Raw genomic sequence first — 115,343 nt, forward strand, 5'->3', positions numbered from 1 at the left:
CAGACCGGTGCCCACCAGCGCGACCACGTGCGCCACCAGCAACCGCCGGTAGGTGCGGTTCGCCAACGCCGACATGGCGCCGAATATATGTGTGCTCAGGTGCGCACGCGACAACGTGGCAAGTGCCAGTGATGTGCGGTATCGGTGATGCGCGACAGGGGGCGGCGAGGATGAGTGTCGACGGGGAGATGTCGTTGTTGGTCAACAACATCTCGTTGGTGATCGCCCGTGGTCGATGACGATCGTGGTGCGGATGGCTCATATGTCCGGGTCCGCCGCTCCTGTGCAACACGAATGGCCGATCGTGTTGCGCGCGAGAAACCGCCATGCTCAGTGGTGAATACTGGTGCGGCGGGTTGGGGCGCCGCCTGATTCTCTGGGGATACACGTGAAACGTCGCTATAGCGGCGCGCGCGAACGCGCGCGCCTGATGAAGGCTGCCCGGGGTGCCGGAGTGGCCCTGTCCATCGCGTTGATGGTGTCAGGCGTGACCGCGGTCACGCCTGCCGCCGCTGCGCCCAAGTCTGGTCCCTCTACTGCTGTTGATGTACGGACGCTGCCGCTGGCCGATGCGCCTGCCGCGGCGGAGAAGCGTGCGCCCGCGCCGCGGGTGGACGCGGATTTCGCCCCGCTCGCCAGGGCGGCTGACCCGGGTTCGCGGTTCGACCCGGCGCGGTCGCGGGTGGTGTCGCGGTCGCAGTTCGTCGAGGAGTACGTGAACCCGGATGGTTCGCGGACGGTGAAGCAGTCGGCGGAGCCGTTGAACGTCAAGGATGAGGCTGGCACCTGGCAGGCGATCGATGCCTCGTTGGAGGTCGACAGGTCGGGTCGGGCGAAGGCGAAGCGGCATCCGCTGAACCCTTCTCTGGGGGCTTCGGCCGATGACTCGGCGTTGGTCGGTATCGAGGTCGACGGCGCGAAGGTGTCGCTCGGTCTTGAGGGTGCCGCGAAGGGCCGCAAGGCGAGGGTGGCGGGCAAGAACGCCGACTACACGGATGTGGCGCCGGACACGGACCTGAAGTACGAGGTCACGGCGAGTTCGGTGAAGGAGACGATCGTCCTGCGCAAGCCGGGCCGGTCGTCGTGGCGGTTCACTCTGGACACCGGCAGCTTGACCCCGCGTCTTGCGGGCGATGGCGTGGAGCTGGTGGACGCCGCCGGGAAGATCAAGGCGGTGATGCCGCCGGTCGAGACCTGGGACTCGGCTGGCGACGGCAAGGACAAGGCCCCGGCGCAGACCGGTGGCCGGTACGCGTTGGAGCAGGCCAAGGGCAAGTGGGCCTTGACCGTCTCGGTCGACGAGGCATGGTTGAAGGACTCGAAGCGGGTCTACCCGGTCAGCGTCGACCCGACGTTCAGCTTCAACACCGACAACGCGTGGGCGTACAAGTCCGACGGGTACTCGTGCCAACAGTGCGGTGTGCGGATCGGCAACTCCCAGTCCGGCTCCGGTGGCGGCGACACGTACTGGCGGTCGGCGTTCCACTACAACTACCCGTCGCTGTCGGGTAAGACCGTGGTCGGGGTGCGCCTGGATGTCGCGCGCTCGGGTGGCGGTGGCTACAACAAGGCGTGGGGCACCAACCTCTACGACCTGAACAACTTCAGCTTCAACGGCCCTGGCCCGTTCCTGGCGTCCTCGGTCGTCGGTGATGTCGGCAGCTTCCAGAGCACCGCGTTGACCAACTTCATCAAGAACGCCGTCGACACCAACAACTGGGCCTACTGGTTCATGCTGACCGGCACCGAGAACCCCGGTGTCTACACCTACAAGAACCTCAACGCGACCCTGTACGTCGACACCGGCAGCGCGCCCCCGGCACCGGTTCTCTCGGCGCCCGCGGACAACAGCGTGCTGACTTCGTTGACGCCGACGTTGGCGGTCAACTCGGTCACCGACGCCGATGGTGACGCGGTGAAGTACTGCTTCACCGTGGCCACCGGCACGGATGGCAAGTCGGGTCAGGTCGTGGACTCGGGTTGCGTGACGACTCCGACGTGGACGATCCCGGAGGGTGTGCTGACCGACGGTGCGGCGTACACGTGGAAGGCCACCACCGCGTCGGGTTACAGCTTGACGCCGTCCGCTTGGGTCGGGCACTTCAAGGTCGACCAGCGCATCGGTGACCACGGTCCGTCTCCTGTGGACACTGTGGGTCCGGTCGCGGTGAATTTGGCCAATGGCAACGTCTCCACTTCGGCGTCGTCGCCGACGTTCACCACGGTTGGTGGGACTGCCGGTCTCAGTTTCACCTACAACTCCCAGCAGCCGGTCGCGACTGGTGTGAAGGCGTCCTACTTCGATGACGTGTCGCACGCTGGTTTGATCAACGACCAGCAGGTCCCGGTCCTGACCCGGAACGAGCCGCAGATCAACGCGGACTGGGGTACCAGCTCCCCGCACTCGCCTGCCTTGGGCGGGGACTGGTGGCTGGTCCGGTGGGAGGGGTGGTTCATTCCGCCGGTCACCGGCACCTACCAGTTCGCCGGTCTGCACGACGACGGCCCGGTGATCTGGATCAACAACGCCAAGGTCTACGACGTGGCCACGCCGCGTGCCGCGCTCGACTGGGCCGCGGCCACCGGTGTCGCGCTGACCCAGGGTGTGGCTGTGCCGATCAAGGTCGAGTTGCAGGAGATGACCGGCAACGCCTCGATGAAGCTCTACACCCGCACCACCTCCGGTGGTCCGGTCACCGAGCAGATCGTCCCCTCGGCGTGGCTGGCGTCCACCGACAGCCCAGCGTTGCCCAAGGGCTGGACCCTGTCGGCTGACCTTGACGGCTCCGGGAGCACTTACACCGAGGCGAAGGTGGTGGACCAGACCATCGTCGTCACCGACGCCACCGGTGCGAAGCACACGTGGACCAAGAAGTCCGCTGGTGGGTACGCGCCGCCGGAGGACGAGGAGGGGACGCTCGGCCTGGACAACACCGGCCGGGTGACCCTGACCCAGGGCGCGGATGTGTTCGTGTTCCGCACGGACGGCAAACTCGACACGCAGTCCAATGTGGCCGATTCGCGCAAGCCCGCCGCATTGCAGAACCTCTACAACGGCACCCCCTCGCGATTGGTCCAGATCAAGGACCCGGTCTCGAACCGGTTGCACCAGCTGTACTACAACCGCCCGGGCGAGGACTGCTACGGCGGCGCCTCGGTTCCCTCGGGCGCGGACTCGTTGCCCCCGGCCCAGATGCTGTGCCGCATCGTCTACTGGGACGGCAGCACCTCACGGCTCTGGTACAAGGCGGGGCAGCTGTTCCGGATCGAGGACCCGGGCAGTGAGATCACCGACTACTCCTACACCAACGGTGTCCTGACCGGCACCCGTAGCTCGCTCGCGGCCGATTGGGTCGCGGTGAACCCGGGTGTTCGCGACACCGCGGCGACCTACACCGCGATCGGTTACGACAACACCGCCGCGGTCAAGCCGGTGGCCACGTCGGTCACCAGCCCGGCACCGGTGACAGGGGCGTCGCGACCCGCGCACTCCTACCGCTATGACCGCCCCAACCGCATCGCCTACACCGACGTCGCGGGCATCACACCCGCTGTCGGCTTCTCGAACAAGGTCATCTACGACGACGCCGACCGGCTGTTGTCCACAACAGATGCCACTGGCAAGGTGTCCTCGCAGACCTGGAACGTCAAGGACCAGAAGCTCACCTCCACCGACCTCGCGGGCCGGGTATCGACCACGGTCTACGACGCGCAGGACCGCCCGATCGACAACTACGGCCCCGCACCGGCGTCGTGCTTCACCGGCCAGGTTCCCACTGTCGCCTGCGCGAGCACCGTGCCCAGGACCACGACCGGGTATGACGAGAACATCAACGGCTTGTCGGTCTCGTGGTACGACAACAACACCTTGTCCGGTGCGCCGAAGGTCTACACCACCGGTTTCGGTGACCCCACCGGCAAGCTCCAGCAGACCTGGCCCGCCGCACCCACCACAGGGATTCCAGCGGACTACTTCTCGCTGCGGGCGACCGGTGACATCGTGTTCCCGGCCGCGGGAACCTACAACCTCCGGCTGCTCGCCGACGACGGAATCCGCGTCTGGGTGGACGACCAGCTGATCATCGACAGCTGGATCGGCACCTACCCGCTGTGGCGCAACGCCAACGTTGTCAGCGGCGCCGCTGGTGAGTCGAAGAAGATCCGCATCGACTACTTCGAGGTCAACCTCGGCGCCCAGCTCGAACTCCACTGGACCACCCCGGCCGCCGTGCAGGAAGTCGTCCCCGGCTCGGCGCTCAAGCCGCGACATGGCTTGACCACGTCGGAGACGGCGTACGAGTCCAACGGTGTGCCGGACTCGGTCCGCGCGATCCGCTACGACGAGAACGGCATCAGCCCCGCCTATGGTCTGTCCACGAGCTCGACCAGCGGTGGTCTTACCACCTCGACGAGCTATGAGACACCTGGCGCAGGCTACCTGCGCTCTACCGCCAAGGCACTGCCGACGGGAGTGCAGTCGACCACGGAGTACTACGGGGACACCGAGACCCGTGACGATCCGTGTGTGGCAGGTGACGTCCAGGTGAACCAGGGAGGTTTGTCGAAGAAGGCGACGTCGGCGACGCCCGCCTCGGGTCCGGCGCGGGTCGACGAGCAGATCTATGACGCTTCGGGGCGGGGGGTGGCCAAGTCGATCTCCGGGGACTGGACCTGCACCACCTACGACGCTCGTGACCGTCAGGTGTCGGTGGCCATCCCGGCGAACGGCTCGGCCGGTGCGCGCACCATCACGACCAACTACGCCGTGGGTGGTGACCCGCTGACCTTGTCGGTGAGTGACTACAACGGCACGATCACCACACAGGTCGACCTACTGGGTCGTACCGTCGCCTACACCGACGCCAACGGTGTGCGCACGGAGACCAGCTTCAACCAGGTCGGTCGGGTGACGTTGGAGAAGGTCATCCCACCGAACGTGGCCGACGCCGCGCAAGAGATCACCAACACCTACGACGACGCCGGTCGCGTGCTCACCACGTCGTTGGGCGCCACGGTGCTGGCCACCACGACCTACGACGCCGCGGGCGAGCCCGCGTCGGTGTCCTACTCCAACGGCAGTTCGCTGAACTCCGTCACCAAGGACACCAGTGGTAGGCCGACCGGGTTGAACTGGAAGACCAGCAACAACGTCACGATCTCCTCGGCGGTCACCCGCACCCGTGCGGGCACGATCGTCGACGAGTCGCTGGCCGGTGTCGACGCCAGGCCCAGCCTGCCGAACTTCGTCTACGACGCGGCCGGTCGGCTGACCGACGCGTGGGTCACCGACCACCACTACGTCTACGACTTCACCTCCAACGCCCCGTCGACGTGTCCGACCGGCAAGCAGACCAACGCCGGTTTGAACACCAACCGGGTCTACCTCTACGACGAGACGAGCAGCGGCACCGCCGACACCGGCTACTGCTACGACGCCGCCGACCGGATCCTCGCCACCACCGGTACCAGCCCGATCACCGGTGTCACCTACAACACCCACGGTTCCACCACCCAGTACACCCAGGGCAGCGCGACCACGGTGTTCGGTTGGGACACCACCGACCGCAACATCCTCATCACCACCACCGGATCCGACCCGGCATCGGTGTCCTACACCAGGGACGCCACCGACCGGATCATCCGCCGTCAGGCCGCCCAGGGCGACACGACCGCCGACATCCGCTTCGGCTTCACCGGCACCGGCGACACGGCCGACTACGCCCTCGACGCCACCGACAAGAAGATCATCACCCGCAGCATCAGCCTTCCCGGCGGCGTGCTCTACACCTGGAAGCCGGTGGCGGCGGACCGCACCTGGGACCACCCCACCGTCCGCGGTGACCTGACCCTCACCACCACCTCGACCGGCTTGCAGTCCGGTTCCCTGCGGACCTACGGCCCGTACGGCGAGACCGGCACCACCAGCAACGACGGAGTTCCGGACAACCAGCCCGGCCACTTCGACAACGGCTGGCTGGGGCAGCACCAGCGCCCGTACGAGCACGCCGGGGCACTGTCCATCGTCCAGATGGGCGCCCGCCCCTACAGCCCTGCACTCGGCCGCTTCCTCTCCGTCGACCCAGTCGAAGGCGGCAGCGCCAACGACTACGACTACACCTCGGCCGACCCCATCAACAGCACCGACCTCGACGGCAACTCCAGGGCCTGTTCGCGCTGGGTGAAGAAGTGGTGCGCCGCTTGGCGCAACATCATCAAGTGGCGTCCCAGCTACACGATCACCTACTACACCGGCAAGGGCTTCGATCGCAAGCGCACCGAGGTCGTCTACCGGCGTGGCAAGGAGGTCTCGCGAAAGATCTGGGCCTCGCCGTGGACCATGAGCGGCAAGCCCAGTCCGTTCGAGAAGCTCATCTACAAGCGGCAGGGCAACGTCATCTACGACGCCAACGCCGTGTACAACCCGTACGGCAAGGCGATGCTCACCTGTGCGGGCGGTGCCGGAGGCGGAATCCTGGCTGGTGCTCCCGGCGGGCCGTGGGGCGCGATCTTCGGCGCCGTCGGTGGGTGCGTCGGATCAGTGGCCACCTACATCGCGGGCAAGTGACCGCGTGTAGCCCCCGGGCGCCGGGCTGACATCCCGCGCCGCTAGCGCACAACCAGGACGGCCCGTCGGTGATCCTCACCGGCGGGCCGTCCTGTGCTCGCACGATTCGAGGCGACGACGTCCGGGTTCGGGGATCGTTGCGTCGTGGTACGCGGTGCGCGCTGCTCACTAGTCCGCTCGGCGGGGTGAGTTTCTCGACCTGTTGCCCGGACGGTGACGTGGTTGACTACCGGCTGGGGGCCTGGTGTGGAGCGGATGGAGTACGGCGGTGGCGAGGTCGGGTGGGGGCGATGTGTTCGCCGCCGATGTCGAGGTGGGGCGGGACCTGGCGGCGGTCGACTGGGCCGCCGGGCCGCTGGGGGAGCCGTCGGGGTGGCCGCAGAGCCTCCGGACCGCGGTGAGCATCCTGTTGTCGTCGCGGTTCCCCATGTGGTTGGCGTGGGGGCCGGAGCTGACGTTCTTCTGCAACGCCGCCTACCGCCGGGACACGTTGGCGCGCAAGTACCCGTGGGCGCTGGGGCGGCCCGCGCGGGAGGTGTGGGCGGAGATCTGGACCGACATCGGGCCGCGGGTCGACACCGTCATGACCACCGGGCAGGCGACCTGGGACGAGGCGTTGTTGCTGTTCGTGGAGCGCTCCGGGTTCCGCGAGGAGAGCTACCACACCTTCTCCTACAGCCCGCTGCGCGACGAGACCGACGCCGTCGTGGGCATGTTGTGCGTGGTCAGCGAGGACACCGAGCGGATCATCGGCGAGCGGCGGATGGCCACGCTGCGCGACCTGGGCTCCGACCCCAACGCGCAGCGCACCGAGCAGGAAGCGCTCGCCTTCGCCAGGGACCAGTTGGCGCGCAACACCCGCGACCTCCCCTTCACCCTCACCTACGCCACCGAGGGCGAGCCGCGGTTGACCAGCGCGACCGGTGTCGACATCGAGTACCCGGCCGAGATCTGGCCTCTAGGTTCAGAACCGCAACTGATGGAACTCGACCCCACGGTGTTCCACGGCCTTCAGAATGGCGACTGGCCCGCGCCTCCTACGCGCGCGTTGGTCCTACCGCTGCGCGACTACGGGTTCATGGTCGCCGGGTTGAACAACTTCCGGCCGCTAGACGACGGCTACCGCGGTTTCATCGACCTCGTCGCGGGTCATGTCGCCGCCGGTATCGCCAGCGCGCGCAGTTACCGGGCGCAGCAGCAGCGAGCCGAGGAACTCGCCGAACTCGACCGCGCCAAGACGACGTTCTTCTCCAACATCAGCCACGAGTTCCGCACACCGCTCACCCTGATCATGGGCCCGGTCGAGGACATGCTCGCCAGGGCGGACCCCGCGACGAGCGAGGACCTGGCGATCGTGCACCGCAACGGGCTGCGGCTGGGCAAGCTGGTCAACACGCTGCTCGACTTCTCGCGGATCGAGGCAGGCCGGGCGCGGGCGCGCTACGAGCCGGTCGACCTCGCCGCGACCACGCTGGAACTGGCCAGCGTGTTCCGCTCGGCGATCGACAAGGCAGGTCTGGACTTCGTCGTCCACTGCCCGCCGCTGCCCGAGCCGGTGTACCTGGACCTGGGCATGTGGGAGAAGGTCGTCCTCAACCTGCTCAGCAACGCCGTCAAGTTCACCTTCGACGGCTCGATCGGCGTCTCGGTGCACGCCGACGGCCCCACCGCGGTCATCACCGTCACCGACACCGGGGTCGGCATCCCGCCCGAGGAGATCCCCCGGCTGTTCGAACGCTTCCACCGCATCGAGAACGCGCGGTCGCGGTCCAACGAAGGCAGCGGTATCGGCTTGGCGCTCGTGCAGGAACTGGTGGGACTGCACGGCGGCACGATCACCGGGGACAGCGTCGAGGGCGAAGGCACCCGCTTCACGATCCGCCTCCCGTTCGGTCGTACGCACCTGCCCGCGGACTCCGTCGCACAGGATCAGACCGCCAGCGCCGTCACCACGACTGCGGACCCGTATGTGCAAGAGGCGCTGCGGTGGCTACCTGGCGAGCACGACCTGCTTGCGGTCCCTAGCGCCGAGATCGCCGGGCAAGGTGCGACAGTCCTAGTGGTTGACGACAACGCTGACATGCGCGAGTACCTCGACCGACTGCTCACCACGGCGGGCTACGGGGTCCGCGCCGCCGTCGACGGGCTCGACGCCCTGGAGATCGTCCGGACCGCGCCGCCGCAGCTGGTGGTCAGCGATGTGATGATGCCCAGGTTGGACGGCCTCGGCCTGGTGTCCGCCCTGCGCGCCGACCCGCGCACCGCCGCCGTGCCCGTGCTGCTGCTCTCCGCCCGTGCGGGCCAGGAGGAGTCGATCGAGGGCCTGCACGCGGGCGCCGACGACTACCTGGTCAAGCCGTTCGCCGCCGCCGAACTGCTGGCCAGGGTCCGGGCGAACGTCGAGCTGGCCCGGCTGCGCAACCACCACGCCCGCTGGCACGCCGCCCTGGTCGACTCGCTGCAAGAGGCGTTCTTCGTCTGCGCGGAGGACGGGGCGATCATCGAGGTCAACACCGCGTTCGCCGACATCCTCGGGTACGGCCAAGAGGGGCTGCCGTACCGGTCGCCGCACCCGTGGTGGCCGGACCCGGACACCGACCCCGAGGGCAACCAGCGCGCGCTCGACGCCTTCACCAGCCTGATCGGCGGCGAGGTGGGCGCCCGCCCGGTGGTCCCGGTCGTGCACCGCGACGGGCACCGGCTCTGGATCAGCGCGACGCACAACCAGACCCAGGACCCCGACTCCGGCCGGACGGTCACCGTCGGCACCTTCCGTGACGTCACCGCCGAGCACTACGCGATCCAACGCGACAGCGCGCTCGCCGCGGTGAGCATGCGGCTCTCCGGCGCGACCAGCCTGCCCGAGGCGTTGATCGGGGCGTTGGAGGAGCTCGCGGGCCTGTGGCGGGCGCCGCGCGTGCTGGCCGTGGTCAGCGCGGCGGGCTCCGAGCCGGTGATCACCAGCACTGACCCGGCCCTGACCTGGGCAGATCTGCCCGAGCGACTCCGGTCGGCGCTCACCGCGCTGCGCGCGCACCCGACCCTGGCCCCGGTGACCGAGCCGGGCGTCGGCGTCGGGATCAGCCTGGACCACCCCGAGGGGCCGATGGTCCTGTGGCTCGAACCGCACCCGCACCGCCCGTTCACTCACCAGGACGAGCTGCTGCTGTCGTTGCTCACCGGGCACCTCGCCCTGGGGCTGGCGCGCGCCCACCAGATCGACCAGCAGCGCGAGACCGCGCTGGCCCTGCAACGCGCGATCCTCGGGCCCGCCCACCTGCCCGCCGGGTTCGTCGTGCGCTACGAACCGGCCGCGAGCCCGCTGGAGGTCGGCGGCGACTGGTACGACACTGTTCCCTTGCCGGACGGCAGGATCGGCGTCGTGGTCGGTGACTGCGTCGGCCGCGGGCTCAACGCGGCGGCGGTGATGGGGCAGCTGCGCAGTGCCTGCCACGCGCTGCTGCTGCAGAACGCGGGACCGGCCCGCACGCTCATGGCGCTCGACGACTTCGCCGCCGACGTGCCCGGCGCGGTGTGCACCACGGTGTTCTGCGGCGTGCTCGACCCGGCCACCGGCACGCTGACTTACTCCAGCGCGGGCCACCCGCTGGCGATCGTCACCGCCGCGGACGGCCCCGTCGAGTACCTCGACCGGGCATCGGCGACCCCGCTGGCCGTCCAACCGCCGTTCCAGCGCCCCGAGTCCGAGTGCGTGCTCGCCGCGGGCGCGACCCTGCTGGTCTACACCGACGGGCTCGTCGAACGCCGCCGCCGCGCCCTGTCGGTCGGCATCTCCCAGGTCGTCGACACGATGGAACACGGCCGCGACACCCAACTCGACCTACTGGCCGACCAAGTGATGACCCGCCTGGCCCCGGACGGCGGCTATGACGACGACGTCGCGATCTTGCTCTACCGCCACCCCGCGCCGCTGGACCTGACCTTCCCCGCTGAGGCAGTCAGGCTCGCCCCCGCCCGGCACGCCCTACGCGACTGGCTGATCCGATTCGCCGTGCCGGTGGCCGTCATCGACGACGTCCTCGTGGCCGTCGGCGAGGCATGGGCCAACGCCATCGAACACGGCTCCCGCGACACCACCACCGGCCCGATCCGCTTCCACGCCGAGATCACCGGCCCGACCCTGACCCTCACCACCACCGACTCCGGCAGCTGGCTCCCCCCAGACCCCACCAGAAGCCCCCACCGCGGCCGCGGCATCTCCCTCATGCACGCCCTCCTGCGCCAGGTCACCATCACCCCGAGCCCCACCGGCACAACCGTCCACATGACCACCCGGATCGGCTAGGTGCCCTTGGCCGGGTTGGCTACGTCGTGCTCGCCCCGTCACCCTTCAGGAACTGTCGGTGGCCCTCGATAGTGTGAGTCCAGCTCACGCAGAGAGGAATCACTACATGTCCGCCACGACGTACCTGGAGCTGTCCGAGACGGGGGGCGGCGCGCACAAGTTCTACGAGGTGCGCGTCGTGGACACCGAGGTCACCATCACCTACGGGCGGATCGGGGAGCAGGGGCAGGTCAGGACGGCGTCGTTCGCCGACCACGGCAAGGCGCTCAAGGCGGCCGAGAAGAAGATCGGCGAGAAGGTGCGCAAGGGGTACGCGCCCGCGGTCAAGGGGGAGCGGGGGCGCAGGCCGGTGAGCAGGCGCGAGATCGTCAGCACCCGCTCGACCGCCCGCCAGGCGCCGGTGCTGTGGCGGTTCACCTCCGGCGCGCCAGCGTTCGGGATCTTCGTCGGTGAGGACCAAGCCTGGGTGGGCAACGAGAACGGCGACGTCTACACCCTCACCCACGACGGCCGCGTCACCGGCCGGTTCGGACTCCCGGACGCGGTCAAGTGCATCGTCGCCGACGACTTCTGGATCTACGCCGGGTGCGACGACGGCAACGTCTACGACCTGGGCGCGAAGGTTCCCCGGGTGGCCTACGAGATCGCCGACGACGTCGACATCTACTGGCTCGACATCCACGACGGCGTGCTCGGGGTGTCCGACCGGCACGGTGGCGTGACCGTCGTCGACCACGAGGACGAGTTCCAGTGGTCGCGGCCGAGCTCCGGCGACAGCGCGTGGATGGTCCGCAACGCCGCGCAAGGCGTATACCACGGGCATTCCCGCGGCGTGACGCACTACTCCGGGCGCGGCGAGCAGGTGTGGCACGCGGACACGACCGGCAGCGTCCTGTTCGGGTGGCAAGAGCGCGCCGAGGTGTTCGCGGGCACCAGCCGCGGCTGGGTGCACCGCTTCGCCAAGGCCGACGGCAAGGTCACCGGCAACTACCGCTGCGACGCCGCCGTGTTCTCCTGCGCCACCTCACCCGACGGCGAGTTCGTCTTCGCGGGCGACAACCAGTCCTCTGTGTACTGCTTCGCCGCCGACGGCACGCGCCTGTGGAAACTGGGCACCGACTGCGGTTCGGCGTACTCCATGCAGTACCGCGACGAACGCCTGTACCTGGTGACCACCGACGGCTCACTGGCCTGTGTGGACGCCAGCGCGGCCGCCGTCCACGCCGCCGAACAGGGCACGCTGCCCGAACGCCAGGACATCAAGGCAGGCCACGTCGACCGGGTCGAGGCCACCGCCGAGGTCGAGGTCGTCACCCACGTCACCCCCGCCGACGGCGTCATCGTCGAATGCGTCCAGTCCGGCGGCCGAGTCCGCGTCCACGTCCGCACCGACGGCTACAACCCCACCTGGGGCGTCCAGTTCCCCAAGAACATCAGGATCCCCGGCGCCCGCTACGTCGTCTCCGAAGTCCTCACCTCGGCCAACGGCTCCTTCTACCGAGCCCGCGGCGAGATCAAGCGCATCAACTGACCCGCCCCCTCGCGTCGCCCTGGTCCCGCAAGACCGGGGCGAGCTCGCCCTCCGGGCGTGGTCGCGGCTTGATCATCTGGGTATGGTCGGCGCATGGGGGCTGTGGGATCGAGGAGTCTTGGCCTGTTCCTGGCCATGCTGGCGGTGGTGGTGGCCGCGGTGGTTGTCGGTGGGTGGCTTGTTTTTCGGACGGCCGCGCAGGCGTTGTTCCCCGATCACTGCGACCAAGCCGACGAACGGACGGCCGCGCGGCTCGAGCGCGAGGACGTCCTCGCGCTCGAGCCGCCTGGCGTGGAAGCGCAGCCGCGGTTCACCAAGATGCCGTGCCAGGACGATGACAACGTCGGCGCTGTCGGGCACGACTTCCGCGGGGAGTACGCGGAAACCGAGACCTTCTACAAGCAGGCATTCGCCGAGCGTGGATGGCAGTTGCGGGTGGAGGAGGCCGTGCCGTCCGGGAGCGGCGATGTCGGGTTCTGCTTCGAGCACCCGGACTTCACCAACACCACCGCCGTGGTCCGGTTCTCCGCCGCGATCCCGCACCAGTACACGGTGATGTTCCGCTTCCGCTCGGTGGAGTACACCTGCGCACTGACCTAGGTCCGATGTGGACGGACGGGGAGCAGTGGGCCGGGGTGGCGGGCGGCGAGGGCGGCGGCGCGGACGATGGATTCCTTGGCCAGGGCGGCGGTTCGGCCGGTGCGGGCCCTGGGGCGCGGGGTGTCGTCGGGGTTGAGGGGTTGGAGCAGGGCGTCGCGGCGGCCGAGGCTGAGGCACTGGGCCACGTAGGAGAAGTCCAACGCACCAGGGGTTCGGTCGGTGACGCGGGCGGTGAGGTTGGCGGCGACGTGTTGGCCCGAGGGTAGGGCGGTGGCGCAGGCCATCCGGAGGTTGCCGGGGAGGGCGGTCGCGTCGCCCGCGGCGTAGACGGTGTCGTGGCTCTGGGAGCGCAGGGTGTCGTCGACCAGGACGCGGCCCTGGTTGTCGACGGCGAGTCCGGCGTCGCGGGCGAGGGTGGGGACGGTGAAGCCGGTCGACCAGATGGTGGCCTCGCCCGGCAGGTGGGCGCCGGTGGCGAGGGTGACGCCGCCCGGGTCGGTCTCGACGGCCTTGGTCTCGTGGACCTCGACGCCCATGCGCCCCAGGACGGCGCGGAGGTGGTCGCGGCCCCGCGGTGAGAGCCAGGCGCCCAGTTCCTCGCCGGTGACGAGCCGGACCACCAGGTCACGCCGCGCCTCGGCCAGCTCGGTGGCCACCTCGATCCCGGTCGCGCCACCGCCGACCACCGTCACCCCCGCGCCGTCCGACAGCTCCGCGAGCCGCGCACGGGTCACTTCCGTGTCGTGCGCGCCGGACACGGTCAACGCGTGCTCATGGACAACGCCCGTGCTGCCCGCTGCGTAGACGAGGAAGTCGTAGTCCAGTTCCCGGGTCCCTACGAGCAAACGGCGCGAGTCAGGCTCCAGCGCTGTCGCCGCCCCTAGGACGAACGAGATGCCCCGCTTCTCCAACATCGCGCGCAAGTCGACCTGCTTGCTTGCCTTACCTACCGCGACCTGGTGTAGCCGCACGCGTTCGACGAACAACGGGCTGGGGTTGACGACAGTCACCTCGACCCGCCGCCCCAGCGTCCGAGCCACCCGCCCGGCCGCCGACAGCCCCGCGTACCCCGCCCCGACCACCACGATCCGCTGTGCCATGGTCCTGCTCCTCTCGGTTCGCGACTTGAACCGGGCAGCGGGCCGATTGCTGACAGGACCTGGTGGTGACCCCGGTCACGCGGCGCCGATCCGGGCGGCGAAGTGGGCGAGCTTCTCCGGGTTGGCCAGCGCGTGCACCGTGCTGATCCGGTCGTCGACCACCTCGAAGACCACCACGCCCCACAGCGTCCCGTCGACCACCGCGACGATCCCGACCTCGCCGTTGACCTCCCGCAGCGTGACCTCCAGCCCGGGCACCGGCCGCGACATCCACCCGGCCAGGTAGCGCGCGACCCGCGTGGCACCGCGCACCGGGCGCCGCGCCGCGTGGACCTTGCCGCCGCCATCGGCCCACGACACGACGTCGGCGGCCAGCACCTGCTCCAAGCCCGCCAGGTCACCGGTGGCGGCCGCGGCGAGGAACCGGCGGGCGATGACCTCGGCCCGGTCCCGGTCCACCGGCAGCCGCCTGCGCGACTGGTCGAGGTGCGCCCGCGCCCGCCGGTACACCTGCGCGGAGTTCGCCTCGGTCACGTCCAGCACGTCGGCGATCTCCCGGTGGCTGTACCCGAACGCCTCGCGCAGCACGAACACCGCGCGCTCGGTCGGGGTGAGCCGCTCCAGCACCACCAGCAGCGCCAACGACACCGACTCCCGCTGCTCCGCGGACTCCATCGGCCCCAGCGCGCCGCCCTCGGTCAGCACCGGCTCCGGCAGCCACGGCCCGATGTAGCTCTCCCGCCTGGCCCGCGCCGCGGTCAACCGGTTCAGGCACAGGTTCGTGACCACCTTCGCCAACCACGCCCCCGGCGTGACCACCTCGTCGCGGTCCACCCCGTTCCACCGCAGGAACGCGTCCTGCACGACATCCTCTGCCTCGGCCGCCGACCCCAGCAACCGGTACGCCAACGCGAACAACCGCCCCCGCTGCGCCTCGAACCCAGCCACCAGATCGGTCACCCCGCCACCCTACTCCCAGTCCGATGTGGACTGAACGGCCCCGCGCCGCGGCACCCGGGCGGAGTCAGCGGGCGGGATCGGTGCGCCACCAGCGGCGGGAGGCCAGAGCGGCCAGGGCGGCGCCTGCTGCGTTGAGCAGGACGTCGTCCACCGAGGACACGCGGTCCAGTCGGAAGACGTACTGGGCGATCTCGACCAGAGCGGAGCAGCCCGCGCCGAGAGCCAGGACCCGGGGGGCTGACGCCAGGGCGGTGAACCGCATCGGGGCGAAGAAACCCAGGGCGGCGAAGACCAGGAGGTTGCCGCCGATGCCGATCGGGCCCATCGTCACCAGGTCCCGCAGGGGGATCAGGCTCAACCGGCCGGGGACGACGCCCGCCCCGGAGCCGGGCATCAGGGTCAGCCACACCCACGGCACCGTCCCGTAGACCACGCCCACCTCGGCCAGCGACATCCGCCACGCCGACCGGACACCCGCGGCACGCCGTCGCAGCGCCAGCAGCCACGCCACCAGGACGGCCACCGGCACGCCGACCAGCGTCATCAGCACCACGCCGTTCTCCGTGCCCAAGCACCCGTGCCACTGCCCGGCCAAGCACGCGGGCGCGGCCATCAGCAACGGCCCCCGCACGGCGAACGCCGCCCCCGCCAGGCAGACGACCGCCAAGGCGACGAGCACGATCCTGCGCCAGGGCAGCGCTGACACGGGTGGGCTGTGGTTCACACCCCCAGTGAATACGGCGGACCGTTGCCCCGGCGTACGCGCTTCTCGATACGTCCGCGATATGCGGTCAGCGCGCGACGCGGGCCGCGATGCCGTCGAGGAGGAAGTCGAGGCCCGCGTGGAAGGTCTGGTCGGCGTCGAGGTGGGGGCCGTCGTGGACGAGGGCGGACAGGGCGGGGAAGCGGCCGGTGGCGAAGGTCCGGCGCAGGTACGGGCCGAAGGTGGCCTGCCACTGCTCCTTGTCCATGCCGGAGGCCCGCTCGGCGCGGCGTTCGGTGATCTCCCGGCGGACCGCGCCGACCACGTACGCGTTGACCGCCGCGACCGCCGGGACGACGGTGCCCAGGTCGACGCCGTCCATCGCGGACAGCACGGCCTCCGAGGTCGCCAGCGTGTTCGGCCCCAGTTGGGGGCGGCCGCCGATCAGGTCGGCGAACCACTCGTGCCGGTGGGCGGCCTGCCGGGTGGCGTCGGCGAGGGAGCGCAGCACCTCGCGCCAGCCCGCGCCGGTGGGGCGGATCTCGGCGTGGACCGCGTCGACCACCAGGTCGAGCAGTTCCTCCTTGGTGGCGATGTAGCCGTAGAGCCGCATCGGCCCGACGTCCAGGACCGCGGCGACCTTGCGCAGCGACACCGCGTCCAACCCGGCCGCATCGGCCAACTCGATCGCCGCGCGCACGATCCGGTCCCGGCTCAGCGGGGCGGGCACCGGTCGATCCGGCGGCTCCGGCCGCTCCCACACCACCATGCCGTGACCCTACAGCGTCCCGCCTGATACGGTGTATCGACAGGTACGGTGAATCGAGGCAGCCATGACCATCGCCATCGTCGGAGCGGGCCTTGGCGGGCTGGCGCTGGCCCGGGTGCTGCACGTCAAGGGCATCGAGGCCGTCGTCCACGAACGCGAGCAGGCACGGCACGCGCGCGGCCAGGGCGGCATGCTCGACATCCACTCCGGGCAACGAGCGCTGCGCGAGGCCGGTCTGATGGACGAGTTCCACGCGATCGCCCGGGGCGCGGGCCAGGACATGCGACTCCTACAACCGGACGGAACCCTGCTGCTGCAAGAGGACACGCCCGACGACGCCCCACTCCTGCGCCCCGAGGTCGACCGCGCCGACCTGCGCGACATGCTGCTGGACTCGCTGCCGGAACACACGGTCCGCTGGGGGCACGCGTACGAGTCGGCCGACAACGGCGTGCTGCGCTTCGCCAACGGCAGCAGCGCGCGGTACGACCTGCTGGTCGGCGCCGACGGTGCGGGTTCCCGGGTCCGCGCGCTGCTCACCGACGCCCGGCCCGCGCACATCGGCCAGAACGTCGTCGAACTCGGCATCCCCGACATCGACCGCACCCACCCCGACCTCGCGGCGATGGTGGGGCGCGGCAACTACTGGGTGCTCGGCAACGGGATCTCCCTTGGCGCGCAACGCAACGGCGACGGCCGCGTCCGCATCGGCGTCAGCTTCTACAACACCGGCGAGGACTGGTTCACCACCAGCGGCATCCCGCTCGACGACCCGGCCGCCACCCGGGCGCGGCTGATCGACCTGCTCGCGGACTGGGACCCGCGCATCACCGCGCTCATCACCGCCTGCGACGACACGATCGTGCCCCGCGCCATCACCACCCTCCCCGTCGGCCTGACCTGGCCGCAGGCGCCGGACACCACCCTGCTCGGCGACGCCGCCCACCTCATGCCCCCGGTCGGCGAGGGCGCCAACATGGCCCTGCTCGACGGCGCCCTCCTCGCCACCGCCCTGGCCGCCCACCCCGACGACTTCCCCACCGCCATCGGGGAATACGAACGCGAGATGTTCGACCGCACCAGCACCGCCGCCCGGATGTCCGCGGACATGCAGGAACTCCTCATGTCCCCCAACGCCGCCCAACGAATGCTCGACTTCTTCCAACCCGGCTGAGGGCACTCGATCCCGCCCACTCCCACAGGATCTCCGGGCTCAGGTCCTCGATCGCCCGCAGCACCGGCGGTTCAGGGGTACCCGCGGGCACGTACCGGTCGCCCCGCCACTCGGTGAGCCCTCGATCTCCACGAACGGCCCTCGGCCGATCCGCGCCTCCCGGGCCGATGCGGTGTTGCCGGGGTGGGGGTTGTGGGGGTGGAGCATGATGTATCCCCTTGTGCGACTCGCGGTGGGGTGTGGTTGGTGGGTGGGGTCGAGGTCAGCTGGGTGTTGACCGGGTGGGCCACGGTGGTTCGGGTGGCGGGGGATGTCGGGGCCGTTGATGTGGCGGGGGTCGGGGCGGAGTTGCGGGCCGCGTGGGCCGGGGCGGTGGCGGGTGGGGTGGTGGTGCTCGACCTGCGTGATGTCGCCCTGTTGTCGTCGCACGGGGCCAGGTTGGTGAACCGGTTCGTGGCGGGGTGCGCGCGGGGGCGGGTGCGGGTGTGCCTGGTGCTCGACCCCGGTGGGGCGGCTTATCGGGTGTTGCGGATCACCGGGGTGAGCGAGCGGGTGCCGGTGTTCGCCGATCCCGAGGCTGCGGGGGCGGCGGTGGGCCGAGTGGTCAGCGGTCGGTGACGGCGCGGGCTCGGCAGTCGGAGCCCGCACGGGCGGGCTCGGCGTCGGCGGGCCGGGAGTTCGTGGCGGGTCCGGGGCTCAGCGATCGGTGTCGGGGGTCTCGTCCGCCTGCTTGACGTAGGTCGGGTGCAGGTGGACCGGGGTGGCGGCGCGTTTGGCCTTGGCGCGCAGGTTGAGGAACTCGACGAAGATGGAGAAGGCGATCGGGCCGTACACGTAGCCCTTGGGGATGTGCTGGTCGAAGCCCTCGGCGATGAGGCTGCCGCCGATGAGGAGCAGGAACGACAGGGCGAGCATCTTGACCGTGGGGTGCCGGTTGACGAACTCGCTGATCGCCCGCGCCGAGAACAGCATGATCACCATCGCCACCACCACGGCCGCGACCATGATGCCCAACTCGTCCACCATGCCGACCGCGGTGATCACCGAGTCGAGTGAGAACACCACGTCCAGCACCAGGATCTGGCCGATCACCGAGGCGAACGACGCCGCCTTGCGGGTGTTCGCGTGCTCGGCGCCCTCCAGTTGCTCGTGGATCTCGAAGGTCGCCTTGCCCAGCAGGAACAGCCCGCCGAGCAGCAGGATCAGGTCGCGGCCGGAGATCTCCTGGCCGAGCGCGGTGAACAGCGGCGCGGTCAGCCCGACCACCCAGGACAGCGACGCCAGCAGCAGCAGCCGGGTGATCAGCGCCAGCGACAGGCCCACCACCCTGGCCCGCTGCTGCTGGGCGGCGGGCAGCCGACCGGCCAGGATCGAGATGAACACGATGTTGTCGATCCCCAGCACCACCTCCAGCAGCAGCAGCGTGCCGAAGGCGATCCAGAGTTCGGGGCTGAGCATCCAGTCCATGGGTCGATTGTCCTCTAATGGGGGATTCTAGGCACCCCGCTCATACCCGCGTGGCCACGTTTTCACCCATCGGTGACAAGACCCGTCGCCCGACCGTGGCCAGCAGCAGCGCGCCCGCCATCAGCGCGGCCCCGGTCGCGAACGTGGTGTGCAGCGCGTCGGCGACGTCCCCCGGCGTGGCACCGGTGATGTCGGAGGTCCCGGCGGCGGTGGTGAACACCCAGCCCATCGCCGCCGTGCCCAGGATCAGCCCCACCTGCCGCGACAGCGCGAGCATCCCGGCGATCGCCCCCCGGCCCGCGGCGGGCGCGGTGGCGACGACCTCGGTGCTGTTGGCCGCCTGGAACTGGGCGAAGCTCCCGGTGATGACCACGATCGGGATGACGTACCCGGGCACCCCGAGGCTCTCCGGCAGCGTCGCCAGCGCCAGGCACCCGGCGGCCATCCCGCCGAGCCCGAGCGCGGTGGTGCGGCGGGTGCCGAGCCGGTCGACGACCCGGCCCGCGGGCAGCCCGCCCAGGGCCGCGACCACCGGGCCTGCCGCCATGACCGCCCCGACCACGGCGGCGTCGAGCCCGAGCGCCCCGGTCAGGTAGAACGGCCCGACCACCAGGGTCGACATCAGGACGGTGGTCGCGATCGCGCTCAGCAGCAGGTTCGTCGCCCTGGCGCGGTCGCGCAGCACCGCCACGCTGAGTCGGGCGCGCGGGGCCTTGGGCGCGTCGGGCAGGTACCGGTAGGCGAGCACGAAGGCCGCGGCGCTCAGCGGGACGGTCAGCAGGAAGATCGCCTCCCAGCCGAACGCCGTGATCAGCGCCCCGCCGACCGGCGGCCCCAGGGCCGTCCCGACCGCCGACACCGTGCCGAGCAGGCCCATCGCGGTGCCGATCCGCTCCCTGGGCACCGCCTCGCCGACGAACGCCACCGTCAGCGCCATCATGATCGCCGCGCCGACGCCCTGCCCGGCCCTGGCCGCGACCAGTGCGCCGAGCGTGGGGGCCGCCGCGCAGGCCGCCGACATCACCCCGAACAGCGCGATGCCGATCAGGAACAGCCGCTTGCGCCCGGTGGTGTCCCCGACGTGCCCGGCGACGACGGTCAGCGCCGTGACGGCAACCAGGTACGCCAGCACCACCCACTGGACCTGGGCGAACGTCGCGTCGAAGGCCACTGCCAGCGTGGGCGCCGCGACGCTGGCGATGCTGGTGCTCAGCGACGGCACCAGCATGGCGAGGGTGAGAGCGGCGAGCGCCGCGCGCTTGGTCATGGCCACAGCGTGTGCTTGACCGGCAAAATCAGCCAAGTACTCTTGCCGGTATGGCAAACGACGACGAGGCCGTGCTCTCCGCTGTCGGACCCCGCCTGCGCGCGCTGCGCAAGACCAGGGGCACCACGCTCACCCAGCTCGCCGAGACCACCGGCATCTCGGTGAGCACCCTGTCGCGGCTGGAGTCCGGCGAGCGCAAGCCGAACCTGGAACTGCTGCTCCCGCTGGCCCGCGCCTACCAGGTGCCGCTCGACGACCTCGTCGGCGCGCCCGCCGTCGGCGACCCGAGGGTGCGCCTCAAGCCGATCCGGCACGCGGGCGCGACGATCGTGCCGCTGACCCAGCACCCCGGCGGGCCGCAGGCGTTCAAGATGGTCATCCCGGTGACCCGCCGCGACCCGGACCCGCGCACGCACACCGGCTACGAGTGGCTCTACGTGCTCAGCGGCAAGCTGCGCCTGGTCCTCGCCGAGCACGACGTCGTGCTCAAGGCGGGGGAGGCCGCCGAGTTCGACACCAAGCTGCCGCACTGGTTCGGCAGCACCGGCGAGGCCCCGGTCGAGGTCCTCAGCCTGTTCGGGCCGCAGGGCGAGCGCATGCACGTCCGCGCGAGGCCCAAGGGGGAGTAGCGCGCTCTACAGTGGACCCATGACCGACACCCCGTGGGAACCACCCCTGGCGGGCACCGAGGCCGAACACCTCGTCGGTGCCCTCGACCGGCTGCGCGCGACGTTGCGCTGGAAGGCCGACGGCCTCGACGCCGAGGGCCTGTCCGCCAGGGTCGGCGCCTCCGAGTTGACCATCGGCACCCTGCTGCGCCACCTCGCGGTGGTCGAGGACCACATCTTCTCCGTCCGCCTCTCCGGCGACCCGTGGGACGGCGACCCGCACTGGGGCTTCGGCCCCACCGACGCGACCCCCGAGCAGCACTACGCGATCTGGGACGCGGCAGTGGAACGCTCCCGTGCGCGCCTGGCTGCCGCGCTGGCGAACGGTGGACTCGACCAGGCCGCGCACCTGAGCGACGGCCAGGGCAACCACGTCAGCCTCCGCCGGTTGGTCTGCGACCTCGTCGAGGAGTACGGCCGCCACACCGGGCACGCCGACCTGCTGCGCGAGGCGGTCGACGGCCGCGTCGGCGAGGACCCGCCGCCCGGCTGGCGCCCGGTCTCCTGATCCCGTTGCCACGCAAGGGGAAACGGCCCCCAGCGTGCCGCCGGAGGCCGTCCCTCGGTGGATCAGTCGTCGGCCGTCGCGGTGCCCGCCACAATGGCGCCGACGCACACCCCGATGGCCGCACCGGTCTTGGCCGTGGTGGCGAACTCCATGGCCGCACCGATCTTGACCCCGGCTGCCCGGCCGGTGCCCTCCTCGGTGTTCCGCTCGCCGACCTTCCCGGCGATGTCCTTCTCCCCTGTCTGGTGTGCCCGCTTGTTCTTGCCCACCCGGTCCGCCTCCCCGACTCGTTTCCCGGACCTTCCCCGTCCGGTGAGCACCACTATCCGGCGTCGCGCGGTCGGTCGGTAGGGGAAACTTCGCACGCTGTACGCAACGTCGTCGACGCGGGTGGCCAGGGGCGCGGCGCCGGGCGCAGGTGCCGCCAGTCGTAGGGCGGGTGGCCCAGCCTGGGGTGTACGCGGTCGTAGACGTTCATCGCCACCCATGCGAGCAGACCCGCGCCGATCACGACCTTGCCCAGCACCGCCCCGACCCCGGCGACCGGGGCCGCCAAGCCCGCCGTGCCCGCGAAGCCCGCCAGGGTCCCGAAACCGGGGTACACGACCAGTTGGTGCCAGACCTTCGTCGGCGAAAACGCTTGCGCCACCGTGTAGTACCCGCGCCGCAGCTCGTCGACCCATTGCCACACGCCGAAACCGAGCCACACCGCCACCGACACCAGCACCGCGGGGAGCGTGCCGAGGAACGCCACCGGCGCCGGGATGCCGTCCGGGGTCAACGCGAAGCCAATGCCGCACGCCACGCACAGCAGGGGATCCCCGTAGACCAGGGCGGTGAACTCCGCGCGGGGGCGGATGATCCGGCGCTCCAGCACCAGGGCCAGCGCGACGTGCCCGCCGGGGGTGATGGCGAACGCCAGCAGGAAGCCGCTGAGCCAGTCCAGGCCGAGCGGCCACGCCGTCACGTGCGGCCCCGGTACCTGCGCGCCGCCCGGGACGCTGAACTGGTTGTGCGGGTGGGTGGCGGGCGTTGGTCCACCAGGGCCTGGACCTCCGCGTCGGCGAAGAACATGGCGTGCTTCACGGCGAACGCGTGCATCGGGGCCAGCAGGTGCTTCTTCGGCGTCTCGGACTCCGGCTCGTGCGCCGCGGACCGCAGCCGCGCCTCGACCGCGCGCATGACCGGGTAGTGGGTGGACAGGAACTTGTCCACCGTCCTCGGGTGGACGTGCGCGGCGATCGCGACCTCGCCGCGCGTCGCGTACCGGGACAGCAGGCGCCAGATCGTGAGGTCGGTCCGGTTGCGCACCAACTGGTCGAGCAGCGTCGGCGTCGCGTGTGGACGGTACCGGTCGGACAGCCGGTCGGTCACCGGCGCCATCCCGGACTCGGTCAACCGGCCGACCAGGGCGCGGATGTGGTCCTGGGTCGCGCTCTTGGACAGCAGCGCCAGCGGCGCGAAGTGCTGGAAGGCGGCCAGCAGCAACAGGGCGCGGTTCTCCTCGCTGTCGGCCGAGTAGACGACCGCGGGCACCCCGGCGCCGGACAGGTGCCGCAGCGCGGTGAGCCCCGTCTCGCTCGACTCGTAGGAGAAGTCGAGGTCGACGAAGGCCAGGTCGAACCGGTGCCCGGTGAGCGCGGTGCCCAGCGCGGCCGGGCTCAGCAGCACCCGCACCTCGTGCCCGCTGCCGTCGAGCGCCCTGGCCACGGTGTTGCCCACCTCCAGGATGTCGTCCACCACCACGATCCGCATCGCCTCAGCGCCCCCCGCGCCGGTCGGTCCCCGGCGGGCTCAGCCGGGTGCCCGCCTCGTGCGACTGGGTCCGCCAGTGCGCGCGGACCAGGGTGCCCGCCCCGGTCACGGTCCACTCGATGTCGCCGCCGAAGAGCACCAGCCGCTGCCGCAACAGCGCCGCGCTCCCGTGCGGCCGGTCCAGGTCCGCGGCGGTGACGCCCGGCCCGTCGTCGCGCACGGTGAGCACCACCTCGTCCGCGTCCGCCCGGCACGCCAGCTCCACCGACCCCGCACCGGCGTTGAGCGCGTTGGTGAGCAGGTCCGGCAGCACCCGCCTGGCGATCTGCGCGTCCGCCGGGCCCAGCACCACCGCCCCGCCCTCGGCCAGCACGCACGCCGACCGCCAGTGCGACGGCAGCACCCGCTGCGTGGTGTCCCAGAGGTCGCCGAACTGCCTGCGGCGCTGGTCGCGGTGCACGTCGAGCACGTCCCTGCGCATCTCCTCGACCCGCATCAGCACCTCGCGGGCCAGGCTGCGCACCTCGGCGAGCACGGGCGCGGGCTCGTCGACGTAGCGCTGCAGCAGCCCGGCCGAGTTCTTCACCCGGCTGTGCAGGTCGACGGCGATCTCCTGGCGGTTGAGCAGGTGGCTGGTGCCCGCGTGGCCCACCGAGGCGCGCAGCAGCACGTCGAAGGCGGCCCACACCGGGTAGTAGAGGTACGGGGTCGCGCTCAGCACCAGCCAGGCCGTCGTGGACACCGCGTGCTCGGTGTACGGGGCCGCGCCGACCAGGATGATCGTGCTGAGCACCGGGGCGAAGGTGCGGCGGAACACCCGCATCGCGCGCGGTGGCGGCTGCTCGACGCTGTACCAGCCGGGGTCGATCACGGCCTGCAGCACGGCCTCCCACACGTACAGGACGGCCAGGGTCAGCCCGACCAGCCGCGCCGCGGGCGGCAGCGAGGCCAACGGGAACGGACCGGCGAACAACCACGTCGCCAGCAGCGCCCCAGCCCCCTCGGCCAGGCCGGACGCGTCGACCGTCGCCCGCCCGGAGGTGGAGGTGAGGTGGTCGACGAGTCTGCGCAAGCCGGGGACCTGGCCCAGCGCGGCCAACACCTCCGGCCGCACGTGGGCGAACGCCAGCAGCACCGCGCCGGTCCCCACCAGCAACTGCGCCGCGCCGCGCGCCCGGTCCGCGGGATCCGCCCACAGCAGCGTCACCCACACCCCGGCGAGCAGCCCGGCCCGGATCCAGCACCCCGCCGCCCACAGCGGCGCCGCCGCGCGCACGGCGGTGCTGAACCTGACCTGGGCCTCGTCGAAACCCCGCACAACTCTCCTGATCGTCGACAACCACCGTGGGGTTTCATGGTCGTCATCGATCAGCGGCGGGCGGAAGGGAAAACTTCGCACTCCCGCGCGGCGGCGGGATCAGGACGCGGTGGGGTCAGAGGTACGCGAAGACGTAGCCGAGCCAGATGACGGTGAACACCCCGGTCCCGGTGAGGATCGCGCCGAGCCTGCCCGGCCGCCTGCCGCCGATCAGGTCGAGCACGCCGAAGACGAGGAACACCGCCAGACCGGCGACCAGCACGGTCGTCGCGATCGGGTTCACCGCGAAACCCCAGGCCACGAGCGCGATGACGCCGACGAACAGACCGATCGCCAGCACGGCCACGAGGACCTCGAACACCGCCTCGCCCGCCAGTTCCAGCAGGAACCGGCCGACCTTGGCGATCACCTGCCAGGTGCCGCGCAGCAGCCGCGCCAAGAACCCCGGCTTGCCGTCGGCCTTGCACGCCGCCGCCACCTCGGCCCGCGCTCTGGCGAGCCGCTCCTCTCGATCCACACCCCCAGTATCCCGGTCCACCCAAGATCGTCCTGAGAACGTCCACAGTGGACCGGGTCGGGGGTGTCGGCTAGTCGACCGGCAGGACGTGGTGCAACTGCTGACAACCCTCGATCGGGACGCAGCCCTCGCCCTCGAAGACGATCCGGCTCGGGTCGCTGACCAGGTCGGCCTCCATCGCCAGCTTGAAGCCCGCGATGCTGCCCGCCGCGCGCATGGTCGGGTTCTGCTGGTCGACGGTGTACTGGAACAGCCGGATGCCCACGGCGTAGGCGGTGATCAGCGCGGACACGCCGTCGCCGGTGGAGATGGTCGCCTCGATCCGGAAGGCGCCCATGAAGGTGAAGCTGTGGTCCTGGGTGTTGCGGGCGGACGGGTGGATCCCGGTCTCGGGCAGCCCGCTCGCGGACAGGGTCAACGCGGCCTCGGCGGGGGAGAGGTGAGTGGCCGACATGGTTCCTCCTGCGCTGGATGTCTGGATGTCTGGATAGCTAGCCGGATTGCTGGATAGCTGGATGGTGGGTCCCCCGACCGACGAAATCCGTCACACCGAGTCTCACCATTCGGCTGAGTTCCCTCAACGGTGTTCCCCCGCCGGTGCGGCCATCGCCCGCCTGTGGGTGACGCGCGAGCACGTCGTTGCTGGTCTGCGGCACCGAAATCGTCCACAATGCACTCGTCCGGGGACCTCCGGCGGCTCCGGGGCCGGTTCCGGTGGGTGTACGGGCGCGGGCGGGCGGTGGTGCCCCGGTGGTGTGCGATCGTGGTGCGAGGAGTCCCCGGCCGTAGCGGAGGTGTCGTGCACCTGGTGATCGTCGACGACGAGGCGGCCGTGCGGGACTCGCTGTCGCGGACCCTGCGGTTCGAGGGCTACACCGTCGCCACGGCGGCCGACGGGGCGGCCGCGCTCGCGCTGGTCCGCGCCGAGCGGCCCGACGGCGTGCTGCTCGACGTCACCATGCCGGTGCTCGACGGCCTCGACACCTGCCGGGTGCTGCGCGCCGAGGGCAACTTCGTGCCGATCCTGATGCTGACCGCGCGCACCGGCGTCGACGACCGGGTGGCCGGGCTGGAGGCGGGGGCCGACGACTACCTGGTCAAGCCGTTCGCGTTGCAGGAACTGCTGGCCAGGGTGCGCGCGCTGCTGCGCAGGACCGAGTACAACGCCACCGTCGACCCCGCGCTGCGCTTCGCCGACGTCGTGCTCGACCCGGCCACCCGCGAGGTCACCAGGGGCGGCAGGCCGCTGCGGCTGACCAGGACCGAGTTCGCGATCCTGGAGACGTTCCTGCGCCACCCGCGCATCGTGCTGACCAGGACGCTGATGTTCGAGCAGGTCTGGGGCTACGACTTCGGCGCCGCCTCCAACGGGCTCGACGTGTACGTCGGCTACCTGCGCCGCAAGCTGGAGGCGGCGGGGGAGCCGCGGCTGCTGCACACCGTGCGCGGCGTCGGCTACGTCCTGCGGGAGGAGCCGCTGTGACCCTGTCGCTGCGGTCGCGGCTGACCGCGCTCGCCGTCGGGGCCGTCGCCGTCGCCGTGCTCGGGGTCGCGCTGACCTCGTGGTTGCTGGTGCGCGGCAAGCTGAACCGGGACTTCGACGACCGGCTCCAGTCCGCGGCCAGGGTCGCGTCCGCCACCACGTCCCCGGCGGACGCCATCACCGTGCTGCTCGAAGACCGCGGCCGTGGACCGCGCCGCGGCCCGTCCACACTGATCGTGCAGTTCGTGGACCGCGCGGGGCAGATCAGAGGTGCCAGCGGCGGGCCTACCTTTCCGGTCAGCGCCCGCGCCGCTCAGGTCGCCGCCGGGATGCTGCCCCGGGTCACCGAAGAGGTCGTGATCTCCGATGACCCCTACCGGGTCCTGACCGTCGCCAGGCAGGGCGGTGCGGCCCAGGTCGCGATGGACGCCGAGGAGGTCGAGAACACCCTCGCCGAACTCGGGCTGTGGCACGGGATCGTCGGGCTGGTGGGGGTCGCGCTCGCGGCCATCGCCGGCTGGCTGGTCGCCCGCACCGCGCTGCGCCCGGTCGACGCGCTCACCGCCGCGGCCGAGGAGGTGGCCAGGACCCAGGACCTCTCCGCGGGCATCACCGTCCGCGGCACCGACGAGATCGCCCGCCTCGGGTCCGCGATCAACGCCATGCTCGCCGCCCTCGGCACCTCCCGCGACGCCCAGCGCCGCCTCGCCCAGGACGCCGGGCACGAGCTGCGCACCCCGCTGACCAGCCTGCGCACCAACGTCGAACTGCTCATCCACGCCGCCGAACACACCCGCGACCTGCCCGCGGACGACCGCGCCCGGCTGCTGGCCGACCTGCGCTCCCAGACCGAGGAACTCACCACCCTCATCGGCGAGCTGGTCGACCTGTCCACCGGCGACCGCTCCCCGGAGGTGGAGGAGCCCCTCGACCTCGCCGACGTGGTCGGACCGGCGGTGGAACGCGCCAGGGCAAGGGCGCCGAAGGTGCGGTACGTGACCGAGTTCGCGCCCGCGCCGGTGCTCGCCCGACCGGTGTCGCTGGAGCGCGCGGTGCTCAACCTGCTGGACAACGCGGCCAAGTGGAGCCGGGACGGCGCTGTCATCACCGCCCGCGTGTCCAATGACGGCTGGTGGGCCAGGGTGGACGTCGACGACCAGGGGCCCGGGATCGCCGAGGCCGACCTGCCGCACGTGTTCGAACGCTTCTACCGGGCCGCCGCGGCCAAGTCGTTGCCCGGCTCCGGGCTCGGACTGGCCATCGTCGCCCAGGTCGCGGCCCAGCACGGCGGCAGGGCGGTGGCCGGTCCGGCGCCGGGCGGTGGCGCCCGGGTCTCGATCCTGCTGCCACTGGCCGACGTTTCTTAACGAAGCGCGACCGGGTTCTCATCGTCGTCTCATGAAGCGGCGTCAATGTCTGTGGTGTGCTGACCACCAGCCTGTCCGTCCGTTGTGGACGTGACCCCGGCCACGTCGTCGCCGACCAGCAGGAGATCCGCTTGACCGCACCCGAAAGGCACCGCCGATGACCACACCGCAGGACCCGGACGCCCCCCGCGCCGAGGTACCCCCGACGGCGGCCCAGCCGACCGAGCGGCTCGCCTACCCCGCTGAGCCCGCCCACCCCGCGCCGCAGCCGACCGTCGAGCAGCCGGTGCCCGGTTCGGGTGCGCCGGGTCCCGATCCGGCCGCGGCACAGCCGGATCCGGCCGGGCCGCAGCCCGCCGCCGAGCCGTCGACGGCCCACGCGGCCGCCCCGGGTGCACCGGTCCCGCCGCCGCGGTCGAGGTGGCGCGGCGCGGGCGCGACCGCGGGCCGGGTCGCCAAGCACCGGGTGACGCTGGTCGTCGTCGCGCTCGTGCTCGGTGGCGCGATCGGCGCGGGCGTCACGGCGTTGGCGGTGCACGACGACCGCGACAGCCGTCCCGCCGTGGGCGACGCCCGCGACCGGGGTGGCGAGGTGCGCGGCGGCCCCGGCTGGGGCGAGCGCGGTGGTGACCGGCGCGGCGGTGGCCGCGACGAGGGCCGTGGCGGAGATCGTGGTGGAGACCGAGGTGGGGACCGCGGCGACGGGCCCGGCCGCGGCTGAGCCGACGCCCACCAGGCGGGTCCCCCGGACGCGTCCCCCCGGCGTTGGGGGACCCGCCCAGCTTCACCTGTCCCGGCGGCTCGCGGCGGCTTCGTTCCCGGTCTCCTCAGAACGAAGCCGCGCGCGCCGATCCTGTCCGGAGAAGTGCCCGGCTACGGGCTGGACGGGAAGGGGCTCGGGTGCGCGAGCAGGGAACAGGGCGGCCCGCGGGCGGCCTGGTGACGCGCTGGCTGGCCAACCGCAAGGTCGGCACGAAGGTGTTGGGCACCGTGGGGCTGCTCGCGGTCGTCGGCGCCGGGGTCGGGGTGCTGTCGATCGCCAGGATGGGGTCGATGGACACCTCGGCCGAACAGCTCTACACCCAGGGCCTGCTGCCGGTCGAGCAGATCTACGAGGTCCGCGTCGACATGGAGAGCACCCGCCGCAACGTGCTCAACCACGCGCTGTCGACCACCCCCGAGAAGCTCGCCAAGTACGAGCAGGCACTGCGCGACGACGACGCCGCCTTCGCCGACGACCTCGCCAAGTACGCGCTGTACACCGCCGACCCGAGCCTGGTCGGCCAGGTCCGCGACAGGTGGGCCGAGTACCAGCGCATCCGCGACGAGCAGGTGCTGCCCGCGGGGCGCGCCCACGACACCACCACCGTCGAACTCCTGCGCGACACCAAGTTGGTGCCCGCCGCGAAGGCTGCCGAGGACCTGGTGGTCCAGATGGTCGACCGCGAGGTCAAGGCGGCCGAGGCCCGCAGGCAGGCCGTCACCGCCGACTTCCAGTCCTCCCGCACCACCATCGTCGTCGTGCTGGTCGCGGGCATCCTGCTCGCGCTGGCCGTCGGCTACTACGTGGTCCGCGGCATCCGCGGCAGCCTGCGCAAGGTCGGCACCGCCATCGCCGCGCTCGCCGCCAAGGACCTCACCGGGCACACCGGTATCCACGGCCGCGACGAACTCGCGGTGATGGGCCGCGACTTCGACACCGCCATGGACACCGTCCGCGAGACCGTCTCCGAACTCGCCGGGACCGCGCTCGCGCTGACCTCGGCGTCGGTGCGGCTCTCGGAGGTCAGCGGCGGGCTCAGCGCGGGCTCCGGTCGGGCGGCGGAGCGCGCGGGCGCCGCGGCGGACACCGCGGGCCAGGTCAGCGAGAACGTGCGGTCGATGTCGGTCAGCGCCGAGGAGATGACCTCGTCCATCGCCGAGATCGCCAGCAGCGCCGGTCAGGCCGCCGACGTCGCCCAGCAGTCGCTCACCGCGGCCACCGAGACCGGTGCGCAGATCGCCGCGCTCGCCGAAGCCAGCTCCGAGATCGGCGAGGTGGTCAAGATGATCACCTCGATCGCCGAGCAGACGAACCTGCTGGCGTTGAACGCGACCATCGAGGCCGCGCGGGCGGGCGACGCGGGCAAGGGCTTCGCCGTGGTCGCCAGCGAGGTCAAGGACCTGGCGCAGGCCACGGCCAAGGCCACTGAGGGCATCTCCCAGCGGGTCGAGGCCATCCAGGCGGGCACCGCGGGCGCGGCGAGGTCGGTGCGGCAGATCCAGGACGTCGTCGGGCAGATCACCGACCACTCCACCACGGTGGCCTCCGCCGTGGAGCAGCAGTCCGCGACCACCGCCGAGATGAGCCGCGCGATCGCCGCGGCCGCCAACGGCAGCGGCGAGCTGTCGGCCACCTTCGGTGCCGTCGCCGAGGTCACCACCGCCACCTCCGACAGCGCCAGGGCCAGCCAGGTCGCCGCCGACGACCTGTCCACCCTCGCCACCAAGCTCAACGCCCTCGTCGGCGTCTTCCACTACTGAGGCCGCCATGACCGCCCCCTACGGCTTCCACAGCCCCACCCTGACCGACGCGGAGAACGCCATCCACCGCCTCTACCCGTCCACCGGCGGCCAGGTGTGGTCGTCTCTCCTGGTCAAGGCAGGTCTAACCGGCCGCGAGACGGACGTTGCCGCGCTGTCCGGCTTGATCGACGCGATGGAGAAGACCGACCCGGTGCTTTCCCTGTGCGCCCAAGCCTTCCGCATCCGTTCCACTACCCACACCGCACTCACTGCCGCTGAGACGTTGGTTCGCGGCGCGGAGTGACTAGCGGAGGTCGGCGCCCTTGGTCTCCGGCAGGGTAAGGATGACGAAGAAGGCGATCACGGCCGCGCCAGTGAGGTACCAGAAGAAGACGGTGGAGGCTCCTGCGTCTGCGAGGGCTGTTACGACTAGAGGCGCTGTGCCGCCGAACAGGGCTACCGTGAGGTTGTACCAGGCGCCGATGCCCAGGGCCCGGACCTCCGTGGGGAAGAGCTCGCTCATGATGGCCGGGGCGATCGAGGTCATGGCGGTGTAGAAACCCAGGCCCACGCAGAAGACGACGACCAGGTTGGCCAAGCCGGGGCGTACCAGTGTGGACAGTGGGTAGCTCGATACGGCTATCGCGGCTGCCCAGACCAAGAGCTGGGGTTTGCGGCCGAAGCGGTCGGCGGCCGCGCCCATGGGGTATTGCAGCGCCACGAACAGGGCCGTACCGATGGACAGTGCGAGGAAGACGTCGCTGGCGTCGGCCTTCCTGGTGTTGATCGCGAACGGGGTCAGGGCGCTGAAGAACGTGTAGTAGCACAGGGTCGACAGCATCGTGAAGCCGACAAGTTGCCCGACAGCCTTAGGGTGCTGGCGTAGCGTCAACAGCAGCGGGTTACTCAACCGCCGCGCCTTGTCCTTGTTCTCCTCGAACTGCTCGGTCTCGTCCAACGCGCGCCGCAGCACCAGACCGACCAAGCCGAGCACGCCGCCGATGACGAACGGGATGCGCCACCCGTAGTCCTGCATGGCGGCCTTGCCCAGCCCGTTGGTGAGGAAGTACCCGAGCAGCGACGCGACCAGCACCGCCGACCCGGTCGAGATGTAGAAGAACGCCGAGTACCGCCCCCGCCGCCCCGACGGCGCGATCTCCGCCAGGTACGCCGACGCGTTCGACACCTCCCCGCCCATCGACAGCCCCTGCACGATCCTGGCCACCAACAACAACACCGGCGCCAACCACCCCACCTGCGCGAACGTCGGCAACACCCCGATCGCCAACGAAGCCCCCGCCATCGCCACGATCGTCAGGATCATCGCAGGCCGCCGCCCCCGAGTATCCGCGAACCGCCCCAGCAGGAACCCACCCAACGGCCGGAAGAAGAACGCCAACGCATACGTCACGAACGTCGCCAACAACGCCTTGCTCCCAGGCTCGAACAACGCGTTCGCGATATACGTACTGAACGTCGCATAGACCGTCCAGTCGTACCACTCCACCGCGTTCCCCACACTGGCGGCGACGAGCTTCCGTACCGGCAAGCGGTGCTTCTCCGTGATGTCCGGGCCGACGACCACGAGCCACCTCCTGGTGTGTGCCTGTTGTTGGACAGTGCCACAGCGCGGGGTGGATAGGTAGGGTTGTTTCCCTCCGGCTATACCGGTATCCGGTTATGCGGAGAGCTTGCGCTCCAAGGTGTCGGCGTCCGGGTCGGCCAGTTTCTCCAGGAGGAGTAGCGCGGCCTCCCAGTGTTCCCTTGCGCTGTCTGGCTTACCGAGCTGGGATAGGGCGTCGCCCAGGGCGTCGTGGGCGCGGGCTTCGGTGTGCCAGTCGTCGAGGGCTTCGGCCAGGGGGAGGGCTCGGGTGGCGTGGTCGAGGGCGCGGGTGGGGTCGTTCTTGCTGTTGTGGATGGCGCTCATGGCCGCGTAGACGATGGCGATGTTGCGCTGGTCGCCCTGTTGCCTGCGGATCTCCAGCGAACGCTCCAGGTTGGCCAGGGCGGCGTCGTGGTCGCCGAGGCTGTGCTGGGCCTCGCCGAGCAGGCGCAGCGCGGTGGCCTCGCCGAACGCGTCGCCCTCCGCGACGTGCATCGCCAGTGCCTCGGTGAGCGTGGCCACGGCCGCGGTCACGTCACCCAGGCGGTGCTGGACATCGCCGGTGTCGCGTAGCGCCCACGCCTCCGCCCATCCCTCGCCCAGTTCCCGCCACCCGGCCCGCGCCAGCTCGAAGTGCTCCAGAGCGGTCGCGTAGTCGCGCAGACCTCTATACGCGAGTGCGATGCTCGTGTGCAGCCAAGCCAATGCCGCCTTCTCACCACAGGCCCTGGCCGCGCGCAACGCCACCAGGTGCGTGTCCACCCAGTCGTTGAACGGGCGGCGGGCCAGGAAGGCACCGAACATCGCCACCGGCAACTGCCACGCCTGCGCGAGCTCGCCCGCACGCTCGGCCTGCGTCACCGATGCCACCAGGTTCGCCCGCTCCAGGTCGCACCAGTGCAGCGCGTCCGCCCTGTCCGTGAAGATCGGCAGCGGAGCAGGCGTTTCGGCAAGATCCAGCGCGATGCGGGTGAAGCTCGGCGTGAACATCCTCGCCGCCGCGTCGGCCACATGGGTGTACCAAGTGAGCAGACGCCGCAACGCCTCTACGCGTTCGGAGTCCTCGCTAGCCCGTTCAGCCGCGTAGACCCTAAGTAGATCGTGGAACCGATAGCGCCTAGGTGTGTCCTCGCGCAGGAGGTGGGCGTTGACCAACGTCTCTAGTAGCCGTCGGGTCGCCATGGGCGTTAGCGCTGCCAACGCGGACACCGCGTCCAGGCCGATGTCGGCACCGGGAACCACCCCGAGGAGGCGGAACAATCTGGCCGCGTCAGCAGGCAGCGTGCGGTAGGACAAGGAGAACACCACGCGAACGGCAGCGGAAGGGTCCTCATCGTCGGTTAGCGCGTCCAGCCGCTCTTGGTGCAGTTCCTGTGCGAACTCGGTCAGGCTCAACGACTCGCTGGCCGCGAGTCTGCCGCCGACGATGCGTAGCGCAAGAGGGAGGTAGCCGCAGTCGCGGGCCAACTCCGCTGCCGCGTCCGGTTCGGCCGCGATCCGGCTCTCGCCCACGATCCTGGCCAACACCTCGACCGCCCGCACTGGGGGCAGCACGTCCAACGCCATCCGCTGGGCCCCTTCCCTGGTCGCCAACCCGGTCAGTCTACTGCGGCTGGTGATCAGCACGCGGCACGAAGACGAGCCGGGCAGCAGCGGTCGGACCTGCTGCGGGGTGGCGGCGTTGTCCAACAGGACGAGCATCCGCTTGCCGTGCACCAAGGACCGGTACAACGCCGCGCGTGGCTCTGTCCCGACCGGGATGCGTTCGCCCGGTACGTCCAACGATCGCAGGATCTGTTCCAGTGCGTCTTCCGCTGTCACGGCTTCGTCGGCGTGGTAGCCGCGAAGGTCTAGATAGAGGTCTCCATCAGGAAAGCTGTCCCGCACCTGGTGCGCCCAATGCGTTGCCAGAGAGGTCTTACCGACGCCACCGATTCCCACGATCATCGTTGGTGCTACCGGAGCAGTGGTGTCCAACCAGTTCCCCAGTGACTTCAGATAATTCTCTCGATCGTTGAAGTGCGCGGTATCGGCGGGTAACTGGCGGGGGACAGGTAGGGCTGGCGGTGCTGATGGCGGAGTGGTGAAGTGAACGCCTCCTACGATCGTGTGCGCCTGCACCGCGTTGGACGACGTTGCCGTCAACTGGTTGCGCGTAGTGTCGTCGGCCACGAGCACGTCCTCGCCGGGTGATCAACGGGATCGAAGTCGCGGCCACTGTACTGGCCCGGCCCGGCCGCCGATGGCGAATCCGGTGACTGGGCCGGAATTCGCCACGCCGACAGGGCGATGACCTGACAGGGCGACGCGGGCGGTCCGCGCTCACCGGCGGTTACCCGCCACACGCCGAACGATGGAATTCGTTGCACCCGAAGTGTTCTGCCACTGTGAACCACTTGTTTCGGGACGATGAACGGCGTCTAGTTGCGGATGGGCCCGATCGGGGCCGACACCCTGGGGATGGTTTCGATGACGCACGAAGACGCCGACCTGCTCGCCGACTGCGCCGCCGCGGTGCTCGCCCGGCACCAGCCGCGCACCTGGCGGCACGCCCTCGACGATCGATGGCACTACGTGCTGCCCGACGACCACAGATCCCGGGAGCAGGGCTGGAAACTGCACGTCCCGGCCACCCCGCTGTCGGCATGCCTCGTGCTGTCCCGCGCGGTGGAGGTGCTCGCCCGGCACCGGTGCGCGTTCAAGTTCGCCGTCACCATGCGCCGCTTGCACGAACTCGTCGGTCCTAACGCCGACCGCAAGGCCGCGGGCAAGTTCGTCACCGCGTACCCCGATGACGACGACCACGCGCGCGTTGTCGCGGAAGCCTTGCACCGCGCGACGCTAGGTCTACCGGGGCAGTGGATCCTCACCGACCGCCGGTATCGCCAACACTCCCAGGTGTTCTACCGCTATGGCGGCTTCACCCCACCGACAGTGTTGACCGACGACGGTGAATACCGCGCGATGCTGCGCGCACCGGACGGATCGGTCGTACCGGACAAGCGTGCGGTGGGTCAGGTAGCGCCATCGTGGGCCGTCGACCCGTTCCAGGACGAGGTAGCACCGTCCACAGTGGCCGAATCGGTGCTCGTCGGCGGTAGGTTCACCGTCCGCTCCGCCATCCGGCAGAACAACCGCGGCGGCGTGTACCTCGCCGAGGACGCGGACGGTACCCGCTTGGTGCTCAAGCGCTTCCGCGAGCACACCGGGGCGGGGGTCGACGGCACCGATTCGCGGACCCGCGCCCGCGCCGAGGCCCGGCTCCTGTCGATCCTCGGGCCGAGCGGGTCCTCACCGGGGTTCCTCGACATCTTCACCTCCGGCACCGACATCTTCGTCGCCCAGCAGTGGGTCGACGGCGTGCCCCTGCGCCGGTTCGTCGCCAGGGAGCTGCGCCCGCGCGGCACCGCGCTCGCCCTCGACACCGACCTCGCGCTCGACCTGACCCGCCAACTGGTCGACCTGCTCGACAGGGTCCACGCCGCCGGTTACGTCCTCGGCGACCTGACCCCGAACAACGTGCTGGTCACCGCGGACCGGCGGCTCGTCCTGATCGACCTGGAATCCGCGCTGCGCCCGACCGACGTCGCCGCGCGGCTACTGACACCGGGCTACGCGGCGCCGGAGGACGAGGGCCGGTCGCGGATGATCGCCGCCGACCCGGACCGGGCCACCGACCTCTACAGCCTCGGCGCCACGCTGTTCTACCTGGTCTCCGGCGCCCACCCGCCCGCGTCGCAGGGCACCGGGCTGCGGGAGATGGTCCGGCTGATGGCGCGCCGCAACCCGGTCGCGGCCCGGCTGGGCCCGGTCGTCACCGGTCTGCTGGCACCGGAACCCGCCGCGCGACCCAGCCTCGCCGAGGTGCGGACCGCCCTGGCCGAGCCGTCCCCGCCGACCGGTGCGGTGACGAGCGGTGCGGCGGCGGACGTGGGCGAGCTGGTCGACGAGATGCTGGCCGACATCGTCAGCACCGCCACCCCCGAGCGGGGTTGGCTGTGGCGCAACTCCGAGACCGCCTCGCGGTACGACCCGTGCTCGGTCCACGTCGGCGCGCCCGGGGTGCTGCTGGTGCTGAGCCAGGCCGCGCGGGCGGGGCACGCGGAGGTGCTCGACACCGTCGACGTGGCGGCCAGGTGGACCATGCGCAGGCTGGGGGACGAGCCGAGAGTCCTGCCCGGGTTGATGTTCGGGCGGGCCGGTACCGCGGTCAGCCTGTACGAGGCCGGTGCGCTGCTCGGCGCGGACGACGTCAGCGCGGCCGGGCTGGACCTGGCGCGGACCTTGCCGACCCAGTGGCACGTGCCGGATGTGTTCCACGGTGTCGCGGGCGCCGGGCTGGCCCTGGTGCGGCTGTGGCGGCACACCGGCGACGACGACCTGCTCGCCCGCGCCCGGCAGTGCGCCGACGCGCTGCTGGCCGGTGCCGAGGAAGGGCCGCGGTGGACCGCGAAGGGCGACTTCCTGCTCGCGGGCACCACGCACTGGGGGTTCGCGCACGGCGTCGCGGGCATCGCCACGTTCCTGCTCGACATCGCCGCGGCCACCGGCGACGGCCGGTACCTGGCCGTGGTGGGCCAGGCGGCCGAGGCGCTGGCCGGGGCCGCCATCCTCGACGGCGACGCCGCGTTCTGGCCGAGCGGCGAGGACGACAGCCAGGCCGACACCGTCCGGCTGACCGGCTTCTGCAGCGGCGCGACCGGCGTCGGCACGTTCCTGCTCCGGCTGCACCAGCTCACCGGCCACCCCGCCGCCCGCGCCCTCGCCGAGGCCGCCGCCACCGCGGTCCACCACGGCGGCTGGACCGCGCCGCCCCTGTGGTGCCACGGCCTGGCCACCGACGGCGACTTCCTCCTCGACTGCGCCGCCCTGCCCGCTCTGGACCCGTCCACCACCACCGCGCCCCAGCCGTCCACCTCGGCCGCATCCGTCTCCCACGGTGGCCCGGGGTCGTCCCACTCTCCCGGGGACCCCGGGTCGAGCAGCGCCACCCACACCGCGGCTGCCTGCACAGCCACCCACACCGCCCCGACCGGTGTGCCCTCCCACGGGGGCCGGTCCGCCGGTCACTCCACCGCACCCCGCGGCTCGGCGCTCGACCCCGCCGCCACGACCCTGCCCACCCAACGTGCCACCACACCGCTCGCCCCGGCCACCCACACCCACCGCTCCACCGCGGCGGACCCGGCCATCCGGGGCGCCACCGCCACGACCCCATCCCTCCGCCGCGGCGCCGCCGAGATCCCGCCCGCGCACCGCGGCACTGCCACGGATCCGGCCACCCGCTACCGCGCCTGGGCCGAGGACACCGCCCAGGTCATCGCCGCCCGCGCGGTCCGCCGCCGCGGCCGCCTGCTCACCCCCGACGACACCGGCGACGTCGTCGCCTCCTTCGCCAACGGCTACGCGGGCACCCTGTCCTTCCTCCTGCGCCTGCACCACGGCGGCGCCCGCCCGCTCCTGCCCAGCTACGCCAAGGACTCCGTCCTGGCCTGACCCGGTGAAAGGAGGAACCCCCGATGGAACTGACCGTGAACCAACTGGACCTGCTCCCCGCGACGGAGCAGACCGGCGACGAGCCCCAGCTGCTCTCCAGCTGCTGCAGCCACTGCTTCTCGTCACTGATGCTCGTCACGAACGGCTGTGAGTGGTGATCCCCCGGTGGCCGTGTCCCACCAGGACGCGGCCACCGCCGTCACCCCAGCGCGGTGAACTCCCAGCGACCGCCGGTCCGGACGCCCTTGCTCAGCCGCAGACCGGGCTCACCCGCCAGCGCCCGGGTGAGGTCGTGCGCGCGCCGGGTGGCCGGGATGTCGCAGCGGCACGCCACGTCGGGCGCCTGGGCCAGGTAGGCCACGTCACCGTCCTCGACCGCCGGGAGGTCGCTGATCGACTCGGGATCCCCGCCGCCGACGACCACCGTCGGCCGTTGCGCACCGCACCCGGGCTCCAGCGGCGACAGGGCCGTCGAGGTCCTGATCAGCAACCGGGGCGCGGTGCCGTCGCAGCCGAAAGTCAGGGTCCGCGGATCCACCAGGTCCGGCTGATCCCCGGCCAGCACCGCACGCAGGCGCAGGAGTTGGACCTGGCTGGGGGCGTACCGCTCGTCGCCACCGCCCGCGTGGACGATCGCCGCCGATGTCCCCGGCAGGTCGTCGGGGAGCGGGGTGGTCCACGTGCTGGTGAGGTCGACGACGCCGAGCAGCGGCGCCCCCTCCCGTCGCGCGGCGACCGCGACGCGGCCCACCGCGGTGTACTGGGCGTCGGGCACCTCGTTCGGGTAGCCGACGAGCACGACCCGCACCGGACGATCGGGCGGGGCCTGCTCCTGGGCCTCGGCCACCCCGAGCAGTCCCGCCGACAGTTCCCGCCACGAGCCGCCATCGCCCGTGCGCAGCGAACCGATGACGCCGACAACCCCGGCGCCACCCAGGTCCCGCGCGTGGCGGTTGCCCGCGATCAGCCGGTCGAGCACCTCGTGGTCGGCAGGCAGCCCGTACCACTGCGATTCCGGGACAACACCGATGCACGTGGAACCTGTGTCAGTGCTAGCGCGAACTTTCGAGACGTCGCCGCCTAGCTGCAAGAGGGGTTCGCAGCGCAGGTAGTTGTAGGTCCCGATCGTCACCACCGTGCCTGCGACAAGCGCGAGGATGGAAGCGAGGACAACGACTTTCCTCCGCTGCGGCGACATTGCCCTGCCGGGCTCGCGGCTCTCGGTAGGCCCACCTTGCAGCCGTTCTTGTAGTCGCACATGCCGGAACTGGTAGACGCCGCCGGACTGGCGCAAGAGACCCAGGTTGCGCGCCTCGGCGAGAAAGCGCATCAACCGCAAGGGCGTCTTGCGCCGCGCGGCGAGGACGAGTCGGGTGACAGCGAAGCGCGGCCACGCCCTCGTCAAGGTCACCAGCACCGCGACCGCGACCGCCATGACCACCACCGCCGTGGTCGGGTCGACGTAGTGGTAGTGCTGCTCGGTCAACAGCACCCCGTTGTCGGGCCCGATGCCTGACAGCGCCCCGCCGTACACCGTCTCGAGGATGACGCCCAGCCGTAGTGCCGGAACCGCGACCAGCACCGTCACCGCGGTGGCGACGACACCACCCACGAGCACCGATCTGCGGTCCTGCCGCAACAACTCCATGGGGCTCGACCGCGCCGACCGCCGCGGCAACGCGTTGACGGCCTGGTGCGCGCCGAACGCGGTGCCCGCCACCACCACCATGACCGCCGCCGCCAGGAGATCGGCCAGGTCCGCCACCCGGTAGGTCAGCGAGCCGTACTCCAGGGAGCTCAAGATCGGACCGCCGAGCAGCAGCGGCACCGCCGGGACGGCCACGAACGCGGCCCCGGTCCGAAAGCCCGCGCGGAAGCGCGGACCCCACCCCTGCGGCGAGAAAGCCACCCGCCCGGGGACTCGGTAGGCCGCGCCGTACCAGAGGGCAGTGGCCAGCACGGCGATGACCATGGCGGCGCGCAGTGGCAGGTCCTGCGACATCGTCCCCGTATCGGACCGCAGCACCCCCACCCCGACCCCGATCGACAGCAACACCAGCACGCACAGACCGATGCCGAGCCCGATCACCGGCGCGGCCCACGGCGACAAGAGTCGATCGCTTATCCGCCACCACGCCAGGTCGCGCCTGCGGTAGCGGTGCATGTAGCGGGCTAGGAACTCCAGTGACCGCTTAGCGTGCGCGGACCTTCTAGCCGCCGCCTCCGCCCGTGTGCCCTGGGCCGCGTAGGTGGCGTCGACGAGGTGGTCGACCAAGAAGTCCTCGACCGCGTGCCTGCTGGGGAACCGGTCGCGATCGAGGAGGTCGGTGGGGTCGGCCTCAAGCCGCTGGAACACCGTGCGCGCCAACGACACCATCAGCGGCGTGGACAGCGCGAGCGCGACATCCCCGCCCGGGTCGTCGCCCACCGCGGCGAAGACGGGTGCCCAGTCGGCTGTGGAAGCCTCCCGCAGGTACGCCGACGCGTCCTCGGCGGCCACCGGCAGCACGCGCGTGACCACCGCCCCGCGCAGCCCGGGGGACCCGTCCCTGATCACCTCGGCGTACTCGGCGGCCCGGCAGGTCACCACGACCGGGCGGTCCCGGCCGAGCGCGGTGTCGATGCCGCGGACCGCCGCCCGCCGGTCTGCCTCGGGGATCTCGTCGAGGCCGTCGAGCACCAGGCGGACCTTGCCGTGGTCGAGGAGCCTGCGGGGGATCTCCGTGCGGCCGTTGTAGTACGCGGTGGCCATGGCGCGCACCGACCAGTCGTCCAGCGACTCCTCGACCGGGTCCCACGACGAGGCCGCGAGCAGCACCGGCACCGGAGCGCCCGGCGAGCGGTCGGCCAGCAGCCCCAGGGTCAGCACGATCGCCAGCACCGTCTTGCCGGAGCCCGGCTCGCCGAGCACCAGCATCCGGCCGGAGCCGATGCCCGAGTAGCCGCGGGCGACCCGGGCGGCGACCTCGTCGAACGGACCGTCCACCCGGCCGGTCAGCCACTCGCTCGACCACGCCACCGGGAGCACGTGCGGGTCCCGCAGCCGCCGCGCGGTCGCCTCCTCCGCCCACTCGTCGGCCACGGTGCCCGCCAGGTCGTCGGCGAGGCCGTCGACATCGCGGTGCCGGTGCTCGCGGGGCTCGGTGGCGCTGATGATCCCCACCGCGAGCCCGACCGCGGCGAAGGCCATCGCGGTGACGCTGGCGATCCGGTCGTTGGTGTCGAGGTCGTTGCCCGCCATCCACACCGCCACCGCGGCGCAGAGCAGGACCAGGGCGCCCAGCAGGACAACACGTGTGGTCCGCGGTTGCACGGTCCGCCTCCCCGAGATCTAGGACCGCAACGTCCTACCGCACCGCTTACCGGCGGGCCTGCCCAGGGGGTGTGACCGGCGTCATCGGCCGCCGCGAAATAGTCAAGCTCTCAATCAAGTTGAGCGGGAGGTGTCGACGATCGAAGAGGAGTCAGTGATGACCGCTGTGCAGGGTCGGGTGCTCGAGCTCGCTGAGGACGCGCAGGACCTGTTGTTCCGCCGGGCCAGGACCGCGAACGCGTTCGCGGAGGGGGCGGTCAGCGAGGAGCAGGTGCGCGCCATCTACGAGTTGGTCAAGTGGGGGCCCACCGCGATGAACGGACAGCCGTTGCGGGTTGTGCTCGTGCGGACGCCGGAAGGGCGGGAGCGGCTGGCCCGACACCTGTCGGAGGGCAACCGGGCGAAGACGCTGAGCGCGCCGTTGACCGCGGTCCTGGCCGCTGACACCGACTTCCACGAGAACCTGCCGACGGTGTTCCCGCACCTGCCCGGCGCCAAGGACTACTTCGTCGACGCCGAGCGGCGGGCCGAGAGCGCGCGGTTCAACGCGTTGCTGCAAGCGGGGTACTTCGTGCTCGGTGTCCGCGCCGCCGGGCTGGCCGCGGGCCCCATGTCCGGGTTCGACGCCGCTGGGGTGGACGGCGAGTTCTTCCCCGACGGGCGGCTGCGCTCGCTCGTGGTGGTCAACATCGGCAACCCTGCCGAGGCCGGGACCTTCCCCCGTAGCCCCCGGCTGGACTACGACGACGTCGTGCTGACCGTCTGACAAGCGGAAGGGGCCCCGCCGCGGCGGGGCCCCTTCCACGTGAAACGCCTACCGACCGTAGGTCGACTGCGTCTGCACGTTGAGCTCCGTCCACCGGTACGACTTCGCCGGGTCCGTCGCCGGGTCGTTCACCTCGAGGACGTCGAAGCCCTTGCCCAGGTCGGACGCGTAGATGAACCCGTTGTAGTAGTACGCTGACCACACGCCGCCGCTCTCGGCGGAGACCGCGGCCGGACCGCGCTCGAAGAACCCGATCTCCTTGGGCTGCTGCGAGTTGGTGTAGTCGACCAGCTGGACGCCGCCCGAGTACCACGCCTGCACCATGATGTCGCGGCCGGGCACCGGCAGCAGCGACCCGTTGTGCGCCACGCAGTTCTCGGTCGGCGTCTGGTAGCGGCCGATCTTGTAGAAGCTGCGGAACTCCAGCGCCCGCTGGTTGCCGCGGCCGGTGATGTCGTAGATCCCGTTGGCGCCGCGGGTCGGGCCGATCTTCTCGTTGCACGTCGCGCCGCCGCCACCGCCGAGCTCGTCGGTGAAGATGACCTTGGTGCCGTCGTTGGTGAAGGTCGCGGAGTGCCAGAACGCGAAGTGGTCGTCGTCCTGCACGCGGTTGATCACCCGCGGCTTCTCCGGGTCGACGATGTCGATCAGCACGCCGTCACCCATGCAGGCGCCTGCGGCGAGGTTCTTCGACGGGAAGACGGTGATGTCGTGGCAGCCGGAGGTCGCGACCACGTAGGGGACCTCGACGTTGCCGGAGCTGCCGCGGCCGGGGTTGCCGCCGTCGGGGAACAGGTTCGGCGTGGCCACGACCTCGGCGGCGGCCGGGTTGCGCAGCGGCACCTTGATGATGGTGATGATGTCGTGCGGCGGCTGGCACTTGCTGATGTTCGTCGCCGGGCTGTAGGACGAGACGTAGATGTAGACGTCGCGGCCGCGCTTGTCCGGCACCAGCGTGTGCGTGTGCGACCCGCAGGCGGTCTCGACCGACCGGATGTAGCGCGGGTTGCGCTTGTCGCTGATGTCGAAGATCTTCATGCCCTCCCAGTACGCCTTGGTGCCGTCGGACTGGGCCACCGACGCGCACGAGTCGTCGCTGCGGCGGGAGTCGGTGGACAGGAACAGCAGGTTCCCGCTGACCGACACGTCGTTCTGCGAACCGGGGCACAGCACCTGGCTGGCGATCTTGGGCTGGCGCGGGTTCTTGATGTCGTAGATGGTGAAGCCGAGGTAGTTGCCCGCGATGGCGTAGTCGCCGGTGAAGGCCAGGTCGGTCCCGGTCGACCCGGTGCCCTTGAGCGGGGCGGTCGCCGGGATGTTGGCGACGTGCTTGACGTTCGGACTGGTGACGATCTCGTCCGGGCCGGGGAACTGGCCCTGCGCGGACGCGGACGGCACCCCGAGCAGAGCGGAGATCGTCGCGGCCGCGACACCGGCGACCGCGATCGCGGTCCTGCGCCTGCCGCGTCGGGTAGAAGGCACCCTGCGTACCCCTCTCGTGAAGGCTTCGAAACCGCAGTATGACCTGGGCGCAAGACCGCAACCAGCCCCTTTTGTTGCTAGTTATCACCAGATGGACACACTCTGTTGCCACCGGCGCCGGTCGGGTACGTTCGGCCCCCTGGCGCGGGGCGAGGGGAGTCGGGATGGCCGGTCGGCGGATTGTGTGCGGGGTTGTGCTCGGCATCGCGTTGGCCGGTGCCGCGTGCACCAGCCCCGAGCCCGCCCCGAGCAACCCCGTGGTGCAGCCGGGCAGGCCGGGGGAGGCCAACCACACGCTGTCCCCGGAGGAGATCGAGTCCGGGGTGCCCGTCGTCCCGCCGAACGCCGCCGACTACACCTACGCCGAGATGATGATCGTCCACCACCAGCAGGCCGTGGACATGGCCGCGCTCGCCCCCGACCGCGCCGCCAACACCTCGCTCAAGGGCCTGGCCAGCCGCATCGCCGACACCCAGGGCCCCGAGATCGGCGCGATGAACGAGTGGCTGCGCCGCAACGGCAAGCCCGCCATCGACCCGAGCCACGCGGGCCACTCCGGCCACGCGGCGCACCCGATGCCGGGCATGGCGACCCAGGAGCAGCTCGACCGGCTGAAGGCGGCCACCGGGGCGGCGTTCGACGCGCTGTTCGTCGAGCTGATGACCCGCCACCACCAGGGCGCCATCGAGATGGCCGACGTGGTCCGCAAGGACGGCTCGGACGTGCGGGTGCAGGAGATGGCCGACAACATCGTCGCCGAGCAGTCCGACGAGATCGTCCGGCTGCGCACCATCCTGGGCTGAGCTGCCTGTCCCCATCCCCCCGGGTTGTCCACAGGCGGGGGAAACCGGGCGGCGGCCGCCGCGAGCGGCTCGCTAGCATCCTTGGTGTCGAGGTCACAGCAGGTGTGACCACCCGAGCACCGAGGAGCTCCCGTGTCCCAGCCAGAGTCCCCAGCCGTCGCACCCGCCCAGAGCGTGGTGGTGCCGGCGGGCACTACGGCTGGCGCGGCCGTCCGCGAGGCCGGGCTGCCCGGCAAGGGCGCGGACGCCGTCGTGGTGGTGCGCGACGCCGAGGGCCGCCTGCGCGACCTGTCCTGGGCGCCCACCTCGGACGCGGAGGTCACCCCGGTCGCGGCGAACACCGACGACGGCCGCTCGGTGATCCGGCACTCCTGCGCCCACGTGCTCGCCCAGGCGGTGCAGCAGCAGTTCCCCGAGGCCAAGCTCGGCATCGGCCCGCCGGTGCGCGACGGCTTCTACTACGACTTCGCCGTCGACAAGCCGTTCACCCCGGAGGACCTGCAGGCGCTGGAGAAGCGCATGAAGCAGATCATCAAGGGCGCGCAGCGGTTCTCCCGGCGGGTGCTGGAGTCGGTCGACGCGGCCAAGGTGGAGCTGGCTTCCGAGCCGTTCAAGCTGGAGCTGGTCGACATCAAGAGCGATGTGGACGACCCCGAGGTGATGGAGGTCGGCGGCGGCGAGCTGACCATCTACGACAACGTCGACCCGCGCTCCGGCGAGCAGGTCTGGGGCGACCTGTGCCGCGGCCCGCACGTGCCGACCACCAAGCACATCCCGGCGTTCAAGCTCACCAGGGTGGCCGCGGCGTACTGGCGGGGTGACCAGAACAACCAGCAGCTCCAGCGGGTCTACGGCACCGCGTGGGAGTCCCAGGAGGCGCTCGACGCGCACTTGGAGCTCATCGCCGAGGCCGAGCGCCGCGACCACCGCAGGCTGGGCACCGAGCTCGACCTGTTCAGCTTCCCCGACGAGATCGGCTCCGGCCTCGCGGTGTTCCACCCCCGCGGCGGCATCGTGCGGCGCGCGATGGAGGACTACTCCCGCCGCCGCCACGAGGAAGAGGGCTACGAGTTCGTCTACAGCCCGCACATCACCAAGGGCACGCTGTTCGAGACCTCCGGGCACCTCGACTGGTACCGCGACGGCATGTACCCGGCGATGCACCTCGACGCCGAGTACAACGAGGACGGCACGGTCCGCAAGCCCGGCCAGGACTACTTCCTCAAGCCGATGAACTGCCCGTTCCACGACCTGATCTTCCGCTCCCGCGGCCGCTCCTACCGCGAGCTGCCGCTGCGGATGTTCGAGTTCGGCTCGGTGTACCGCTACGAGAAGTCCGGTGTGGTCCACGGCCTCACCCGGGTCCGCGGCATGACGCAGGACGACGCGCACATCTTCTGCACCCCCGACCAGGTGCAGGAGGAGCTCAAGTCGCTGCTCACCTTCGTGCTCGACCTGCTGCGCGACTACGGCCTCGACGACTTCTACCTCGAGCTCTCCACCCGCAACGAGGAGAAGTACGTCGGCTCCGACGAGGTGTGGGCCAAGGCCACCGAGGCGCTGCGCGTCGCGGCCACCGACTCCGGCCTGGACCTGGTGCCCGACCCGGGCGGCGCCGCGTTCTACGGCCCCAAGATCTCCGTGCAGGCCCGCGACGCCCTCGGCCGCACCTGGCAGATGTCCACCATCCAGGTCGACTTCAACCTGCCGGAGCGCTTCGAACTGGAGTACACCGCCGGTGACGGCACCCGCCAGCGCCCGGTGATGATCCACCGCGCCCTGTTCGGCTCCATCGAGCGCTTCTTCGGCGTCCTCACCGAGCACTACGCGGGCGCCTTCCCCGCCTGGCTGGCCCCGGTCCAGGTCGTCGGCATCCCCATCGCCGACGAGCACACCGACCACCTGCTCCAGGTGGCCAAGTCCCTGCGCGCCAGGGCCATCCGCGTCGACGTCGACGCCTCCGACGACCGCATGCAGAAGAAGATCCGCAACCACACCCTGCAGAAGGTCCCCTTCCTCCTGGTGGCAGGCGGCAAGGACGTCGAATCCGACTCGGTGTCCTTCCGGTTCCGCGACGGCTCCCAGGTCAACGGCATCCCCGTGGCCCGCGCCATCGACGCCATCGAGTCCTGGATCACCCGCCGCGACAACACCTCCCCGACGGCGGACACCTTCACCATCGACTAGTGGTCACGGCTGGTGGCCGGGGCCTGTGCTCCGGCCACCAGCCCGGCTCGCGGGTGGCCCGGTCCAGTGGCCCGCGACCTCCCGGCGAAGTGGATCGGGGTCAGAATCGGCACCCCCACCCCCGACGCCGCCGGGAGCCACTGTGCCGCGACAGCCCGCCTTGACCTTCGCCGGGGCGCTCGACGTGCTCGGCAAGCACGAGCCGAAGGCCGTGGGCGCGCTCGACAAGGCTCTTGGTGGGCTGATCCTCGCCGCGGGTGCTGGGGCTGGTCTTGCCGTCCTCGGTGGTGCCGCCCTGGCGCCGTTGGCGCTGCTGGCCCCGCTGTGGGGGTGGGTCGACCAGAAGAACGAGGCTTTCGGACTCCTACGCTCGATCGTCAAGAGCCTCCGGGCGAGGACTTCGCTGCCCGGTGGACAGCGGGTCTGCTGCGGCACACCAACGAGCAGTTGGCTGAGGCAGGAGTAGCAGGCTCCGACCCGGTGGAGTTCGTGGATGCCGTGACCCAGCGCTACGAGTCGTACTACCTGGACCTGGCGGCCACGGTTCCCGAGTTCCTGGTGTGGGCGAGCCTGGGCCAGCACGCCGCGACCCGGGCACGGCTCGCCGAGCTGGACACCCTCCTGCGGGACACGGCGGCCGAGCAGTCCACCGCCCTGGAAGGCTTACGCCGCCTGGTCTCGGCGAACGCGCCAGGCCCCAGACCGAACCACCTCCGCTGGAGCCTGCACCTGGCCAACCGCAGCGTGCTCCTCGAGCCGGTCGTGCCGACCGATGCCGGGCACTACAACACCGAGGTTGTCTTCCCGACGGTGGAGAGGATGTTCCTGACCCCTCGCTACCGGATCGCCTCGCCGCACAGCTGTCCGCAGAGGACTACACGGTCGTGCGCGTCCCGCTGCGGTCGGTCGACTCGGGTGCGCCGATCATGAAGCAGGTCCAAACCGCCCTCGACCTGGCGACCAACTCCCGGGTCTTGTGGACCGACCTCGCCGACAGCAGCACCGACACCCTGACGGTCCTGCTGCTCGACGGGCTGCACGAGCTGCTGCAGGCATCCCTGCGCGACCGGTCCAACTACCTGCACGAAGTCGCGGACTTCCAGTGGATCGAGGCGCAGCAAGGGCGCCAAGTGGCGGTCATCGTCACCTGCCGCACCGTGGTGATCGACCGTGTCTCCCTCGTCGACGGGACCGTCGTGGTCAAGTTGGAGGCGTTCAGCCACGACCAGGTCGCAGGCTGGCTGGAGCGTTGGCGGGCGGCCAATGCCGCCGGGGTCGGTTCCGGCGCGGTGCGGGCGCTGACCTTCGACGAAGCCATGCACCAGGCCGACCTCGCGGTCCAACCCCTGTTGCTGCTCATGCTCGCCCTCAACGCCGCCGACCCGACCTCGCGACTACTGGACGCCGGACTGTCCCGCGCGGCGCTATACGACCAGATCTTCAACACCTTCGTACGCCGCGAGGTGCTCAAGCGCACCGAGCGCCCGTTGCGCGGAAGGGCGCTGGACGCGGCGGTGGAGAGCCAGGTGATCAGGTTGGCCATCGCAGGCATGGCCATGTTCAACCGGGGCAGGCTGAGCGCGAGCGAGTCGGAGATCCGGGCGGATCTCGGCGCGCTGGGTGGTGAGTTCGCGAGGGACGCTGGTGCCCGGGTGGTGGGCGAGTTCTTCTTCGTGCACACAGCCAAGGCGAGCTTTGCCAACCATGCCTATCGTTCGTACGAGTTCCTGCACGCGAACTTCGGCGAGTACCTGGTCGCGCATTTCGTGGTGCTCGAATTGCGCAAGGTCGCCGAGGCGTCCTTCGGCGGCAAGTGGCCGTTCGGGGAGATCGCCGACGAACTGCTTTACGCCGTGCTGTCGCACCACGCGTGGCGCCGCAGGCGGTCCATTGTGGAGTTCGCGGTCGGCCTGTTCGGCGAATTGCCTGCCGACGAGCGCGCGAACATCCAGACGGTGCTTCGGATACTCATCAGCACGTACCGGGCGAAAGAGCGCTCTTCGAGGTTCAACGGGTACACGCCGGTGCCCCGCGACACGATCCGCCAGCACGCGACCTACTCGGCGAACCTTGTCACCATGGCGGTCTCGTTCACCGCCCCTGACCCGGTGAGGCTGGTCGACGTGTTCGGTGGTGAGCCCCATGAGGCTCTGCGGGCCTGGCGTTCCACCTTGTCGCTCTGGCGGTCAGGGTTGGACGGCAACGCGTGGCAACTCGTGGCGGGCTGGTTCATCGCGTCGATCGCGCGGTTGTGACGGAGCGAATGGCTCGGGTGGTCGAAGGGAGGCGCTCGACTAGGCGCTCCAGGCACTGGCCAGCAGTGTGCGGGTCTCGGCAAGCAACTGAGGCAGCACCTTCGTGTGCCCGATGACGGGCATGAAGTTCGCGTCCCCACCCCACCGGGGCACCAGGTGCTGGTGCAGGTGCGCCGCGATCCCGGCTCCAGCCACCACGCCCTGGTTCATGCCGATGTTGAACCCGTGCGGCGAGGCCACCTTCCGCGCCACCCGCATCGCCTGCTGCGTGAATCGGGCAAGCTCATCGGTCTCAGCAGCGGTCAGGTCCGTGTAATCAGCCACATGCCGGTAGGGCACGACCATCAGGTGCCCCGGGTTGTACGGGTACAGGTTGAGCACCGCGTACACCGTCTCCCCGCGAGCGATGATCAGCGCTTCGGCGTCGTCCAGTCGCACCAGGCCGCAGAACGGGCAGCCGTCGCTGTCCTGGCCGTCGGGTTTGCCCTCGCCGCGGATGTAGGCCATCCGGTGCGGTGTCCACAGCCGCTGCAGGGCGTCGGGTTCGCCGACCCCGTCCTGGGGAACGAGCTCGGGTCCCTCGGTGGGGGCGGGTCCAGCCATGCCCCGATCCTAGTGGCGGGCCCCGACACCGCATCGGGCCTGGCAGCGCGGGTCACAGGTGGAGGCGGCGACCCCGCCCCCACCCACCCCGCGGGTCACGCCTGGCGCAGCACGGCCTCGATCTCGATGTGCACGGTGATCTTGTCGCCGACCACGGCGATGCCGTTCTGCACGCCCTCGAAGTTCACGCCGAACTCGCGGCGGTTGATCTCGGTCTGGCCGGAGAAGCCGACCCGGGTGCCGCCGTAGGGGTCCGGGCCGAAGCCGTTGAGCTCGAACTGCAGCGGGACGACCTTGGTGACGCCCTTGAGGGTGAGCTCGCCGTCGAGGACGTAGCCGTCGCCGTCGGCGCGGATGCCGGTGGCGGTGTAGGTGAGCTCCGGGTAGGTCTCGACCTCGAAGAAGTCGGCGGAGCGCAGGTGGCCGTCGCGCTGCTCGTTGTGGGTGTTGATCGTGTTCAGGTCGATCGCGACGCGCACCGACGCCTGGGTCGGGTCCTCGGCGGTGACGATCTCACCGGAGACGCCGTCGAAGCGGCCCTTGACCTTGCTGACCACCATGTGCCGGACCGAGAAGCCGACGTCGGAGTGGGCGGCGTCGATGTCCCAGGTGCCCGCGACGAAGCCGGGCAGGGTGGCGAGAGTCATCAGATCTCCTCATGTGGTTGAACACTCAACCGGAACCTTACCGCGAGCCGATTGAGAGTTCAACTAGTAGAGTGGGTGGCATGGACGACACCCGGTGGCTCTCGACGGCCGACCAGGACGTGTGGCGGACCTTCGTCACCATGCTCGGTGCCCTCGGCGAACACATGGACCGGCAACTGCAACGCGACTCGTCGATGCCCTACACCTACTACGAGATCCTCGTCGTGCTCTCCCACGCACCCTGCCGGTCGCTGCGGATGAGCGAGCTGGCGGGGCTGCGCGGGTCCAGCCGCAGCAGACTCTCCCACGCCGTGGCCAGGCTGGAGGCGCAGGGCTGGGTCGAGCGGCGCGAGTGCCCGACCGACAAGCGCGGCTCCGTCGCCGTGCTCACCGACGCCGGGTTCGCCGCGCTGGTCGCCGCCGCGCCCGGGCACGTCACCACCGTGCGCGAGGCCGTGTTCGACCGGCTGACCCCGGAGCAGGTCACCGCGCTCGGCGCCATCAGCGCCGCCATCCTCGACGGCATCGACCCGGACAAGACCCTGCCCGGGTGCCGCGAACCGCGCTGACCAGCCCGGTCTGCACAGGACTAACCCGCGGCGGTTACGCTGCCCGGGCCAGGTCGTCCCGCGGTTAGGTGCGTCTCACACCCCCATGCTCAACATCTTCGCCCGTGCCTCCGTCTCCCGCGTCACCGATCCGATCGGGGCCGGGCTGGTGCGCCTCGGCCTCACCCCGAACGCCGTCACCGTGCTGGGCACCGCGTGCGCCATCGCGGGCGCGCTGTGGCTGTTCCCCACCGGGCACCTGCTCGCCGGGACCTTCGTGGTCTGGGGCTTCGCCATGTTCGACCTGCTCGACGGCGCGATGGCCCGCGCGCTCGGCGGCGGCACCCGCTTCGGCGCCGTGCTGGACGCCACCTGCGACCGGCTCGCCGACGGCGCCCTGCTCTGCGGCATCACCTGGTACCTGTTCGACACCGGGAACCGGGTCACCGCCGTCGCCGCGCTCATCTGCCTGGTGCTGGCGCAGGTCGTCTCCTACATCAAGGCGCGCGCGGAGGCCAGCGGCCTCGACGCCGACGGCGGCCTGGTCGAGCGCGCGGAACGGCTGATCATCACCCTGGTCGGCACCGGCCTGTCCGGGCTCGGCGTGCCGTACGCGGTCGAGGTGTCGCTGTGGCTGGTGGCCGCGGGCTCGGTCATCACCGTCGGCCAGCGCCTGCTCGCGGTGCGCCGCAGCGCCGCGGTCCCCGCCGAGGAGAACGCGCGATGAGCTGGGGTGAGCGGCTGCACGCCGCCGGGTACGGGGCGGGCTGGCGGCTGGTCAAGACGCTGCCGGAGGGGGCCGCGACCGCGCTGTTCCGCGGCGGTGCCGACCTCGCCGCGCGCCGCGCCGGGCCGGGGGCCAGGCAGTTGCGGTCCAACCTCGCCCGGGTCGTCCCGAAGGCGGGGCCAGCCGAGTTGGACGACCTCGTGCGGCAGGCGCTGCGCTCTTACGCCCGGTACTGGCAAGAGGCGTTCCGCCTACCGGCGATGGACCACGCTGCCGTGCACGCCGAGATCGACGCCACCATGACCGGCAACGAGTACGTCACCGCAGCGCTCGCCGAGGGCAATGGCGCCGTCTTAGCCCTGACGCACTCGGGTAACTGGGACGCCGCCGGTGTGTGGCTCGCGCGTGAGCACGGTCGGTTCACCACTGTCGCCGAGCGCCTGAAGCCCGAGTCCCTCTATGAGCGGTTCGTCGACTACCGCGCGTCGCTCGGCTTCGAGATCATTCCCGCCACCGGTGGCGACAAGAACCCTGCGGTCGTGCTGGCCGAGCGGCTGCGGCAGAACAAACTGATCTGCCTAGTCGCTGACCGCGATCTCACCCCGGCAGGTCTACCGGTCACCTTCTTCGGCGCCAAGACCCGGATGCCCTCCGGTCCCGCCTACCTCGCCGCGCGCACCGGCGCCGCCCTGATCCCGGCGGGCTGCTGGTTCACCGACCACGGCTGGGGCCTGCGGCTGCACCCGCCGATCAAGGTCGACGGCGTGCGCGGGGTCAAGGCGGCCACCCAGGCGCTGGCCGACGTGTTCGCCGCCGACATCGCCGCGCACCCGGCCGACTGGCACATGCTGCAGAAGCTGTGGATCGACGACCTCACCGAGGCGCGGCAGCGGGAGCTGTCGACCGGGGAGGAACCCCGGAGGCGCCGGTGAGCGGGACATGAGGGTCGGCATCGTCTGCCCGTACTCCTTCGACGTGCCCGGCGGCGTCCAGGCGCACGTGCTGGACCTGGCCAGGGCGCTGCGCGGGCTCGGCCACGACGTCGACGTGCTCGCCCCGGCCGACGAGGACACCCCGCTGCCCGACTTCGTCCAGCCTGCCGGGCGCGCCGTGGGCATCCCGTACAACGGGTCGGTGGCGCGGCTGTCGTTCGGCCCGGTGTCCTACGCGCGCGTGCGCCGCTGGGTCCGCGAGCACGACTTCGACGTGCTGCACCTGCACGAACCGACCGCGCCGAGCCTGTCGATGCTGGCCATGGTGGTCGCCGACGGCCCTATCGTGGCGACCTTCCACACCTCGACGCCGCGCTCGCGCACGCTCAGCGCGTTCCAGTCGGTGCTGCGGCCGTTCCTGGAGAAGATCACCGCCAGGATCGCGGTGTCCGCGCTGGCCAGGCGGGTGCAGGTGGAGCACCTCGGCGGCGACGCGGTCGAGATCCCCAACGGCGTCGACGTGGGGTTCTTCCGCGACGCCGACCCGCTGCCCGGCTACCCGCGCGCGGGCGGCACGGTCGGGTTCGTCGGCCGCTACGACGAGCCGCGCAAGGGCATGCCGGTGCTGCTCGACGCGCTGAACCTGCTGCTCGACGACCGGCCGGACCTGCGACTGGTGGTGGTCGGCCGCGGCGACGAGGCCGACCTGCGGCGCGCGGCCGGACCACGCCTGGCCGACCGGATCGACCTGCTCGGGCAGGTGGACGACGCGGACAAGGCGCGCATGCTCAGCAGCGTGGACGTCTACTGCGCCCCGAACCTGGGCGGCGAGAGCTTCGGGATCATCCTCACCGAGGCGATGGCCGCCGGTGCCGCGGTGGTGGCCAGCGACCTCGACGCGTTCCGCCGGGTCCTCGACGACGGCCGCGCGGGGGTGTTGACGCCGGTGGGGGAGCCCGCGGGGTTGGCCGCGGGGCTGCGGTCCGTGCTGGACGACCGGGCCAGGCGTGACGGCTTGGTGCTGGAGGGGGAGCGGCGGGTCGCCGCGTACGACTGGTCGGTGGTCGCCGCCCAGGTCCTGCGGGTCTACGAGCAGGCCGTCGCGGCGGATCCACGCGGTGTGGGGGAGGTGCCGTGACCGCCTGGGTGGTGGTGTTGGCGGCCATGGCGCTGCTGGTCCTCGTCGGCATCTGGCTGGTCGGAACGGCCAACCGCCTCGACCGCCTGCACGTGCGCACCGACGCCGCCTGGGCCGCCCTCGACGCCGCCCTGGCCCGCCGCGCCGTCGTCGCCCGAGCCGTCTCCGGCGGCATCGACCCACCCCCCGGCGACCACCTCCGCGTCCTGGCCGACCGAGCCGAACACGCCCCCCGCCCCGACCGCGAACCCGCCGAGAACGCCCTCACCCGAGAACTGGCCACCGTAGACCGCCGCGACCTCCCCCTCACCCTCGTAGCCGAACTCGCCGACGCCGAACACCGAGTGATAATCGCCCGCCGAGTCCACGGCGACGCCGTCCGAGACACGCTCGCGCTGCGCCGCCGCCGCGTGGTCCGCTGGCTGAAACTCGCAGGCACCGCCCCTAGCCCGGAGTACTTGGAGATCGCGGAGCCATCGTTGTCGGAGGACGTACCCCGGCCTGCTGCGCGGGTGGTCCTGCGTGATGGGGATGGGCGGGTACTGCTGTTCCGGGGGCATGATCCTGCGCGGGTGGACGAGGTTTATTGGTTCACGCCTGGGGGAGGGGTGGAGGCGGGGGAGGACTTGCGCACGGCTGCTTTGCGGGAACTGCTTGAGGAGACTGGTGTGGTGCCGGACTCGCTTGTTGGTCCGGTGTGGCGACGGCGGGTGGCGTTCAGTTTCGCTGGGCGGAGCTATGACGGGGAGGAGTGGTTCTTCCTCGCGTCGCTGCCGGATGGGTCTGCTGTGGACACTTCGGGGTTCACGGAACTGGAGTTGGCGACTATTGGTGAGCATCGGTGGTGGTCGCCGGAGGAACTGCTGGCTACCTCCGAGACGGTGTATCCGGTGCAGTTCGCTGAGCTCTTGCCGAGCCTGTCCACTTGGGACGGGACACTGAGGCCGGTTCGATAGGGGCCGACGCCTGCCCAAACAACGTTGGCCCCAAACCCGGCCCTCACGGACGTTGGCCCCCACGCGCCCCTCACAAGCTTCGGTCCCATCGAGCTTGCTCGTAAATCGCGCGTGGGCCAAATGCCGAAGGCGAGGCGTTTCCGTCGATGGCGCAGCCGAGAACGAGAGCAGCTGGGGGAGGGCGGCTCTCGGTCTCGGCTGCGCCATCGACGACAAGACCTCGCCTTCGGCATTGGCCGGAGCGCGAGTTTCGAGCTTTGCTCGATGGGGCGAACTTATTTTGCGCGGGGCCCCTGCGACCTCCTGGGAAGAGCACAAAGGCGGGGCCTGAAGAGACGGCCCTCCCCCGCGCGGCGAGCTTACGGAGGCCGCCACCCCACACAAAACAAGTCCACCCCATCGAGCCGGCTTGGCACCAGCGGATCCGAGGAGCGGTTGTCGGCCAACGCCTGTGAGGGGCACGTTGGGGCAACGCCTGAGAGGGGCGCGTGGGGGGCCAACGATCGTGAGGGCAGGGTCAGGGCCAACGTCTGTGAGGGCAGGGTCAGGGCCAACGTCTGTGAAGGCTTGCCTCTAGCTAGCTGGTAGTGGGTCGAAGCGGGAGAAAGAGCGGTTGAAGCTGCCCGCTCCAGAAGTCAGTGACCGCAGGTCGATCGCATAACGCACAAGCGCCGTCGCAGGAATCTCTGACTGGATAGTCGTGTGGCCGGAGTCATCCGTAGTGGTGCCAAGGACTCGACCTCGACGAGCGGAAAGGTCACCCAGAACAGGACCCAGGTGGTCGTCAGGAATGGTGATGTGGACCTCGTCGACAGGTTCCAGCAGGGCGATCCGGGCTTTCTCTGCGGCGTCGCGGATAGCCAGAGTGGCGGCGGTTTGGAAGGCGGTGTCGGAAGAGTCGACGGTGTGGGATTTGCCGTCTATGAGGGTTACGCGGACGTCGACCACGGGGTGGCCGTCGCGTAGGCCCCGGGCCAGTTGGGCGCGGACGCCTTTCTCGACGCTGCCGATGAACTGGTGTGGGACGGCGCCGCCGACGACTCGGTCGACGAACTCGATGCCGGAGCCTGTGGGGAGCGGTTCGACCTCGACGTCGCACACCGCGTACTGGCCGTGCCCGCCGGACTGCTTCACGTGCCGACCGTGCCCGCGCGCGGGCGTCGCGAACGTCTCCCGCAGCGTCACCCGCACCGGCTCGGTGTCCACATCGGCCCCGCCCGCGCGCAGGCGGTCGAGCACGACGTCCGCGTGCGCCTCGCCCATGCACCACAGCACCAACTGGTGCGTCTCCGCGTTGCGCTCCATCCGCAGCGTCGGATCTCCCGCGACCAGCCGGGACAGGTTGCGCGCCATGGTGTCCTCGTCGCTGCGGGTCTTGGCGGTGACCGCGACCGGCAGCAGCGGCTCCGGCATCGCCCACGGCGCCATCAGGATCGGGTCCTCCGGCGCCGACACCGTGTCACCGGTCTCCGCCGAGCCGACCTTGGTCACCGCGCATAGGTCACCGGCCACGCAGTACGGCACCTCGCGCAGCGCCGCGCCCAGCGGCGAGTAGACGTGCGCGACCCGTTCGTCGGTGTCGTGGTCCTCGTGGCCGCGGTCGGCCAGCCCGTGCCCGGAGACGTGCACCGCGCGCTCCGGCCGCAGCGTCCCGGAGAACACCCGGACCAGTGACACCCGACCGACGTACGAGTCCACCGCGGTGCGCACCACCGCCGCGGCCAGCGGCCCGTCCGGGTCGGCGGTGATCGCCGGGTGCGCGTGCCCGCCCGGGTCGGTCACCCCGGGCAGCCGGTGTTCGAGCGGCGACGGGAACGCCCTGGTCAGCGCGTCGAGCAGGGCCGCGACCCCCAGGCCGGACAGCGCGCACACCGGGAACACCGGGTGGAACGCGCCGCGCGCCACGGCCGTCTCCAGGTCCGCCGTGATCGTCGCCGGGTCGACCTCCTCGCCCGCCAGGTAGCGGTCCATCAGGGACTCGTCCTCGCTCTCGGCGATGATCCCCTCCAGCAGCTCCGCCCGCGCCACCTCGGCCGCGTCGTCGAGGCTCGCCGGTTCGCCGCCGACCCACCGCTGGGTGATCAGGCCGAGCAGTCCGTCGCCCACCGGCAGGTACACCGGCAGCACGGTGGCGCCGAACGCGTCCTGGCACGCGGCGAGCTCGGCGGCGAAGTCGGCGCGCGCGTGGTCGAGCCGGGCGATCACCAGCGCCCTCGGCATGCCCACCGCGGCGCACTCCGCCCACAGCGCCGTCGTGGCCGCGTCGACCCCCTCCGACGCGCTGACCACGAACAACGCCGCGTCGGCCGCCCGCAGCCCGGCCCGCAGCTCACCCACGAAGTCGGCGTACCCGGGGGTGTCGATCAGGTTGACCTTCACCCCGTCGTGCAGCAGCGGGGCCACCGCCAGCCCCACCGACCGCTGCTGGCGCACCGCGGCCGGGTCGTGGTCGCACACCGTCGTGCCCTCGGTGACCGACCCGGCCCTGGTGACCACCCCGGACGCCGCCAACAGCGCCTCGGTGAGCGTGGTCTTCCCGGCCCCGGACGGCCCGACCAGCACGATGTTGCGGACCTTCGCCGGGTCGCTCACCGCGACCCCGGACTCGGGTTGACCGTGCTCGGAGTGCTTCGACCCCATGGCGCCCACCTCCCTCGGTCGGGGGGCCGCCGGGGCTCCCCATCGGCTGTCTGTGTCCGATCTCACACCGACTCCGCCGAGCGGACAACCCCATGGTCGAAGTGGTCTTTCGAGATAGCCCTCGATTGGCCGCCTTGATCGGACCACCTGGGACGTAACCTGTGGTCAGCGCCGGTGCCCGGCGCGACGACTCGACCCGAGAGGCCGCACCGTGTCCGACGCCAGCACCGCCCCCAAGCACGCCGCCACCGCCCCCGAGACCGGCACCACGCGGGTCAAGCGCGGCATGGCCGAGATGCTCAAGGGCGGTGTGATCATGGACGTGGTCGACGCCAAGCAGGCGAAGATCGCCGAGGACGCGGGCGCCGTGGCGGTCATGGCGCTGGAGCGGGTCCCCGCCGACATCCGCACCCAGGGCGGCGTGGCCAGGATGAGCGACCCGGACCTGATCGACGGGATCATCGCGGCCGTGTCCATCCCGGTGATGGCCAAGGCCCGCATCGGCCACTTCGTCGAGGCGCAGGTCCTGCAGTCGCTCGGCGTGGACTACATCGACGAGTCCGAGGTGCTCACCCCGGCCGACTACGCCAACCACATCGACAAGTGGGCGTTCACCGTGCCCTTCGTCTGCGGCGCGACCAACCTGGGCGAGGCGCTGCGCCGGATCACCGAGGGCGCGGCGATGATCCGCTCCAAGGGCGAGGCGGGCACCGGCGACGTCTCCAACGCGACCACCCACATGCGCAAGATCCGCGCCGAGATCAAGCGGTTGTCCTCGCTGCCGACCGACGAGCTCTACGTCGCGGCCAAGGAGCTGCAGGCGCCCTACGACCTGGTCGTCGAGGTCGCGCGCACCGGCAAGCTGCCGGTCGTGCTGTTCACCGCGGGCGGCATCGCCACCCCGGCCGACGCGGCGATGATGATGCAGCTGGGTGCCGAGGGCGTGTTCGTCGGCTCGGGCATCTTCAAGTCCGGCAACCCGGAGCAGCGCGCCGAGGCCATCGTCAAGGCCACCACCTTCCACGACGACCCCGACGTGATCGCCAAGGTCAGCCGCGGCCTGGGTGAGGCCATGGTGGGGATCAACGTCGAGGGCCTCGCCGAGCCGCATCGCCTGGCGGAACGCGGCTGGTGATTCAGCCTGGCGGAACGCGGCTGGTGATTCAGCCTGGCCGAGCGCGGCTGGTGATCCTGGGGGTGTGCTGGATCGGGCACGGGTCCGATCCAGCGCCACCCGCTAGACGTGCTCGGAGACCATCGCGGCCATGGTGCCGCCGGTCAGCGCCTCGAACACGTGCGGCAGGTCGCCCGGGTAGGACACGTAGTCGCCCGGCTCGATGGTGACCGGGGCGTCGGTGAGGCCGACCAGCGCGCGCCCGGCGCACAGCACGACGTGCTCGACGACGCCGGGGGAGTGCGGGGCGGACTCGCGCTTGCTGCCCGGTTCGGCGGTGATCAGGTAGAGGTCGCGGCGGGCGTGCGGTGGGCACGAGGCGAGCAGCGTGGCGATGTACGAGGCGCGTTCGGAGAACACGGCCGGTCCCTCGCCCGCGCGGATGACCTGGACGCGCGGTTGGGGCGGTTCGACGAGCCTGCTGAACGGCACGTTCAGCGCGACGCTCAGCGCCCACAGCGTCTCGACGCTGGGGTTGCCCGAGCCGGACTCGAGCTGCGACAGCGTCGACTTGGCCACCCCGGCCCGCTTGGCCAGTTCGCTGAGCGAGAGCCCGACCCGCTCGCGTTCGCGGCGCAGGGACCGGGCGATGACCTCCAGCGGGGCTCCGCGCTGTTCCACCAACACTCTCCGTTCGCTATGACGAACAAAGCGTTCGCCTTGACGAACGCGCCTGAGGTGTTCATGATACTGGACTATGCGTTCGATATGGCGAACCCTCGATCCCGGCCTCTGGCGGGGCGTCCTGGCCATCGCGGTCGCCGCGGCGGTCAACGGGGCCTCCTTCGGCGCGATCGCGGTCGCGGCGGGCAACCCGCTGTGGGTGCCGGTCGCGATGTCCGTGCTGGTCTTCGCGGGCGGCTCGCAGTACATGGCGGTCGGTGTGGTCGCCTCCGGTGGCAGCCCGATCGCGGCGGTCATCGGTGGCCTGGTGCTCAACGCCCGGCACCTGCCGTTCGGCCTCGCGATCGGCGACGTGGTGGGCAAGAGCCTGCCCGCCAGGCTGGTGGGCAGCCACCTGCTGGTGGACGAGTCGGTCGCCTTCGCCATGGCGCAGAAGGACCCGGAGCGCGCCAAGGCCGCCTACTGGGCCTGCGGCGGGTCGCTGTTCATCGCCTGGAACCTCGGCGTGTTCGGCGGGTCGCTGGCTGGCTCGCTGGTCAGCGACCCGAGCGCGCTCGGCCTGGACGCGGTCTTCCCCGCGGTCATGCTGGCCCTGGTCCTGCCCGCGCTCAAGGAGGCGGGCAAGCTGCGTCCCGCCCTGCTCGGCGCCGCGATCGCCCTGGCAGCCACCCCGTTCCTGCCGCCGGGCGTGCCCGTGCTGCTCGCCCTGGCCGGGCTGGTGGCCGTGCCCCGCCGCACCGGGACCGCGCCGACCGCTGAGACCGCCGGGACCGTCGGGACCGCCGAAGCTGCCGGGACCACCGAGGCCGCCGGGACAACCGAGGCAAGGGAGGCGACGGCGTGACCATCGTGCCGATCCTGGTGCTCGCCCTGGGCACCTTCGCCTTCCGCTTCGGCGGGACCCTGCTGCGCGACCGGATCACCCTGTCCCAGCGGGTCAGGGACCTGCTCGCCACCGGCGCCGTCGTGCTGCTGGTCGCGCTCATCGCCACCAGCGCGCTGGCCAAGGGCCACGGCTTCGCCGGGTGGGCGCTGCCCGCCGGGGTCGCCGTCGGCGGGCTGCTGGCCTGGCGCAAGGCCCCGTTCGTCGTCGTGGTGATCGCCGCCGCCGCGACCACCGCACTGATCCGCCTGGCCGGGGTGGCCTGACCCGAGCCCCGACCAGGCTCATTACCCTGGGTCGAGGAAACGAGGGAGGACCAACCAGTGTCCGCGCAACGACCGCTCATCGGCGTGCTCGCCCTGCAGGGCGACGTCCGGGAGCACGCCGCCGCGCTCGAGGCGGGCGGCGCCGAGGTGATCACCGTCCGCCGCGAGTCCGAGTTGGCCGAGGTGGACGGCCTGGTGCTGCCCGGCGGCGAGTCGACCACCATCTCCCGGCTGCTGGCCACCTTCGACCTGCTCGACCCGCTGCGCGCCAGGCTCGCCGCCGGGCTCCCGGCCTACGGCTCCTGCGCCGGGCTCATCCTGCTCGCCGAGAAGGTCATCGACGGCAGGCCCGACCAGCACCAGCTCGGCGGCCTCGACGTGATCGTCCGGCGCAACGCCTTCGGCAGGCAGGTCGACTCGTACGAGGAAGACCTCCAGGTCACGGGGGTCGACGGCCCCCCGGTGCACGCCGTGTTCATCCGCGCGCCCTGGGTCGAGTCGGCCGGTCCGACCGTCGAGGTGCTGGCCAGGGTGCCCGACACCCGGGCGGCGGGAGCGGCCGCCGGTAGGATCGTCGCCGTTCGGCAGGGCAACGTGCTGGCCACCTCGTTCCACCCGGAGCTGACCGGTGACGCGCGCGTGCACCGCCTGTTCGTGGACATGGTCCGTGCGGCCGGGGTCCGCGGGCGCACAACCGAGAACTGAGCCATGACGGAGGACCGATGAGCGGCCATTCAAAGTGGGCGACGACCAAGCACAAGAAGGCCGCCCTGGACGCCAAGCGGGGCAAGCTGTTCGCCAAGCTGATCAAGAACGTGGAGGTGGCCGCGCGCACCGGCGGCGGTGACCCCGACGGCAACCCCACCCTCTTCGACGCGATCCAGAAGGCGAAGAAGAACTCGGTCCCGCAGGACAACATCGAGCGCGCCCGCAAGCGCGGCGGCGGCGAGGAGGCGGGCGGCGCCGACTGGCAGACGATCATGTACGAGGGCTACGGCCCCAACGGCGTCGCGGTGCTCATCGAGTGCCTCACCGACAACCGCAACCGCGCCGCGGGCGAGGTCCGCACCGCGATGACCCGCAACGGCGGCAACATGGCCGACCCGGGCTCGGTGGCGTACATGTTCAACCGCAAGGGCGTCGTGGTGCTGCCCAAGAACGGCCTGTCCGAGGACGACGTCCTGGGCGCCGTGCTGGACGCGGGCGCCGAGGACGTCAACGACCTCGGCGAGAACTACGAGATCGTCTCCGAGCCCACCGACCTGGTCGCGGTCCGCACCGCCCTGCAGGGCGCCGGGTACGACTACGAGTCCGCCGACGCCAGCTTCGTCCCCTCGGTCACCGTCGCCCTCGACGCCGACGGCGCCCGCAAGATCTTCAAGCTGATCGACGCCCTTGAGGACTCCGACGACGTGCAGAACGTCTACGCGAACTTCGACCTTTCCGACGACGTGCTCGCCGAGATCGACTAGGTCGGCGAGGTGGGGTTGGCGCAACGTCTACGCACTGTGTCAACTTCCACCTCTCGGACGACGTGCTGGCCGAGATCGACTAGTTCCCGCTGTGCCGGGGCCCGGGTTCTTGCCCGGGCCCCGTTCGGTCCCCACCGAGGAGTCGCCCGTGCCGCTGGATGACCTCAGCGACGACCAAGCCGCGCTGCGCGAGTGGCTGCTCAAGACCGCCGACGAGAGCGGCCACGCCGTCATCCAGGTGCCCGGCGACGAGCACGGCTCCCCGTACGCGTTCACCGTCGGTGCCTGGCGCCGGTTCGGCGCGCCCGAGGCGATCGTCATCGGCCTGCCGGTCGATATGAACCAGCCCCTGCTCGACGCCTACGTGCGGCGCGCGTCGCAAGGCGAGCGGTTCTTCCCCGGTCTGCCCTACCTGGACTTCTTCGAAGGCACCCCAGTGGTCGTGGAGCGGGTCAACCAGGACTTCTACCCGCTGCTCGGTAGCGCCCTCTTGCTCTACCCGTCCGGCCAGTTCCCGGCTGTCCAGATCATCGTGGCCACCCCCGACGGCCACTTCCCGTGGAGCCACCAGGCCCCCGAGGGGTTCGCCGAGTGGCAGCCCGTCCTCACCGAGAGCGGCCTCCCCGAGAGCTGGCGCCCTGGCATCGATGGCCCATGACCATCCGCCTCGCTCCGCTGCGCCCAGAGGACGTCGGTGAAGCTCTTACCGTCCAGCGCTCCGCTTACGTGTCCGAGGCCCAGCGCTACCACCAGCCTCTTATCCCACCGCTGGTAGAGACCCTGGACCAGTTCCGCGCCGACCTCCGCATCGCGATCGGCGCCTGGTCCGGCACCCGCCTGGTCGGCAGCGTCCGCGGCCGGGTCGACGGCCCGCGCATGGAAGTCGCCCGCTTCTCCGTTGCCATCGACTTCCAGGGCAAGGGAGTCGGCCGCGCCCTCCTCACTGCGGTCGAGGCCGCCGCCCCACCGGAGATCACCCCGCTTCTGGCTGGTCACCGGGGCCGCCAGCCACGACAACCAACGCCTCTACCGCGCCGCGGGCTACCTCCCCGCAGGCGAACGCGACGACGTCATCGGCATCCGGTTGCTGATCATGGAGAAGCCGCGCTGAGCAACCGAGCCAGCTCGGTGGGCAGGGTGTCGGGAACACCGAACTCGACCGCCGCGTCGGTGTAGGGCGGGATCACGACCGTGCCGACCAGCGACCGAGCGCGGCGGTGTGGGCGGCAACGGGATCGCTCATGGTCCCAGCGTAGGAACCCTGCCCGTTCGGTCCTCCCGCCTGCGCCGAACCGCCGGTTACGATCTTCTCCCCGGCAGGGAGAGGCAGGTCCGGTGGCTGAACCAGAGCGTCCGCGTCCGGCGGCGTTGACCGAGGCGGAGTTGGGGTTCTCGCCGCGGGCGGCGGTGCGGTGGTTGGCGCCCAGGGTGTTGTTCACCACCGGGATCCAGTCGATGTTGGCGACGATCTTCGGGTCCTACGCCGACAAACGGGAGATCCAGGGCAGCCTCCGGGTCCGGGAGCACGCGCACGAGGACGCCGAGTGGGTCGACTTCGTCGCCGACCTCGGTGACGGCTTCCACGCGACCCACTCCGTCGCCCAGTTGCTCGCCGCGGACGAGTTGGCCGTCGATGGTCACGACCTGCCGCGCGGCAAGGTGCTGGTCATGGGTGGTGACGAGGTCTACCCGTACGCATCGACCACCGACTACGAGGACCGGACCAAAGGGCCGTACCGGGCCGCGCTCCCGCTGACCGAAGACGGTTCCCCCACCCTGTTCGCCTTACCCGGCAACCACGACTGGTACGACGGGCTTACCGCGTTCCTTCGAGTCTTCGCCCAAGGACGCTGGTTCGGCGGTTGGGCTACCGAGCAGACCCGCTCCTACTTCGCCATCAAGCTCCCACACAACTGGTGGCTGCTGGCCATAGACACCCAGTTCGACGACTACGTCGACGCGCCGCAGCTGGAGTACTTCCGCGAAGCCACCGCGGAAATGGCCAAGGGCGACGGGGTCATCCTGTGCACGTCCAAACCGGCCTGGGTGGACGCTGGGTCCGGCGGTAGGACAAACGGCTACGACACCATCGAGTTCTTCGACCGCGAGATCGTCCGCTCCAAGGGCGCCGAGACCCGGGTCATGCTCTCCGGCGACAAGCACCACTACGCCCGGTTCGTCGAACGGGGCGACAAACCCCGGCAGCGCATCACCTGCGGCCTCGGCGGCGCCTACCTCGCGGCGACCCACGAACTGCCGGAGCTGTTGTGCCTACCGCCCGCGAACTCCCGCGTTCGCGCGCCCTCGCCACCAGCCTTCTATGACCTAGAGGCCCGCTACCCCGACGTGGACACCTCCAGGCGGTTCGCCCGCGGCATCCTCCGCCTGCCATGGCGCAACCCCGGCTTCTGGGGACTGACAGGCGGCTTCCAGACGATCATGACCCTGGCCGTCCTCTACGGCCTCGTACAGACCGACATCGGCGCCAAGGGGTTCTTCGGGCTGGTCGCGAGCTGGGCGCCCGCCGTCGTCGTCGGACTTGTGCTCGTACTGGGCGGTCTCGGCTTCGCCAGGTTGGGCAAGCCGCACCGAGTCGGTCTAGCCAGACTCTTCGGCCTCTTACACGCGGCAGGACACTTAGGACTAGCCGTCGGTTGGTCCTACGTCGTGATCTGGCTCTATACGGACGTTTTCCCCCACGGCGCCGCCCAGGACTGGGGCACGTTGTTCGTCGTCGCCCTCGGCACCCCGCTGCTGATCGGTTTCCTCGACGCCGAACTCGTCGCCTGCTACCTGATGCTCGCCAGCCGCGCGGGCATCAACCTCAACGAGGTCATGGCGGGCCAGAGCATCGAGGACCACAAGGGCTTCCTCCGCATCAGGATCGACGCCGACGGCCTGACCATCTACCCCGTCCGGCTCGACCGGGTCTGCCGCGACTGGACCGCCCAACCGGGCGCGGTCAGCACCCACCCCTGGTTCACCCCCGCCACCCCGCTCGAACCGCACCTGATCGAGCAGCCGATCCGCGTGTCGCGGTGATCGGGAGCGGCCGCACGCCATAGGCTCTCGAACGAGTGTTCGCGAGGCGGGCAGCGAGCGGTGGGGAGACGAGGACTGTGCGCGTGCTGGGCGTCGACCCTGGCCTGACCCGGCTCGGTGTCGCGGTCGTCGACGGCGGCACGGGCCGCGCGGTCCGGGCGGTCGCGGTCGACGTGGTCCGCACCCCGGTCGACGACGAGCTGGCGATCCGGCTGCTCAAGGTCTCCGACGCCATCGAGGCGTGGCTGGACCGGCACCGCCCGGACGTCGTGGCCATCGAGCGGGTGTTCAGCCAGCACAACGTGCGCACCGCGATGGCCACCGCGCAGGCGGCCGGGGTCGTCGCGCTCGCCGCGGCCCGCCGCGACCTGCCGGTCATGTTCCACACCCCCAGTGAGGTCAAGGCCGCCGTCACCGGATCGGGGCGGGCGGACAAGGCCCAGGTGACACTCATGGTGACCAAACTGCTCGGGCTGACCGTGGCGCCCAAACCCGCCGACGCCGCCGACGCGCTGGCCCTGGCCATCTGCCACCTGTGGCGGGCGCCGGTGCGCAACCGGATGGCCGAGGCCGAGGCGAGGGCGGCCGAGCTGGCCCGCAACCACCGTGCGAGGCTGGCCGCCGCCCGCAGACTGGACGCGGGCCGACGGCAGAGCACGGGCAAGGCGGTGAGCGAGTGATCTCCTCGGTGCGGGGCACGGTTGCCTCGATCGGTCTCGACCACGCGGTGGTGGAGGTGGGCGGCGTCGGGTTCGCCGTGCAGGCCACCCCGCACACCCTGGCCACGCTGCGGCGCGGCGACGAGACCGCGCTGGCCACCGCGCTGGTGGTCCGCGAGGACTCGCTGACCCTGTTCGGCTTCGCCGACACCGAGGCCCGCGACCTGTTCTGGCTGCTGCAGACCGTCTCCGGCATCGGCCCCCGGCTGGCCCTGGCCACCCTCGCCGTGCTGGAGCCCGCGCAGCTGCGCGCGGCGCTGGCCGACAGCAACATCACCGTGCTCACCCAGGTCCCCGGCATCGGCCGCAAGGGCGCCGAGCGGCTCAGCATCGAACTGCGCGACAAGGTCGGCGCCCTGGTGGGCACCGGCGACGCCCCGGTCGCCCCCGCCGCGGGCCAGGTCCGCGGCTCGGTGGTCGAGGCGCTGGTCGGACTCGGGTTCCCGGTCAAGCAGGCCGAGCAGACCGTCGACGCGGTGCTCGCCGCCGACGCGGGCGCCGACACCGCCGCCGTGCTGCGCCAGTCGCTGGCCACCCTCGGGCGCAAGCGCTGATGCAGGAGCCAGACGAGCCGGAGTGGGGTGACCTGTCGCCCCTGGTCGCGCCGGGGGAGCGCGACGACGAGACCTCGCTGCGCCCGCGCACCCTCGACGAGTTCGTCGGCCAGCCCCGGGTCCGCGAGCAGTTGCAACTGGTGCTCCAGGGCGCGACGCGGCGCGGCGCCCCACCCGACCACGTGCTGCTCTCCGGCCCGCCCGGCCTGGGCAAGACCAGCCTCGCCCTGATCATCGCCGCCGAGCTGGGCAGGCCCATCCGGATCACCTCCGGCCCCGCGCTCGAACGCGCGGGCGACCTCGCCGCGATGCTGTCGAACCTGGTCGAGGGCGAGGTCATGTTCATCGACGAGATCCACCGCATCGCCCGCCCCGCCGAGGAGATGCTGTACCTGGCGATGGAGGACTTCCGGGTCGACGTGGTGGTCGGCAAGGGCCCCGGCGCCACCTCCATCCCGCTCGAGATCGCCCCGTTCACCCTGGTCGGCGCCACCACCAGGTCCGGGTCGCTGACCGGCCCGCTGCGCGACCGGTTCGGCTTCACCGCGCACATGGAGTTCTACGTCCCCGAGGACCTGGAACTGGTGCTGCGCCGCTCGGCGGTGATCCTGGGCGTCGACCTGCGCCCCGACGGCGCCGAGGAGATCGCGGGCCGCTCCAGGGGCACCCCCCGCATCGCCAACCGGCTGCTGCGCCGGGTCCGCGACTACGCCGAGGTCCGCGCCGACGGCGCCGTCGACCGGGCCACCGCCCGCGCCGCGCTCGAGGTCTACGACGTCGACGAGCTCGGCCTCGACCGGCTCGACCGGGCCGTGCTCACCGCGCTCGTCCGCTCCTTCGGCGGCGGCCCCGTCGGAGTCGCCACCCTCGCCGTCGCCGTCGGCGAGGAGCAGACCACCGTCGAGGAAGTCTGTGAGCCCTACCTCGTCCGCGCGGGCATGCTCGCCAGGACGCCCCGGGGCCGCGTCGCGACCGCCCTCGCCTGGTCCCACCTGGGCCTCACCGCCCCAACCGACGCCCCCGGCTGGGCTGCGCCTACCCTGTTCTCCGAGTGACCGCACGCACACGGGTCGATCAGCCGAGCCGCACCCGGTCGCCGTGACCTGGCAGACTCGAAGACGACAACCCGAAAAAACGGACGTTTCGCACCGGGTGGCGCGCCGCCCCGTGGATGGAGTGACATGAACCAGGCCCTGCTCCCCCTGCTGCTCATCGCCGTCCTGGCGATCCCGCTGATCCTGGGCTCCCGCCGCCAGAAGAAGATGGTGGCCCAGCAGCAGGAGCTGCAGAACTCGCTGACCGTCGGCGACCGGGTGATGACCACCTCCGGCCTCTACGGCACCGTTTCCGACATCTCCGACGACGCCAGCATCGGCATCGAGATCGCCCCCGGCGTGGAGACCGTCTGGCTGCGCCAGGCGATCCGCGAGAAGGTCGGCCCGGACGTCGTCGACGAGGACGACGACGTCGCCGAGCTCACCGGCGAGCACGAGTCGATCCCGGCCGACGACGCCTCCGAGTCGGGCAAGCCGAAGAACTGATCGACCGGTTCGGCAGTTCGGCGCCCGAGGCGCGGGGCACGACGTGAGGCATGCAACACTGAGTTGACCCCGCAGGCGCTACGCTGCGCCCTCACCCGCTAGAGCGAACGGGTGCGGGCGCAGTGTCATGACCACCTATCGCGGCGCGCACGTCAACCAGATCCGTGCGCGGCCCGCGCGACTCGAGGAGACGGACCGACCGTGGCACCACCGGTTGGGCAGATCCGCCCAGGACGCTATTTGGCGTTCTTCGTAGCAATCGTCGCTGTCCTCTACACGCTGGTGTTCGCCACCGGCGACCACCGGGCGGTGCCCAAACTGGGCATCGACCTGCAGGGGGGCACCCGGGTCGCGCTGACCGCGCGCACGGAGACCGGCGAGCCGCCGTCGAAGGAGTCGCTGAACGTCTCCCGCGAGATCATCGACACGCGGGTCAACGGCACCGGCGTGCAGGGCGCGGAGGTGGTGCTCGACGGCACCACCATCGTCATCACCGTCCCCGGTGAGAACGGCGAGAAGGCCAAGGACCTCGGTCAGACCGCGCAGCTGCGGTTCCGCCCGGTGGTCGGCTCCGTCGCCGCGCAGGCACAGCCGCAGCCCTCGACCGAGCCGCAGCCGTCGGTCACCGGCTCCGCGCCGCCGACCCCGACCTCCGGCGCCCCGACCTCGGGTGCTCCCGCGTCCGGGGCCCCCGCCTCGACGGTCGCCCCGCAGGGCCGCCCGGTGCCCGCGCTGGCGCAGCAGCCCTCCAGCGGCGCGCCCGCGGCGACGACCACGGCGCCCGCGGCCTCGACGACAGCGGCACCCCCGGCGACGACGCCCGCGGCCACCCCGCCCGCCGCCGACAACCCGTGCACGCAGTACGCCGCCCTGCTGGCCGATCCCAAGGCCGAGACGCCCGCCCTGATCAGCGCGGGCAAGAAGTGCCGCCAGGCCCCCACCCTCGCCCCGAGCAAGGGCGCCGACGGCGCCGAGGTCCCCGCCGACCAGGCGCTGCAGCAGGCCGCGCTCGCGGTGCTGGACTGCGCGCCCGGCCGCAAGGACCCGCTGGTCGGCAACGACGACAAGTCGCTGCCGCTGGCCGCCTGCGACCAGGACGGGGTGGAGAAGTTCATCCTCGGCCCGTCGTTCCTGGAGGGCACCGAGATCAACAACGCCACCTCCCAGCTCGACCCGCAGGGCGTCGGCTACGTGGTGAGCATCAGCTTCAAGGCCACCGGCTCGAAGGTCTGGTCGGAGTACACCGCCTCGCACGTGCAGGAGCGGGCCGCGTTCGTGCTCGACACCCAGGTCGTGTCCGCGCCCACCATCCAGGGCGCCATCAACGGTGACACCCAGATCACCGGCGGCCAGGGCGGCTTCAAGCAGGCCGAGGCGATGAAGCTGGCCAACGTGCTCAAGTTCGGCTCGCTGCCGCTGTCGTTCGAGCCCTCCGAGGCCGAGACCGTGTCGGCGACGCTGGGCATCGCCTCGCTGGAGGCGGGCCTGATCGCGGGCGCCATCGGCCTGGCCCTGGTCTTCCTCTACTGCCTGGTCTACTACCGGCTGCTCGGCCTGCTCACGATCCTGTCGCTGGTGCTCTCCGGCGTGATCGTCTACGCGGTGCTGGTGCTGCTCGGCCGCTGGATCGGCTACAGCCTCGACCTGCCCGGCGTCGCCGGTCTGATCGTGGCGGTCGGCTTCACCGCGGACTCGTTCGTGATCTTCTTCGAACGGCTCAAGGACGAGATCCGGGAGGGCCGCTCGTTCCGCTCCGCGGTCCCCCGCGCCTGGGTCCGGGGTCGGCGCACGATCCTGTCCGCCGACGCGGTGCTCTTCCTCGCCGCCGCCGTGCTCTACGTGCTCGCCGTCGGCCAGGTCCGCGGCTTCGCGTTCACCCTGGGCATCTCCACGGTGCTCGACCTGATCGTGGTGTTCCTGGTGACCCACCCGCTGGTGGCGGTCGCCTCGAAGTCCAAGTTCCTGTCCAGCCCCAAGCTCTCCGGCCTCGGCTCCACGCAGCGCTCCGCGGTCGCCCAGCGCGCCGCGCGGGTCCCCGCTGGCACCGCCGCGAAGGAAGTGTGACGACCGTGTCCACCAACGAGACCCCAGCCGAGAAGAAGGCACCCCTCGGCGCGACCGGCGATGTCGTCGTCGGCGGCAAGCACAGCGTCTTCGAGCGGCTCTACACCGGCACCGGTGCTTTCGACATCGTCGGCAAGCGCAAGCGCTGGTACGTGATCTTCGGGCTGCTGATGCTGGTCTGCCTCGGGTCGGTGATCTTCCGCGGTTTCAACCTCGGCATCGACTTCGAGGGCGGCACCAAGATCTCCATGCCCGCGGTCAGCGCGACCGGCGACATCCCCACCGACCGGGTGACCGAGGTGTTCACCAAGACCCTCAACGCCGAGCCGTCCGCGGTGCAGAAGGTCGGCGCGGGCACCAACTCCACCATCCAGATCAAGTCGGAGTCGCTCAGCGTCGCCCAGGTCACCTCGCTCAAGCAGGCGCTGTTCACCGAGCTCAAGCCGCAGTCGCCGAACGGGGAGTCCAGCCCGGCGCAGATCAGCGACAGCGCGGTCTCGGGCACCTGGGGCGGGGAGATCTCCCGCCAGGCGCTCATCGCGCTGATCGTGTTCCTGGTGCTGGTCACGATCTTCCTGGCGCTGTACTTCGAGAAGTGGATGGCCGTCGGCGCGCTGGCCGCGCTGGTGCACGACGTCATCTTCACCGCGGGCGTCTACTCGATCGTCGGCTTCGAGGTCACCCCGGCCACGGTGATCGGGTTCCTCACCATCCTCGGCTTCTCCCTCTACGACACCGTCGTGGTGTTCGACAAGGTCAAGGAGAACACCCGGGGCCTGCTGGGGCTGACCAGGCGCACCTACGCCGAGGCGGCCAACCTCGCGGTCAACCAGACCCTGATGCGCTCGATCAACACCTCGCTGATCGCGCTGCTGCCGGTCATCGGCCTGCTCGTGGTCGGTGTCGGCCTGCTGGGCGTCGGCACCCTGCAGGACCTGGCGCTGGTGCAGTTGGCTGGCATGCTCGCCGGTGTGCTCTCGTCCATCTACCTGGCCACCCCGATCCTGGTGGACCTGAAGATGACCGAGCCCAAGTTCAAGGAGCAGGCCAAGCGCGTGGAACTGCGCCGCGCCAACGCCGCCCGCCGCCAGGAGGCCGCCGCCGACCTCGACCTCGACGACCCCGACGCGGTGGACGCCGAAGTGCGCCGCGAGCGCGCCTACGCGGTCGCCAGCAGCGTCCCGGCCCGCACCCCCAAGGCCACCGACGCCCGCCGCGGCACCACCCGCCCCAGCGGCAAGAAGCGTCGTTGACCACTGCCACACCGCTGAACAGGGCGCTCGGTCTCATCCGGGAAGTCACCGACTTCCCCGAGCCGGGCGTCCTGTTCCGTGATCTGACCCCCCTGCTCGCCGACGGCCCCGCCTTCCGCGCGGTCGTCGACGCCCTCGCCGCCGCACTGCCGTCCGACGTGGACGCCGTGGTGGCCCTGGAAGCCCGCGGCTTCCTCTTCGGCGCCGCCCTGGCCGCACTCCACGGCCTCGGCGTCATCCCGATCCGCAAACCAGGCAAACTCCCCGCCGTCGCCGACCGGGTCACCTTCGACCTGGAGTACGGCTCGGCCACCTTCGAACTGCCCGCCGCCACCCTGCGCCCCGGCAGTCGCGTGGCCGTGGTGGACGACGTCCTCGCGACCGGCGGCACCCTGGCCGCCGCTGCGGGGTTGGTGCGCCGGGCAGGGGCCGAGGTCGCTGGCGCGGTGGTGGTCCTGGAGATCGCCGCACTGGGTGGCCGAGCCCGAGCCGGGGTGCCGGTGCAGGCACTGGCAGCGCTCTGAGGGCCATTCAGGTCGGCTGGTGCGGGGGCTGAGCCGGGCGGTCGGTGTGATCTTCGGTTGCCGGGTCGTCATTCGGCGTTCACCGTCTCCAGGGGGCGCTTCGTCGCCCCACTGCCCGGTCACCGGGTGATTCGGAGTTATTCTCGGTACCCGGGCCACGGTGGTGACCCGGTCGACGTGCGCCGCGGACGGCGGACCGACTGCCGGGAGCATGGGTGACCAATGACGTGAGGGCGCAGGCGGAGGCGGCGGCCGCCCCCGCCGCCGAGGGTGAGCCGGGGCGCTCGGCGACCCGGCGGGTGCGCTCGCGGCTGGCCAGGCGGATCACCGCCCAGCGGGCGGCCCCGGTCAAGCAGGTGCTCGAGCCGCTGGCCGTGGTGCACCGCGAGCTGCACCCGAAGGCCGACCTCGGGCTGCTGCAGCACGCCTACGACGTGGCCGAGGAGATGCACCGCAGCCAGCGGCGCAAGTCCGGCGACCCGTACATCACCCACCCGCTGGCCGTCGCCACCATCCTCGCCGAGCTGGGCATGGACACCACGACGCTGGTCGCGGCGCTGCTGCACGACACCGTCGAGGACACCGAGTACTCCATCGAGCGGCTGCGCGCCGATTTCGGCGACGAGGTCGCGCACCTGGTCGACGGCGTCACCAAGCTGGACAAGGTGCAGTTGGGCACCGCGGCCGAGGCCGAGACCATCCGCAAGATGGTCATCGCGATGGCCCGCGACCCCCGGGTGCTGGTGATCAAGCTCGCCGACCGGCTGCACAACATGCGCACCATGCGGTTCCTGCCGCCGGAGAAGCAGGCGAAGAAGGCCCGCGAGACGCTGGAGGTGCTGGCCCCGCTGGCGCACCGGCTCGGCATGGCCACCGTCAAGTGGGAGCTGGAGGACCTGGCCTTCGCCATCCTGCAGCCCAAGAAGTACGACGAGATCGTGCGGCTGGTGGCCAACCGGGCGCCCTCGCGCGACACCTACCTCAAGACGGTGATCGGGCAGCTCGGCGCGGACCTGGAGGGCTCGCGGATCGCCGCCAAGGTCGAGGGCAGGCCCAAGCACTACTACTCGATCCACCAGAAGATGATCGTGCGCGGCCGCGACTTCGACGACATCCACGACCTGGTCGGGGTGCGGATCCTGGTCGACGACGTGCGCGACTGCTACGCGGCGATGGGCGTGGTGCACGCGCTGTGGCAGCCGATGCCCGGCCGGTTCAAGGACTACATCGCCCAGCCCCGGTTCGGGGTGTACCAGTCGCTGCACACCACGGTGATCGGGCCGGACGGCAAGCCGCTCGAGGTGCAGATCCGCACCCACGAGATGCACCGCACCGCCGAGTACGGCATCGCGGCGCACTGGCGGTACAAGGAGACCAAGGGCACCCACGCCGGTGTCGACGTCGACGAGATGGCCTGGATGCGGCAGCTGCTGGACTGGCAGCGGGAGGCGGCCGACCCCGGCGAGTTCCTGGAGTCGCTGCGCTACGACCTGGCGACCCGCGAGATCTTCGTCTTCACCCCCAAGGGCGATGTGGAGACGCTGCCCGCCGGGTCGACGCCGGTCGACTTCGCCTACGCCGTGCACACCGAGGTCGGGCACCGCTGCATCGGCGCGCGGGTCAACGGCCGCCTGGTGGCGCTGGAGCGCAAGCTCGAGAACGGCGAGGTCGTCGAGATCTTCACCTCGAAGGCCGAGGGCGCGGGACCCAGCCGCGACTGGCTCGCCTTCGCCGCGTCGCCGCGGGCGCGGGCGAAGATCAAGCAGTGGTTCGCCAAGGAGCGCAAGGAAGAGGCGATCGAGGCGGGCAAGGACTCGATCACCAAGGAGGTGCGCCGGGTCGGGCTGCCCATGCAGCGGCTGGTGTCGGCCGACTCGGTGACCGCGCTGGCCCGCGAACTGCGCTACCCGGAGGTCAGCTCGCTCTACGCCGCGGTCGGCGAGGGCCACATCTCCGCGCGGCACGTGGTGCAGCGCCTGGTCGCGCTGCTCGGCGGGGTCGACCACGCCGAGGAGGAACTGGCCGAGCGGGCCACGCCGTCCACCATCACCCGCAGGCGCAGCTCCGGCGACGCCGGGGTGATCGTCAAGGACGCCACCGACGTGTGGATCAAGCTGGCCCGCTGCTGCACCCCGGTCCCCGGCGACGACATCCTCGGCTTCGTCACCCGCGGCGGCGGGGTCAGCGTCCACCGCACCGACTGCACCAACGCCGACGAGCTGCTCAGCACCCCCGAGCGGCTGCTTCCGGTGGAGTGGGCGCCGTCGGAGTCGTCGGTGTTCCTGGTGGCCATCCAGGTCGAGGCCCTCGACCGGCACCGCCTGCTCTCCGACGTCACCAAGGTCCTGGCCGACGAGAAGGTCAACATCCTGTCGGCCTCGGTCACCACCTCCCGCGACCGGGTCGCGGTCAGCCGCTTCTCCTTCGAGATGGGCGACCCGAAGCACCTGGGCCACGTGCTCAAGGCCGTGCGCAGCGTGGAGGGCGTGTACGACGTCTACCGGGTCACCTCGGCCTCGTAGGTGTCTGAACTCAGATAAGTCAGGGTTGGCGCTTACCTTGGTCGGGTGAAGATTCTGAGCAAGGAAGCCTTCGACCGGGCCGAGGAGTTCGTCTGGCGATCCGCGCGGATCCTGGATCGGCGGCGGTTCGACCTGGTATTCCACGATGGCCCCGCCGAGCCCGTTCTCGCTGCCCTGGCCGCCTACCGCAACCCGGACGGCGGTTACGGCAACGCGCTCGAGCCCGACGGCAGGGGCCCGGGCAGCCAGCCCATCACCACCCTGACGGCCCTGCATGTGCTGCACGAGGCGAAAGCGGCACCGGACGGCGTGGTCGAGTACCTGGAGTCCATCACCGCCGACGGTGGGGGAGTGCCGTTCGTGCACCCCAACATCCGCGACTACCCGCGTGCGCCGTGGTGGCAGGTCTCGGACACCTACGAGGGTTCGCTGCTGCCTACGGCCAACCTGGTGGGTGCTCTGTGGCAGGCAGGCGTGACCCACCCGTGGGTCGATAGCGCCGCCGAGTTCAGTTGGGCCCGGATCGACGCTCTTACCACCACGCACCCGTATGAGGCCCTCGGTGTCGTGGGGTTCCTCGACAACGCCCCTGACCGGTCACGCGCAGAGGAAACGGCCGCGCGCATCGGCAGGCTTGTCCGGGACAACGGGCTCGTGCGCATCGGTGCCGAGGGGACAGTCCCAGCGGGATACAACCCCGCGGAGCTGCACAGCCCGCACGAGTACGCGTCCACGCCGGACTCCCTCGCCCGTGCCTGGTTCACCGACGACGAGCTCTCGGCCAGTCTCGACGACCTCATCGACGCCCAGCACGAGGACGGTGGCTGGCGCGTCCGCTGGGAGAGCTGGACCCCGGCGACCGAGCACGAGTGGGCGGGCTGGTTCACCGTGGAATGCCTGCGCACCCTCAAGGCGTACGACCGCTGGTAAGCCCCCGAACGCGAACAACGCCCGCCCCGGCAACCCGGGGCGGGCGTCGTCAGCTCTGGGTCACGCGACGGCGACGTTGGAGATCTTGACCTCGTTCTTGGGCTTGCCGTCGCCGGGGTTGCCCTGGGAGACGGTGCCCGCCTTGGCGATCTCGTCGATCTTCTTCATGCTGTCGGCGTCGATGTAGCCGAACAGGTTGTAGTTCGGCGGCAGCTCGGCGGTGCCGTAGACGATGAAGAACTGGCTGCCGTTGGTGCCCTTGTTCGTCTCGGGGTTCTTACCCGCGTTCGCCATGGCCAGCAGGCCGCGGCCGTACTTGATCTCGGGGAAGACCTCGTCGTCGAAGCTGTAGCCGGGGCCGCCGCTGCCGGTGCCAGACGGGTCGCCGCACTGCAGCACCTGCAGGCCGTCGGTGGTGGTCAACCGGTGGCACGGGGTGTCGTTGAAGTACCCCTGCTTGGCCAGGTTGGTGAAGCTGTTGACCGTGCACGGCGCGAGCGCGCGGTCCAGGGTCGCCTTGATCTCCGCGCCGTTGATGGTCAGCGTCGCGTTGGCCGTGCCCGTGGCGGCGACGTCCTTGCCTGACGGCGGCGTCGCGGGCTTGGCCGCGGGCTTGTCCGCCTCGGCCGGGTACTCGCAGGTGACCTTCGCGGGCAGCGGGGTGGCCCGCTTGGGCACCGGGGCCAGCTCGGTCGGGATCGAGGTGGGCGTGTCCGGCGGGGTGTCCGGCTCGCTGGTCGCCACCGTGTTCGACGACGCCGTGTCGGTGGTGCTGCTGCCGCCGCCGATGTTCGCCAACCAGTAGATCAAACCGACGACCGCGATCACGCCGACGACGGTGCCGATGACACCGACGACCCGACGCTTGCGGGCGCGCTCTGCCCTGTTGACGAGCTGGCGCTCAAGCTTGCGCTTGGCCGCCTCTCGGCGCTGCTCGTTGCTCGGCACCTCGCACCCTCCTAGCTGACCGCAAACTGGCTGGCGCGCAGTCTATGGGGACCCCCGGTAAGAACCGCGTGGAGGTAGGGCCTACTAGGCTGAGAAGAAGCCAAGAATCCGCGACCGGAGGTTTACCCGTGCTCGTCGTCGGCTTCCCGACAGGCGCCTTCCAAGCCAACTGCTTCCTGGTCGCGCCTGCGCCCGGCGGCCCCTGCGTGGTCGTAGACCCAGGTCAGGACGCCGAGGAGGCCCTGATGGCCGCGCTGGCCGAGCACCGGCTGGCGCCGGTGGCCGTCGTGCTGACCCACGGGCACCTCGACCACACCTTCTCCGTCACACCGGTCTGCGACGGCAACGACGTGCCCGCCTGGATCCACCCGGACGACCGGTACATGCTCAGCGACCCGCTGCGCGGCATGAGCGACGAGGCCGCCCGGTTCTTCGGCCCGCTGACCATGCGCGAGCCCGCCGAGGTCCGCGAGCTCACCGACGGCGCCGAGCTGGACCTGGCCGGTCTGCGGCTCACGGTGCGGCACACCCCCGGGCACACCGAGGGGTCGGTGAGCTTCGGCCACACCACCGACGAGGGCGGCAAGCTGCTGTTCTCCGGCGACACGCTGTTCGCGGGCTCCATCGGCCGCACCGACCTGCCCGGCGGGTCGATGGCCAGGATGACCGAGTCGCTGCGCGGCCTGCTCGAACTCGACGACGACACCGTCGTGCTGCCCGGGCACGGTCCGACCACGACCATCGGGCAGGAGCGGGTCGGCAACCCGTTCCTCACCGGCATGGTCGACCTGACCGACCCCTCCGCCGCCCACCGCGGCCGGGGCAAGGGGATCTGACGTGGCCGAGGAGACCAACCCGACCCCGGCTGGCCAGGTCCCGCCGAACCCGGCGCCGACCGCCCTGATCCCGCTCAGCCTCACCGAACCCGACCGCCGCCGCGGCGTGCTGTCGCTGCTGGTCGCGCTGGTCATCGGCGCCGCGCTCGGCGGGGTCGTCGGGCTGATCGCCGGTCAGACCGCCGGGCTGGTCACCGCGGGCGTGGTGGTCCTGCTGCTGCTCCTGCTGGCCTGGGCGTCCGCGCGGCGCACCCTGTGGCTGCGCGACGGCACGACCGTGGTGGCCCGCACGATCGGCAGCAAGTCGGTCGACCTGCGCGCGGCCGACCGGCTGGAACTGCTGGTCACCGATGTGCGCGGCATCCGCACCGTGGGGATGCTGGTCGGGCACAAGAGCACCTCGATCAACGTGGCGCTGGCGATGTACTCCGGCACCGGCGGCCGCGAGCTGGGCATCCTCGTGCTGCGCAAGCTCGCCGACGGGCTCGCGGGCAGCGAGAACCCGGCTGGCCTGGTGTTCTCCCAGCTCCTCGTCGCGCAGTTGCGCGCGGAGGCCAAGGGGGAGGCGGCGCCGGAGCGGCCGCTGTTCCGCCTGGGCTCGCTCGCGCCGACCGGCAAGCTCGCCCAGCGGCTGCGGCCCGAGGCGATCACCCGGTTCGTGGCGTCGCTGGACTGAGCGCGGGCTCCCGCACCGCGACCAGCGCGGCGACGGCCGTGGTGACCGGGACGGCGGCGACCAGCCCGATGCTGCCGACCAGGGTCCGCACGATCTCCTGGGCGATGGTCTGCGACTCCAGCACGGTGCCGAGGCCGACGCCGGACAGCGACGAGTACAGCAGCACCGGCAGCGCGGCCCCGGCGTAGGCCATGACCAGGGTGTTGACCGCGGAGGACACGTGGTCGCGGCCGATGCGCAGCCCGGCCGCGTACAACTCGTGCCAGCCCAGCGCCGGGTTGGCCGCCCGCAGTTCCCACACCGCGCTGGTCTGGGTGACGGTGACGTCGTCGAGGACGCCGAGCGCGCCGATCACGATCCCGGCCAGCAGCAGCCCCCTGGTGTCGATGCCGTGGCCGAGGGTGCCGAGCAGGGTGGTGGTCTGGTCGTCGAGGCCGGTGAGGTTGGTCGCGGCGCTGAACACGGCGCTGAGCACGCCGATCAGGCCCAGGCTGACCATGGTGCCCAGCACCGCGGTCGAGGTCCGCGCGGACAGGCCGTGGGTCAGGTAGAGCACCGCGAACATGATCACGCCCGCGCCCGCGATCGCCACGAGCAGCGGGTTCTCGCCTGCCAGGATCGCCGGTAGGACGAACAGCAGCAGTACCGCGAAGCTCAACCCCAGGGCTGCAAGCGCCTTGAGACCTTGCCAGCGTCCTAGCACCAGCACCGCGATCGCGAAGAGTGCCGCGAGGACGCCTAGAGGGAGTCCTCGCTGGAAGTCGACGAGTTGGTAAGAGCCGCCGCTGAGCGCGTCGCCGCCGTTGTAGGCGAGCACGACGTCGTCGCCGACCGCGAACCGCGGGGTGCTCGGTTCGATCGGGACGGTCGTGCGGATGTCGCTGCCCTTGGCCGTGCCATCGGTCATCTCGACGGTCACGGTCAGGCACTGGTCCGACGAGGTGTCCCCGCTGCTGCACGGACTCGCCTCGGTTGCGGTGACGGTCCCGGACACGGCTTGCTGGCCGCGGGTCTCCGGTCCGTCACCGGCCGGGTACAGCAAGACCATGCCGACGAGGGCGGCTAGCGCGAACGGCGCCAGAAGGGCCAAGAGGAACTTTCGGACACGCGGGGACGCGGGCGTCGCTGGGCCGTGGTGGCCATGGCCGTGTCCGGTCTTGGCGTGCTCGGGCTCGCTGTGCTCGGGCTCGCGGTGTTCGGCGCGCCTTCTACCGGTGTCCGGCCCGCTGCTCCGGCGGTGCCTGGCGGCGCTCTTGTCCCGGTCGCCGTGGTCGACGTCGCCGCGCTTGGTCAGCTCTGCCTCGGTCACCCGGGGAATCGGCTGGGTTTCCCAGTCCTGCACCGCGACATCGTGCCAGTCGGGTCCCGATCGGGGTGAACTGGTTGCGCCGCGTTCGAACGCGTGTTCGAATAGAGGGGTGCGATGGCAGCGGCAGGTAGTCGGGGAGACGGGGGAGAGCGCTGCGGGAGAACAGGCGTTGCCGGGGTTGCCCGGGTTGGTGCGCAGTGTCCGCACCCCGGAGTTCGCGGGTGTCGTGTTCCACGAGGTGTTGGCGAAGTCGGTGCTGAACCGGATGCCGGAGAACTCATCAATGCCCTTCCGCTGGACGATCAACCCGTACCGGGGCTGCACGCACGCGTGCAGCTACTGCCTGCACGGCGACACGCCCGTCCTGATGGCCGATGGCACTACGAAGCCGATGGCCGAGCTGCGAGTCGGCGACCGTGTCTACGGCACCGAGCGGCGCGGTAGCTATCGGCACTACGTGCCCACGGAGGTGTTGGACCACTGGTCCACGGTCAAGCCTGCCTACCGGGTCACCCTGGTCGACGGAACCCAGCTCATCGCGAGTGGGGAGCACCGGTTCCTCACCGAGCGCGGCTGGAAGCACGTCACCGGCGAGGTCTCCGGACCGTCGCGGCGGCCGCACCTGACCGCGGGCAACAAGCTGATGGGCACCGGCCGGTTCGCCTTGCCGCCCAAGGACACCGCTGACTACCGGCGTGGCTACCTGTCCGGCATCGCGCGCGGTGACGGCACTGTCACCAGTTCCGAGCGCGCGGCGGCACGGGTGGCCGAGTACCTCACCGGCGACTTCGCGTTGACCTTGCCGGTGGAGTGGCCGCGCACCCCGACCGACGAGTGGCGCAAGGGTTTGCTCGCGGGTGCCTTCGACGCCGACGGCACGTTCTCGCATCGCATCCTGAGGTTGCCCAACCTGGGAGACCGCGCGCTGACGGCCGTCACAGAGGCGTTGGAAGCCTTCGGGTTCTCTTACGCCATCGAGTCCCGGCGCGCCGCTGGCGGTAAGTCGTGCGTGCGGATCGACGGCGGTCTTGCCGAGCACCTGCGCTTGTTCCACACCACAGACCCTGCCGCTACCGAGAAGCGCGCGATCGACGACGCGGCCATCAAGTCCGGCGCCCAGCTCGGTGTGGTGTCCATCGAACCGCTGGGGTTGGACCTACCGCTGTTCGACATCACCACCGGCACGGGTGACTTCATCGCCAACGGTGTGGTCAGCCACAACTGCTTCGCCCGCAACAGCCACAAGTACCTCGACCTGGACGCGGGACACGACTTCGACAGCCAGATCGTCGTGAAGGTCAACGCGCCGCAGGTCCTCACGCGACAGTTGGCGTCACCGCGCTGGGACCGCTCGCCGGTCGCTATGGGCACCAACACCGACCCGTACCAACGGGCGGAGGGGCGCTACCGGCTGATGCCGGGGATCATCGGCACCCTCGCCAAGCACGGCACGCCGTTCTCGATCCTGACCAAGGGCACCTTGCTCAACCGGGACATCCCGTTGCTGCGCGCGGTCAGCGCTGACGTGCCGGTGTGGCTCGGCGTGTCGGTCGCGCTGCTGGACCGTGAGCTGCAACGCGTGCTGGAGCCCGGCACGGCCTCACCGCAGGCTCGGCTGGAGATGGTGCGCAGGCTCAACGACGCAGGCTTGTCGTGTGGTGTCGCTGTCGCGCCTGTCCTACCGGGGCTGACGGACTCGGTGGAGCAGTTGGACGCGTTGTTCTCGGAGATCGCGGCAGCGGGAGCGACCAGCGTCATGGTCACCGCACTCCACGTGCGACCCGGGGCCCGCGAGTGGTTCGCCGCCTGGTTAGCGCGGGAGCACCCTGAACTGGTCCCGCTCTACCGGCGTGTCTATGGCGTGTCGAGCTACGCGTCCGCTGGGTACCGGGCGGAGTTATCGGCCAGGGTCGGCCCGTTGCTGCGGCGCCACGCGCTGTCGACATCGCGGTTCGACCCGCCCATCCCCGCTCAACGCTCTGCGGAGACGCAGAACGCGGGGGAGACGCAGTTGACATTGCTGTAAGTGGGATGCTTGGCGCTGTAAAGAGGGATGCCTGGCCGCACCGCGCTGGGGCACGCTGAGGCGGGCGCGGTGCGGCTGCCCGTCTCTTAGTCGAGGGCGAGCACGTGCAGGGTGAACCTGGCAACGACCTTGTAGCCCGCGCGCTCGTAGACCCCTAGGGCGCCGGTGTGGTTGTCGGCGTCGACGCTGAGGCCGGAGGTCGCGAAGCCCGCGGTCCTGGCGTCGTGCAACAGCGTGGACAGCAGTGCGGTCGCCAGGCCGCGGCCGCGCCACGCGGTGCGGGTGCCGACGTCGGCGACCCACAGCTCCTTGTGCCCGCGCGCGGCTGTGTCGGCGGGGTGCTGCAGGCCCAGCACGAACGCGGCCAGGTCCCCGGTCTCGTCGTCGCGCAGGTGCGCGCTCAGCGTCGGCTCCAACGGCGGGGACGTCACGAAGTGCTTCTCCCAGAACGCGGTGTCGACGTCGGTCGAACCCCAGTGCTCGGCGAAGGTGTCGTTGCGCAGCAGCCGCAGCGCCTCGGAGAACTCGGGCCGGTAGCGCTCCAGGGTGAACCCGGTCGGGACCGGCACCCGGGGGAGGTCCTCGGTGAGCGTGGCGCGCATGTCGAAGAACCAGCGGGTCGCGGTGTAGCCCGCGGCGCCCACGATCGCGGCCAGGTCGGGGTTGCGGTCGTGCGCCGCGACGACGGCCTCCAGCCGCAGATCGGGGAACAGCCTGGCGTGCTTGGCCCGCGCGGCGTCCCGCGACCGCCGGAGGAGTTCCGTGCCGATGCCGCGGCGGCGGTGCGACGGGGCGACGGCGCCCAGCAACCGGATCCGGTCGACCTCGACCGCGCCCGGCCTGCCGAACGCGATCCCGTACCCCACCAGGGTGTCGCCGTCGAACACGGCGACGGTGTCCGCCTGCTCGGCGTCGTCGACCAGTTTGGCGTAGTCGTCGACGCCGCTGTGCTCGTCGACCCGGTCCACCGCCTCGGCCTCGGCCATCAACCGCACCCAGGCCGGTGCGTCGGAGTCCGCCAGAGCGCGCCACGTCAGATCCACATCGAGCCACGGTAGGGCACCCGGGGCGGTCCGCTCGACCGGTTTTCTCTACGCTCGGCCGGTGCTCGTGCTGCTCCCCCCTTCAGAGACCAAGAGCGTCGGCGGCAACGGCTCCGCGCTCGACCTGGCGGCGCTGTCGTTCCCGGAGTTGACCCCGGTCCGCGACCAGGTCGCCACCGCGCTGGTCGCCCTCGCCGCCGACGTGCCAGCCAGCCTCGCGGCCCTCGACCTGTCCGAGCGGCAGGTCGACGAGGTGGAGCGCAACGCGGCCCTGTTCGCCGCGCCCACCCGCCCGGCCCTGGAGCGCTACACGGGCGTCCTCTACGACGCCATGGCCATCCCGTCGTTCACCAAGGCCCAGCGCCGCCGCGCCGATGCCCGCCTCGCCGTCGCCTCGGCCCTGTTCGGCGTGCTCCGCGCCGCCGACCCCATCCCCGCCTACCGCCTCTCCGGCGCGTCGGTGCTGCCTGCCCTGGGCCCGCTCCGCCCGCTCTGGCGCCCGTCGCTGGAGAAAACCCTGTCCACTGTGGACGACCTGCTGATCGACCTCCGCTCCGGCGCCTACGCCAACCTCGCCACCACCCCGACGGCCATCACCGTCCGAGTGGTCACCGAGTCCCCGGACGGCCGCCGCAAGACCGTCAGCCACTTCAACAAGGCGTACAAGGGCCGCTTGGCCGCCGCCCTGGCCACAACCCCCCGCGAACCCACCACCATCCGCGGCCTCATCTCAGTAGCCGCCGCGGCAGGTCTCACCCTCACCAAAACCCCCACCCCCAACGCCTTGGACCTCGTAGTCACCCCATAGCGCCTAACTAGGCTTTCCCACAACGGCCCGGCTGCGCCTCTCGCGCGCCCATGCTCTCCAGCCCCACCCGCGTGCTCCTTGGCCCCGCCACGCCCTCTTACCGTCCGCCCAGCCCTTGCCCCTGCGGCGCCTCTAACCCACCCGGGACTCCAGCACCCCAAGCTCCGGCTGACCCCAAGGTCCAGCTGACCCTCTAGCCGCAGACCGGGCCTCTAGCCCCGTTTCCGCCTTCCAGCGCCCCCTCGCGCCCGCGGTCCCGACCCTGCCCAGCCCCCACCCACACCGGGGGGCGTCCCAGTGCCAGTCTATCGGCACCCCCCGACAAAGGATCTTGAAACAGGCGCCCGAAGATCCACATGTGGATAACTTCTGTCGCTGGACCGGGTGAACATCCGGAGCCAGCGCCCAGCGCCCGAGCAGCCTCGAAACGGCCTCCGGCCAGCAAAAACAAACCCGCCCGTTAATTCGGTTGCGCCCCCGAACGCGCCCGGACAAGCTATGCCCCGTGAGGCCGGTGGTGAAGCAGCCGGTGGAGATCAAGGGAGGTGCCGTGATGTCGACGACCGTCGTTGTGGATGTGGCGCTGTCCCGTCCACCCGCCCTGCCGGGGCCGCGGTAAGACGCGGTGGTGGGGCATCCTTCCAACCGAGGAGTCCCACCCAGTGCGAGAGCACGATTTCGACGACGCCCCCCAGTCCAGCCGGATGCGGCGGCGCAGGTTCGACGATGAGCCCCAGCCCCAGCGCGCAGGCAGGCTGACCGAGGCCGAGAAGCTCCGGCTGTCCCGGGTCCGCGAGGACGCGTACACCGCCGAGCTCGAGTTGCCTGACGGTGCCGATCGCTGGTCCACGTGGGCCGACAGCGAGCAGGGCCCCCACCCCAGGCCCGACTGGCTCGTCACCAGTGACGCCGCGGCTGATTCCGAGCTCGGGGTGCTCAAGACCGGCAAGGAAGCCGATGTGTTCGTCATCGAGCGCGCGGTTCCCGGCGGTGAGAGCTGCCTGTTGGCGGCGAAGCGGTACCGCAGCGGCGAGCACCGGTTGTTCCACCGCGACTCCGGCTACCTCGAGGGCAGGCGCATGCGCCGGTCCCGGGAGAGCAGGGCGATCGCCAACCGGACGGTGTTCGGGCGCAACCTGATCGCCGAGCAGTGGGCGGTGGCGGAGTTCGCCGCGCTGTCGCGGCTGTGGTCGGTCGGGGCGCCCGTGCCCTACCCGGTGCAGCGCGACGGCACCGAGTTGCTGCTGGAGTTCCTGGCCGACGGTGACCGGCAGGGCGCGCCCCGGCTCGCCCAGAGCAGGCCGGAGCCGGAGCAGTTGCGTGACCTCTGGGAGCAGATGGTCGCCGCGCTGGAGCTGTTCGCGGTCCACCGGCTGACCCACGGCGACCTGTCCGCGTACAACGTCCTGGTCCACGACGGTCACCTGATGGTGATTGATCTGCCGCAGGTGGTCGACCTCGTCGCGAACCCGGCCGGGGCCGAGTTCCTGGCCCGCGACGTGGCCAACATCAGCCGGTGGTTCGCAGGTCGGGGGCTGTCCGAGCAGCTCGTCGACCCGGGTGTGCTGACCGCCCACCTGCTCGACGTCGCGGGGCTCGGCTGACCCGCGACACGTGATCCCGCTCCCGCCGTGCGGGGGAACGTCACGCCGTCGGGTAGAGTGGGCAGCGCACCGTGAGCGGAGCCGACCAGAGGCTCCGGTGAAACGACAGCCGGTGCCTACACCCACCCGACGGCGTGACACACGCGCCGGGCTCGTCCGTGCGATAGCCTGCCGGCCTCCTGAGAAGAGGGCGGAGCCTCCCGAGACGTGCCATCGTCCGGAGAGGACTCCCTTGCTCGACTCTGCCCTGCCCACGAACGCCCTCCTCGAGCTCGACGCCGAACTCGACACCACCGTCGACACCGACGCGATCGACTCCGCCGACACCGCGGAAGGCGATGGCCGCAAGCCGCGCCACCGCGCCAGCGGCAAGGGGCGCTTCGAGCCCACCGGCGTCACCTTCGCCGACCTGGGCCTGCCCGCGCCGCTGCTGCGGGCGCTCACCGAGGCCGGTATCAACCAGCCGTTCCCGATCCAGACCGCCACGATCCCCGACGCGCTGGCGGGCCGCGACGTGCTCGGCCGGGCCCAGACCGGCTCCGGCAAGACCCTCGCCTTCGGCCTCGCGCTGCTGGCCAGGCTCGACGGCGGCGAGGCCAAGCCGCTGCGCCCCCGCGCCCTGGTGCTCGTGCCGACCCGTGAGCTCGCGCTCCAGGTCAGCGACGCGCTCACCCCGCTGGCCCGCTCGCTGGGCCTGTGGTGCCGCACCGCGGTCGGCGGCATGTCCTTCCCGCGGCAGGCCGAGGCGCTGCGCCGCGGCGTCGACCTGCTCATCGCCACCCCCGGTCGGCTCTCCGACCACGTCCGGCAGGGCACCTGCGTGCTGGACTCGGTGCAGTTCAGCGCCATCGACGAGGCCGACCAGATGGCCGACATGGGCTTCCTGCCGCAGGTCCGCGAGATCCTCGACCTGACCAACCGCGACGGCCAGGTGCTGCTGTTCTCCGCGACCCTCGACGGTGACGTCGACCAGCTGGTGCGCCGCTACCTGAGCAACCCGGTGACGCACTCGGTCGACAGCTCCACCGCCAGCGTGTCCACCATGGAGCACCACATGCTCCTGGTGTCCAAGCAGGACAAGGCCGACGTCATCACCGAGATGGCGGCCCGCGACGGCCGCACCATCATGTTCGTGCGCACCAAGCACCACGTCGACCGGCTCGCCGACAAGCTGCGCTCGGTCGGTGTCCGCGCGGGCGCGCTGCACGGCGGCAAGACCCAGGGTGCCCGCAACCGGGTGCTCAGCCAGTTCCGCGACGGTGACATGCCGGTCCTGGTCGCCACCGACGTCGCCGCCCGCGGCATCCACGTCGACGGCGTCAGCCTGGTCGTGCACGTCGACCCGCCCGCGGACCCCAAGGACTACCTGCACCGCGCCGGTCGCACCGCGCGCGCCGGTGAGGCGGGCACCGTGGTCACCGTGGTGACCCACGACCAGCGCCGCACCGTGGTCCGGTTGACCGACCGGGCGGGCGTGAAGCCCGAGCACACCAAGGTCCGGCCCGGCGACGCGGACCTGATCCGCATCACCGGCGCCCGCGTGCCCAGCGGTGAGCCGGTCATCGAGAAGCCGATGCCGGTCCGCGCCCCCCGCGCGGGTCACACCGCGCGCCGCGCCGGTGGCGAGTTCCGCCGCCGCACCGGTGGCTTCGAGGGCCGCGGCCCCCGCGAGAGCCGCGCCACCACCGGCCGGGGCGGCGAGCGCCGCGAGGGTCACCCGCGCGACGACCGGCGTGAGCCCAGCCGCGACCACCGCACCCGCGACTTCGCGGGCGGCGACAACCGCGCCCCGCGTGAGGGCGGCTACCGCGACAGCGCGCCCCGCGAGGGCGGCTACCGCGGCGACCGCGCGCCCCGCGAAGGCGGCTACCGCGGCAACAGCAGCAGCACCGGCGCCCGTGAGGGCTACCGCGGTGGTGCAGGCGCGGGCACCCGCGACAGTGGCGGCTTCCGCGACCGCGGCGACGCCCGCGACTCCAGGGACCGCGCCCCCCGCGAGAACACCGACCGCAACCGCGAGTACCCGTCCCGTGACGGCGCTGCCCGCACGAGCACTTCCGGTGCTTCCCGCAACTGGCGCGACGACCGCCGCGGCTGAGCCGATTAGGCAGTAGGAAAGGCCCGTCCCCCTGGGGGCGGGCCTTTCTCCATTGTGGACGCCAGGACAAGCCGCTCCCGAGCCGGGAAGAATGTTCGGCGGTGGGTGTAGAGCTCGCCCGCCCGGCTCCGACTCCAGGGTGACGGTGGGCCACGGCGGCCCGCACCGGGAGAGGAGAACCGGCATGAAGTACCTGCTGCTCATCTACGGCAACCAGGAGAAGTGGGACGCGATCCCGGCTGACGAGTGGCCAGCGGCCCTCGCCAAGCAGGAGGCGTTCAACACCCGCTACCGCGACAGCGGTGAGCTGCTCGGCGCCTACGGCCTCTCCGACGCCGTGCTGGCCCGGCTGGTGCGGCGCGAAGGCGGTGCCCCCGCGGTCACCGACGGTCCCTACCTGGAGACCAAGGAGTACATCGCCAGCTTCTACCTGCTCGACGTGGACGGGCAGGAGCGGGCCGAGCAGATCGCCGCGGACATGCCGTGGGCCGACGAGAGCCCGGTCGAGGTGTGGCCCATCCTGCACGAGTCGCCGTGAGCGAGGTCGCCGAGGACCTGCTGCGCGTGCTCGCGCCGCAGGTCCTCGCGGCTCTCGTGCGCCGCAACGGCTGGGTCGACGGCGCGGAGGACGCCGTGCAGGAGGCGCTGGTGGCCGCCGCGACCCAGTGGCCCGCCGAGGGGGTCCCCGACAACCCGCGCGCCTGGCTGGTGACCGTCGCCTCGCGAAGGCTGGTCGACCACTTGCGCGCCGACGCGTCCCGCAGGCGCCGTGAGGAGCAGGACCTCGTCGCGCGGACCCCGGTCCAGGTCGACCACGCGGCCTACGACGACTCCCTGGAGCTGCTGTTCCTCTGCTGCCACCCGGAGCTGAGCCCGTCCTCGCGGATCGCGCTCACCCTGCGCGCCGTCGGCGGCCTGAGCACCGCGCAGATCGCCGCGGCGTTCCTGGTCCCGGAGGCCACCATGGCGCAGCGGATCAGCCGGGCCAGGCAGACCGTCCGCGACGTCGGCCTCGGCGCGGCGGGCCCGGACCGGCTCGACGCGGTGCTGCACGTGCTGTACCTGGTGTTCACCGAGGGCCACACCAGCACCGACGGCACCGACCTCACCGCGACCGCGCTGTCGGACGAGGCGATCCGGCTGACCCGGTGGCTGCGCGCGCTGCTGCCCGACGACACCGAGGTCGCTGGTCTGCTCGCGCTGATGCTGCTCACCGACTCGCACCGCCCGGCCCGGCTGCGGGCGGGCGCGCTCGTGCCGCTCGCCGAGCAGGACCGGTCGCTGTGGGACCGCGCGGCGATCACCGAGGGGGTCGACCTCATCACCGGGGCGTTGACCGCGGGCCGGATCGGGCCCTACCAGCTCCAGGCCGCGATCGCGGCGGTGCACAGCGAGGCGGCGACCGCCGCCGACACCGACTGGCCGCAGATCGCGGGCCTCTACCAGCTGCTCGACCGGGTCGCGCCCAGCCCGGTCGTCACCCTCAACCGCGCGGTCGCCGTCGGGATGACCTCGGGACCCGAGGCCGGGCTCGCACTGCTGGCGACCCTCACCGCCGACAAGCGGATGACCCGCAACCACCGGCTCTACGCGACCCGGGCGCACCTGCTGGACCTGGCGGGCGACACCGAGGCGGCGCGCGCGGACTACCGCGAGGCGGCCAAGCGCGCCACCAGTGCGGTGGAACGCCGCCACCTCACGGTGCGCGCTGCCGGACTGTCCGGGTTGTGAGAGGTCAGCCGTTGTTCGACCCCACGCAGAACTCGTTGCCCTCCGGGTCCCGCAGGACAGTCCACGACAGCCCGGGCACGTCGTGCGCCCCGACCTCGACCGCGCCCAGGTCCACCAGCCGCGCCACCTCGGCGCCGCGGTCCGCTGTGGTGAAGTCCAGGTGGACGCGGTTCTTGCCCGCGCGCTCCTCAGGGACCCGCTGCAGGCCCACGAAGACGGCCTCGCCCTGGCGGGCGCCCGGCGGGCCGAGGAAGATGAACTCGCCGCCGAAGTCCTGGGCCACCTCGAAGCCCAGTGCCTGGGTCCAGAAGGCGGCTAGCGTGCGCGGATCGGCGCAATCGATGGTCACACCTGCGATACCAATGGTCATACCTCGCACGGTAACCGCCGGGACCGACAATCATGGACCCGTGCGCACCATCGACTGGCAGTCCGACCACATCGTCATCGTCGACCAGACCCGGCTTCCCCACGAAGTCGTCACCCGCGAGCTACGCACTGTTTCCGAACTCGTGACCGCGATCCGCACCCTGGCCGTGCGCGGCGCCCCCGCGCTCGGTGTGGCCGGGGCACTGGGGGTCGCGTTGGCCGCGTTGTCCACAACGGACCCGGTAGCGGCCGCGGCCGAGATCCGGGCGGCTCGCCCGACCGCGGTGAACCTCGCCTGGGGCGTCGACCGGGTGCTGGCCAAGCTCTCGCTCGGCATCCCCGAGGCCGTGGTCGAGGCGATCACCGTGCTGGAGGACGACGTCCGGCTCAACCGGACACTCGCCGAGCGCGGCGCCGACTGGCTCACCGCCCGGGTACCGGGCCGGATCAACGCGCACACGCACTGCAACGCGGGCGCGCTCGCGTGTGTCGAGTGGGGGACCGCTCTCGGTGTGCTGCGGTCACTACACGCGCGGGACAGGCTCGGGCACGTTTACGCCGATGAGACCCGGCCCTTGCTGCAAGGGGCGCGGATCACGACCTGGGAACTGGCCGAGATGGGTGTCGAGCACACGCTCGTCGTCGACTCTGCCGGGCCGTCGGTCATCGCGAACGGTCTTGTGCACGCCGTCGTCGTAGGAGCTGACCGGATCGCCGCGAATGGTGACGTTGTCAACAAGATCGGCACGTACCCGCTGGCGTTGGCGGCCGCGCGCGCCGGTATCCCGTTCGTTGTCGCCGCACCGGAGTCCACCGTGGACGAGGCCACCCCAGACGGTTCCGCGATCACGATCGAGGTGCGGTCGGAGGAGGAGGTCACCGGGTTCGGGGGAGTGCGCACCGCGCCTGAGGGGACGCGGGCGCTGAACTACGCCTTCGACGTCACCCCCGCCGACCTGGTCACCGCAATCGTCACCGAGGAGCGCGTCATCGAGCCCGCGTAACCCCGATGCGCTGACCAGCGGCAGGTCACTACGCTCTATGGGCACCCGCCCGACACGAGGAGCATTACCGTGATCACCAGGATGTCGACGTTGTTCCTGCGCACCCTGCGCGAGGACCCGGCCGACGCGGAGGTGCCCAGCCACAAGCTGCTGGTCCGCGCCGGGTACGTCCGCCGGGTCGCCCCCGGCGTCTACTCCTGGCTGCCGCTCGGTCTGCGGGTGCTGCGCAAGGTCGAGGCGATCGTGCGCGAGGAGATGGACGCGATGGGGGCGCAGGAGATCCAGTTCCCCGCGCTGCTGCCCCGCGAGCCCTACGAGGCGACCAACCGGTGGACCGAGTACGGCCCCAACCTGTTCCGCCTCAAGGACCGCAAGGGCAACGACTACCTGCTCGGTCCCACGCACGAGGAGCTGTTCGCGCTCACCGTGAAGGGCGAGTACGCCTCTTACAAGGACTATCCCCTCTCGCTCTACCAGATCCAGAACAAGTACCGCGACGAGGCGCGTCCCCGCGCGGGGATCCTGCGCGGCCGCGAGTTCCTGATGAAGGACTCGTACTCGTTCGACCTCACCGACGAGGGCCTGGTCGAGAGCTATGCCGCGCACCGCGCCACCTACGTGCGCATCTTCGACCGGCTCAACCTGCGCTACGTGATCGTCAAGGCCACCTCCGGCGCCATGGGCGGCTCGGCCTCGGAGGAGTTCCTCGCCGAGGTGCCGATCGGTGAGGACACCTTCGTCCGCAGCACCGGCTCGGACTACGCGGCCAACGTCGAGGCCGTGGTGACCCCGGCGCCCCCCGCGCGTGAGCTGGACGGTCTGCCCGAGGCTCGCGCGCACCACACGCCGGGCACGCCCACCATCGACACGCTGGTCGAGTTCCTCAACGGCGCCGACCTCGGCCGGACCTTCACCGCGGCCGACACGCTGAAGAACGTCCTGTTCAAGGTCCGCCTGCCCGGCGCCACCGAGTGGGACCTGCTCGCGGTCGGCGTCCCCGGCGACCGCGAGGTCGACCCGAAGCGGCTGGAGGCGGCGCTGTCGCCCGCCGAGTTCCAGGTGCTGGAGGAGGCGGACTTCGCCAAGAACCCGTTCCTGGTCAAGGGCTACATCGGCCCGCGCGCGCTGCTCGAGAACAAGGTCAGGTACCTGGTCGACCCGCGCGTGGTCACCGGCACCGCCTGGGTCACCGGCGCCGACCAGGCCGACCACCACGTCGTCGACCTGGTCGCGGGCCGCGACTTCACCCCGGACGGCACCATCGAGGCCGCCGAGGTCCGCGAGGGCGACCCCGCCCCCGACGGCACCGGCACCCTCGTCGCCGCCAGGGGTATCGAGATCGGCCACGTGTTCCAGCTCGGCCGCAAGTACTCCGACGCCCTGGGCCTGTCCGCCCTCGGCGCCGACTCCAAGCCCATCACCATCACCATGGGCTCCTACGGCATCGGCGTCTCCCGCCTGGTCGCCGTCATCGCCGAGCAGACCTTCGACTCGTCCGGCCTCGTCTGGCCCCGCCAGGTGTCGCCTGCCGACGTGCACGTGGTCGTCGCGGGCAAGGACGCGACGCTGCTGGAAGCGGGCGAGAAGCTCGCGACCGACCTGCACGCGCGCGGCGTCGACGTCCTGCTGGACGACCGCCCCGCCTCCCCCGGCGTCAAGTTCAAGGACGCCGAGCTGATCGGTGTCCCGACGATCGTCGTGATCGGCCGCGGGTTGGCCAACGGGGTCGTCGAGGTGAAGGACCGCGCCACGGGCGACCGCACGGAGATCGCGGTGGACTCGGTCGTGGCCCATGTCGTGGGTCTGACCAGCTGATCTGTGGCTTCTCGGGTGGCCGTCCCCTGCGGGGGGCGGCCATCTTCCTTTCACCCGGTCCACGGACAGAAGTTATCCACACCTGGATCTTCGGCGGCGTGTTCCACGGGTGACTGTCGTCGGCGCCCGGATATGCGGGGTCCACTTGGGAGGGGTGTGGATGGATGGGCGCACAGTGTCGGGGCGGGTCGCTAGGGTGGCGGCGTTGGTGGGTCTGAGGGTAGGGGTGGGCGCGTGGGGTGGGTTGGGGCTTCCGGTGGGTACGAGGTTCGGGTGCACGGCGGGCGGGTGCAGTGCCGCAACGCCAAGGGGAAGGTGTTGGGGGCGGTTCCGGCCGCGCTGAAGGAAGACGACGCGGTGGTGCGGCTGCGGCAGTTGGTCGAGTGGCTCGACCGGCACGACGCCGAGTGTCTTTCCACTGTGGACGGGTGGCTGGCGAAGTCGCTGCCGGTGCCGACGGTGCTGCTCGGGCAGGTGTGGGCGGACAGCGCGTGGCGGTCGGTGGTGCGCGATCTCGTGGTCGACGCCGGTGAGGTCGGGTTCATCCGGGACGCCGATCCCGAGCGGGGTGTCGGGCTGGTGACCTTGGACGGCGACACCGTCTGGGTTCGGCCGGAGACGGTCGCCGTTCCGCACCCGGTGTTGCTCGACGACCTCGACGAGTTGCGGGAGTTCGCCGCGGAGCTCGGGGTGGAGCAGCGGGTGCAGCAGCTGTTCCGGCAGACGTTCGCGCGCCCGGCCGAGCTGCCCCCGGGCACCACCGTGGCCGACTTCTCCGGCGCCAGGTTCGAGCAGATCAACCACGTGCTCGCCCGGTGCCGCACCCTCGGCTACCCGGTGCGCGGCGGCGAGGCCCTCTGCGCGGTGTTCGAGGGCGGGGCGACACTGCAAGCGCGCTACTGGGTCGGCGCCGACCAGTACCCGGAGAGCGAGGCGTGGACCGGCGATCTCTGGTGGACCCGCCCGGATGGCACCACCGTGCCGCTGGCCGAGGTTGGGCCGGTCGCCTGGTCCGAGGGGATGCGGATGGCCTCGGCCGTCCACGCGGGCCGCGCGGTCGAGGAGGCGGCCGAATGAGCGCCGACCTGCTCGCCGCCGGGGCCGTTCTCCCCGGCACGGGTGCGGGCACGGGTGACGACCGTGACGTTCTTGTTGCCCGCCACTACGAGCACCCGGCGCTGGAGGACCGCGTTGTCGTGCGGCTCGCGCCGGAGGTGCTGGGCGTGGCCGAGGACCTGACCGCCGAGTACCTGGGCTTCGCGGCGCCGACGAGCACCGAACCCGTGGGCGTGGCGAGGCGTGCCGCGTTGGGGTTCCCCGCGTGGGCGCTGATCCACGACCCCGGCAACGCGCGGCATGCGCTGGCGTTGGTCAAGGACATCGAGCGCCTGGACCGGGTGGCGAAGTCGAAGGCGGGCGCGGCCAAGGAAGGCTTCACCGACCTGGCAGCGATGCTGGGCCGTTCAGCACCGCACTTCCTGCCGACCTTCTACGAAGAGGCAGCCAGGATCTTCTTCAAGCACGGCAACACCAGCTACGCGGCGACCATGTTCGGCAAGGCGCGAGAGGCCGAACAGGTCCACGACCTCGCCGTCGACCCGGAACGCGTGCGCGCTGTCTTCCTGGAGTTCGCGTTCGCCGGTGCGCTGCCCGCCAAGGCGTTGACCGCTTACGCCAAGGACCTCGCCCGCCGCTACACCGCCGAAGATGCCTACGAGCGGTTCCGCACCCTGTGCGTTGAACGGGTCAGGGCAGGACTACCTCCGCACGCTGGGATGCCCGAAGACCTACGCCGCCTGGCCAAGTCCGCGAAGCTCGACGCGCGCGCCGAGGACGAGCGAGTCCTGCGCGACGTCCTCCAAGCCGCGTCCATCTCCCGCGCCACAGGCGGGTTCTGGAAGTCCTACCGCGACGCGCTCATCACCCTCGCCAAGAGCGACGTGGCCGTACGCGCCCGTCTGCTGGCGTTCGTCCCGCAGCAGAAGTCCACAGTGGACCAGTGGATCGACCTGCTGACCGAGTGCGGCGCCACCACCGCGCTCACCGGCCCGCCCGACCCGGCCGTGTCGACCACCCCGGCCGCGTGGCTGGGCGCTGTCGCCGCCACCAGGTCCGCGGGCTGGGGTTTCGTCGGCCGCTCGGCCGCCCTGCTCACCGTCGCCGAGGCCATGGTCGACCGGTTGCTGGCCGACGGGGAGCAGGTCCGGCTGGCAGGCCGGTGGCGCGAGGTCGAGGTCGACCTGATCGACCTGCTGCTCGCCAACGACGTCCAGGTCGAGACCGCCGCCGAGTGGATCGACCTGTCCGACTGGCTCGCCGACACCGGCGCGGGCCGCCGCGACCTCACCGCGTTCGCCGCCTCCGCGCGGGGCGCCAAGCTGGGCGAGGCCGTCACCTCGCACTTCTACAGCGGGTCCGACAGCGACGACATCGCCAAGCCCGAGACCGTTCGGCAGGTCATGGCCGTGCCCGGCCTGCGCCACGCCCTGCGCGACTGGATCACCACGCACACCGCGGACCTCGGCCGGACGGTGCCCGCGCTGGCCGAGAACCTCGCCGAGCTGGGTCTGCTCCGGGTCGCCGACGCCTTCGCCGACGTCCCGGCCGCCGCCGCGGCGGTCGCCGGTGCTGATGTCACCGCCGCGACGGTGCGGACGCTGCGCGCGGGCCTGGTCGACGAGCTGGGCTGGCCCGCCCTGGACGAGGCCGTCGCCGGGTTCGGCGCCAAGGCGGGCGAGGTCGGGTTCCGCGGCGAGGGCTGGCCCGCGCTCGTCGTCGGCCGTGACCAGTCCGTCGTCGTGGTGGGGCCGGATGGGCTGCTCGCCGAGCACACCGCGATCATCCCCGCCGCCGACAGGCACAAGTGGTACGACTGGACGGCCGCGTCCTGGCACGACGGTGCGCTGCTGGTGCAGTGGTACGGCCCGAAGGGGCAGCTCGCGTACTGGAGCGACAACCCCGCGAAGCACATCGCCACGGGTGCCTTCGACGTCTACGACCTGTCCGAGGTCAAGGCATCGGTAGCCCTACCGGGCGGCGGCAGGTTCACCGGCAAGCGGGTCGTCCACCGCGGCGACACCGCGATCCCGCAGCCGACCCGCGCCTACAGCGACGGCATCGGGGTGTGGGCGGGCAGCGACAGCGACGACACCTGGCGCCAGATCGATCCGGTCACCGGTACCGCGGGCCGCTCGACCCCACCCGCGTTCCTCGACGACTTCGCCGTGGGTGGCGCGCGGCTCGACCTCGTCCGCTGCGACCTGCGCCCGGCGACCCCGGCCACCGAGGGCAGCCCGCTGGGCGCCGCCGGTGGCTTGCACGGGTGGCGCGTCCGCCAAGAGGCCGACGGCACCTGGACCGGCGAGGGCGTCGACGGCCGCACCGTCACCGCGACCGTTCCCGTGTCCGGGCTCCTCGACCTGCCCGGCACCAGGCTGACCGTCAGCGAGGACGGGTCCGACATCACGCTCCTCGACGCGGACGGCGCCCCCGTCGCGACCGTGCAGCGCGGCAACCACAACCCCACCTACGCCGCGGGCACGCCCCTGGTGGTCCCGCCGCGGTGGTGGCACTTGCTGCGCCCGCGGGACGAGGTCGGGTCCGCCGCCCTGCGCGCGGTCACGGCGGACGCGGTCGAGACCATGCTCGCCGCGGCCGTCGCCGAGCTCACGGCGGAGAAGTGGGACGGCGACCTCAAGGAGTGGGACGACGAGAAGTCCAACCACGCCCGCTACGCCGCGCTGTTGCGCGGCGGGACCGACGAGCTGATCACGGCCGTCCGAGCGGCGCTCCCCGGGATCAGCCACCCCGGTCTGCTGGCCGGGGTGATCTCCGTGGTCCGCCGGGCGGCAGGACTGGTGATCTTCCGCGGCGACTTCGACGGGATCGCCGAGGCCGCGCGGGCGCTGGCGGGGGAGCGGGGCGACACCGGTACGCAGGTCACCGAGAACGAGGTGGTCGTCGCGCTCGACTGGGGCCGCCGCAACCGCAGCGACGCCGCGGGCACCGGGCCCACAGCCCTGCCTGCGCTCATGGCGGCACTACACGCGGTCTCACAACAACCCGTGCAGGTAGCGCAAGAACTCCCGGAGTGCACCAATGTCGAGTGGGTCGACCTTGTGCCGCACCTGGGCGCGCTGGCTCTGCGTGCCGCCTCGCCGGTGACGCCGTCGTCCGAACGCGACTCCCTGGCCCAGATGCTGCGGTGGATCGCCGACAGCGGCATCCTCGACAGCCCCGGCCAGTGGCGCCGCGTGGTGGCCGAGGTGCCAGAGGACCAGACCGCGCACCGGCACCGGGTCCACCCGACACCGGACGGGTTCGTCGCCGTCAGCTACACCAGCTCCTTCAGCCCCGGCGGCACCGCGACCGGCCTCCAGTTCACCCGGGGCGGGTTCGCCCTGCCCGCGGGCTGGGCGGTCGACAGCGCCGAGGAGTTCGGCCCGCTCGACCGCGGCTGGATCACCCGGTTCCTCGACCTGCTCGGCGAGCGCGGCCCGTACCCGTGGCGGCCCGAGGTGGTGGCGACCCTGGTCGAACGCACCGGTCTCGGCACGGCGGAGGCCACATACCTGCTCGCGGGCATGCCCGGCGTCTTCCGGTGGGGCGCGGGGTTCATCAGCACCGAGGACCGCGCCGTGCTCGGGCTGTCCGCGGTGGGCGCGAAGGCCGCGCGCGAACGCATGCGCGGCCTCGGGAACCAGTTCCGCCGCGCGGTGTTCGCCGCCGGGGTCCCGGGAGAGCCGGAAGACCTGTGGACCACCGGCCCGGACGCGGTCGCTGTGGCCGCGGTGTGGACCGACGAGTTCGGCGCGATGCGCCCGATCGACGATGCCCTGCTCGTCGACGCGACGGCCCGGCTCCCGTACTCGCGCGCCACCGAGCACGTCACCGCGGCGCTGAACCCGGCCGCCACCCCGTGGCTGCACACCGACGCGCACATGCGGTTGGTCGAGGGAAGGCTGGTGTCCAAGGACAGCGGCGGCTTCAGCGATTCGAACCTGCTGACGGTCGCCCGTGTCCTGGCCTGGCTGGCCCAACGGCTCCCGGCAGGCTCACCGCACCGCGCGGCCCTCTCGGAGACGTTGGCACTGGCCCGGCAGCGCGTCGCTCACCCTGGTTTCGGTCTCTCGCTCGGCGAGTGGCTCAGCGCGCAGGAGATCCGTGGGTTGATCGGCGCCGAACCGTCCACAGAGGTCGGTTCGGTCCGCGTCCGCGAGTGGCTCGACGTGCACTACGACGGCGACGACTACTCGTTGTTCGTCTGGCCGGGGTTGCTCGGCCCGCACGACCGGGACATGCTCGTGGCCGCCATGGAGATCGCGCATTCCGGCTACCTCCCTGTGCTCGACCTCCTCGCCTGCGATGGTCTTACCGCGGCCTGTGCGGCCGAACTCCCCGCCGGGTTCGATCCGCAGGTCTACTTCCAAGACCCCACGGTGTCGGTTCCGCACCTGGTGTCGGAGGTAGCCGCTAAGCACGCCATCGACGAAGACACGGCCACGCTCTACCTGCAACTGTTGGCGTTACCGGACCCGACCGACGCGAACGTCGCCCGCTGGACGGGCTGGAAACCGACCCGGTTACGCAAAGCGCGCGCCGCGTTGGCCGAGACCGACCTGGTCCTCACCGCGAAACGCGCCAGAGCGGGCCGTTCCCTGTTCCTCCCCGGCGGCTGGCTCGCCCTGTCCACCCCGCATCTGCCCCTGGAGGCGTGGAAGACCCCGATGTACGGGTTCACCGACTCACCACCGCCGGTGATCATCGTCCGCGAACCCACCGCCGACCTGTTCACCCGCGCCTGGAACAGGGTCCTGGCAGGCGACGCACCCGGCTACGAGGACCTCGACACCGCCAGGCGCGGCTGATCCCCAGCGGGGGGAGGGGCTAGCGGGGCGAGGGGATGGTGACGGCGGCCGGGTACGGGTCCGGCTCCATCGCCCACGCCGTGCGGAAGCGGGAGATCGACTCCCACGCCACCCTGGTGCTCACCGCGAACGCCTCCCGGGCCCTGGCCAGCCGCGCCAGGTCTCCGGGGGCGTCCGGTGGCCCGGCCGTCCACGGCCGCGGCCCGGCGGTCGTGTCGAAGAACTCCAGGACGGTCGCGGCGTAGTACAGGTAGCAGGTCAGCTCCTCGACGAGCCTGGCCAGCGGCCCCTGCCCGACCGCGGACGGCGCCATCTCCTTGATCCGCCGCCGCAACTGCCCGGCCGACGCGGCCGACTCGCGCAGCCCGGCGCACTCCAGCAGGAACAGGCCGATCTGCGGTTCGTGGTCGAGCTTGCGCGCGGCGATCGCGATGGCGTGCGCCTTGCGGGCGACGTCCTGGGTGACCAGCTTCCCGGCGATCGTGGACAGGTCGGTCGGCCCGGTCGGCTCCTGCGCGTCGACGACCTTGCGCGCGGTCCGGATCAGGTCCCGCGGGAGACCGCCGGACAGCGTGTAGCACAGGTGCTTGAACGGCACCGGCATCAGCAGCACCCGCCGGTCGATGGTGGCCACCGCCTCGGCCGGGGTCAGCGGCTCGAACCAGACGATCTCGTCGAAGGTGCTGTCGAACACGTCCCGGAACGGCAGCCCGCGGCGCTCGAACGAGCTCATCGCGTCCTCCGACACCGACACCAGGAAGTAGCAGCCGCGCACCCCGAACACGCCCTTGATCTCGTTGAGCAACTGCTCGGCCGCCGCCTCGGACCGCATCTTGTCCAACTCGTCGATCCCGATCACCACCCGCTGCCGCTCGCGCGCCGCCCGCTCCAGGAACGCCCGCAACGAGTCCACGATCTCCGGCAGGTGCATCTGCTGCCTGGTCAGGCCCCGCCCACCCCCGAACGTCCCCTCCACCCCCACCGGCGCCTTGACCGCGCTGCTCCAGGTGGCCGTGAACGACTGCTGGAACCGGATCTCCTCCAACCGCGCCGCCGCCAACTCCACCAGCGGCACCACCCCTGACGACGGCACCCGGGCCGGGTCCCGCCGGAACACCACCTGCGAGAACAGCCCCATCGCCAGGACGACCAGCGCCACACCCCACCCCGACTGCGCGGGCACCTTGGCGCCGATGGTGTCGAGCAGGATCAGGATCCCGCCCGCCACGAGGGCCACGGCCCCGTACACCCCCGTCACCCACCGCCGCGACCGCCTGCCCAGGGTCCCCACGACGTCCGGCCCGTGCGCCGAGTCCACCGCCGGGCCGAGCACCTCCAGGCAGACCTTCGCGTAGAGGTGCAGCAGGAACTCCCGCCCCGAGTACTCGACAGGTGCCGACACCATGGTCGCCAGGGTGTCCGGCGCTCGCTCGCACTCCGCCTCGATCACCGTCGACTTGCCTGCGCCACGGGACCCGGCCAGCCCGATGCTGCCGCCGGGCATGGTGTCGAACAGGTCCGCGATCTGCCCGGCCGCCCTGGTCGGCACCTTGTACATCGGGTCGGACAGCTGGCTCAACCCCGGCGCCTCGGTGACCTCGATGGTGGTCTCGAAGGACGGCTGCATGCCGTTGATCTCCTCGCGCAACAGCGGCAGCACGGCCTCGTCGCGCAGCCTGCGCCGGACCCGGGCCTTGGTGGCGGCGTCCGCGCTCAGCAACACCTGTGCGGGCTGCGCGCCGAGCCCGCACAGGGTGATCACCATGACGAGGGCGAGCAGGGTGGCGCCGATGGCCACGAAGAACCACTGCGGTTGCCCCTGGGCGATCCCGTTGTCCCCGCGCGCCCGCAGCACGGTGATCACCAGCGGCAGCAGGGCCCCGAGCAGGATGATGAACGGCACCCGGGGGTTCGTGGTCAGCTCGCCCTTGTTCTCCCTGCTGACCCGGATGAACGCACACAGGAAGAACAGCGCGCAGATCCCCGCGATCGACAGGAATGTCCCCGGCTGGTCCGCCCCGGGCTTGCCACTCGACTGCCGCACCGGGGCGATCCACACGATGGCGGAGAGGAACAGCAGCACCGCCACCGCGTGCAGGCCCGCGACGGCTTCCTCGTGCCACCGGGGGGCCACCCTGGCGGCCAGGTCCGGCACGCGGGTGACGACGACACCGACCGCCACCAAGGCCGCCGAGGCCAGCAGCATGATGGTGTGGGGGTGGGCGTCCAGTGGGCCTGGGCGGTAGAAGAGGAAGGCGAGCACGAACGACAGCAGGCCGGACAGCGCGAGCAGCCGGTGCAGCACCGGCGTGGTGAGCACCGCCCGCGTGGCCTTGGCGACGAGCGTCCGGTTCGACAGCTGGTGCTCGCGGGACGCCGCCAGGTCGAAAGCGGGCACGTCGTCGGACAGGTCGGCCAGCAGCCGGTCCTTCTCCTTGGCGCACCGGCGCCGGAGGAAGTCGGCATCGATGCCGGGGACCGCGGTGAGCTTGCCGCTGATCTCGTGCTTGTCGATCGCCTCGGCCACGACGTCGGTGTAGAGGTCGTCGTGCCACCGATCCCGTGTGGACCCCGTGCGAGTGCGTGCCGCCGTTGTCACCGAACTCCGTCCCGCCATCGAACCGTACGATGTACCTTCGCGGGGCTGGGGCAGTCCGTTACGGCGCGGCTAGCCCATCGGGCGGATGGTGGTGATGATCTGCGCGGCGACGTCCGCCGGGAGGGCGTCGGGGACGCCTTGGTCGAGGTACATCATGAACAGGACCGTGGAGGTGCCGTTCTTGAAGGCGACCGAGGTGAACAGGACAGTGGGGGAGGGGCACTCGCCGGGGTGGGTGACGGTGACTGTGGCGGTGGCCATGACGGCGTCGATGGTGCCGTTGGCGACCTTGACCGGGACCGGTGGGGTAGTGCTGACGGGGGCTCTTGTGTCGTCCGGGTTGAGGGCGGCGGCGTCGGCGAAGAGGCGGGCGCCGTTGACCGCGGCGCGTTCCGGTTCCGCTGCTCCCGCGGTGACGAAACCGGTGTGGCCGCGATAAGAGCCGCGTGAGTTCGGGCAAGCCTCAGGTTTGTAGGTGCTAGTGCCGTGCATGATCGCGGACGGGTTGTCGTCGTTGTCGCTGAAGCCCACGACGGTGCCCGGGGTCTCGACCTTCCACTCCTTCGGCACGTCGTAGCCCGCTTTCTCCCTCGGTGACAGGACTCCCTGCCAACCGGGGATGCTCGACGGGACCCGCGCGTCGCTCGGCATCGGGGACGTCGTTGTGCGCCGTTGAGTGGTCGACGGTGTCCACGGGGAGGTAGTGCCCAGCGTCGGTTCGGCTGTCGTGGACTGCGGCACCGCGACCGGATCGGCGTCACCCGACTGCAAGACGACAACGGTCACGACAGCGCCAACTGCCAGAGCCAAGGCCACCGCGAGCGTCACGATCAACGGAGTCCGGTTACGCCGTGGCGGGGGCGGCGGCGGGTACATCCCGAACCCCTGGTAGGCCACCGGCCTGCCGGTCAACGGGTCCACCTGGTAGTACGGGCCGCCGGGATCGCTCATGCGCCAGACGGTAGTTGGTCACCGTCTCCCGGCGCAGTGCGCAGCAGGCAGGCCACGACGGCCTCGGTGTCGGACAGGTCGGTCAGCACCACGTCCGCCCCGCAGGCCACCAGCTCGGCCACCGAGTGCCGCCCGGTCGCGACCGCCACCGCCACCGCGCCGTGGTGCTGCGCCGCGGCGACGTCGTGCGGGGTGTCGCCGATGACGACGATCGACCGCGGGTCGAACGTGGTGCCGTACTTGGCCTCCGCCGCCCGCCGCGCCGCCGCGACCAGCTCGTGCCGGTCGGTCGACACCGAGCCGTACCCGCCGACCTCCAGGTCCACGTGCGGCAGCAGGTCGAACGCGGCCAGCTTGCAGTCCGCCAGCTCCACCAGGTTCCCGGTCACCAGCGACTGGACCACCTCCGGCCGCCCGGCCAACGCGGCCAGCACCTGCGGCGCCCCGGGCAACGCCCTGCCGAGCGAGGTCAGGTGCGGCCTTGCCGCGGTCGCGATGGAGATCAGCTCGGCGAACATCCGCTCGACGTGCTCCTCGGTCCACTCGACCCCGTGCGCCTCCAACAACTCCACGGTGATCGACCGCTCCGTGCGCCCCGGGAACGCGGGCACGTGCGCCAACTCCACGCCCGCCACCGTCGTCAACGCCTGCCCGTACCACTCCCGCCCGGTACCGCTGTAGTCGACGAGTGTTTGGTCGACGTCCCACAGGACCAGGATCCGCTTCTCGCTCACCCGGCCATGGTGGCACGACCGCGCACTCCCCAGCAGGGCCGACAGCGGGGTGGGACGGGCTCAGCCCAGGGGGCGGATGCTGGCGGCGATGGTGGCCAGGTCCGCGGACCTGGCGGGCGGCGGGGTGGCGGGGCCGCCCTCGGTGTCGCCGTTGACCAGCAGGAGGCGCAGGTCGGTGCCGTCGTCGAGCAGGACGATCACCAACTCGCCCTTGCCAGCCAGGCAGGCGTCGCCGGTGCTGGTGATCGCGGCGGTGACGCGGACGCCCTTGAGCTCGGTGCCCGCCTCGGTCACGGCCGTGACCGGTTCCGGGGTGCCGGGGACGACCTCGACGCCGGAGCCGCCGGTGTAGAGCTGCTTGCCGAATGCCTGGGCGATCTCGGTGGCCCGCTGGTTCAGCTCGCCCCTGGCGACCTTGCCGCCGCCGACCACGCCGCGGCTGTAGGACTTGCCGCCGCACTGGTACTCGGTCAGCCCGACGAGGTGGTCGATCGACACCCCGGGCAGTGCCTTGAGGGTGATCGGGGTGGCGCTGTCGATCGGCGTCCACGAGTCCGGCACGACGTAGGACAGCTTCGCGGTGTCGTTCTCGACCTTCTGCCCGGCCTGCTTGGTGGTTGTCGTGGTCTTCGCGGCCGAACCGGTGGTCGTGGTGGTGGGCCCGGTGCTGCTGGTGGGCGCGGCAGGCGTCGAGGCTGGTCCCTGCAGCAGGATGATCGCCACCACGGCACCCACGACCAGCACGATCGCCGCCACCGACGCGATGATCACGAGCAGCCGCCGGTCCCGCCGCGGTGGACCCGGGTAGAAGCCCAGGCCCTGGTAGTCACCACCGGGATACGTCACGACCGCTGACAGTAGCCTGCGGGCCCCGGGCTAGCCGCGGGGCCGGACACTGTCGGTGATGCCCCGCAGGGCGTCGGGATCGGCGAGCGGCACGGCGGGACCCCGGTCGTCGGTGTCGGCCCCCAGCACCACCACCGCCGTGCCGACCGACGTCGCCAGCGCGACCACCGTCACCACGCCCCGCGTGCTGGCGCACCTGTCGGCGACCGCGTCGGCCATGACCTCGGCCTCCGCCCTGATCACGGTCCCGCGCGCGCCGTCGCGCACCACCGGCGTCGGACGGGACAGCGTCACCTTCGCGGTCTGGCTGCCGTCGCTGTACTGGTCGGCCGCGATCGCCGCGGCCACCTCGGTCGCCACCTCGGCCGGGTCGCCGTCGACCCGCCCGCTGCCGGAGAAGGCGCGCCCGTACTCGGCGCCCTGGCACAGGTAGGTGCCGAAGTCGGTGAGGTGCCCGAGCACCGTGCCGGACGAGGACTCCAGCGTCTCGCTGTCCGGCGCCAGCGCCCACTCCGACGGCACCTCGTACCGCAGCCCGGTATCGGCGTCGTCCACCACCTGCCACCCGGCCCGACTCGGCGACGCGGGCGACGCGGCCCTGGTCCTGGTCAACGGCACGGCGGTCACCCGCGGCGCCCCCGACTCGTCCTCGCCCGCCCCCACCAGCACGACCGCCCCCAACACCACCCCAACCACCGCAAGCGAGAGCCCCGCGATCGCCACCCGCTGGTTGCGCACCCCATGACCGTAGTCCAGCCACCCGGCCCACCGGCCACGGCCAATTTCAACGCACGTTGACTTCGAGGACGCGGCGGAGCTACCCTCGGCGTGGAATTCAACAGTCGATGAATGGAGGTCCCGATGCGCCTGTTCGCACTGCTCGCGGTCGTGGGGGCGGCGGTCGCCGCGGTCCTCGGCCTGCTCACCTTCGGCACCCAGGCCAGTGACCGCCCCGACCGCGTCCCGCTCGCCATCGCGGCCCCCGACGCGCTGCGGCCCGCCGCCGAGAAGATCGCCGCGCACGGGGGCGATGCCGTCGCCTGGCGGGTCGACACCCCGGCTGGTGCCCGCGCGGCGTTGGCGGACAAGGCGGTCTACGGCGTGCTCGAACTGGGCGGGTCGGGGGCCACGATCGTGCTCTCCGGTGCCGTGAACCCGCAGGGAACGCAGGTGGCGCAACAGGTGCTCGCCGGTGCGGCGGCGGCACTGGGCGGCCAGGCGCGGGTCGAGATGATCGCTCCGGCGAGCGCGGCCGGTCGAACGGCGCCGTTGGCCGCGTCCGCGCTGCTGTGGATCGCAGGACTCGTCGCAGGCGCCGGACTGGTCGTGCTCGGCGCGAGGTCCGGCCTCCGCGCGACTCCAACTCAGCGTCTTGTCCTAATCGCGGGCGTCAGCGTTACCGGTGTCGCTGTGGTCGCGGGCTTCTTCGCCCTATGGGACTCCACGCTGCCTCTGAACGCGTCCGTCTTGGGCTACCTCTTGCTCATCGCGTTTGCTTTCGCTGCTGTGCAAGGGGCTCTCTTGCGCTACCTGGGCATCAAGGCGATGGCGATCCTCGGGCCGCTCTACCTCATCGCTCCCGCTGTCGCGGGACAGGTTCCGGAGATGCTCAACCCGGCCTACCGCGCGCTCTTGTGGTCGTGGACGCCGTTTCGGTTCGCCGCGGAAGGGTTGCGGAGCCTATTGCAGGGCACCTCTAGTGCGCCCGATGTCGCGTTGGGGCTAGCTGTGCTCGGTGGCCTTGCCGTCGTCGGGTTGGTCGCCGTTGGGCTGCCGAGCCGGGTGAAGGTGGTCAGCCCGGCAGATAGCTCAGCCTGACCTTGCGGACCGGGTTGTCCACATTGGTGTCGACCAGGCACACCGACTGCCAGGTGCCGAGGGTCATCTGTCCACTGAGGACCGGGATGCTGGCGTACGGCGGGACGAGGGCGGGCAGCACGTGGTCGCGGCCGTGGCCGGGGGTGCCGTGGCGGTGCCGCCAGGGGAAGTCGGGCGGGAGGATCGCGCGCAGGGCGGCCAGCAGGTCGGTGTCGCTGCCCGCGCCGGTCTCCAGGATGGCGACGCCCGCGGTGGCGTGGGGGACCCACACGTGCAGCAGGCCGTCGACCGCGCCCGTGTCGGCCAGGAACTGACCGCACCTGCCGGTCAGGTCGTGGACGACCTCGGAGGTGCCGGTCCTGATCTCGAACTCCTCGCTGTACACGTCGACCACCGTACTGTCGAAGTCGTGCGCACAGCCTTCGGCGAGCGGTTCGAAATCACCCCCGGCTACCTCAACTCGGCGAGCATCGGCGTTCCCCCTGCCCGGGTCGCAGGCGCCGTGGCCGCCGCGGTCCGGCGGTGGGCGGAGGGCCTGGACAACGCCCCGGCGTTCGACCCCGACATCGCCACCGCCCGCGCCGCCTGGGCCGCCCTGGTCGGCGCCGACCCCACCGAGGTCGCGATCGGTACCGCGGTCTCCCAACTCGTCGCCTCCGTCGCCGCCGCCGTGCCCGACGGGACCCGCGTGCTCACCGTCCGCGGCGAGTTCACCAGCGTGACCTTCCCCTTCGCCGCCCAGGCCCACCGCGGCGTCACCGTCACCGAGGTCGACCCGGCCGAGCTCGTCGACCGCGCCCCCGGCTTCGACCTCGTCGCCGTGAGCGCCGTGCAGTCCGCCGACGGGGCAGTCGCCGACCTGCCCGGCCTGCGCGCCGCGGGCACCCGCGTCCTGCTCGACGTCACCCAGGCCCTCGGCTGGCTCCCGATGGACCTGACCTGGGTCGACTGGGTCGTCGGCGCGGGCTACAAGTGGCTGCTGTCCCCGCGCGGCGCCGCCTGGCTCGCCGTGCGCCCCCACGCCCGCGAGTGGACCCACCCGGTCGTCGCAGGGTGGTTCGCGGGCGACAACCCCTGGAACACCGTCTACGGGATGCCCTTGCGCCTAGCGGACGACGCACGCGCCTACGACCTCGGCCCGGCCTGGTTCTCCCAGGTCGGCGCCGCCGCCGCGCTGCCCTGGCTCGTGGCCCTCGACATCCAGGCCGTGCACGACCACGTGGTCGGTCTCGCCGACGACATACGCGCCCGCTTCGACCTACCGCCCGCAGGTTCCGCGATCGTGTCACTCGACCTGCCCGACGCCGCGGAACACCTCACCGCCGCGGGCATCCGTTTCGCCACCCGCGCGGGCCGGGCCCGGCTGGCGTTCCACCTGTACAACACGGTCGAGGACGTCGATCTGGCCGTCAAGGCGGTGCGGCGGTGACCCCCCGGCCAGGGCACGGGAACCGAGTCGGATGAAACGGGTCGAATGACACCGGCGGGCGACACCAACTACTGTCAGCGTTCGTGTCGGATCCCCAGCGCCCCGGACCGCCTTGGCCGCCCGAGCAGTACAACCGCTCCGGTGAGACCGAGTGGATCCCCCGCGTGCAGGGCGGGCGGCGCCCCGAGGAACCCTTCCGGTTCCAGGAGCCCGCCCCCGCCGCCAAGACCAACCCGGCGCTGACCTGGGCGTTGCGCGCGGCGGGCCTCGTCGCCGTCGCCGTGGTGTCCGGCCTGGTGTTCTTCTACGTCCAGCGCGACGGCGGCACGCCGACCACGCCGACCACCCCGTCGACCGCACCCCGCACGGCCGGGGTCTACACCTTCGTCGCCCACCCAGATGTCACCCAACCGAGGGTGGACAGCGACTGCGGGCAGCACGCCTACGACGACACCCAGAAGCTGCTCGCCCAACCCGGGCAGTGCCGCCGGGTCACCCAGGCCCTGTTCACCGCCGACGTCAAGGGCCGCCAGGCGCTGGTCGCGGTCTCGGTCGTGCGGATGGTCGACAAGGACAAGGCCGCCGGGCTGATCGCGCTCACCGACAACGACGGCACCGGCAACGTCAAGGACCTGGTCCGCGAGGGCGTGGTCAAGGCGCCGCCGCTGAAGTCGCTGAGCAACGGCTACGACTCCCAGCTCACCGGCGAGACCGTGGTCATCGTCGAGGCCGACTTCGCCCCGGTCAACGGCAAGGCCGCAGGCACCAAGGCCGACAAGCCGGTGCTGGACAAGGTCTGCGCGGACGCGCTGCGCCTCGGCGCCGAGATCGACCCCAACCCCGGCGGCTGAGACCCCGCGGAAACTCCTACAGCCGCGCCCCCCGCTCCCGATAACCAGGGCTGAGGGTGTCCCGGCGTTCGCCGTGCCGCCCGTCATCGCTGCGTGGGCGGTCCGCGCGCCGGACAGGGAGAACATCGCATGGCTGATCGAGTGACCCGCAACCCGCTGCGCCGCAACCTCGGCGCCCGCGTGTTCAGCGCCTTCCTCGCGCTCGCTGTCGTCGTCGTCGCGCTCGGCGTCTTCAGCCTCGCCCAGCAGGGCGACCTGCGGGACCGGGCCACCGCCATCTCCGAGGACACCGTCACGCCGCTGGTGGACGTGAAGGCCGCGCAGACGTCGAACCTGACCGCGCTGCTGACCGACGTCGTCATGGAGACCGTCAAGGACCCCGCCGCGCTGGAGAGCCTGGCCAAGGGCCGCGACGGCTACCTCGCCCAGTCCGACACCGACTTCGCCAAGCTCGCCACCAGCATCCCGGCCGAGCTGCAGCCGCTGCTCACCCAGCTCATCGCCGACAACCAGGCGTTCTGGACCTCGCACAAGAACCGCCGCGCCGCCACCGCCGCCGGTGACACCGCCAACGAGGTCAAGTACAACCAGGAAGCCCAGGCGAACCTGCCCAAGGTCAACGCGGGTTTCGCGAAGCTGACCGCCGACCTGGTGCGCTACGCCGAGACCCAGCGCCAGGAGATCTCGGACATGACCAGCACCTCGCGCTGGCTGACCATCGCGGTCATCACCGCCGCCGTGCTGCTGGCCCTCGCCCTCGGCTGGCTGCTCACCCGCAGCATCCGCAGGCCGGTGCGCACCCTGCAGGACTACGCAGCCAAGGTCGCCGCCGGTGACCTCACCCAGGGTGTCGCGGTCGACTCCGCCGACGAGATCGGCGAGATGGGCCGCGCGCTGCACCACGCCGTCAACGAGATCCGCACCGTGGTCTCCGACGTCGCCGACTCCGCCTCCGGCCTGGCGGGCTCCGCCGACCGGCTCGCCACCACCAACGGCAGGCTGACCGACGCCGCGGGCTCGACCTCGCACCGCGCCGGTGAGGTGTCCAACGCCGCGGGCCGGGTGTCCGACAGCGTCAGCACCGTCTCCGCCGCCGCCGAGGAGCTCGGCGCCTCGATCCGCGAGATCGCCGCCAACACCTCCGAGGCCGCCAAGGTCGGCGCCGAGGCCACCGCGACCGCCCAGCACACCAACGACATCATCACCCGACTCGGCTCGTCCTCCGCCGAGATCGGCGACGTGCTCAAGACCATCCGCTCCATCGCCGAGCAGACCAACCTGCTGGCGCTGAACGCGACCATCGAGGCCGCGCGGGCCGGGGACGCGGGCAAGGGCTTCGCCGTCGTCGCCGGTGAGGTCAAGGACCTCGCCCAGGAGACCGCCAGCGCCACCGAGGACATCGGCCGCCGCGTCGAGGCCATCCAGACCGACACCGAGGCCGCCGTCGCCGCCATCGGCCAGATCGTCCACGTCATCGACCGCGTCAACCAGTTCCAGTCCGCCATCGCCGCCTCGGTCGAGGAGCAGTCCGCCACCTCCGACGAGGTCAGCCGCAGCGTCTCCGAGGCGGCCAACGGCACCAACGCCATCGCCTCCGCCATCACCGAGGTCGCAGGCGCCGCCGACGAGACCACCCGCGGCGTCACCGAGGCGGAACAGGCCACCACCGAGCTCGCCCACCTCAGCGGCAGGCTCCAGGAAATGGTCACCCGCTTCCAGTACTGACCACTCCGGTACACCGCGGGCAGTGACGACCGGGCGGGATCCCTTCAGGGGTCCCGCCCGGTTTCCGCTCGTCCGGGCTTCGGTTGTCCGGGGCAGGTTCGCCCTGCGCTGCCTTGGCGGCCTGGCTGACCCACCGTGGCGAACTGGTGCGGCCTCGCCCCTGGCGGCGCTTCTCGGAACCTGGCTGCGCGGCAATCGGGCCAGGTAAGTGCGGCAGCCCGGATTGCTGCGCCGAGGTTGTCCACATGGGCCTGACCTGTCCACAGGCACCCGATTCACCCTCTTGACAAAAGCCGCGAAACGATAGGCTGGATGCGGGAGGCCCCCGGGTGGGTGGGGGTCTGCCGTCCGCCGTGCGCCGGATGCTTGGGTGCCATGAGCCATGAGCCATGAGCCATGAGCCATGAGCCGGGTGCTCGGGTGTCGGGTGCCGCTGAGCGACCGCGGCTGTGTGCGTCGGAGGCCGCCGTGGGAGTTCGCGGAGGGCCGTACCGCGGTGGGGGAAGTCGGCTGCGGGGTGGGAATGCCGCCGACTGAACGTGCCGTGAAACTGCCGGTGGCCGATTCCGGTGTTGTCTCCCTGGGCATTCGCCCGAGGCAGGTCGGATTACGGCTGTCCGGGTAGGGCTGGGGTGAGGGGTGTGATCCCGGCGGCCTTGCGCCAGCGGGTGGCCAGGACCGCGGCGTTGGTGAGGGCGGTTGCCGCGGTGGTGCGGGTGGTGGGGTCGTCGGTGCGTTCCAGGGTGGCGCGCCAGGCGGTGGTGCAGTCCTGTTCGGCGTTGATGATCAGTTCGAGGGCCGATGCCTGGTTGGTGACCGGTTTCGGCGGCAGGTAGGCGGGTTCGGCGGGGGCCGGGGTGACGCCGGAGGCGCCGAGGAGGCGTTCGGTGGTGTCCCGGCTGGTGCGGTGGGTCTGGGCGCCCTCGGCGATCGGTTTGTCGAACGAGGCGGGCAGGAACGCGCTCACCAGCCCGTACACCCACACCGCGGCGTGCTCGGCGCCCAGTGCCGCCTGCACGGCCGCTGCCGTGTCCTGCGCCAGCGGCGGCTTCGACGGCGGGACGGACGTCGACGCCACCTCGGTTCCCGGCTGCGTCATGCCAGCACCTCCACCAGGCTCGCGCACCCCGCGGCCACCGACCCGACCATTCCCGCGCGGTACCTGGGCACCCCGACCACCACCTCGATCGCCTCCTGCCGCGCCGCGGTCAACCCGTCCACCAACGCCTTCACCGCGGCCACCTGGTCGGCGGGCGCGGAGGGAGCGGGAGTGGCCGAGGGTGCGGGTGATGATGACGACGACGGCGAAGGCGGCCGCTCCCGGTCCACCTCCCGCTGCAACAGCTCCGCGTGCTCCGTGCGCGCCGTGGCCACGGCCGACGCGTTCGGCGCCAGAGCCGGGACCGCGGCCGCGATCGCGTTCGCCAGTGCCGCGTCCGCCCTGGCCCGTGCGGCCAACGCGGCCAGCGGGTCGGGTGGTGGCGGCGCGGTCGGCTTCGGCGTACAGGCTGCCAGCCCGGCCACCGCGGTCGCCACCAGCAGGGCGCGGCGGGTCAGGGGAGGGGGGACGCTCACAGCCGGTCATCCTGCCAGGCCCCGGTCCGTCCGGTCGGGGAGCCGGGATGATCGCCTGCGGCGGCTGCCCCCGGACCGGCGGGATACGCTAGGTGACCACGGTCGGCAGCAGTACCGCCGACCGGCAGACAATCGCACCGTCTACCAGAACAGGGAGCGGCCAACGTGGCCAACCAGGGACAAGGCGACCGCGTCACGGCCGAGCTCGAGCCGGTCGTCGCAGGCGCCATTGCCTCCACCGGGTTCGAGCTCGAACAGCTCGACGTGGCCCAGGCAGGCCGCAGGCGGCTGGTGCGGGTCGTCGTTGACGGCGACGACGGGGTGGGGCTCGACGAGGTCGCGGTGGTCAGCAGGGCGGTGGCGGCGGTGCTCGACGAGCACGACGCGGTGCTCGGCGGCCCCTACACCCTCGAGGTCACCTCGCCGGGGGTCGACCGGCCGCTGACCCGGCCGCGGCACTGGCGGCGCGCCCGGCTGCGGCTGGTGAAGGTTCGCCCGGTCGAGGGAGAGGTGTTCACCGCGCGTGTCGGCGCGGCGGACGAGGACGCCGACGGCGGGGTGCAGCTGCTCGTCGGCGACGCGCTGCGCCGGGTCGGCTACCACGAGGTCGCCCACGCCGTGGTCGAGGTGGAGTTCAAGCAACCGCCGGTGGCGGAGTTGGCGATGCTCGAAGGTCGGGCGTCCGGTACTGAGGAGGACGCGCGATGAACGTGGACATCGCGGCGCTGCGGGCGATCGAGCGGGACAAGGACATCCCGTTCGAGACGGTCATCGACGCCATCGAGACGGCGCTGCTGACCGCGTACAAGCACACCGAGGGGCACCAGCCGCACGCCCGCATCGACATCGACAAGCGCACCGGCCTGGTCCGGGTGCTGGCGTACACGACCGGCGCCGACGGCGAGGTCGAGGACGAGTGGGACGACACCCCGGAGGGCTTCGGCCGGATCGCGGCCACCACCGCCCGCCAGGTCATCCTGCAGCGGCTGCGCGACGCCGAGCACGAGCGCACCTTCGGCGAGTTCTCCGCCAAGGAGGGCGAGATCGTCGCGGGTGTGGTGCAGCGCGACACCAGGGCGAACGCGCGCGGCATGGTCGTCGTGCAGGTCGGCGACACCGAGGGCGTGCTGCCCGCGGTGGAACAGGTCCCCGGTGAGTCCTACGAGCACGGCACCCGCATCAAGTGCTACGTCGTCGGCGTCACCCGGGGAACACGCGGACCGCAGATCACGTTGTCCCGCACGCACCCGAACCTGGTCCGCAGGCTCTTCGCGCTGGAGGTGCCCGAGATCGCCGACGGCACCGTGGAGATCCCGGCGGTCGCCAGGGAGGCGGGGCACCGTTCGAAGATCGCGGTCCGCTCGTCGGTGCCGGGGGTCAACGCCAAGGGCGCCTGCATCGGCCCGGTCGGCGCCCGGGTGCGCAACGTGATGAGCGAGCTCGCGGGCGAGAAGATCGACATCATCGACTACTCCGAGGACCCGGCGACCTTCGTCGGCAACGCCCTGTCACCCGCGAAGGTGGTCTCGGTCACGGTCGTGGACGAGCGCGCGAAGACGGCCAGGGTCGTCGTCCCGGACTACCAGCTGTCGCTGGCGATCGGGAAAGAAGGGCAAAACGCCCGGCTGGCCGCCCGGTTGACCGGCTGGCGCATCGATATCCGCAGCGACGCCGCGGCGGGCGCGCAGGCCGCACCGGTATCCGGTTCGGCCGAGTGAGCCGGACAAGATAGACTTTCCCATGGTTCGTCATCAGGAACCGGTTTCCGCTCGCCAGTCGGGGCCTGGCCCCGTGCGCACGTGCGTGGGGTGCCGGGTCAGGGCGGTGGACGCGGAACTGCTGCGAGTGGTGCTCGTGGACGGGGCTGTCGTGCCCGATCCACGGCGACGGATGCCAGGCAGGGGTGCGTGGGTGCACCCCGAGCCGGGGTGTCTGGCCAAGGCCGAGAAGCGGCGGGCGTTCCCCAGGGCCTTCAAGGTCGGGGGCGCGCTCGACGTGGCCGGTCTGCGATCGGAGATCGAGCGGGTCGCAGGCGGTGTCGGGACCGGGATACTCCCGCCCCGTGGTGGAACAGAGGAAGCAGGTCGACCCGTCATGAGTCAGCCGTGAAGCTGAAGACATGAACGCGCGACGATAGGACGAGGTCGACGGGACTGCCGCCGGCCTCATCAGACGAGGAGAGCAGTGGCAGGCAAGGCCCGTGTGCACGAGCTCGCGAAGGAGCTCGGAGTCACCAGCAAGGATGTACTCGCCAAGTTGAAGGACTTGGGCGAGTTCGTGAAGTCGGCGTCCTCCACCGTGGAGGCGCCCGTGGCCCGCAGGTTGCGGGACGCCTACCCGGGCAAGGGCGAGGCCAAGCCAGGCCCCCGACCCGGCCCCAAGCCGACCCCGCGCCCCCCGGCGCCCCGCCCGGAGGCGGCCCCCGCTCCCGTGGCGCAGGCCCCGGCGGCCGCGAGCAGCGCCCCGAGCGCACCGGCACCCGCGCCGACTCCGGCGCGGACCCAGACCCAGGGCCAGGCGCAGACCGCGCCGCCCAAGCCCGGCTTCGTCCCCGGCCCGCCGCGGCCCAAGCCCGCGCCGCGCCAGGCCGAGCCCGTGCGTGAGCAGCAGGCCCCGGCCGCTGCCGCCGCGCAGGCCCCGCCTGCCGCTCCCGCGACGCCCCCCGCCGCCGCGCCCAAGCCGGCCCAGCGCCAGGAGCGGTCGACGCCGCCCCAGCAGGGTGGTCAGGGTGGCGGTGTCGTGCCGCCGAGGACCCAGTCGCCCAAGCCGGGGCCGCGCGCGCCCCGACCGGGCAACAACCCGTTCGGCGTCGGTGGCGGCGCCCCGTCCCCCCGGCCGGGCGCGCCCCGGCCCGGTGGTGACCGGCCCGCCGGTGGCGGTGCCCCCGGTGGCGACCGGCCGCCGCGTCCCGGTGGCGACCGTCCCGCGGGTGGCCCCCGCGGTGACCGGCCCGCAGGCCCGCGTCCGGCTGGTGGCCCGACCCCGGGCAACATGCCCCCCAGGCCCAACCCCGGCATGATGCCGCCCCGGCCCGCCCGCCCCGCTGGTGGCGGTCGCGGTGGTCCCGGTGGCGGCCCCGGCGGCGGAGCCCGTGGTGGCCCCGGCGGCGGTGCCGGTGGCGGCGGTGGCTTCCGCGGTGGACCCGGTGGTCCGCGTGGCGGTCCCGGCGGTGGCGGTGGCGCCGGTGGCGGCTTCCGCCCCGGTGGTGGCGGCGGCGGTGGCGGTGGCTTCCGCGGCGGCCCAGGTGGCGGTGGCGGCGGTGCCCCGGCAGGCGGCGGCGGTGGCTTCCGCCCCGGTGGCGGCGGTGGCCGTCCCGGTGCCGGTGGTCGCGGTGGCGCGGCAGGCGCGTTCGGCCGCCCCGGCGGTCCGTCGCGGCGCGGTCGCAAGTCCAAGCGCCAGAAGCGCCAGGAGTACATGGACAACATGCAGGCGCCCAGCGTCGGTGGTGTCCGGCTGCCCAAGGGCAGCGGCGAGGTCATCCGGCTCGCCCGCGGCGCCTCGCTGACCGACTTCGCCGACAAGATCAACGCCAACCCGGCCTCGCTGGTGCAGGTGTTGTTCCACCTCGGTGAGATGGTCACCGCGACCCAGTCGGTCTCCGACGAGGTCCTGGAGCTGCTCGGCTCCGAGATGAACTACACCGTGCAGGTCGTGTCCCCCGAGGAGGAGGACCGCGAGCTGCTCGACTCGTTCAAGATCAGCTACGGCGAGGACTCCGGCGACGAGGAGGACCTGCAGGCCCGCCCGCCGGTCGTCACCGTCATGGGTCACGTCGACCACGGCAAGACCCGCCTGCTCGACACCATCCGCAAGACGACGGTGCACGAGGGCGAGGCCGGTGGCATCACCCAGCACATCGGCGCCTACCAGGTCGCGACCTCGCTCGAGGGCAACGACCGGCTGATCACCTTCATCGACACCCCCGGTCACGAGGCGTTCACCGCCATGCGTGCCCGTGGCGCCCAGGCCACCGACATCGCGGTGATCGTGGTCGCCGCCGACGACGGCGTCATGCCGCAGACGGTGGAGGCGATCAACCACGCCCAGGCGGCCCAGGTGCCGATCGTGGTCGCGGTGAACAAGATCGACAAGGAAGGCGCCAACCCGCAGAAGATCCGCCAGCAGCTCACCGAGTACGGGCTGGTCGCCGAGGAGTACGGCGGCGACACCATGTTCGTCGACATCTCGGCGAAGCAGGGCACCAACATCGAGAGCCTGCTCGAGGCGATCCTGCTCACCGCGGACGCGGCGCTCGACCTGCGGGCGAACCCCGACATGGAGGCCCAGGGCGTGGCGATCGAGGCGCACCTGGACCGCGGTCGCGGTCCGGTGGCCACGGTCCTCGTGCAGCGCGGCACCCTGCGCGTCGGCGACTCGATCGTGGCGGGCGACGCCTACGGTCGCGTCCGGCGCATGGTCGACGAGTTCAACGAGGACATCCTCGAGGCGACCCCGTCCCGTCCGGTCCAGGTCATCGGGTTCACCTCGGTGCCAGGTGCGGGCGACACCTTCCTCGTGGTCGAGGAGGACCGCACGGCGCGCCAGATCGCCGAGCGGCGGGCCGCCAGGAACCGGGCAGCGCAGAACGCGCAGAAGCGCAAGCGCATCAGCCTGGAGGACCTGGACGCGGCGCTCAAGGAGACCAGCCAGCTCAACCTGATCATCAAGGGCGACAACTCGGGTACCGTCGAGGCACTCGAGGACGCGCTCACGAAGATCGACGTCGGCGACGAGGTCGAGCTGCGGGTCATCCACCGCGGCGTCGGCTCGATCACCGAGGGCGACATCAACCTGGCCATCGCGGACAACATCATCGTGATCGGCTTCAACGTCCGCGCCGAGGGCAAGGCCACCGAGCTGGCCAACCGCGAGGGCATCGATGTCCGCTACTACTCGGTGATCTACCAGGCCATCGACGAGATCGAGGCGGCCCTCAAGGGCATGCTCAAGCCCATCTACGAGGAGGTGGAGCTCGGCCGCGCCGAGATCCGCGACGTCTTCAAGTCCTCGAAGGTCGGCACGATCGCGGGCTGCATGGTCACCTCCGGTGAGATCAGGCGCAACTCCAAGGCGCGCCTCATCCGCAACGGCGCGGTGATCCAGGAGTCCCTCCCGGTCAGCTCGCTGCGCCGGTTCAAGGACGACGCCGTCGAGGTCCGCGAGGGCTTCGAGTGCGGTCTGACGCTCGGCTCCTACAGCGATCTCCAGGTCGACGACATCATCGAGACCTACGAGATGCGCGAGAAGCCGCGCACGTAAGCGGTAACGCCCCGGGGGCCGGTCGTCCGGCCCCCGGGGTTCCCTACTCACCCCCCTCGGTGATGCCTGGTGTACGTCGGTGCCCTGGAACTCGACGTCCTGCTCGGGGACGTCCACTCCCTCAAGCAGAAGCGCTCCGCGGTCCGGCCGGTGGTGGCCGAGCTGCGCAAGCGGTTCGAGGTCGCGGTCGCCGAGGCGGGTCACCTCGACCTGCACCGCCGCGCCCTGATCGGCGTCTCGGCGGTCTCCGCCGAGGTGGGGCACGTCAACGACGTCCTCGACGCCTGCGAACGGCTGGTTGCCGGGCGCCCCGAGCTGGAACTGCTCTCGGCTCGGCGCAGGCTGCTCGGGCCGGACGACTAGACCACCGACCGCACAAGGAAAGAAGGAGCGTCGTGGCTGACGCACCCCGCGCGCGCAAGCTCGCCAAGCGCATCTCGCAGATCGTGGCCTCGGCCCTGGAGCACGAGGTGAAGGACCCCCGGCTGGCCCGCGTCACCATCACCGACGCCAAGGTCACCGCGGACCTGCACGACGCCACGATCTACTACACCGTCCTGGGCGACAAGCTCGACGTCGAACCGGACCACGCGGCCGCCAAGGCCGCCCTCGACAGCGCCACCGGCGTCCTGCGCACCCTGGTGGGCCAGGGCACCGGCGTCCGCTTCACCCCGACGCTGACGTTCATGGCCGACACCGTGCCGGACGACGCCCGCCGCATCGACGACCTGCTGGCCCGCGCCCGCGCCGCGGACGCCGAGGTCGCCGCCCGCGCCTCGGGCGCCGCGTACGCGGGCGAGCCGGACCCGTACCGCGCCCCGCGCGAGGACGACGAGGACGAGGACTGACCGGCGGATGACCTCGCCGGTGTGGGTCACCCGTCCGGAGACCCAGAACGACATCGCGGCGATCCACGCGGTCACCGCGGCGGCCTTCCCCACGCGGGACGAGGCCGACCTGGTCGACGCCCTGCGCGCCGACCCGGCCGCGTGGATCGACGGGCTCTCGGTCGTCGCGGTCGACGCCGCAGACACGGTCGTCGCCCACGCCCTGCTGACCCGCTGCCACGTCGACGGGTCGCCCGCCCTCGCGCTCGCCCCGTGCTCGGTCCTGCCGGACTTCCAACGCCGAGGTGCTGGGTCCGCGGCGATCCGCGCGGGCCTCGACGCCGCTCGCGCGCTGGGCGAGGATCTCG

At 71.4% G+C, this 115,343-nt stretch carries 99 protein-coding genes (2 of these 99 cut by a window edge); 66 read left to right on the forward strand and 33 right to left on the reverse strand.

Going from position 1 to position 115,343, the window contains the following annotated elements:
* A protein-coding gene (locus CLV68_RS12810; protein ID WP_246009786.1) for an MFS transporter crosses the window boundary here: on the reverse strand, window positions 1-75 show its 5' portion. The gene continues 795 nt to the left of window position 1, outside the view; the window shows 75 of its 870 coding nt (coding positions 1-75); it begins with the start codon at window positions 73-75; its stop codon lies beyond the left edge, outside the window.
* A gap of 313 nt (window positions 76-388) precedes the next feature.
* Between CLV68_RS12810 and CLV68_RS12815 the strand changes: the two genes are divergently transcribed.
* The 4 genes from CLV68_RS12815 (at window position 389) to CLV68_RS12830 (ending at window position 13,002) form a co-directional block, all read left to right on the forward strand.
* On the forward strand, window positions 389-6,565 hold the full coding sequence (locus CLV68_RS12815; protein WP_147459969.1) for a PA14 domain-containing protein: 6,177 nt from the start codon (window positions 389-391) through the stop codon (window positions 6,563-6,565).
* A gap of 268 nt (window positions 6,566-6,833) precedes the next feature.
* On the forward strand, window positions 6,834-10,871 hold the full coding sequence (locus CLV68_RS12820) for a SpoIIE family protein phosphatase (RefSeq protein ID WP_246009787.1): 4,038 nt from the start codon (window positions 6,834-6,836) through the stop codon (window positions 10,869-10,871).
* Between the two features lie 106 nt (window positions 10,872-10,977).
* The gene (locus CLV68_RS12825; RefSeq protein ID WP_121390554.1) at window positions 10,978-12,402 is read left to right on the forward strand and encodes a WGR domain-containing protein; all 1,425 of its coding nucleotides are present in this window, start codon (window positions 10,978-10,980) and stop codon (window positions 12,400-12,402) included.
* A 93-nt stretch (window positions 12,403-12,495) separates the two neighbouring features.
* A complete protein-coding gene (locus CLV68_RS12830) occupies window positions 12,496-13,002 on the forward strand; it encodes a hypothetical protein (protein WP_147459970.1) in 507 nt (168 codons plus the stop codon).
* Here the strand turns inward: CLV68_RS12830 and CLV68_RS12835 are convergent.
* From CLV68_RS12835 to CLV68_RS12850, 4 genes are all read right to left on the reverse strand, one after another.
* Window positions 12,999-14,102, reverse strand: a complete 1,104-nt coding sequence (locus CLV68_RS12835; RefSeq protein WP_121390556.1) for an NAD(P)/FAD-dependent oxidoreductase — start codon at window positions 14,100-14,102, stop codon at window positions 12,999-13,001. The genes CLV68_RS12830 and CLV68_RS12835 overlap by 4 nt on opposite strands.
* 75 nt (window positions 14,103-14,177) lie before the next feature.
* Window positions 14,178-15,062 carry an RNA polymerase sigma-70 factor gene (locus CLV68_RS12840; protein WP_121390557.1) on the reverse strand — a complete coding sequence of 295 codons (885 nt, stop codon included), beginning with the start codon at window positions 15,060-15,062 and terminating at the stop codon, window positions 14,178-14,180.
* 64 nt (window positions 15,063-15,126) lie between these two features.
* Complete coding sequence (locus CLV68_RS12845) at window positions 15,127-15,768, reverse strand: VanZ family protein (protein WP_246009788.1); 642 nt, start codon at window positions 15,766-15,768, stop codon at window positions 15,127-15,129.
* A gap of 85 nt (window positions 15,769-15,853) precedes the next feature.
* Window positions 15,854-16,534, reverse strand: a complete 681-nt coding sequence (locus CLV68_RS12850; protein ID WP_121390558.1) for a TetR/AcrR family transcriptional regulator — start codon at window positions 16,532-16,534, stop codon at window positions 15,854-15,856.
* Between the two features lie 64 nt (window positions 16,535-16,598).
* Between CLV68_RS12850 and CLV68_RS12855 the strand changes: the two genes are divergently transcribed.
* Window positions 16,599-17,708, forward strand: a complete 1,110-nt coding sequence (locus CLV68_RS12855; protein WP_121390559.1) for an FAD-dependent oxidoreductase — start codon at window positions 16,599-16,601, stop codon at window positions 17,706-17,708.
* A gap of 246 nt (window positions 17,709-17,954) precedes the next feature.
* Entirely contained in the window at window positions 17,955-18,326 is a 372-nt protein-coding gene (locus CLV68_RS33870; RefSeq protein ID WP_170224003.1) for an STAS domain-containing protein, read from the forward strand.
* Window positions 18,327-18,404: 78 nt separating this feature from the next.
* On the opposite strand, the gene CLV68_RS12865 is transcribed toward CLV68_RS33870, so the two are convergent.
* The gene (locus tag CLV68_RS12865) at window positions 18,405-19,175 is read right to left on the reverse strand and encodes a TerC family protein (RefSeq protein ID WP_121390561.1); all 771 of its coding nucleotides are present in this window, start codon (window positions 19,173-19,175) and stop codon (window positions 18,405-18,407) included.
* A gap of 40 nt (window positions 19,176-19,215) precedes the next feature.
* Window positions 19,216-20,442 (reverse strand): MFS transporter, encoded by a 1,227-nt coding sequence (locus CLV68_RS12870; RefSeq protein WP_121391157.1) that lies wholly within the window; start codon window positions 20,440-20,442, stop codon window positions 19,216-19,218.
* Between the two features lie 50 nt (window positions 20,443-20,492).
* Here CLV68_RS12870 and CLV68_RS12875 point away from each other — a divergent pair, with 50 nt between their 5' ends.
* Both CLV68_RS12875 and CLV68_RS12880 read left to right on the forward strand, forming a co-directional pair.
* Window positions 20,493-21,071, forward strand: coding sequence for a helix-turn-helix domain-containing protein (locus CLV68_RS12875; RefSeq protein WP_121390562.1), 579 nt, complete (start codon window positions 20,493-20,495; stop codon window positions 21,069-21,071).
* A 19-nt stretch (window positions 21,072-21,090) separates the two neighbouring features.
* The gene (locus tag CLV68_RS12880) at window positions 21,091-21,618 is read left to right on the forward strand and encodes a mycothiol transferase (protein ID WP_121390563.1); all 528 of its coding nucleotides are present in this window, start codon (window positions 21,091-21,093) and stop codon (window positions 21,616-21,618) included.
* A gap of 62 nt (window positions 21,619-21,680) precedes the next feature.
* Here the strand turns inward: CLV68_RS12880 and CLV68_RS12885 are convergent, their stop codons facing one another.
* From CLV68_RS12885 to CLV68_RS12910, 6 genes are all read right to left on the reverse strand, one after another.
* Window positions 21,681-21,887, reverse strand: coding sequence for a hypothetical protein (locus CLV68_RS12885; protein WP_121390564.1), 207 nt, complete (start codon window positions 21,885-21,887; stop codon window positions 21,681-21,683).
* Window positions 21,888-21,940: 53 nt separating this feature from the next.
* Window positions 21,941-22,585, reverse strand: a complete 645-nt coding sequence (locus tag CLV68_RS12890) for a hypothetical protein (RefSeq protein ID WP_121390565.1) — start codon at window positions 22,583-22,585, stop codon at window positions 21,941-21,943.
* Window positions 22,582-23,373 carry a response regulator transcription factor gene (locus CLV68_RS12895; protein ID WP_121390566.1) on the reverse strand — a complete coding sequence of 264 codons (792 nt, stop codon included), beginning with the start codon at window positions 23,371-23,373 and terminating at the stop codon, window positions 22,582-22,584. Before CLV68_RS12895 ends, CLV68_RS12890 begins: the two co-directional genes overlap by 4 nt.
* Window positions 23,374-23,377: 4 nt before the next feature.
* On the reverse strand, window positions 23,378-24,691 hold the full coding sequence (locus tag CLV68_RS12900; protein ID WP_121390567.1) for an ATP-binding protein: 1,314 nt from the start codon (window positions 24,689-24,691) through the stop codon (window positions 23,378-23,380).
* 115 nt (window positions 24,692-24,806) lie between these two features.
* Complete coding sequence (locus tag CLV68_RS12905) at window positions 24,807-25,208, reverse strand: hypothetical protein (RefSeq protein ID WP_121390568.1); 402 nt, start codon at window positions 25,206-25,208, stop codon at window positions 24,807-24,809.
* Between the two features lie 70 nt (window positions 25,209-25,278).
* On the reverse strand, window positions 25,279-25,662 hold the full coding sequence (locus tag CLV68_RS12910) for a hypothetical protein (protein ID WP_092778632.1): 384 nt from the start codon (window positions 25,660-25,662) through the stop codon (window positions 25,279-25,281).
* A gap of 345 nt (window positions 25,663-26,007) precedes the next feature.
* On the opposite strand from CLV68_RS12910, the gene CLV68_RS12915 reads away from it, so the two are divergent.
* The 5 genes from CLV68_RS12915 (at window position 26,008) to CLV68_RS12935 (ending at window position 30,867) form a co-directional block, all read left to right on the forward strand.
* Entirely contained in the window at window positions 26,008-26,691 is a 684-nt protein-coding gene (locus tag CLV68_RS12915) for a response regulator transcription factor (RefSeq protein WP_121390569.1), read from the forward strand.
* The gene (locus CLV68_RS12920; protein ID WP_121390570.1) at window positions 26,688-28,058 is read left to right on the forward strand and encodes a HAMP domain-containing sensor histidine kinase; all 1,371 of its coding nucleotides are present in this window, start codon (window positions 26,688-26,690) and stop codon (window positions 28,056-28,058) included. Before CLV68_RS12915 ends, CLV68_RS12920 begins: the two co-directional genes overlap by 4 nt.
* A gap of 157 nt (window positions 28,059-28,215) precedes the next feature.
* Window positions 28,216-28,779 carry a hypothetical protein gene (locus CLV68_RS12925; protein WP_121390571.1) on the forward strand — a complete coding sequence of 188 codons (564 nt, stop codon included), beginning with the start codon at window positions 28,216-28,218 and terminating at the stop codon, window positions 28,777-28,779.
* 179 nt (window positions 28,780-28,958) lie between these two features.
* Window positions 28,959-30,581 carry a methyl-accepting chemotaxis protein gene (locus CLV68_RS12930; protein ID WP_147459972.1) on the forward strand — a complete coding sequence of 541 codons (1,623 nt, stop codon included), beginning with the start codon at window positions 28,959-28,961 and terminating at the stop codon, window positions 30,579-30,581.
* 7 nt (window positions 30,582-30,588) lie between these two features.
* The gene (locus CLV68_RS12935) at window positions 30,589-30,867 is read left to right on the forward strand and encodes a hypothetical protein (RefSeq protein WP_121390573.1); all 279 of its coding nucleotides are present in this window, start codon (window positions 30,589-30,591) and stop codon (window positions 30,865-30,867) included.
* Here CLV68_RS12935 and CLV68_RS12940 read toward each other — a convergent pair whose 3' ends face one another.
* The gene (locus CLV68_RS12940; RefSeq protein WP_121390574.1) at window positions 30,868-32,148 is read right to left on the reverse strand and encodes an MFS transporter; all 1,281 of its coding nucleotides are present in this window, start codon (window positions 32,146-32,148) and stop codon (window positions 30,868-30,870) included.
* 93 nt (window positions 32,149-32,241) lie between these two features.
* Complete coding sequence (locus CLV68_RS12945; protein ID WP_342772768.1) at window positions 32,242-34,344, reverse strand: ATP-binding protein; 2,103 nt, start codon at window positions 34,342-34,344, stop codon at window positions 32,242-32,244.
* Window positions 34,345-34,635: 291 nt separating this feature from the next.
* On the opposite strand from CLV68_RS12945, the gene lanL reads away from it, so the two are divergent.
* Window positions 34,636-37,662, forward strand: coding sequence for a class IV lanthionine synthetase LanL (lanL, locus tag CLV68_RS12950; RefSeq protein ID WP_170224263.1), 3,027 nt, complete (start codon window positions 34,636-34,638; stop codon window positions 37,660-37,662).
* A gap of 23 nt (window positions 37,663-37,685) precedes the next feature.
* Window positions 37,686-37,820, forward strand: a complete 135-nt coding sequence (locus CLV68_RS35620) for a hypothetical protein (protein ID WP_281245066.1) — start codon at window positions 37,686-37,688, stop codon at window positions 37,818-37,820.
* A 41-nt stretch (window positions 37,821-37,861) separates the two neighbouring features.
* On the opposite strand, the gene CLV68_RS12955 is transcribed toward CLV68_RS35620, so the two are convergent.
* Window positions 37,862-40,975, reverse strand: a complete 3,114-nt coding sequence (locus CLV68_RS12955) for an NACHT domain-containing protein (protein WP_121390577.1) — start codon at window positions 40,973-40,975, stop codon at window positions 37,862-37,864.
* A gap of 157 nt (window positions 40,976-41,132) precedes the next feature.
* On the opposite strand from CLV68_RS12955, the gene CLV68_RS12960 reads away from it, so the two are divergent.
* Window positions 41,133-41,741 (forward strand): malonic semialdehyde reductase, encoded by a 609-nt coding sequence (locus tag CLV68_RS12960; protein WP_121390578.1) that lies wholly within the window; start codon window positions 41,133-41,135, stop codon window positions 41,739-41,741.
* Between the two features lie 48 nt (window positions 41,742-41,789).
* Here CLV68_RS12960 and CLV68_RS12965 read toward each other — a convergent pair whose 3' ends face one another.
* The gene (locus CLV68_RS12965) at window positions 41,790-43,223 is read right to left on the reverse strand and encodes an LVIVD repeat-containing protein (RefSeq protein ID WP_121390579.1); all 1,434 of its coding nucleotides are present in this window, start codon (window positions 43,221-43,223) and stop codon (window positions 41,790-41,792) included.
* A 164-nt stretch (window positions 43,224-43,387) separates the two neighbouring features.
* Between CLV68_RS12965 and CLV68_RS12970 the strand changes: the two genes are divergently transcribed.
* The 5 genes from CLV68_RS12970 (at window position 43,388) to CLV68_RS12990 (ending at window position 48,468) form a co-directional block, all read left to right on the forward strand.
* Window positions 43,388-44,026: a DUF305 domain-containing protein gene (locus CLV68_RS12970; protein ID WP_121390580.1), complete on the forward strand. Its 639-nt coding sequence runs from the start codon at window positions 43,388-43,390 to the stop codon at window positions 44,024-44,026.
* Window positions 44,027-44,200: 174 nt separating this feature from the next.
* Window positions 44,201-46,213, forward strand: a complete 2,013-nt coding sequence (gene thrS, locus CLV68_RS12975) for a threonine--tRNA ligase (RefSeq protein WP_121391158.1) — start codon at window positions 44,201-44,203, stop codon at window positions 46,211-46,213.
* Window positions 46,214-46,355: 142 nt separating this feature from the next.
* Window positions 46,356-46,679, forward strand: coding sequence for an NACHT N-terminal helical domain 7-containing protein (locus tag CLV68_RS12980; RefSeq protein ID WP_121390581.1), 324 nt, complete (start codon window positions 46,356-46,358; stop codon window positions 46,677-46,679).
* A 14-nt stretch (window positions 46,680-46,693) separates the two neighbouring features.
* Window positions 46,694-47,143 carry an NACHT N-terminal helical domain 7-containing protein gene (locus CLV68_RS12985; protein WP_121390582.1) on the forward strand — a complete coding sequence of 150 codons (450 nt, stop codon included), beginning with the start codon at window positions 46,694-46,696 and terminating at the stop codon, window positions 47,141-47,143.
* On the forward strand, window positions 47,140-48,468 hold the full coding sequence (locus CLV68_RS12990) for an NACHT domain-containing protein (RefSeq protein ID WP_147459974.1): 1,329 nt from the start codon (window positions 47,140-47,142) through the stop codon (window positions 48,466-48,468). Before CLV68_RS12985 ends, CLV68_RS12990 begins: the two co-directional genes overlap by 4 nt.
* Before the next feature lie 39 nt (window positions 48,469-48,507).
* On the opposite strand, the gene CLV68_RS12995 is transcribed toward CLV68_RS12990, so the two are convergent.
* Together CLV68_RS12995 and CLV68_RS13000 are read right to left on the reverse strand one after the other, a co-directional pair.
* Window positions 48,508-49,071, reverse strand: coding sequence for an HIT family protein (locus CLV68_RS12995; protein ID WP_121390584.1), 564 nt, complete (start codon window positions 49,069-49,071; stop codon window positions 48,508-48,510).
* A 95-nt stretch (window positions 49,072-49,166) separates the two neighbouring features.
* Window positions 49,167-49,718 (reverse strand): YceI family protein, encoded by a 552-nt coding sequence (locus CLV68_RS13000; RefSeq protein WP_121390585.1) that lies wholly within the window; start codon window positions 49,716-49,718, stop codon window positions 49,167-49,169.
* Between the two features lie 80 nt (window positions 49,719-49,798).
* On the opposite strand from CLV68_RS13000, the gene CLV68_RS13005 reads away from it, so the two are divergent.
* The 5 genes from CLV68_RS13005 to CLV68_RS13025 all read left to right on the forward strand — a co-directional run bounded on the left by CLV68_RS13005 (window position 49,799) and on the right by CLV68_RS13025 (window position 54,019).
* Window positions 49,799-50,287: a MarR family winged helix-turn-helix transcriptional regulator gene (locus tag CLV68_RS13005; RefSeq protein WP_121390586.1), complete on the forward strand. Its 489-nt coding sequence runs from the start codon at window positions 49,799-49,801 to the stop codon at window positions 50,285-50,287.
* 85 nt (window positions 50,288-50,372) lie between these two features.
* Window positions 50,373-50,993 (forward strand): phosphatidylinositol phosphate synthase, encoded by a 621-nt coding sequence (gene pgsA / locus CLV68_RS13010; RefSeq protein WP_121390587.1) that lies wholly within the window; start codon window positions 50,373-50,375, stop codon window positions 50,991-50,993.
* Entirely contained in the window at window positions 50,990-51,925 is a 936-nt protein-coding gene (locus CLV68_RS13015) for a phosphatidylinositol mannoside acyltransferase (protein ID WP_121390588.1), read from the forward strand. The genes pgsA and CLV68_RS13015 overlap by 4 nt, the downstream gene beginning before the upstream one ends.
* Before the next feature lie 7 nt (window positions 51,926-51,932).
* A complete protein-coding gene (locus CLV68_RS13020) occupies window positions 51,933-53,063 on the forward strand; it encodes a glycosyltransferase family 4 protein (protein ID WP_121390589.1) in 1,131 nt (376 codons plus the stop codon).
* Complete coding sequence (locus tag CLV68_RS13025; protein WP_246009789.1) at window positions 53,060-54,019, forward strand: NUDIX hydrolase; 960 nt, start codon at window positions 53,060-53,062, stop codon at window positions 54,017-54,019. Before CLV68_RS13020 ends, CLV68_RS13025 begins: the two co-directional genes overlap by 4 nt.
* 573 nt (window positions 54,020-54,592) lie before the next feature.
* Here the strand turns inward: CLV68_RS13025 and CLV68_RS13030 are convergent.
* Window positions 54,593-56,659, reverse strand: coding sequence for an elongation factor G-like protein EF-G2 (locus CLV68_RS13030; RefSeq protein WP_121390590.1), 2,067 nt, complete (start codon window positions 56,657-56,659; stop codon window positions 54,593-54,595).
* Window positions 56,660-56,870: 211 nt separating this feature from the next.
* On the opposite strand from CLV68_RS13030, the gene pdxS reads away from it, so the two are divergent.
* A complete protein-coding gene (gene pdxS, locus CLV68_RS13035) occupies window positions 56,871-57,794 on the forward strand; it encodes a pyridoxal 5'-phosphate synthase lyase subunit PdxS (protein WP_121390591.1) in 924 nt (307 codons plus the stop codon).
* 102 nt (window positions 57,795-57,896) lie between these two features.
* Here the strand turns inward: pdxS and CLV68_RS13040 are convergent, their stop codons facing one another.
* Window positions 57,897-58,454, reverse strand: coding sequence for a helix-turn-helix domain-containing protein (locus tag CLV68_RS13040; protein ID WP_246009790.1), 558 nt, complete (start codon window positions 58,452-58,454; stop codon window positions 57,897-57,899).
* 76 nt (window positions 58,455-58,530) lie between these two features.
* On the opposite strand from CLV68_RS13040, the gene CLV68_RS13045 reads away from it, so the two are divergent.
* From CLV68_RS13045 to CLV68_RS13120, 16 genes are all read left to right on the forward strand, one after another.
* Window positions 58,531-59,301 carry an AzlC family ABC transporter permease gene (locus CLV68_RS13045; protein WP_121390593.1) on the forward strand — a complete coding sequence of 257 codons (771 nt, stop codon included), beginning with the start codon at window positions 58,531-58,533 and terminating at the stop codon, window positions 59,299-59,301.
* Window positions 59,298-59,606: an AzlD domain-containing protein gene (locus tag CLV68_RS13050; protein WP_121390594.1), complete on the forward strand. Its 309-nt coding sequence runs from the start codon at window positions 59,298-59,300 to the stop codon at window positions 59,604-59,606. The genes CLV68_RS13045 and CLV68_RS13050 overlap by 4 nt, the downstream gene beginning before the upstream one ends.
* Window positions 59,607-59,663: 57 nt before the next feature.
* The gene (gene pdxT / locus CLV68_RS13055; RefSeq protein ID WP_121390595.1) at window positions 59,664-60,311 is read left to right on the forward strand and encodes a pyridoxal 5'-phosphate synthase glutaminase subunit PdxT; all 648 of its coding nucleotides are present in this window, start codon (window positions 59,664-59,666) and stop codon (window positions 60,309-60,311) included.
* Window positions 60,312-60,328: 17 nt separating this feature from the next.
* On the forward strand, window positions 60,329-61,078 hold the full coding sequence (locus CLV68_RS13060; protein WP_092778666.1) for a YebC/PmpR family DNA-binding transcriptional regulator: 750 nt from the start codon (window positions 60,329-60,331) through the stop codon (window positions 61,076-61,078).
* 148 nt (window positions 61,079-61,226) lie between these two features.
* The gene (locus CLV68_RS13065) at window positions 61,227-61,736 is read left to right on the forward strand and encodes a DUF4262 domain-containing protein (protein WP_121390596.1); all 510 of its coding nucleotides are present in this window, start codon (window positions 61,227-61,229) and stop codon (window positions 61,734-61,736) included.
* Window positions 61,733-62,254 carry a GNAT family N-acetyltransferase gene (locus tag CLV68_RS13070; RefSeq protein WP_211346485.1) on the forward strand — a complete coding sequence of 174 codons (522 nt, stop codon included), beginning with the start codon at window positions 61,733-61,735 and terminating at the stop codon, window positions 62,252-62,254. The genes CLV68_RS13065 and CLV68_RS13070 overlap by 4 nt, the downstream gene beginning before the upstream one ends.
* Window positions 62,255-62,413: 159 nt before the next feature.
* A complete protein-coding gene (locus tag CLV68_RS13075; RefSeq protein WP_121390597.1) occupies window positions 62,414-64,120 on the forward strand; it encodes a metallophosphoesterase family protein in 1,707 nt (568 codons plus the stop codon).
* Between the two features lie 77 nt (window positions 64,121-64,197).
* Entirely contained in the window at window positions 64,198-64,800 is a 603-nt protein-coding gene (gene ruvC / locus CLV68_RS13080) for a crossover junction endodeoxyribonuclease RuvC (RefSeq protein ID WP_121390598.1), read from the forward strand.
* On the forward strand, window positions 64,797-65,393 hold the full coding sequence (gene ruvA, locus CLV68_RS13085) for a Holliday junction branch migration protein RuvA (protein ID WP_121390599.1): 597 nt from the start codon (window positions 64,797-64,799) through the stop codon (window positions 65,391-65,393). The genes ruvC and ruvA overlap by 4 nt, the downstream gene beginning before the upstream one ends.
* Window positions 65,393-66,448 carry a Holliday junction branch migration DNA helicase RuvB gene (gene ruvB, locus CLV68_RS13090; RefSeq protein WP_121390600.1) on the forward strand — a complete coding sequence of 352 codons (1,056 nt, stop codon included), beginning with the start codon at window positions 65,393-65,395 and terminating at the stop codon, window positions 66,446-66,448. Before ruvA ends, ruvB begins: the two co-directional genes overlap by 1 nt.
* Window positions 66,449-66,574: 126 nt before the next feature.
* Window positions 66,575-66,934, forward strand: a complete 360-nt coding sequence (gene yajC, locus CLV68_RS13095) for a preprotein translocase subunit YajC (protein WP_121390601.1) — start codon at window positions 66,575-66,577, stop codon at window positions 66,932-66,934.
* Window positions 66,935-67,135: 201 nt separating this feature from the next.
* Entirely contained in the window at window positions 67,136-68,998 is a 1,863-nt protein-coding gene (secD, locus tag CLV68_RS13100; protein WP_121390602.1) for a protein translocase subunit SecD, read from the forward strand.
* Between the two features lie 5 nt (window positions 68,999-69,003).
* Window positions 69,004-70,251, forward strand: a complete 1,248-nt coding sequence (gene secF, locus CLV68_RS13105; protein ID WP_121391160.1) for a protein translocase subunit SecF — start codon at window positions 69,004-69,006, stop codon at window positions 70,249-70,251.
* Window positions 70,248-70,775 carry an adenine phosphoribosyltransferase gene (locus tag CLV68_RS13110; RefSeq protein ID WP_211346486.1) on the forward strand — a complete coding sequence of 176 codons (528 nt, stop codon included), beginning with the start codon at window positions 70,248-70,250 and terminating at the stop codon, window positions 70,773-70,775. The genes secF and CLV68_RS13110 overlap by 4 nt, the downstream gene beginning before the upstream one ends.
* A 227-nt stretch (window positions 70,776-71,002) precedes the next feature.
* Window positions 71,003-73,297, forward strand: coding sequence for a RelA/SpoT family protein (locus CLV68_RS13115; RefSeq protein WP_092779106.1), 2,295 nt, complete (start codon window positions 71,003-71,005; stop codon window positions 73,295-73,297).
* A gap of 45 nt (window positions 73,298-73,342) precedes the next feature.
* Window positions 73,343-74,227, forward strand: a complete 885-nt coding sequence (locus CLV68_RS13120; RefSeq protein WP_121390603.1) for a hypothetical protein — start codon at window positions 73,343-73,345, stop codon at window positions 74,225-74,227.
* Between the two features lie 60 nt (window positions 74,228-74,287).
* On the opposite strand, the gene CLV68_RS13125 is transcribed toward CLV68_RS13120, so the two are convergent.
* Window positions 74,288-75,175 carry a peptidylprolyl isomerase gene (locus tag CLV68_RS13125; RefSeq protein ID WP_121390604.1) on the reverse strand — a complete coding sequence of 296 codons (888 nt, stop codon included), beginning with the start codon at window positions 75,173-75,175 and terminating at the stop codon, window positions 74,288-74,290.
* 128 nt (window positions 75,176-75,303) lie between these two features.
* Between CLV68_RS13125 and CLV68_RS13130 the strand changes: the two genes are divergently transcribed.
* Window positions 75,304-76,011, forward strand: coding sequence for an MBL fold metallo-hydrolase (locus CLV68_RS13130; protein WP_121390605.1), 708 nt, complete (start codon window positions 75,304-75,306; stop codon window positions 76,009-76,011).
* A 1-nt stretch (window position 76,012) separates the two neighbouring features.
* The gene (locus CLV68_RS13135) at window positions 76,013-76,687 is read left to right on the forward strand and encodes a hypothetical protein (protein ID WP_246009791.1); all 675 of its coding nucleotides are present in this window, start codon (window positions 76,013-76,015) and stop codon (window positions 76,685-76,687) included.
* On the opposite strand, the gene CLV68_RS13140 is transcribed toward CLV68_RS13135, so the two are convergent.
* Window positions 76,659-78,029, reverse strand: a complete 1,371-nt coding sequence (locus tag CLV68_RS13140) for a YibE/F family protein (protein WP_211346487.1) — start codon at window positions 78,027-78,029, stop codon at window positions 76,659-76,661. The two genes, CLV68_RS13135 and CLV68_RS13140, sit on opposite strands and share 29 nt — an antisense overlap.
* 76 nt (window positions 78,030-78,105) lie before the next feature.
* Here CLV68_RS13140 and CLV68_RS13145 point away from each other — a divergent pair, with 76 nt between their 5' ends.
* The gene (locus CLV68_RS13145; RefSeq protein WP_211346488.1) at window positions 78,106-80,022 is read left to right on the forward strand and encodes an intein-containing Rv2578c family radical SAM protein; all 1,917 of its coding nucleotides are present in this window, start codon (window positions 78,106-78,108) and stop codon (window positions 80,020-80,022) included.
* A gap of 86 nt (window positions 80,023-80,108) precedes the next feature.
* On the opposite strand, the gene CLV68_RS13150 is transcribed toward CLV68_RS13145, so the two are convergent.
* The gene (locus CLV68_RS13150) at window positions 80,109-81,065 is read right to left on the reverse strand and encodes a GNAT family N-acetyltransferase (protein WP_121390606.1); all 957 of its coding nucleotides are present in this window, start codon (window positions 81,063-81,065) and stop codon (window positions 80,109-80,111) included.
* Between the two features lie 61 nt (window positions 81,066-81,126).
* On the opposite strand from CLV68_RS13150, the gene yaaA reads away from it, so the two are divergent.
* The 5 genes from yaaA to CLV68_RS13175 all read left to right on the forward strand — a co-directional run bounded on the left by yaaA (window position 81,127) and on the right by CLV68_RS13175 (window position 87,306).
* Window positions 81,127-81,873 (forward strand): peroxide stress protein YaaA, encoded by a 747-nt coding sequence (yaaA, locus tag CLV68_RS13155; RefSeq protein ID WP_121390607.1) that lies wholly within the window; start codon window positions 81,127-81,129, stop codon window positions 81,871-81,873.
* A gap of 662 nt (window positions 81,874-82,535) precedes the next feature.
* Entirely contained in the window at window positions 82,536-83,477 is a 942-nt protein-coding gene (locus CLV68_RS13160; RefSeq protein WP_170224265.1) for a serine protein kinase RIO, read from the forward strand.
* Between the two features lie 232 nt (window positions 83,478-83,709).
* Entirely contained in the window at window positions 83,710-85,575 is a 1,866-nt protein-coding gene (locus tag CLV68_RS13165) for a DEAD/DEAH box helicase (RefSeq protein ID WP_425454831.1), read from the forward strand.
* A 184-nt stretch (window positions 85,576-85,759) separates the two neighbouring features.
* A complete protein-coding gene (locus CLV68_RS13170; protein WP_121390608.1) occupies window positions 85,760-86,113 on the forward strand; it encodes a YciI family protein in 354 nt (117 codons plus the stop codon).
* Complete coding sequence (locus tag CLV68_RS13175) at window positions 86,110-87,306, forward strand: RNA polymerase sigma factor (RefSeq protein ID WP_121390609.1); 1,197 nt, start codon at window positions 86,110-86,112, stop codon at window positions 87,304-87,306. The genes CLV68_RS13170 and CLV68_RS13175 overlap by 4 nt, the downstream gene beginning before the upstream one ends.
* A gap of 4 nt (window positions 87,307-87,310) precedes the next feature.
* On the opposite strand, the gene CLV68_RS13180 is transcribed toward CLV68_RS13175, so the two are convergent.
* On the reverse strand, window positions 87,311-87,676 hold the full coding sequence (locus tag CLV68_RS13180) for a VOC family protein (protein WP_121391167.1): 366 nt from the start codon (window positions 87,674-87,676) through the stop codon (window positions 87,311-87,313).
* Between CLV68_RS13180 and mtnA the strand changes: the two genes are divergently transcribed.
* The 4 genes from mtnA (at window position 87,669) to CLV68_RS13200 (ending at window position 96,361) form a co-directional block, all read left to right on the forward strand.
* The gene (gene mtnA, locus CLV68_RS13185) at window positions 87,669-88,679 is read left to right on the forward strand and encodes an S-methyl-5-thioribose-1-phosphate isomerase (RefSeq protein WP_121390610.1); all 1,011 of its coding nucleotides are present in this window, start codon (window positions 87,669-87,671) and stop codon (window positions 88,677-88,679) included. The two genes, CLV68_RS13180 and mtnA, sit on opposite strands and share 8 nt — an antisense overlap.
* A 69-nt stretch (window positions 88,680-88,748) precedes the next feature.
* Entirely contained in the window at window positions 88,749-90,494 is a 1,746-nt protein-coding gene (locus CLV68_RS13190) for a proline--tRNA ligase (RefSeq protein ID WP_121390611.1), read from the forward strand.
* A 234-nt stretch (window positions 90,495-90,728) separates the two neighbouring features.
* Window positions 90,729-91,571 (forward strand): DUF4132 domain-containing protein, encoded by an 843-nt coding sequence (locus tag CLV68_RS13195; RefSeq protein ID WP_121390612.1) that lies wholly within the window; start codon window positions 90,729-90,731, stop codon window positions 91,569-91,571.
* Entirely contained in the window at window positions 91,568-96,361 is a 4,794-nt protein-coding gene (locus CLV68_RS13200) for a hypothetical protein (protein WP_121390613.1), read from the forward strand. Before CLV68_RS13195 ends, CLV68_RS13200 begins: the two co-directional genes overlap by 4 nt.
* Window positions 96,362-96,380: 19 nt before the next feature.
* On the opposite strand, the gene CLV68_RS13205 is transcribed toward CLV68_RS13200, so the two are convergent.
* The 5 genes from CLV68_RS13205 to CLV68_RS33875 form a co-directional block, all read right to left on the reverse strand.
* Window positions 96,381-98,888: a hypothetical protein gene (locus tag CLV68_RS13205; protein WP_147459975.1), complete on the reverse strand. Its 2,508-nt coding sequence runs from the start codon at window positions 98,886-98,888 to the stop codon at window positions 96,381-96,383.
* Window positions 98,889-99,029: 141 nt separating this feature from the next.
* Window positions 99,030-99,911, reverse strand: coding sequence for a DUF8017 domain-containing protein (locus tag CLV68_RS13210; RefSeq protein ID WP_121390615.1), 882 nt, complete (start codon window positions 99,909-99,911; stop codon window positions 99,030-99,032).
* A complete protein-coding gene (locus tag CLV68_RS13215) occupies window positions 99,908-100,645 on the reverse strand; it encodes an HAD family hydrolase (protein ID WP_121390616.1) in 738 nt (245 codons plus the stop codon). Before CLV68_RS13215 ends, CLV68_RS13210 begins: the two co-directional genes overlap by 4 nt.
* A 60-nt stretch (window positions 100,646-100,705) precedes the next feature.
* Window positions 100,706-101,491 carry a DUF8017 domain-containing protein gene (locus tag CLV68_RS13220; RefSeq protein ID WP_121390617.1) on the reverse strand — a complete coding sequence of 262 codons (786 nt, stop codon included), beginning with the start codon at window positions 101,489-101,491 and terminating at the stop codon, window positions 100,706-100,708.
* Between the two features lie 30 nt (window positions 101,492-101,521).
* A complete protein-coding gene (locus CLV68_RS33875) occupies window positions 101,522-102,229 on the reverse strand; it encodes a DUF8017 domain-containing protein (RefSeq protein ID WP_170224266.1) in 708 nt (235 codons plus the stop codon).
* Between the two features lie 123 nt (window positions 102,230-102,352).
* Here CLV68_RS33875 and CLV68_RS13230 point away from each other — a divergent pair, with 123 nt between their 5' ends.
* Window positions 102,353-103,309 carry an ABC transporter permease gene (locus tag CLV68_RS13230; RefSeq protein ID WP_342772769.1) on the forward strand — a complete coding sequence of 319 codons (957 nt, stop codon included), beginning with the start codon at window positions 102,353-102,355 and terminating at the stop codon, window positions 103,307-103,309.
* Here the strand turns inward: CLV68_RS13230 and CLV68_RS13235 are convergent.
* The gene (locus tag CLV68_RS13235) at window positions 103,284-103,694 is read right to left on the reverse strand and encodes a YjbQ family protein (protein ID WP_121391168.1); all 411 of its coding nucleotides are present in this window, start codon (window positions 103,692-103,694) and stop codon (window positions 103,284-103,286) included. The genes CLV68_RS13230 and CLV68_RS13235 overlap by 26 nt on opposite strands.
* 24 nt (window positions 103,695-103,718) lie before the next feature.
* Here CLV68_RS13235 and CLV68_RS13240 point away from each other — a divergent pair, with 24 nt between their 5' ends.
* The 3 genes from CLV68_RS13240 to CLV68_RS13250 all read left to right on the forward strand — a co-directional run bounded on the left by CLV68_RS13240 (window position 103,719) and on the right by CLV68_RS13250 (window position 107,314).
* The gene (locus CLV68_RS13240) at window positions 103,719-104,738 is read left to right on the forward strand and encodes an aminotransferase class V-fold PLP-dependent enzyme (protein ID WP_121390619.1); all 1,020 of its coding nucleotides are present in this window, start codon (window positions 103,719-103,721) and stop codon (window positions 104,736-104,738) included.
* A gap of 83 nt (window positions 104,739-104,821) precedes the next feature.
* Window positions 104,822-105,589, forward strand: coding sequence for a hypothetical protein (locus tag CLV68_RS13245; RefSeq protein WP_147459976.1), 768 nt, complete (start codon window positions 104,822-104,824; stop codon window positions 105,587-105,589).
* A gap of 129 nt (window positions 105,590-105,718) precedes the next feature.
* The gene (locus CLV68_RS13250) at window positions 105,719-107,314 is read left to right on the forward strand and encodes a methyl-accepting chemotaxis protein (RefSeq protein WP_147459977.1); all 1,596 of its coding nucleotides are present in this window, start codon (window positions 105,719-105,721) and stop codon (window positions 107,312-107,314) included.
* 607 nt (window positions 107,315-107,921) lie between these two features.
* Here CLV68_RS13250 and CLV68_RS13255 read toward each other — a convergent pair.
* Window positions 107,922-108,413, reverse strand: coding sequence for a ferritin-like domain-containing protein (locus CLV68_RS13255; RefSeq protein WP_121390622.1), 492 nt, complete (start codon window positions 108,411-108,413; stop codon window positions 107,922-107,924).
* The gene (locus CLV68_RS13260; RefSeq protein WP_246009792.1) at window positions 108,410-108,889 is read right to left on the reverse strand and encodes a hypothetical protein; all 480 of its coding nucleotides are present in this window, start codon (window positions 108,887-108,889) and stop codon (window positions 108,410-108,412) included. The genes CLV68_RS13255 and CLV68_RS13260 overlap by 4 nt, the downstream gene beginning before the upstream one ends.
* Before the next feature lie 165 nt (window positions 108,890-109,054).
* Between CLV68_RS13260 and rimP the strand changes: the two genes are divergently transcribed.
* The 7 genes from rimP to CLV68_RS13295 all read left to right on the forward strand — a co-directional run.
* Entirely contained in the window at window positions 109,055-109,597 is a 543-nt protein-coding gene (gene rimP / locus CLV68_RS13265) for a ribosome maturation factor RimP (RefSeq protein WP_092778710.1), read from the forward strand.
* Window positions 109,594-110,607: a transcription termination factor NusA gene (gene nusA, locus CLV68_RS13270; protein ID WP_121390623.1), complete on the forward strand. Its 1,014-nt coding sequence runs from the start codon at window positions 109,594-109,596 to the stop codon at window positions 110,605-110,607. The genes rimP and nusA overlap by 4 nt, the downstream gene beginning before the upstream one ends.
* A gap of 22 nt (window positions 110,608-110,629) precedes the next feature.
* Complete coding sequence (locus CLV68_RS13275) at window positions 110,630-110,998, forward strand: YlxR family protein (protein ID WP_211346489.1); 369 nt, start codon at window positions 110,630-110,632, stop codon at window positions 110,996-110,998.
* A gap of 75 nt (window positions 110,999-111,073) precedes the next feature.
* On the forward strand, window positions 111,074-114,148 hold the full coding sequence (gene infB / locus CLV68_RS13280; protein WP_121390624.1) for a translation initiation factor IF-2: 3,075 nt from the start codon (window positions 111,074-111,076) through the stop codon (window positions 114,146-114,148).
* A gap of 69 nt (window positions 114,149-114,217) precedes the next feature.
* The gene (locus CLV68_RS13285; protein ID WP_092778713.1) at window positions 114,218-114,511 is read left to right on the forward strand and encodes a DUF503 domain-containing protein; all 294 of its coding nucleotides are present in this window, start codon (window positions 114,218-114,220) and stop codon (window positions 114,509-114,511) included.
* 32 nt (window positions 114,512-114,543) lie between these two features.
* Window positions 114,544-114,996 carry a 30S ribosome-binding factor RbfA gene (rbfA, locus tag CLV68_RS13290; protein ID WP_121390625.1) on the forward strand — a complete coding sequence of 151 codons (453 nt, stop codon included), beginning with the start codon at window positions 114,544-114,546 and terminating at the stop codon, window positions 114,994-114,996.
* Between the two features lie 7 nt (window positions 114,997-115,003).
* Window positions 115,004-115,343, forward strand: partial view of a GNAT family N-acetyltransferase gene (locus tag CLV68_RS13295; protein WP_121390626.1) — the 5' portion only. It continues 176 nt past the right edge of the window; only the first 340 of its 516 coding nucleotides appear in the window; its start codon is at window positions 115,004-115,006; the stop codon falls past the right edge of the window.

Origin of the sequence: Actinokineospora cianjurensis (genome assembly GCF_003663795.1) — a bacterium.
GTDB classification, from domain to species: Bacteria; Actinomycetota; Actinomycetes; order Mycobacteriales; family Pseudonocardiaceae; genus Actinokineospora; species Actinokineospora terrae.

Excerpts from the sequence above, each read along its gene's own strand:
- CLV68_RS12875 (WP_121390562.1), top strand. The coding sequence starts at position 20,493 with ATGGCAAACGACGACGAGGCCGTGCTCTCCGCTGTCGGACCCCGCCTG.
- CLV68_RS12970 (WP_121390580.1), top strand. The coding sequence starts at position 43,388 with ATGGCCGGTCGGCGGATTGTGTGCGGGGTTGTGCTCGGCATCGCGTTG.
- CLV68_RS13255 (WP_121390622.1), bottom strand. The coding sequence starts at position 108,413 with ATGACGCAGCCGGGAACCGAGGTGGCGTCGACGTCCGTCCCGCCGTCG.
- CLV68_RS13275 (WP_211346489.1), top strand. The coding sequence starts at position 110,630 with ATGGTTCGTCATCAGGAACCGGTTTCCGCTCGCCAGTCGGGGCCTGGC.
- CLV68_RS12865 (WP_121390561.1), bottom strand. The coding sequence starts at position 19,175 with ATGGACTGGATGCTCAGCCCCGAACTCTGGATCGCCTTCGGCACGCTG.
- CLV68_RS12895 (WP_121390566.1), bottom strand. The coding sequence starts at position 23,373 with ATGCGGATCGTGGTGGTGGACGACATCCTGGAGGTGGGCAACACCGTG.
- CLV68_RS13060 (WP_092778666.1), top strand. The coding sequence starts at position 60,329 with ATGAGCGGCCATTCAAAGTGGGCGACGACCAAGCACAAGAAGGCCGCC.
- pgsA (WP_121390587.1), top strand. The coding sequence starts at position 50,373 with ATGCTCAACATCTTCGCCCGTGCCTCCGTCTCCCGCGTCACCGATCCG.
- CLV68_RS13230 (WP_342772769.1), top strand. The coding sequence starts at position 102,353 with ATGCGCCTGTTCGCACTGCTCGCGGTCGTGGGGGCGGCGGTCGCCGCG.
- CLV68_RS12910 (WP_092778632.1), bottom strand. The coding sequence starts at position 25,662 with ATGTCGGCCACTCACCTCTCCCCCGCCGAGGCCGCGTTGACCCTGTCC.
- CLV68_RS12835 (WP_121390556.1), bottom strand. The coding sequence starts at position 14,102 with ATGGCACAGCGGATCGTGGTGGTCGGGGCGGGGTACGCGGGGCTGTCG.
- CLV68_RS12870 (WP_121391157.1), bottom strand. The coding sequence starts at position 20,442 with ATGACCAAGCGCGCGGCGCTCGCCGCTCTCACCCTCGCCATGCTGGTG.
- ruvB (WP_121390600.1), top strand. The coding sequence starts at position 65,393 with ATGCAGGAGCCAGACGAGCCGGAGTGGGGTGACCTGTCGCCCCTGGTC.
- lanL (WP_170224263.1), top strand. The coding sequence starts at position 34,636 with ATGACGCACGAAGACGCCGACCTGCTCGCCGACTGCGCCGCCGCGGTG.
- CLV68_RS12990 (WP_147459974.1), top strand. The coding sequence starts at position 47,140 with ATGAAGCAGGTCCAAACCGCCCTCGACCTGGCGACCAACTCCCGGGTC.
- CLV68_RS12880 (WP_121390563.1), top strand. The coding sequence starts at position 21,091 with ATGACCGACACCCCGTGGGAACCACCCCTGGCGGGCACCGAGGCCGAA.
- CLV68_RS12995 (WP_121390584.1), bottom strand. The coding sequence starts at position 49,071 with ATGGCTGGACCCGCCCCCACCGAGGGACCCGAGCTCGTTCCCCAGGAC.
- nusA (WP_121390623.1), top strand. The coding sequence starts at position 109,594 with ATGAACGTGGACATCGCGGCGCTGCGGGCGATCGAGCGGGACAAGGAC.
- CLV68_RS12960 (WP_121390578.1), top strand. The coding sequence starts at position 41,133 with ATGACCGCTGTGCAGGGTCGGGTGCTCGAGCTCGCTGAGGACGCGCAG.
- CLV68_RS12935 (WP_121390573.1), top strand. The coding sequence starts at position 30,589 with ATGACCGCCCCCTACGGCTTCCACAGCCCCACCCTGACCGACGCGGAG.
- CLV68_RS12825 (WP_121390554.1), top strand. The coding sequence starts at position 10,978 with ATGTCCGCCACGACGTACCTGGAGCTGTCCGAGACGGGGGGCGGCGCG.
- mtnA (WP_121390610.1), top strand. The coding sequence starts at position 87,669 with ATGGTCATACCTCGCACGGTAACCGCCGGGACCGACAATCATGGACCC.
- CLV68_RS13000 (WP_121390585.1), bottom strand. The coding sequence starts at position 49,718 with ATGACTCTCGCCACCCTGCCCGGCTTCGTCGCGGGCACCTGGGACATC.
- CLV68_RS35620 (WP_281245066.1), top strand. The coding sequence starts at position 37,686 with ATGGAACTGACCGTGAACCAACTGGACCTGCTCCCCGCGACGGAGCAG.
- CLV68_RS13030 (WP_121390590.1), bottom strand. The coding sequence starts at position 56,659 with ATGGGGTCGAAGCACTCCGAGCACGGTCAACCCGAGTCCGGGGTCGCG.
- CLV68_RS12830 (WP_147459970.1), top strand. The coding sequence starts at position 12,496 with ATGGGGGCTGTGGGATCGAGGAGTCTTGGCCTGTTCCTGGCCATGCTG.
- CLV68_RS13070 (WP_211346485.1), top strand. The coding sequence starts at position 61,733 with ATGACCATCCGCCTCGCTCCGCTGCGCCCAGAGGACGTCGGTGAAGCT.
- yajC (WP_121390601.1), top strand. The coding sequence starts at position 66,575 with ATGAACCAGGCCCTGCTCCCCCTGCTGCTCATCGCCGTCCTGGCGATC.
- CLV68_RS12855 (WP_121390559.1), top strand. The coding sequence starts at position 16,599 with ATGACCATCGCCATCGTCGGAGCGGGCCTTGGCGGGCTGGCGCTGGCC.
- CLV68_RS13045 (WP_121390593.1), top strand. The coding sequence starts at position 58,531 with ATGCGTTCGATATGGCGAACCCTCGATCCCGGCCTCTGGCGGGGCGTC.
- CLV68_RS12925 (WP_121390571.1), top strand. The coding sequence starts at position 28,216 with ATGACCACACCGCAGGACCCGGACGCCCCCCGCGCCGAGGTACCCCCG.
- CLV68_RS13020 (WP_121390589.1), top strand. The coding sequence starts at position 51,933 with ATGAGGGTCGGCATCGTCTGCCCGTACTCCTTCGACGTGCCCGGCGGC.
- CLV68_RS13200 (WP_121390613.1), top strand. The coding sequence starts at position 91,568 with ATGAGCGCCGACCTGCTCGCCGCCGGGGCCGTTCTCCCCGGCACGGGT.
- CLV68_RS13250 (WP_147459977.1), top strand. The coding sequence starts at position 105,719 with ATGGCTGATCGAGTGACCCGCAACCCGCTGCGCCGCAACCTCGGCGCC.
- CLV68_RS13015 (WP_121390588.1), top strand. The coding sequence starts at position 50,990 with ATGAGCTGGGGTGAGCGGCTGCACGCCGCCGGGTACGGGGCGGGCTGG.
- CLV68_RS13210 (WP_121390615.1), bottom strand. The coding sequence starts at position 99,911 with ATGAGCGATCCCGGCGGCCCGTACTACCAGGTGGACCCGTTGACCGGC.
- CLV68_RS13005 (WP_121390586.1), top strand. The coding sequence starts at position 49,799 with ATGGACGACACCCGGTGGCTCTCGACGGCCGACCAGGACGTGTGGCGG.
- CLV68_RS13180 (WP_121391167.1), bottom strand. The coding sequence starts at position 87,676 with ATGACCATTGGTATCGCAGGTGTGACCATCGATTGCGCCGATCCGCGC.
- CLV68_RS12850 (WP_121390558.1), bottom strand. The coding sequence starts at position 16,534 with ATGGTGGTGTGGGAGCGGCCGGAGCCGCCGGATCGACCGGTGCCCGCC.
- CLV68_RS13170 (WP_121390608.1), top strand. The coding sequence starts at position 85,760 with ATGAAGTACCTGCTGCTCATCTACGGCAACCAGGAGAAGTGGGACGCG.